The following is a 102,722-nucleotide window of genomic DNA, read 5'->3' as shown; positions in this document are numbered from 1 at the left end:
ACTCCTAATCCAGGAGCTTGTGATTCTCCATAAGCAACAAGTCCAGTCATTAAAAGAGCTGTTGAACCTGCGGCCATAATCACAAATGTTTACCCTATGATCTTACAGTGTAAAATCATAAGATCGCGAAGAAATTAACAGGTTGGTTACAGACAGTTGCTAAATCTCTCAAAAATTTATTTTTTTTTTACTATTAACTCAAGTTATTCAAAGTTAGCTATTCCATTTAAGGATATAACCACGCTCGCCAAGTACAAATCCTTTTTGATTGTCTAGAGCCTCATTATCAAGAAAAACTATTTTAATGTAGTTTGTTGGCAATTCAGAAGCAATAGGATCTTTATTCCAAGTTTTACCTTGATCTTTAATTACTATTAGAGTGCCATTGCCCCCGCCAGCCCATATATCACCATTTGGATCCCATCCCATGTCTAGATAATTGTAACCATTAAGAATTGGTATAATAGGTTTTGACCAATTTTCTAGGTCATTAGTATCTTCATTAAATCTAATTTCTGCTCCTCTTGAAAGCATCCATAAACTTCCTTCTGGATTAAAACCAATACTTTGAACTCTTTTGCTACTGGCTCTTTGATGAGCTATCCATGCATCACTATCCTTTTCCAAAGTAGAAAAGAAATTACCTAAACTACTTACACTTACATAATCTCCTTTATTAGTTCTTCTTAAATCTCTTACTCCTCCAGAACCAGATGCATCAAGAACTTTTGCATTCCATGATTCACCACTATCTGATGTTTCATAAATCGCACCTGCAGTGGTAGCTAATTCTGCAACACCGCCGTCGACAGTTGTTATTAGAAATGGTTGACCTGGTAATTTGTTACCTAGAGATAAACGAGTCCAATTCTTTCCTGCATCAAGTGTATGCATTACTAATGAAGGCTGACCTATTAACCATCCCTCTTCACCTTTAAAATCAATATCTAGGAGACGAAAGTTCTCTTCACTTGGTAAATCTAAATTTCTTTTTTCCCAAGTTTCTCCTCCATCATTAGATTCCATAATAAGTCTATTAGAACCTACTAAAAATCCATTTTTATCATCTATAAAGTCAACATCTAAAGCATTAGACTGGTCCTCAAACTTAATTGTTTTCCAAGGGCTGCTATCACTCATCTTTACTCCTGTAGATGAACAACTGCTCAATACAAAACAAAGAAGAACTGATAAAAGAAGATTGGGAATAATAGTAATAATTTTTTTCATTTGTATATATTAATGCAAAGAGTACAAAGAAAGGAACATAGCAGCAGCGAACGCTAGCCCTCCAAAGATCAATATGTTTTTTTGTCCAGGAGGTAAACTATTAAAGCCAAACCCATAAACTAAATTTTCTTCAAAACCACTTGGTTTAGATTTAGGACCTATATCCTTATAAAAATTTTTACCAGCTCGACAAACAGGGCAAGCGAAAGTATTACCATCCAACTCTGAAAAAGGAGTATTTTTAGGTATGTTTAATTTTTTATTTCCTTCAGACGGATCATAAATATATCCACAACTTCTACATTCGAATCTATTTTGTTCTAGATTAGGGGTAGGTTGTTCAACATTTACTCCTGAGGAATTTTCAGAAAGTTTTTCTTTCTCAAAGTTCTCAACTATTTTGTTTTCCTCAGAGGCTGGTTGAATGTTTTCACTCACGGCTTATTATTGTTCTTTAAGAACTTTAAAAGATTTTGCTTAATTAAGCGACTTTTATTCAAAATTAATTTTTTAAGATGTTTTTATTAACTGGCTATGAATACTTTTTAGGTTTCCTTCTAATTGCCGCAGCTGTTCCAGTATTAGCTCTAGTTACTAATCTCATCGTTGCCCCAAAAGGGAGAACAGGTGAAAGAAAACTTACATATGAATCTGGAATGGAGCCTATTGGAGGAGCATGGATTCAATTTAATATTCGTTATTACATGTTTGCATTGGTTTTCGTTATATTTGATGTTGAGACAGTATTCCTTTATCCTTGGGCTGTTGCCTTCAATAGATTAGGCTTATTAGCTTTTATTGAGGCTTTAATCTTCATTGCAATACTTGTTATTGCCCTGGCATATGCATGGAGAAAAGGCGCTTTAGAATGGAGTTAAAAAAATTGAATCCACAATTATCACCAAAAGCAATAAGAGAAATTCGAGAAGGGACTTGCAACCCTCTTGGTGCACCCCAAGTTACTACAGATTTAAGCGAAAACGTTATATTGACAAGCTTAGATGATCTTCATAATTGGGCTAGGTTAAGCAGTCTATGGCCCCTTCTTTATGGAACAGCTTGTTGTTTTATAGAATTTGCTGCCTTAATCGGATCTAGATTTGATTTTGACAGATTTGGATTAGTACCTAGAAGCTCGCCAAGGCAAGCAGATTTGATAATAGTTGCAGGGACAGTAACAATGAAGATGGCACCAGCGCTTGTAAGACTTTATGAGCAGATGCCTGAACCAAAGTATGTTATTGCTATGGGTGCCTGCACAATCACAGGGGGAATGTTCAGTGCAGATTCTACAACTGCTGTAAGAGGTGTTGATAAATTGATACCAGTTGATTTATACCTCCCAGGATGTCCGCCAAGACCAGAAGCAATTTTTGATGCTGTAATTAAATTAAGAAAAAAAGTTGGTAATGAATCAATTTTAGAGCGTACAAAAACAGAACAAACTCACAGATACATTACATCAGATCACGAAATGAACCTTGTTTTTTCAGAAAATACAGGTGAATATCTAAACAAAACTTCAGCTAACGTAATATCCCCCTCCAAAAAAGAAAAAATAACCGAATTCCCTGAAAACAGCGAAAAAACTGAAATTATTAATTCTGTAGAAGATTAATGGAAAAAGACGGTATAGCCACATCCTCAGATACTTCAATAGAGAAAGAAGGATTTATAAGCCAATCTTTGTCTAAAGATGGAATTCCAAATCAATCTTTATCTGATGATCACATAGGAATTGAAAACATTTCTGTGGAACCTAGCAAATTATATGAAGCGGTATCGGCGTTAAGAAATTATGGTTTCAACTATCTTCAATGTCAAGGTGGCTATGATGAAGGACCGGGGAAAAATCTTGTTAGTTTCTATCATTTTATAACTGTTGATGACTTACAAAAAATCGAAAAAATTAAAGAAGTTAGATTAAAAGTTTTCTTAAAAAGAGATTCTGATTTATCAATCCCTAGTTTGTATGAAATTTTTAAAGGAAGTGATTGGCAAGAAAGAGAAACATATGACATGTATGGAATAAATTTTATAAATCATCCAAATCCCAAAAGACTATTAATGCCGGAAGACTGGAGAGGATGGCCATTGCGAAAAGACTATATTCAGCCTGATTTTTATGAACTTCAAGATGCATATTAATTTAGTTTTTTTAATTTGCGGTACATAAATATAACTGCTCTTGCTAATCTCCTAGGATCATGTCTAAGAGTTGGGGTTATTCTTTTTGAATATAATGGTGCTTGTAAGACATAATATCCCTCAGATAATAATCTTTCTTTATTACATTGGACTGGTTCCGCCCCTCTACTTTCGTAATAATCTACCAATGGAGACTTTTCAAATTGGACTTGAGATAAAATTGCATTAAAAATTCGAGTATTAACTCCAAAATTTGATAGTTGTTTTTCTATTGATTTGACATGTTGATAAACATTAAGTCCATCTGTCTCGCCAGGCTGAGTCATCAAATTACTTATGTAAATTTTAGGGGCATTACTTTGCAATAAAGCATCTACTATCTCTGGCACTAACAAGTTAGGTAACAAAGAGGTGAATAGACTTCCTGGCCCAAGAACAATCAAATCAGCTTCTTTTATAGATTCGATAGCACTTGGAAGAGCAGAAGGATTTTCTGGTAGGTAACCAATCCTTGAAATTAATTTTTTAGAATTGCTTATCTTGCTTTCTCCAAAAATTTTTTCACCATCCTCTAATTCGGCCCATAACATAACATCAACATCTGTTGCTGGTAAAACTTGACCTTGTACAGCCAAAACCTTACTTGAGGCCTGAACTGCTTTTTCTAAACTACCTGTAATTGTTGTTAAAGCTGACAAGAATAGATTCCCAAAACTATGTCCCTCCAGACCACTTCCTCCAGAAAATCTATATTGAAATAACCTAGTTAAGGTAGGTTCTTCGTTTGATAAAGCCGCTAAACAATTTCTAATATCTCCTGGAGGTTGCACACCTAATTGTTTTCTAAGAATTCCACTACTTCCACCATCATCGGATACCGTTACAATAGCAGTAATGTTACTGCTGTAATTTTTTAATCCTTTTAGAAGAGTAGATAAGCCTGTACCTCCGCCAATTGCAACAATATTAGGACCTCTTTTTAATTTACTTTTTACTCTTAAAGCATCAACTAAAAATGTATTTTTCTCTGGAACAAGCGCTTTTTGAATAGAATTAATACTTCTATTTTGTCCAATCCCTATTAATAATATTCCAAGAACAAATATTAATGGTCCCAAAAATGAAACAGGCAGGATCCTAGTTAAACCTGTCATTAACCAGAAAAATATTTCAATAAGCCAATAGAGTGGTCTTAAATTTGTCCAAATTGCGATGCCTAATAATGTAGTCAAAAATCCAATCGCAGATGTAATCATCCATCTTTTTATTACGAGTCCTGGCAGAAGCCAGCTCAAAATTCTTAAAATTTTGTTCAAGAAGACAAGATTAGACTTTTTAAAATTTTTATAATATCTTCTTACTCTTCTTTTACGCTTATTCATTTAAACCTCTTGAATTATTTTTTATCAAATGAAATCTTCATAAATATATTATAAATCAAATTCATACATCCTTTTTTTATTTCCAAAAATAGGCAATATGTAATTAAAGGTGACTTTCATTTAATATAAATTTTGAAAAAATTAAAGCCTGCAGTTGAAACAAAAAACCTCTCAATAAGCTGGGGGGAAGTTAATGTGCTGAATCAACTAAATTTTGAACTAAATAATGGGGAGAAATTAGCTATTGTTGGTCCCTCAGGTTCTGGCAAATCAACTATTTTAAAAATATTAGCAGGACTAATTTTACCTACCAAAGGAGAATTAAAAATATTTGGTGAGAAACAGATATATTTGAGATTAGATCAAAATAATCCTCCTGATGTAAGGCTAGTTTTTCAAAACCCAGCATTATTAGGATCATTAACTATTGAAGAAAATGTTGGTTTTCTTCTAAAAAAAAATAAAAATCTATCTAAAAAGTTAATCCATGAAATCGTATGTGAATGTTTAGCTGAGGTAGGATTATTTAATGTTGAGAATAAATTTCCAAATGAGTTAAGCGGAGGCATGCAAAAAAGAGTTAGTTTTGCTAGAGCTTTAATCTCAGATCAGACTCTGAATGCAAATAGTAAACCCTTATTACTTTTTGATGAACCAACAGCAGGTCTTGATCCAATTGCCTCATCAAGAATTGAAGATTTAATTAATAAAACAAATGATAAAGCAAAGGGATCATCTATTGTAGTTAGCCATGTTCTTAGTACTATAGAAAGGACTTCAGATAGAGTTTTAATGCTTTACGCAGGTAAATTTAGATGGGCAGGTTCGATAGATGAATTTAAAGAGAGTAATGATCCCTATGTATTTCAATTTAGACATGGGAAACTTGATGGTCCAATGCAACCCAAAGACTTTTAAAAATTATGCGTAGAAGTTTACGAGATTCAATAGTTGGATTTTCCTTATTAGGAGGAATCTTAATATTCACATTTTTTTCCTTTTGGCTAAGAGGAGTAAAATTATCTTCAAAAAATTGGTACCTGTTTGCTGAGTTCAACAACGCAAGTGGTTTATCAAAAAAGTCTCCAGTTACTTACAGAGGAATTTTAGTAGGATCAATTGAAGATATCTTATTTACTAATGAATCAATTAAAGCAAAAATAGTTTTAAATAATCCAGAAATTATTCTTCCAAGACCAGCATTTGCAAGAGTAGTAACGAATTCTTTTCTTGGAGGAGATGTCCAAGTGGCTTTAGAAACTAGTAATAAGACAATTCCTAAAAACATTGCAAAACCTACATCCGAAAAATGCGATCCCAAAATAATTATTTGTGAGGGAGATCTTATTACTGGTAAGCAACTTTCGAGCCTTTCAAATATAACCAACACATTAAGTCAACTTTTAAAAGAATCAAATCAAGAAAACTTAATTGAGAACATCGTTAACTCAATTGACCAATTTGATAGAACACAAGAAAATCTCGATGAATTAATTTATTTATCTAAAAAAGAAATTCTAAGAATTGAACCTTTAATAAAAGAAATTACAATTGCTGCTAATCATTTAAATAACATTTTATCTACTATCGACGATAAAGAAACCCTTAAAGACATTAAATTAACCATTAATGCTGTAAGTTCTATCTCAAGCAAACTAGATGATATGAGTGATGATTTTGAAAAATTAACAAAAGATAAGGAATTAACTAAATCTATAAGAGATTTGACTATTGGACTTTCAAAATTTCTTAACGAAATTTATCCATAAGTAATATCTAGAGTTCATTGATAGCATTTAAAGCCACGGCTGCTATCGCTTTATCTGTAGCCTTTGGCAGTTGAACATATTTCCCTTTAGCTGCCTCTGCTAATTCCTTACCAAAGCCGCTTGCAATAAATTTCCTCTCTGTATCAATTACTAAGAGTTTTATCCCAAGCATGGGATATTTTGCAGCGATATCAAGAACCTCTTGCTTTAAATTGACATTTTCATTAACTTTATCTTTATCTTTATCTTCAACCTCATTTTGTCCAAGAGATAATCCTAATGGTACATTCCCTCTCCCATCAGTAATCCCAACAACAATGACTTGACCTATGTCTCCTGTAGAGAGAGCATTTTTTGCTACTTTCGCTGATTGTGTTAATCCATGAGCCAAAGGGGATCCACCTCCACAAGGCATTGTTTCTAGCCTTCTTTTAGCAGCAGTTATAGATCTTGTTGGAGGTAAAAGAACTTCAGCCTGATTACCTCTAAAAGGAATAAGAGCCACTTCATCTCTATTCTCATATGCCTCAGTTAAAAGCCTTATTACTGCACCTTTAGCACTTTGCATTCTATTGAGAGCCATAGAGCCACTAGCATCAACCAGAAAAATAACTAAAGCTCCAGCCTTTTTTTGAAGAAGCTTTGCCCTAAAATCATTTTCTTCAATAACTATTGATTTATTAGGGTTCCTCAATCTTCTTGATTTTTGATAAGGGGCTGCAGCACGGAGAGTTGCATCTACCGCAATTCTTTTTACTTTACCTCTTGGAATAATAGGTTTTACATATCTGCCTCTACTATCACTAAATATCACTGATCTACTGCCGCTATTTCCAGCTTTCGCTTTAGCTGATGAAAAAAGCAACAAATCAGGATCTACCATACATGCCTCAGGATCCAATATGAATTCTTCAGGTATTTCAGGAGTTGATTCTTCCTCTCCGTCAGAATTATCTTCTTCTTGCTCTTGTTCTTGATTATCATCGTTTTCATTAGACTCAGGTTCAGAGTCATCATTATTTGATTGAGGTGGGGGAGGCGGACTCTGCTCTTCAGGAGGTGGCGGCTGGATATCATCGTCTTCAGGAGGTATTTGCATTGCTCGTGGAAGGATAACTAATCTTACTGCGACTTTAAGGTCCTCAGAATTTACATTCTCATCACCTCGAAGAGCTGCATTAGCTTTAGCTACTTTCACAGCAAATAATTCTGATCTATGCCCCTCTACACCTCCTCGAAGAGCCTCATTTACTAAATAGGTTATTTGCTCTTTTGTTATCTTGACGTCTTTTAGCCATTGCCTTGCCAAAATTAATTGAGTAGATAAATTATCAGATTCTTCAGACCATTTTTCTGAAAATTTAATATTATTTTCTGCGTGCGATAAAACAGATTTTGTAATCTCAACTCTTTGAGCATTATCAATAGATTGATCTGCGGAAAGCACGATGGCAAAACGATCTAAAACATGATCTCTTAAAGCACCTTCTTCAGGATTATAAGTTGCTATTAAAAGTGACTTACAAGGATGAGAAAGGCTTAAACCATCTCTTTCAATATTATTTTTCTCTCTTCCTGTGGCTTCAAGAATTAAATTTACAATACCATCATCTAATAAATTTATATCATCTACATAAAGAACACCTCTATGAGCCTCTGCTAAAATTCCAGGTTGAAAAACTTGTTCCCCCGTACTTAACGATGCAGCGACGTCAATTGATCCAACAAGCCTGTCTTCAGTTATGCCAATGGGAACCTGAATAAATGGAGCCTCTCTTACTTTTTTAGGAATTTCTTCAATTTGCTTCAAATAATCACTTCCAATTATCTCCTCCAATAATTTATCAGTACTAATATCCCATTCCTCTGGTTTATCTGGATCTAGGTTCCTACCAATAGGTCTTAATGTAGTTCCATTATTTTTCTCAGTTATCTTTTCCAGTATTAATTCATTATCTAATACCTCTATAGGAGGAAGTAAAGTATGTAAACCCCTAGCCAAAACTGACTTACCAGTACCTCTTCCGCCAGCAATAATTACTCCTCCTAAACTAGGATCAACTGCTGCCAAAAGTAAAGATAATTTCAACAAGCTATGACCTGTAATTGCGGCCAAAGGGAAAGCTCTAAAAGAATCCTTTGACTTCATTAAATCTTTTATTTCTCCTTTTTCTTTTAATTCGGGGTTCAAAATCACTTTAAAAATGCCTGATATAGAATTTATCCAATAACTTTGTTTTTTGTAGTGGAATTATCAAATCTTAATATCAAAAATGGACTATGTATATCCCTCGGAGCAAATATTGATAGTAAATTCGGAAGCCCTATTGAGTCACTATTAATTTGCAAACCAAAAATAGAGGAATTAATAAATGAGTGGGGGGATAGTTCCAACGAAAAAAAAGAAGAGAAAAGCAAATTTCATGCAAACTTTTTTTGGTCTTCAATTTATGAGACATTACCTCACGGTGTTGATAATGAGCAGCCAAATTATTTAAATACTCTATTACTTATAAAAAGTAATTCTTTCCCTAAACCATCAAATAAAAACGCGAAATTACTTTTAAAAGAGCTAAAAAAGTTAGAGAGATTTTTCGGACGAGAAGAGACGCCAAAAGGTAAGAAATGGCTATCAAGATGTCTCGATTTAGATATTCTTTGGTGGGAAGATTTTCATACGGTTGACGAGGAATTAACATTACCTCACCCCAGATTCACGAATCGGAATTTCGTTATTACACCACTTTCTGAAATCTTAAGTAGAAGCCAAAAAATCACAAAGTTTGATAACCCAAAATGGTCTATTAATTGATTTACAAAACCAAAAAATAACTGCTAGGCTATTTTTATTTAAAATTCATGGGCAACATAAACTTTTTAAAAAGATCCATTTTTAAAGAAAAAATATCTGAGTTAAAGTCAAAAAAATTTAGTTTCGAAATAAATAGAATTGAGCTTCCAAATGGACACGAAGGTGAATATGGATACATTAAGCATCCTGGGGCAGCATTAGCAGTACCTATTACAAAAGACAATAAAGTTATCATTCTTCGGCAATATAGATTTGCTGTTTCAAGGTATTTATTAGAATTTCCAGCAGGCACATTAGAAATAGGTGAAACACCTATTAATTCAATTCAAAGAGAAATACAAGAAGAAACTGGATTTAGTGCAAACAAATGGAATGAACTAGGAACTCTTGTTCCTGCTCCTGGTTATGCAGATGAAGAAATTTATTTATTTTTAGCGCGTGATTTGAGCAAACTAAATTCTGAGGTTAAAGGAGATTTAGATGAAGATATAGAAGTATTAATTTTAGATCCGAACGAACTAGATAATCTTATTTCTAGTGGCGATGAGATTCTTGACGCAAAAACTGTGACAGCTTGGTTTAGAGCTAAACAATTTTTAGATAAATCATGAATAAACCTAGAATACTTTTTTGGCATAGAAAGGATTTAAGAATATTTGACAATCAAGGTTTAATCAAAGCATTTTCATTATCAAATGCTATTACTTCAACTTACATATTTGATAAAAATTACCCACACGATTTCAATGCCAGTTCAAGAGCTTGGTTTCTAGGAAATTCGCTTCAAGAATTAGGAAATAATTGGGAAAAAATGGGTAGTAGATTAATCATGGAAGAAGGAGATCCAGTATTAATAATTCCTCAATTAGCAAAGAAAATAGATGCGAAATTTGTTTTTTGGAATAGATCAATTGAACCTTATGAGATTAATCGTGATTTAAAAATAAAAAAAAATTTAGAAGAACAAAATATTCAAGTTATTGAGACTTGGGATCACTTATTAGTAGAACCTTTAAAAATATTTTCCGGAAACAATAAACCTTATTCAGTTTATGGGCCTTTTTATAAAAACCTTAAATCAAACATGAATTTATTAGGTCCATATTACCAAGATAAAGTTGTTTTCCAGTTTAAAGATATAGATAATAAACTCAAACAAAATAAGACAATAAATTCATCTGATTCGGTTCTAGAGAAATTTATCAAAAATATCAAATTCCCTGGTTCGAATATTTGTCCATGTAAACCTGGAGAGAATGCTGCAGAAACATTATTAGAAAACTTCATTAACGAAAAAAAAATATATTCTTATAATTCTGCACGAGATTTTCCTTCCCATAATGGGACATCTTTTCTAAGTGCATCTCTCAGATTCGGCACCATTAGCATTAGAAAAATTTGGAACGCCACATTAAATTTAAATTCAGATTTTGCAAATCAAGGAAATTATCTATCAATTGAAACTTGGCAAAAAGAACTTGTTTGGCGTGAATTTTATCAACATTGCTTATTCCATTTCCCAGAGCTAGAGAAAGGTCCATATAGAAAAAAATGGGATGACTTTCCATGGCAAAACAATAATGAATGGTTTCAGCATTGGAGCAACGGAGAGACTGGAGTACCTATAATTGATGCTGCAATGCGTCAACTAAATAGTACTGGCTGGATGCATAACAGATGTAGGATGATAGTGGCTTCATTTCTGGTAAAAGATCTTATATGCAATTGGCAAATGGGCGAGAAAAAATTTATGGAGACTTTGGTTGATGGAGACTTAGCTGCAAATAATGGGGGATGGCAGTGGAGCGCCAGTAGCGGTATGGATCCAAAACCACTTAGAATATTTAATCCATATACTCAAGCAAAAAAATTTGATCCTATTTGCGAATATATAAAATATTGGATTCCTGAATTATCTAAAGTATCAAATTCAGAATTATTAAATGGGGAGATATCTAATTTAGAAAAAAATAATTATTCAAGCCCAATTGTCAATCACAACATACAACAAAGATTATTTAAATCACTTTATGCTGAAATTTGAATTTCCTCTATACAATTCTTTAAAACTTTATTTAAATTTTCTGCTACATAAACTTGCTCTTCATAAGAAATTTCAGGAAACATTGGAAGACTAAGAACTTCTGTACAAATTCTCTCTGTATTAATAAGTTTTGTTCTAGAAAAATTTTTATTTTTGTAAGCTATTTGTGCGTGTATTGGAATTGGATAATAAATAATTGAATTAATGCCTTTTTCAAAAAGTTGTTGTTTTACCAAATTCCTTAAGGAATAGTATTTTTTGCAATCAGTATCAAATAAATTTGAAAAATCTTCATTTAAAAAATATTTATCGTTTCTTAATTTGATTACAAATTGATTCCAAGAATGGGAAATTGAATCAGAGCTAATTTTTGGAAAACTAATAAATGGATTTTTTTCTAATAAATCAAGGTAATTATTAGCAATTTTTTGGCGATTATTAATCCACTTAGAAATATATTTAATTTTAATGTTTAATATGGCAGCTTGAATGGTATCAAGTCTGCTGTTATATCCAATTTGGGTATGATGATATCTTATTGGGCTGCCATGAACAGCCAGTTCTCTAATTTTTTTTGCAATCTTCTGATCTGAAGTTGTTACTGCTCCACCATCTCCAGCAGCCCCTAAATTTTTAGTAGGGAAAAAGCTAAAACAGCCTATATCGCCGATACTACCAACTTTAGAAGTTTCCCACATTGTGCATGTTGCCTGAGCACAATCTTCGATTACTTTTAAGTCATATTTCTTGGCCAAAGATTTTATTAAGGTCATATTCACTGCATTACCAAATAGATGAACTGGCATAATTGCCTTGGTATTAGAATTTATTTCTTGTTCTATTAGTTCAGTATTAATGAGATAAGTTTCTGGATCTATATCTACCAAAACAGGATTAGCACCAACTGCACTAATAGCCTCTGCAGTTGCAAAAAAGCTAAAAGATGAAGTAATAACTTCATCACCTACACCAATATCTAATGCGCGCAAAGCTAATACTAAAGCATCAGTTCCACTATTACATCCAATAGTATTTGCAACACCAATCAGACTTGAAAAACTCTCCTCAAATTTGGCAATTTCTTGTCCTCCAATATACTGGCCCCCTTTTAAAACTTTAGAAACCTCACTCTCAATTTCAGAGCCAATTTCTTGGAACTGCCTATTTAAAGTAAATGGAGGTATCTGCATAGTAAATATATTAACCCTAAACCATATTTCTATGGGTAAAAAAAATTTTTAATTCATTTAAACCAACTTGGTTCTTTACCAGGAGTCCATTTTATATTGCAACCTAAAGAAGGCATCTGATTTGAAGGATAAGAATTATCTTGATTCAAATCTTTTACAGCAGAGCGCAAATCTTTTCCAGATAGAGGGATATTATTACCTGGTCTACTATCGTCTAATTGGCCATGATAATACAATAAAAAATCACCATCTCCTTCATTTGAAAAAAGATAAAAATCTGGGGTGCAAGCCGCTTTTAATTTCTTAGCAAAATTTTGATTTTCATCATATAGATAAGGAAAACTCCATCCCTGCGTTTGTGCTTGTAATCTCAAATTTTTAGGAGAATCTGAAGGATGAGTAACAATATCATTACTAGAAATTGCAACTGTTTGAACTGTATTTTCAATTTCTTTACTTAAGGTGCAAATTTGATTCTCAATATATTTAACAAATGGGCAATGGGCACAAATAAACATTAAAAGTAAATGCCGATTATCTAGATTATGAGAATTAAAATATTCATTTTCTGAAGAATTAGCATTTAACATTTCGAAATTCGGTAATTGAAAACCCAACTCCAAAACCATAGAATTTGTTTTTACCATGTTCAAGTTGAAAATTCTTTGATATTTGAAAATTATTGTATATTTTGCAGTAATCCGTAAAGATAGGTACTTTTATATAGGAGAATAATAGAAATTATAAACAAAATGCTTCTAAATCTAACTGGCAAAAAAATTCTTGTTACGGGAATTGCCAACAATCGTTCAATAGCATGGGGTATCGCTCAACAACTTTCAAAAGCTGGCGCAGAACTTGGGATCACATATTTGCCTGATGATAAGGGAAGATTCGAGTCTAAAGTTAGAGAACTAACTGAACCTTTAAACCCATCGTTATTTTTGCCTCTTGATGTTCAAAATCCAGCTCAAATTGAAGAAATCTTTAAAAATATAAAAGACAATTGGGGGCAAATTGACGGATTAGTTCACTGCCTAGCATTTGCAGGACGCGATGAATTGATTGGAGATTATAGTGCTACCACTTCAGAGGGTTTTGATAGGGCTCTTAATATAAGTGCGTATTCGTTAGCACCTTTATGTAAAGCAGCAAAACCACTTTTTAGTGATGGTGCTGGAGTTGTCTCATTAACTTATTTAGGTTCAGAAAGGGCGATTCCTAACTATAACGTGATGGGAGTTGCTAAAGCAGCTTTAGAAGCTTCAGTAAGATATCTTTCTGCAGAACTTGGTCCCGAAAACCAAGTCAGAGTTAACGCAATAAGTGCTGGGCCTATAAGAACACTTGCGAGTTCTGCTATAGGTGGCATTTTAGATATGATTCACAATGTTGAAGAAAAGGCTCCTTTACGCAGAACAGTCACGCAAACAGAAGTAGGTAATACAGCTGCTTTTTTATTAAGTGATCTCTCTAGCGGCATTTCAGGCCAAACAATTTATGTTGATGCGGGTTACTGCATTAATGGAATGTAAACTAAGTTTTTTGCATAAAAATGTCATCTCTAAGGCAATCTGAAATAAAAAGAAAAACGAATGAAACAGATATTTCTGTATTTATAAACTTAGATGGAAATGGAATTTCTGAGATTGATACTGGGATACCATTCTTAGATCATATGCTTCATCAAATATCCAGTCATGGTTTGTTCGATTTAAAAATAAAAGCAATTGGAGATACCCATATTGATGATCATCATACAAATGAAGATGTAGGAATCGCATTAGGCAAAGCATTTTCGAAAGCCTTGGGAGAAAGAAAAGGAATAAGCAGATTTGGACATTTCTTTGCCCCATTAGATGAAGCATTAGTTCAAGTCACTTTAGACTGCTCTGGTAGACCGCATCTATCTTATGATCTTCAATTAAAAGCCCCTAGAATAGGAAATTATGATACTGAACTAGTAAGAGAGTTTTTTATTGCCTTTGTAAATAACAGCGGTATTACTCTGCATATTAATCAAATACGAGGAAGTAATTCACATCACATAGTTGAAGCGTGCTTTAAAGCTTTTTCAAGAGCAATGAGAATGGCTACCGAGATAGATCCAAGAAGATCTGATTCAATTCCAAGCAGTAAAGGAATGTTAGAAAAACAATAAAATAGGAATTTTTTCGAATCAGCCACAATTCAGTTGATTTTTGGCGAAGATAGATAAAGCGATTATTTTGTTGTGACTAATTTACAAGATAAAAAAATTAATAAATTTAATATTTTTAAAAAAGAAGATTGGTCAAGTGCTTATCAAAATGTAGAAAAGGAGCTAACTAAAGAGCCTTTAAAAATTAGCAAAGGTAATAATATTAAAAATTTAAATGGAACATTATTAAGAAATGGACCAGGAATATTAGAGAGAGGTGGACAATGGGTTCATCATCCATTTGATGGTGATGGGATGATAACATCCATAAAATTCGAAAATGGCCAGCCATTCTTAACAAATAGATTTGTTAAAACTAAAGGCTATTTGGAAGAAGAAAAAATTGATAAATTTATTTATAGAGGTGTTTTTGGAACACAAAAAAATGGAGGAATTTTAAATAATGCATTAGATCTAAAATTCAAGAATATCGCTAATACACATGTCATTAAATTAGGAGATAAAATTCTGGCATTATGGGAAGCAGCAGGTCCACATGCAATGGATCCTGACAGTCTTGAAACTATTGGTTTAACAACATTAAAAGGAGTACTCAAGCCTAACGAAGCATTCAGTGCTCATCCCAAAACAGACCTAAACTCAAATGCATCTTCAGAACTTTTAGTCACTTTTGGAGTACAAACCGGGCCAAAAAGTACTATTAGATTAATGGAATTTGATAATGCTGGTAAAAATTCTGGAGAGCTCATTTTTGACAGAAAAGATACCTTTAACGGCTTTGCATTCCTTCATGATTTCGCAATTACAACAAATTGGGCAATATTTTTACAGAATGCTATTGATTTCAATCCTCTTCCATTTGTAATGGGTCAAAGAGGAGCCGCACAATGTCTAAAGTCAAACCCAAATAAAAAGGCAAAGTTTTTTATCATCCCCAGAGAAAGTGGATTATTTAGAGGACAGCCTCCTTTAACAATAGATGCTCCAGAAGGATTCGTTTTTCATCATGTAAACGCATTTGAAAAAGATTCCAAAATCGTATTAGATAGTATTTTTTATGATGATTTCCCATCAGTTGGTCCAGACGAGAATTTTAGGGATATTGACTTTGATAAATATCCAGAAGGAAAACTGAAAAGATCAATTATCGATCTAAAGACAAAAACTTGTGAACTTGAAACTTTCAGTGAACAATGCTGTGAATTTGCTGTAGTTAATCCTAAAAACTTAGGATTAAAAGCAACTTTTAGTTGGATGGCAAGCACTTCTAAAAAGCTGGGGAACGCTCCACTTCAAGCAATAAAAAAAATAAATTTAACTTCTAAGGAAGAGATTTTTTGGTCAGCAGGTCCAAGTGGATTTGTTAGTGAACCAATTATGGTGCCATTAGAAAACTCTTCAAAAGAAGATGAGGGATTTTTATTTATACTTCTATGGAACGGAGAAAGAAGAGGAAGCGATTTAGTGATACTAGACGCAAAAGACTTAAAAGAATTAGCTGTTTATGAATTACCCATTTCAATTCCTCATGGCCTTCATGGATCTTGGGTTAATTGAATTTAGGAAAAAATTTCAATTAAATCTGGAATAATTTTTTTTAATGCTTTACCTCTATGACTACAAGAGTCTTTAATATCATTATTCATTTCTGCGAAAGTTAATCTCGTAGAAATCTCCTCAAAAATTGGGTCATACCCAAAACCACTTTTTCCTCTGGGGTTTAAAATAATATTGCCATGACATTTGGCCTCAGATTCAATAATCACTTCACCATTTGGGGAACAAACACAAATATTAGCAATAAAGAAGGCACTTCTATTTTGAACTCCATCAAGTTCTCTCAAAACTCTTTCAATTCTCTTCTGATCATTTTCTGCATATCTAGATGAGTAAATGCCAGGCTTACCACCTAATGCTTCAATACAAATTCCTGAATCATCTGCTATTGAAAAATTATTCGTTTTTCTCGAAACTTCACTTGCTTTTTTAATTGCATTATCTCTAAATGTCAGTCCATCCTCTTCAACTTCTAATGATTCTTGCTGGAGTAACAATTTACAATTAACTCCAGCAAGCAATTTTTTATATTCTTCAATTTTACCTTTATTCTTACTCGCTAAAAATAAATTTTTCATCCTTATTTTCCTGCCAAATTTATAAATTCTTCACCCCACTCTAATACCTCAATTAGATAAGATTCTTTTGGTGCTTCACAATATAACCTTAAAAGAGGTTCCGTTCCTGAAAACCTAAAAAGAAGCCAAAAATTTTTATCAATTCTCAACTTTATTCCATCAATCTTTGAGATACTTTTTAACTTGTGATTATTAATATTCTCAGGAATATTATCTATGATAAATTCTTTTACGTTATTTTTTTCTGACTGATTTGGAAATTTAATATCAATTCTTTTATAAAAACTTGGCCCAAAATCTTCTTGAATTTCATCTAAGGTTTCATATAAATATTGAGATTTTTCAGCAATTCCATTTAATAAAACCATCGCTGCATATAGAGCATCTCTTTCAGGCATAAAGTCACCAAAACCAACTCCACCAGATTCCTCTCCTCCAATAAATATTTTTTCTTTAATCATTTTTTCAGCAATATATTTAAAGCCAACTGGAAGTTCAAAAACATCTCTATTTTGACTCTCTGATATATTTTTTATAATATCTGAACCACTAACAGTCTTTAAAACTGGATAAGAATTATTTTTAATTTCGCCCAAATAGCTAATAAAGTATGGGAGTAAATCTTGAGTACTACAGTATCTTCCTTTTTCATCAATTGCCGCAATTCTATCACCATCACCATCAAATATAATTCCTAAAGTTTTCACTTCATTTGTTGAATTTTTCATTAGTGTTTGTTTTAAATCATCTGCATAATTCAAAAGAGGTTCAGGAGGTTTTCCTCCAAAAAAAGGATCGGCATCTTTCCTAATTTCTGAAATAACTTCTAAATCATTAGAAGCAAAAATCTCATCCATACAATTTGCAGCAGAACCATGCATAGAATCTACAAAAATTCTCAATTTCATTTTTTTCAATCTATTGGAAATAAAGTCAATATCAAAAAGGGATTTAATTCTATCTAAATGAAATTTCTTAATATCTACCAATTGATTAACACCATCTATTTTTTCAATTAAATTTCCAAGCATTAATCTTTTTTCAACTTCACTTGTAAAATATTCGTCAACAGAACATCCATTAAAGCTCTTTATTTTGAGACCTAGCCAATTATATGGATTATGACTTGCTGTAATTACTAAAGCTCCAAGACAACCCACTTCTTTGGCATAGAAACTACATGAGGGTGTTGTAACAAAGCTATCAGATAAGATTGGTTCTAAACCACATCCTCTTACAAAAGGCACTATTTGCTTAGCAAATTCACAAGCCATAAATCTACGATCATATCCAATAATAATTTTCTTTGAATTAACTTCTTTATAGTATTGATAATGCAACTCCTGGGATGCAGCAACTACAACTCTTGAAAGATTGGATAAATTAAAATCAAATCCAATAATTCCTCTCCACCCATCAGTTCCAAATTTTACCTTATCTAATTTATCAGCTGTCAAATTTAAAATTTCCTTGATTTCTTCTAATTACCTATACTAATTTATATGAGTAAATTTTAAAACCGCCCTTAAAAATAATTTGAATTCTCTTCATTTAAAAAGTTTTACAAGATGCAAAAGAAAAGCATGGCTAGATTTTAAGGGTAAAAAATCTTCTGAAGTTTGGTCTCCCCATAAAGCTATAGATAAAATTAATCAGTTTAAAATTTTCTCTGAATTTTGTAATAGTGAAATATATACAGGATTAAAAGCCTGTGAAAATGGTTATCAAGGAGTAATTGGATTAAAAATAAAAGGAAATCTTTTCCAAAATATTAACGCAGAGATACGTCCACAATTACTTGTAAAGACTAAAGGTAAAAGTAAATGGGGGCAATATAAATATTTACCTGCTGTTTATAAATTAGGCCGCAAAACCACAAAAGAACATTTATTCGACTTAGCTTTTAGTTCTATGCTGTTGGAATCTTTTCAAGAATCTAAAATTGAGAAAGGATTAGTAATTTCAAGTTTTAATAAAAAAGTTAATGTTGAAGAAATTTATTTAAATAAAAAATTAAGAAAAAAAGTTTTGAATGTTTTATTAACTTTGAATGAATGCTTGGAAGGGTTTATGCCAGAAATAACTCAAGATAGAAAAAAATGTACTATTTGTTCATGGCAAAAATTTTGTGACAAAGAAGCTAAAGAAAATGGATATCTAACAGATATAGATGGAATAGGATCCAAAACGGCATCATTACTCATAACAAATGGAATATCTGATACAAAAACATTAGCTTCGTATAGCGAAAAACAACTTGGAGAAAAATTATCTAAATTCAACGATCAAAAGTATGAAAAAGCGTCCTTATTTGTAAAGCAAGCACAAGCTTATATTTCTGGGGAACCATATCGCATTTCCAATAAAAATGATAATAAAGATCTACTAGAAAAAACATATTCAGGATTTTATATATTTGATATTGAGTCAAATCCAGATGATAAGCATGACTTTTTATATGGTTTTTTAAAAATAAATAATTTGTTTACAAAAAAAGAAGATCTTCTTTATGAACCAATTTTGGATCTCAAAAACAATAAAGGAGAATCTTACAGGAAAATTATTGAAATACTTTGTTCACAGAAGGAATGGCCAATTTTACATTACGGAGAAACTGAAAAGATAGCAATAATTAATATTACTAAAAACCTAAATTTTAGTTTTGAAGAAATTGATTCACTTTCCTCAAGATTTATTGACTTACATACATTAATAAGAAAGTCTTGGATATTACCACTAAAAAACTATGGCTTAAAAACTGTTTCTAGTTGGCTTGGATTTGAATGGATGCAGAAAAATGTAAGTGGATCGAAAGCCCTTTATTGGTGGATTCAATATCAAATTACAGAAAACGAAATATTTTTAAAAAAAATTATCCAATATAACAAAGATGATTGTTTGGCTACTCTACAAATTGCAAAATATTTAATCAAAAATCAATTAAAGAAAAATTGATCCTACAGATTTATTAATAATAATTTTTCCAAAAATTTCTGAAAAAAAATAACTTCCTTCCTCTAAATATTTTCTTTTTATCATTGCTAAACCTTTTATTTGAGAATCTGATTTAAAAAAACTAGTTATTTTGCCTACAGAAATATCCTTGGCAGAATTTATATATAAATTTTTATCTTCAACGTCTAAATTCAAATTAGATTCAAATGATTTCCAAATTCTTATTTCTTGTTTTAAAGAAGAAACATTTTTTATTTTTGACATTGTTTCTTGTCCTAAATAACAACCTTTATTAAAATCTATAAGATCTTGCAATCCAAGCTCAAGAGGATTATTTTTTCCGTTTATTTCCATTTCTAATGAGGGTATTGCCTGATTAATCTTCCAAAGTTTTAAATCATTGGGATTTAGTAAATTTAGTTTATTTTTATATATTTCAAATTCTTTATCTTCTATTTTGAAGAAAATAGGCTTGTGAGTTCTCCATGAACTAGATTCATCAATTTCCTGAATTCTATTTATCAAGAAAGGTTCACTTAGAAGTACATCGTCCGCTGGAAAAATTATTTGATTAAAGTAATCAATTATTTCATTAGTGTTACCCACCAAGATAATTACTTCTAAGTTTCTTTCAAAAAAAATAATTTCAATTAATGACCTTAGAACTCCATTTGGAGTTAACCAACAAGTTTTGATAACTTTATTTTCTGAATCAAGAATATTACCAGTTGTTATTCCATTCAAAAATTTTCTGGCATCTTTTCCAGTAATAGAAATGCAATCAAATTTTTCAAGCCAAAACTTTTTTTTAATATCTTGCATTTTGAAATAATTATAAAAAGTCTTTTATTGTAAAAAGACTCTTTAATTTAACATTTTCATCTTCAAGAGCTTCTAATCCCCCTTCTTGCCTATCAACTATAGACAAAACTTCCTCAACAACATAATTATTTTCGCGTAACTTTTTTATAGCTTTTATAACTGAACCAGCAGTTGTAACCACATCCTCTAAAACAGTTACCAAAGTTCCTTCTTCTAATGTAGGGCCCTCTATTCCAGCTTTAGTACCGTATTGTTTTATTTCTTTCCGAATTATTAAACCATCAAGGTATAGGCCATGCAAAGCTGCTTTGACAATTAATCCACTTACTATAGGGTCTGCACCTAATGTCAGTCCTGCTACAGCTTTTGACCTTGAGTCCTTTAACTCTAAAAATAAATCACTTATTAAGTTTAAGCCTTCGCCATTTAATGAAACTGGTTTACAGTTCAAGTAATGACTGCTTTTTTTTCCTGAAGATAAAGTGAAGTTTCCTTTCTTGTAAGATTTATCAATTAACTGTTTTAATAATTTTGCTTTATTTAAATCATACTTATCCGAGAATTTGGCCATTAGTAAAAGTTAAATTTATATTTAAAGATTAGAAGAAAAAAAAGAAATCTCACAAAAACTTCCTAATGAGGTGTTTTTTGAAATATTATTTTTATATTGTATATTGAAATTCAATGTAATTAAAATTACATAAATTCCCTTGGGGGTGTAGCAATCTGGTGAATGCACCAAACTCATAATTTGGCTAAGGCGAGTTCGATCCTCGCCACCCCCATTATTCATTTGTCATTGAATGAAAATAACTCTACTTTTATTTCTTTTATTTTTACCAGCTTTTTTCGCAGCGAGTGAACTCTCTTTTTTATTAATTAGGCCCAGTAAAGTTTTAAGACTAATAGAAGAAAAAAAGAAAGGAGCATTTTCAATTTTAAAAATTCAAAAACGCTTTAGATCGTCATTAATTGCTTCTCAATTTGGAGTAACAATTTCATTAATTGCAATTGGATGGCTCAGCAATAACCTGGCTAATGATTTTTGGAAAAGCAATATTTTGTCAAATAGATTTTATGATCTTCTATTATTTTTATTTATTGTTTTAGTTGTTACTCTTGTTTCTGGACTAATTCCAAAAGCTTTAGTAATTAACAATCCAGAATCTGCCGCATTAAAGTTAACCACAATATTCGATGCCGTAAGAAAAGGTATGAATCCTATAGTTAAGACAATAGAATTCTTTGCTAGCGCGTGTTTAGGCTTGTTCAATTTAAACAACAAATGGGATTCTTTAAACTCGGGTTTATCCGCAGGAGAATTAGAAACTCTTATAGAAACAGATAATGTAACAGGTTTAAAACCAGATGAGAAAAATATTCTTGAAGGAGTTTTTGCTTTAAAAGATACACAAGTTAAAGAAGTAATGATTCCAAGATCTGAAATGGTAACTTTGCCAAAAAATATAACCTTTTCAGAACTTATGAAACAAGTTGATAAAACTCGCCATGCTCGCTTCTTTGTGATTGGTGAGTCTTTAGATGATGTATTAGGTGTATTAGATTTACGTTATCTAGCTAAGCCAATTTCAAAAGGTGAAATGGAAGCCAATACATTGTTAGAGCCTTTCATTTTACCAGTGACAAAAATTATAGAAACATGTTCTTTAGCAGAAATATTTCCAATAGTAAGAGACTATAATCCTTTCTTGCTAGTAGTTGATGAACACGGTGGAACAGAGGGGCTCATAACTGCAGCTGATCTAAATGGCGAAATAGTTGGAGAAGAAATGCTCAATAATAGAATTTATTCAGACATGAGAATGTTAGATAATTTGTCTAAAACTTGGTCAATAGCTGGAAAATCAGAAATAATTGATATAAATAAGAAGTTAGGATGTTTCATTCCAGAAGGAGCAGATTATCATACTCTTGCTGGATTTCTGCTAGAAAAATTTCAAATGGTTCCAAAAATTGGGGACGTTTTAGATTTTAACAACATTAAATTTGAAGTTATTTCTATGTCAGGTCCAAAAATTGATCGTGTTAAAATAATCCTTCCCAAAAGCTAAATTTGGCTCTCCATGGAGGATAATGATAATAAATACATGGATTTAAAAATTATGAAACCAACCTCATCACCCGTAAAGGTTGGAGTCATAGGTATAGGTAACATGGGCTGGCATCATGCTCGAGTACTAAGTTTACTCAAAGATGCAAATCTCATTGGAGTAGCAGATCCAAATGAAGAGAGAGGTGAATTAGCTATTGAACAATTTCAATGTGAATGGTTCAAAGACTATAAGGACTTAATTCCAAAAGTTGATGCCATTTGTATCGCTGTTCCGACACTACTTCATCATAAGGTAGGACTAGATTGTCTAAATGGAGGTACTAACGTTCTCATTGAAAAACCAATTGCAGCTAATGAGTTGGAGGCAAAATCTTTAATAGAGGCCGCTAATGCAAGTAAATGTCTATTACAAGTTGGGCATATTGAAAGATTTAATCCTGCTTTTAGAGAATTAAATAAAATAGTAAATAATGAAGAAATTGTCGTTTTAGAAGCAAGAAGGCATAGTCCTCATGCAGATAGAGCAAATGATGTATCTGTAGTAATGGATTTAATGATTCATGACATTGATCTTATTTTAGAGCTTGTAAACTCAAAAATACAAAAATTAGCAGCTGTTGGAGGAAGGAATAGCGAAGGATTAATAGATTATGTTAATGCTACTTTGGTTTTTAAAAATAATGTTATTGCAAGCTTAACTGCTAGCAAAATGAGTCATAAAAAAATTAGAAATTTAAGTGCTCACTGCCAAAATGGACTAGTAGAAACTGATTTCTTAAATCACTCTTTACAAATCCATAGAAAATCTCATGAATCATACACGGCAGAGCATGGAGAATTAGTTTATAGAAATGATGGATATGTCGAAGAAGTTAGCACAACCTCCATTGAACCTCTCTATGCAGAACTGGAGCATTTTCTTAAATGCGTTCAGGGTAAAGAAATGCCCGAGGTAGATGGTGAGCAAGCCTCAAGAGCATTAAAAATTGCTGATTTTATAGAAAGTGCTGTAGATAATTCTGGAGATGCGATTTTACTCGAAAATCCTTTCTAATACTAACAATCTAAACTAAAAGAATTTTATTTAAATCCAACTGCAGCTTGCCAAACAAATACCAATAAAAAGAAAAATAAAGGAATAAGTGGAAGAACATCAACAGTTGGAGCAAAAGCCTTGTAAGCCTCTGGCAATTCAGCGAATGTATTAAATAGAGTGAGCACCTTTTTTAATAATTTAATTAATTATGATAAGACGTTACCACGTATGGTGAGCAATAGAGGATGTTTTCCAAGGAGCGAAATCATTTGTAAAACAATTATCTCTAATTGCAGTAGAAATTGCATTGGTAAATCTTATTAAGTGAGCAATATTATGCAAACTTATGAGGGTTAGGCCTAAAATTTCGTCATTTCTAATTAGATGATGCAAATATGCTCGAGAATAGGATTTACAGGTCTCACATTTACAAGTTTTGTCAATAGGAGAAAAGTCATTTTTAAATCGAGCATTTCGCAAATTCAATCTTTCATCATTAAAAAATGCAGTCCCATGTCTTCCTAGTCTTGTAGGCAAAACACAGTCAAATATATCGAACCCATTAGCCACAGCTAAAGAAATTTCTCTTAAAGAGCCAATTCCCATTAAATATCTTGGTTTATTTATTGGTAAGAATTTCGGGACGTAATTAATTACACTGTGTATTTCTTCGACTGCCTCACCAACACTTACACCTCCCACTGCTATGCCAGGCAGATCAAAAGAACTTGTATATTTTGCGCTATATTCTCTCAATCTCGGATACTTACCACCTTGAACTATGCCGAATAATGCTTGATTGGATTTCTGATGAGTCTCAACACATTTTTGCAACCATGAATGAGTTCTTTGTAAAGAGTCCTCAATATCATTTTCGTTAGCTGTATGCGGAGGACAATGATCAAAAGCCATCGCAACATCCGATCCAAGATCCATTTGAATCTGTATTACTTTTTCAGGTGATAAAAATACATGACTTCCATCTCTTGGATTTTTAAATTCCACACCTTTATCAGAAATATTATTTAATTTGGCCAAACTGAAAACTTGATATCCTCCTGAATCAGTAAGAATAGGCTTAGGCCAATTCATGAACTTATGTATTCCGCCAGATTCTTTAACTAGTTTTTCTCCCGGTTGTAAATGAAGATGAAAGGTATTGGAGAGAATCATTTCTGACCCTGTAGAGGTTAATTGCTTAGAAGAAATCCCTTTTACCGTTGCCAAAGTACCTACAGGCATAAATTTTGGTGTATTTACCTGACCATTTGGTGTATGAAAAATACCAGTTCTTGCCCCTGTGTTAATGCAATTCGATGTAATTTCAAATTCAAACACGATAATTTATAAAATTTTTTGATCCTTTTTAATTAATCTACCCTATTATTTAATACTGAATCTATTTTTATCTCATCAAAAAATATTTAATAAAAAATTTGGCAGGATCTTGGATTTTCTATACGACATTTCCAAAGATACCTTTAATTAATCCCGAATTTAAAAATATTGCACAATTTGCGCCGCCTTTGGGATTTTTTATTGGAACAATACAGAGTTATATTTTTCTTTTTTTAAAAACAAACTCTTGGTCAATTTATGCATCTACATTAATTTGCTTGGCTTCAGGATATTTGATTACTGGTGGTCTACACATTGATGGTTTAATGGATACTTTCGATGGTATTTTTGCGGGTAAAAAGAAGCGTTTAAAAGCCATGAAAGACAGTAAAGTTGGCTCCTTTGGGGTTCAAGCTTTAGTTTTTATAACTTTAATTCAAATTGCTTGCATACTAAAAATTCAAAACCTAATAATTTTTGTTTTACCTATATGCTTATTTTGGGGAAGATTTTCAAATTTATTTTTTATAGAAAAGTTTGAATATATGAGTTATAAGAAAAAGTCTATAAGTCACAAAAAGTTTTGGAATGGATTTAAAAAAGAATCTTTGATCTCTATAATTTTTCTTTTAATTTTCACTGCATACCAATTAGTTTCAATTACATCCCAAGCAATATTAATTAAATTTTTAATTCTTATTTTTGTTGGTATTTTTCTAAGCTATTCTATCCCATACATACTGGGTAAAAAAATTGGAGGCTTCAATGGAGATGCCTGCGGTGCAAGTGTTGTACTAGTTGAAACTGCAATGTTGTTTACGCATGCAATTCTTTTATAGGTAGTTCTAAATAGAAAATATTTTTCTTCTTGAGATTTTTTAATTTCTCAATATTATCAATTGAGTTATTTTCCAGCAATCTTAATTCTCCTCCAATTTGTTTTGCTAATTTCCTCGCTAAAAAAAGGCCCACACCAGTGCCGTCTTTCTTCTTAGCGGCAGATCCTCTAAAACCTTTTTCAAAAATTTGCTCTTTTTCATTTTTGGTTATTTTTTTTCCATCATCAAATATACAAAGTCCTTTATTCGTAATTGTAATTCCAATCTCAGCATCTTTTTGGGCATATTTAAAAGCATTTTCTAATAAATTGGCCACAATTTCAGCAATTACAGCATATTTTGCCTTTAATGGCGATAATGTCCAATCTGGCCAAAGAGAAGGTTCAGTCCAATCTCTATTCTCTAAGTTCGCATTAGCCTTGCCCCTCTCTAAAATTGGCCTCAATAAGCTCTGAACGGTCATTACCTTTTTATTATCTAGATTTGGTGGCAATAATAATCTTTCTTCTCCAATTTCCAATGGTAGTTGAATAGGTGAATTTAATTGAGTAAAAGAGTCCATATATTGATTAATTTGCTTTTGCTCAATTATCATGCGTTCTACTATCTCAATAGAGTCATCATCTGAACCAAGTCTTTTTATTAGTAATTTTGCATATGTCCTAAGAGCAGCCAATGGATTCCTTAATTGATGGATTATGACATTGACCTGATTCTTCAAATAATTGATTTCTTCATTTTTATTTTGACGTTCTAATTCGATAGATACGCATTTAGCTAAAGATATTGAAAGCGCTTTTAATCTGGAATCAAGTGATACTGGCCAATTCGCCTCTTTTAAATCAGTTTCTACCCTTAGGACACCCAGTAGAATATCGTTTTCTTGAAGCGGGTACCATCTTCTATTAGGAGATGAAACTTTTAGTGAAGGATCATCTTCTATTGATAATAGAAGCCTATCAATTTGTGGCCATTGACCAATTATTTCAAAAGATGCTTTAGCTCCTTGCTTAGCTGAAGCAAGATACATAACTAAATTAGTCACTCCCATTGAGCAGCCAAAACTCTCTAGCTGTTTTATGATTAATTCTTCAAATTTTTTTGAAATATTCATAATTAATAAATTTTTGAGAATTTTTTTAAAAAAAAACTTGAAAAAGGGCTTGTAAAATATGAAAAAAGTATTAAGATATATAAAGAGGTCTGACTTTAGCCAGCCTTAAATATGAATATTTAATCATATTTTAAGCTACATCAGGGGTTGATGGGTCCTCTATGTAATTTGAAGTGAATTTAAAATCACATATATAAGATTAGTAAAAATAAATTCCACTAATCTCATTAATAATTTCGGGAGTACCAATCAATGTCAAAAAAAAGAAAAAGAATCAGCAGAAGACGATTGGCTGGCCAAAGAGTAATGGCACATGTACCCATATATCATATCGAAACTGGCAAACATAAACCAGTTACAGCAGCAAGAAGATTCATAGCTGAAAATGGTCTATCTGCGCCTTCAGTTTTCAATGTCAGAAGAAATGAACATACCACTGATAGGTTTTTTTGGGGTGAAAAAGGGTTATTTAGCGCCCAATATGCTGAAGAAAATCATTTTCTATTCCCATCACTAAAAGTTGTAGTTGAAGGAATTGGTGAAGAAAAAATATTTGAAGGTTTGGAACTTACTGCAGATGATTGGGAAGAGATTGAAGAATACGAATATGCATTTGTTTAAAAAATAATACTTATATTTGAACTTATAAAATTAATTAAATTTGAATCTATTTGATGAAATCCATCGAATTCTAATAATTCACAAAATTTAGAAGACTTACTTTTTACCATCTCATAAATAGTCCTAGAAGCATCTATGGGCACAACGTCATCATTTATTCCATGACTAATAATCAATGGCGAGCATTTTTCTCCAGGGTTCCAGTTGGGGTGAGGGTAACCACTACAAGCAACAATTAATCCAAAATTTAATTTAAATCCTACATCAATTGCCATTGCCGCCCCCTGAGAGAAACCCAATAAAATTGTTTTTCTTAGTGGAATGTGATTAGTATCAAATTTTTTTAATGTAACCAAAAGCTTATTTACTTCAACCTCAGCTCCATTCCAATCATGTGGGTATAATCCATACCACTGTCTTCCCTGACCACTTGGATGTAATCCAGGAGCCCTCAAAGAAATTACCTCAAAATCAAGATTTATTTTTTCAGTCATCTCCTTTCCAAATGTTAAAAGATCATCCGAATCAGCTCCCCAACCATGCATCAAAATAATTCTATGAGTTGCAGTTTGAGAGCTAATCGAGACAAATTCATGATCGATAGCATATTTCATGTTTATATTCTTAAGTAAGTAAACTTTCCCATAATGTCACCACTAGCTTTAATAAGTGTTTCTGATAAAAAAAATATAATCCCATTTTGTATGGAACTGGTAGAAAAATTTAATTATAAAATTCTATCAAGTGGAGGAACTGCCAAATATCTAATAGAGGCAAAAATTCCAGTTATTAAAGTTGCAGATTTTACTAATTCTCCAGAAATTCTTGGAGGAAGAGTTAAAACTTTACATCCAAAAATACACGGGGGGATATTAGCTAAAAGAACTGACGAGGAACATAAGAGAGATATAGAAGCTAACAATCTTAGTTTAATTGACTTAGTTGTTGTCAATTTATATCCTTTTAAAAAAACTGTAGATCAAGGAGCTAAATGGGAAGATGCTATTGAAAATATTGATATTGGAGGGCCATCAATGATTCGTTCAGCAGCTAAAAATCATAAAGACGTTTCCGTTTTAGTAGATCCTAGTCAGTATCAAAATTTTCTTGAAGAAAGCAAAAAAGGTAAATTAAAAGAGTCATATAAAGCAAAATTAGCACTTGAAGCTTTTCAACATACAGCAGATTATGACACTGCAATATCTAATTGGATAAGCAAAGAACGAGGTTTACAATCTTCCAAATATATTGAATCTTATCCACTAATCAAAACCTTAAGATATGGGGAGAATCCTCATCAAAAAGCTTTCTGGTATGGTTTAAGTAACATGGGATGGAACGCAGCAGAACAATTACAAGGTAAAGATTTAAGTTATAACAATCTATTGGATCTTGAGTCGGCACTTTCAACAGTTTTAGAATTTGGCTACAAAGAAAAAGATGAACTTACAACCGACACATTTGCTTCTGTTATCCTAAAACACAATAATCCTTGTGGTGCCTCTATAAGTAATTCAGCTTCTCAAGCATTTTTGAACGCTTTGGAGTGCGACTCAGTTAGTGCATTTGGAGGGATTGTTGCTTTTAATTCTAATGTTGATAGTGAGACTGCAATTCACCTCAAAAATATTTTCTTAGAATGTGTCGTCGCTCCATCTTTTGATGAGGAAGCTTTAGAAATTTTAAAAGTTAAAAAGAATTTAAGAATTTTAAAGTTTTCAAAAGATCAACTGCCAAAAAAGAGTCAAACTTCTACTAAATCAATAATGGGAGGATTATTAGTTCAAGATACTGACGATAGTAAAGAAAAGACTGAAAGTTGGATTTCAGTAACTAATAAAAATCCAAGTAATCAAATTCAATTAGATCTAAATTTTGGATGGAAAATTTGTAAACACGTAAAATCTAATGCCATTGTTATTGCTAAAGACCAAAAAACTATTGGTATTGGAGCTGGTCAAATGAATAGAGTTGGAGCTGCAAAAATTGCGTTAAAAGCAGCTGGGAGGTTATGTTCTGATGCTGTCTTAGCAAGCGATGGTTTTTTCCCATTTGCAGATACTGTAGAACTTGCAAATGAATACGGGATAAAAGCTATTATTCAACCTGGTGGAAGTCTAAGAGACCAAGAAAGTATTGATATGTGTAATTCAAAAGGAATATCTATGGTATTTACACAAAAAAGGCATTTCTTACATTAGCTAAGTTGATTTTGGATAATATGTAATCTTGTTGGTTTTTCTGAACAAAGAGAGTCTTCCTGGACCTGCGCATAGAAAGTAAAGAGAAATAGCCCCATATATAAAAGACAATTCAAAAGCATAATTATGACCCTCAACCACTGCTAGAGGAAAACCTTCTAGTCCAGTATCTAGGAGATGAAAATAAACAGCAAATGCCATAGTGGAGAATAGGCCAAGAGAAGAAAGCCTTGCAAAAATTCCTATAGCTAATCCTAATGGGCATACTAATTGAGTAATTGCAGCTCCAAAAGTCCAAATAACAGGATCACCTGGCAAAAATGGGAAGTACTTACCAACTACAAACTCAGCAAAACCCTGAGGGTCCTGTAGTTTCTCTAGGCCATGATGAATCATCAAAGCACAAAAACCAATTCTTAAAACAAAAATCGATAATTCTCCAAGGATATTAACTTCTGATCCTGAAGATGAATTAGCAACAACAACTTCAACTTTTTGAGGCGCTTTAGTTCTATTCATACTTGCAGCTGAAACCTGATTTGTTTGTGCTTTGTCTTCCATACTTCATAAATTTTTCATTATTCTAGTTAATAAAGTAGATCTTGTGGAATTAAGTAACTAATAAATTAAAGAAAATAAGCAAAGTTAATAATGAGAATCGATATTCAAGAAGCTATATTAATTAACTTTTCAATAACATCAGCAACAACCTTATCAGGAGTCGATGCACCTGAGGTTATTCCAACGTTTATGGTTCCATTGGGTAAAAAATTATTTTTAAGTTCTAAATCTGAACCAAGTGGTTTATGTAATATTGAATTTTCTTCAACTGATATCCTGTCTGGAGTATCTATATGGAAAGAGGAAATATTTTTAGTTATTGCTATTTCTTGCAAGTGAGTAGTATTAGAAGAATTAAAGCCTCCTATGACAACAAGAATATCAAGATCTTCATCAACCAAAGAGAACATTGCATCTTGTCTTTCTTCAGTAGCATCACAAATAGTATTAAAAGCTAAAAAGTGACTATTTAAGTTTTCTGGTCCAAATTTTTTTAACATCGTTCTTTCAAAAACCTTCCCAATTTCTTCAGTCTCGCTTTTAAGCATAGTTGTCTGGTTAGCAACTCCGACTCTATCTAAATCTTTATCAGGATCAAATCCATTAGAGCATGCTTTAGCAAATTTGTTCATAAATTCATTTCTATTACCTCTACCAAGAATATATTCAGATACATAATTAGCTTCTTCTAGATCAAGTACAACTAAATATTTACCTGCGAATGAACTAGTAGCGAGAGTCTCCTCATGCTTAAATTTTCCATGAATTATAGATGTGAAAACATGTTTTTTATGTTTCTCCACGGTATGCCAAACCTTAGAAACCCATGGACAAGTTGTATCAATAATATGACATCCTTTCTCATGAAGGAGTTTCATTTCTTGAACAGTAGCTCCGAAAGCAGGCAATATAACTACATCCCCATTAGAAACTAATGAAAAATCTTTAATTCCATTTTTTGCTGAAATGAATTTTACATTCATTTTTCTTAAATGATCATTAACTGAAGGGTTATGAATAATTTCGTTTGTTATCCAAATATTCTCATTAGGGTAATGTCTTCTAGTTTCATAAGCCATTGCTACAGCTCTTTCAACTCCCCAGCAGAAACCAAAGGCCTGAGCTAATTTAATATTTAGTCTACCTTTAGTGTAAGTGAAACCATTATCTCTTATAGAACTTATCAAATCACTTTGGTAAGCTTCTTCTAGTGCTTGAGCTCTTTTTGTAGGAGAATCAAAACCCCTTCTATTATATCTATCAGAGTGATGAAGAGATCTTCTAAAAGCTTGGGTATCCATCTTTTGATATTACAACATTTTAAATAATTTTTTGTAAAAAAAAAGAAACCTGACATAAGTCAGGTTTCTAAAATCAATTTTAAGTTAGATTATTTAGCAGATGCAAAGTCTGGATATGCTTCCATTCCATGCTCCCCTATATCTAAACCTTGAGTCTCTTCCTCTTCAGATACTCGGATTCCACCGAATAATCCTCCAATTACAGACCAAGCGATCCAACAAGTAACTAGTGTCCAAATAGCATAAGCCGCAGCTCCAAGAGCTTGTATTAGAAGAAGGCTAATACCTCCGCCATTAAACAAACCCATACCAGCACCATCTCCTTGTACAGCTGTACCCCATAGACCGATTACTACAGTACCCCATACACCACAAACTCCGTGAACAGAGAATGCACCTACAGGATCATCGATCTCAGCAGCATCAAGTGCTGCAACAGAAAATACAACGATAATTCCACCAACTAGTCCTGCAAACCAGGCACCAGCAAGTGTCATATCGCCACAACCAGCAGTGATACTAACTAATCCTGCAAGGATTCCATTAATAATCATTGTAAGGTCAGGCTTACCAGAAGTTAATGTTGAAACAATAGTTGCTCCAATAGCGCCAGCTGCTGCTGCCAAAGTAGTTGTTACAGCAACATATGGAACCCATTGGTCCATAGCAAGTTGAGAACCGGGGTTAAATCCATACCAACCTATCCATAGAACTAATGCACCCAAAGTAGCTATAGCCATATTGTGTCCTGGCATAGCCTGTGGTTTTCCATCAGAGTATTTGCCGATTCTTGGTCCAAGAAGCATAGCTCCTACAAGACCTGCCCATGCTCCAACTGAGTGAACAATTGAAGAACCAGCAAAATCAACAAAACCTAAAGAATCAAGCCAGCCACCATTCCATTTCCAGCTACCAGCAATTGGATAAATAAATGCAGTTAATACAATCGCAAAAACAACAAATTCTCCAAATTTAACTCTTTCAGCAACAAGACCAGAAACGATAGTTGCTGCAGTTCCTGCAAATGCAGACTGGAACAAGAAATCAACAGTTGGGACTAATCCAGCGTCAGTTACCATATCTGCAGTAACTGTTGGATCAAAAAATAAGCCTCCAAAATAAAGCCATCCGTCAGCAACACTTCCTCCGTACATTAATGAATAGCCGATAAACCAATAAGAAGTTACAGCTAGAGCAAATACGAATAGGTTTTTAGCAAGTATGTTTACAGCGTTCTTAGAACGACACATACCTGCCTCAACCATAGCGAAACCGGCATTCATGAAGATCACTAGAATAGTAGCGATCAAAAGCCATAAATTGTTAGCAAGAAAAGCTGCATTCAACTCAGGTAAATCAGCTGCGTGAGCTGAAAGATTAAAAATACCTAAACCAAACAAAGCTAAGGGAACAGTTGCAAGCCACAACATAGAGCGGTTTGAACTAAATCCTCGAATACTCCTCAAAAGGAGCATAGGTCCATTAACAAGACTTGCATCTTGAAGTTTGGACCTAGAGCGCCTTTGAGGCGTTTGCAAAGCAGTGGTCATAAAAAAAAATTAGATCTGCAAAAAAACAGTTTGTGCTGTTTCCTTTCAAATTTAAATTTATTCAAAAAACTTATCCATGTCTAGTAGTTGTTGATACCATTTTTATAGTTGCACCTTAAAAAATTACTTGTTAAATTTGAAAACTAATTTTTTTTTGATTTCAAAATATCAAGTTTCTCTTTTATTTTAAGGGTTTAATTCCATTCCATGTTATGTGGTCTTTATGAAATTCAAAGGAACATGGAATAGTTATCATTCCTGCACTTATAGATTCTCTAAAAAGATTGCCGTACAAGGGATCTGCATCATCTCCAGGGGCAAAAAAACAAGCGTCTTTTCTTGTAATACAAAGTACTAAAACACTTTTACTTTCAGGAATTAATTCCTTTAATTCAATGAGGTGTTTTTGACCTCTTTTCGTTACTGTATCTGGGAATAGAGCTACATTTTCTTTAATCCAGGTCGTATTTTTAACCTCTATGTAAATGTTACGATTATCAGGATTTGAAGATTTTGGAGTTAAAAAAAAGTCAATTCTACTTTTTTTATCTTTTCCATAAGGGACTTCCGATTTGATTGTCTCTATTTCACCTATTATTTGGCTTAGCAAATTTTTCTCAATAACCTTTTTGATTAACTTATTTGCAAATAAAGTATTAATTCCCACCCAGACCTCATTATTTTTTGAATCTAAAACACATATCTGTTCCCAAGTAAAAGGTAATTTTCTTTTTGGAGAAGGGGACACACTTATTCTTACTTTTGCTCCCTCACTCAAAAGTCCCTTCATAGGACCTGTATTAGCACAATGTGCAGTTACTACCTCTCCACTATCTAATTTTATATCTACAAGGAACCTTTTATACCTTTTAATAAAAACCCCTTCAATTAATGGTTCAAATTCAATTATCCGATCATTCATAAAATATGTTGTAAGTTAAAAATCAAATATAATTGAAACTTAAACTTCTTGAAAATTTTGTACAAATCCAAATGCATTCATTTTTAAAAAATAATGTTTTTTCAATTTCGTTTGGTACTAGTCTTAGTAAATTAGCTGGATGTATAAGACAAATATTTATAGCTGCTGCTTTTGGAGTTGGGGTAACATACGACGCATTTAATTATGCTTATATTATTCCTGGTTTTTTGCTAATAATCATTGGAGGAATTAACGGTCCCTTACACAACGCTGTGGTTGCAGTTCTAACTCCCCTTAACAAAAAAAATGGAGGGATTGTTTTAACTCAAGTAAGCATAAAACTTTCAATATTATTAATTGGTTTAGCTATATTGATTTACTTTAATTCCAGTTTATTAATTGAATTATTAGCCCCCAATTTAAGTTACGAAGCTAAGTCTATTGCCACTTACCAATTAAAAATACTTACACCTTGTATCCCATTATCTGGCTTCATAGGTTTGAGCTTTGGCGCCTTAAATTCCCAAAGAAAATTCTTTTTATCAAGTATAAGTCCAGCAATAACAAGCCTAACTACTATTTTTTTTATTTTATTAAGTTGGATTTTCAATCAAGAAAATGCATATTCTCATCTCTTTACTTATTCGGGATTACTAGCTTTTGCAACTTTGACAGGAACTTTAATTCAGTTCGTTATTCAAATTTCGGAAATAAATAAAATCGGTCTCTTGAGATTAAAATCAAACTTCCAATTATTTAATGATGAAGAGAGAAGGATTTTTAAACTAATTATTCCAGCATCTATCTCTTCAGGTCTCAGCCAAATTAATGTTTTTATCGATATGTTTTTCGCTTCAAGTTTTCAAGGAGCAGCATCAGGACTAGCTTACGGAAACTTTCTGATACAAGCCCCATTAGGCATATTATCTAACTCTTTGATTTTGCCATTACTTCCAAAATTCTCAAAATTGAGAAGTGATAAAGACTATAGAGGACTTCAAAAAAAATTGATCTCTGGAATAGAGTACTGTTTCTTGACGACTATTTTTTTAAGCGGATTTTTCATAACATTTAATAATCAAATAGTACAGTTAGTTTTTCAAAGAGGATCTTTTGATTATTTAGCGGCTTTAAAAGTAAAGAATATATTAATTGCTTATGCAGTTGGTATACCTTTTTATCTTTATAGAGATTTATTAGTAAGAACTTACTATTCAATAGAAAAAACAAACTTCCCTTTTAAGTCTTCACTTGCAGGGATAATATTAAATATTTTTTTTGATTGGTTTTTAATTGGTGCTCCAATTAAAAATTTTGGAAATCTTTCAACATATAATTTTGGAGTTGTAGGAATTATTTTATCTTCAGTAATAGTCAATTTTATAGTTTGTATTTTGCTTTCTTTTAATCTGAGAAATGAAAATATCCATTTACCTAACTTGGATTTATTAAGGAAAATTATCCTAATGTCACTAGCAGCATTTATAGATAGCACACTTTGTTTTACTATTTTCAAAACTACAAATAACTTCAATTCAAATCTCGGAGAATTTTTATTATTGATAATTGGATCTCTAACTTTTTTTATAATCTATTTTTTACTTACAAAATACTTGAAAGTAAATGGATTTAAAGTTTATAAAAAAAAGATTTAGTTTTCAAAAAAACTTTCCAAAATCTCCCCTAATTCTTGAATTTGCGAGGTAGTGATTAACTTAATAAGTGGAATATTGTTAACACCATCCCCTACTTTTACGTTTATTGATTTCAAACTTATTTTTGCAGCCTCCAATGGGCCTTGATCTTTATTGCTGATACATTCAATAGCAAGATGTCTAGATAGGCCAGCATCTCCAAGATATAAATTCCACTTTTCTATTTTTATAAAAAGCTTTTCTGAAATAATATTTTCCAGATCACTTATTCCTATCTGAGAGTCCATAAATTAAAAATAAAATTAAGTTGATTGTTTTGAAGGATCTTTAGGTTTTTTTATAATTACAAAAAGTAAATGAGAGGCTAAAAGAATTGACCAGAAAATTGCAAAATTATTAAATAAAGCGATTTCATATTTAATTTCTTTTAAAAGCCAAGTGCCACTTACAATTGCAGTAAATATCATGCAGTGGATAACAAAATTTACGATTCGAGAAAAATGTTTATAGATGGGATCTTCTAAATCACCATTTCCATACCACTTTATAGGCATATTAAAAAATAGATTGTTAATAATAGATATTTTACCTGAAATCTAGTTGACTAAGAGACCCTGAAACAGAGATATTACATAATTATGCGCCTGTAGCTCAGTGGATTAGAGCACCTGACTACGGATCAGGGTGTCGGGAGTTCGAATCTCTCCAGGCGCGTTTAAAATTATGAAATATTCTTTTTATATTTTTCTAAAAAATATCGTCTATATTATGGTTATTACTTATTAAATTAAATGAATATCCTTCAAAATCTTAAAGAAAGTGATCCAGTAATATCCAATTTTATTAACTCTGAAAAAAATAGACAGGAAACTCATCTTGAATTAATCGCAAGCGAAAATTTCGCATCAATTGCCGTCATGCAGGCTCAAGGATCTGTCCTTACAAATAAATACGCAGAGGGATTACCTCAAAAAAGATATTACGGAGGATGTGAATTTGTTGATGAAATCGAAGAATTAGCTATACAGAGAGCGAAAAAATTATTTAATGCAAATTGGGCTAATGTGCAACCCCACAGTGGAGCACAGGCAAATGCTGCAGTTTTCCTTAGTTTACTTAAACCTGGCGACACAATCATGGGGATGGATTTATCTCATGGTGGACATCTAACTCATGGATCTCCAGTAAATATGAGTGGTAAGTGGTTCAATGCAGTTCACTATGGTGTAAATAAGGAAACTAGTGAATTAAATTTTGATGAAATAAGAGAGATAGCTCTAGAAACAAAACCAAAATTGATCATATGCGGATATTCAGCTTATCCAAGAACAATCGATTTTGAATCATTTAGAAAAATTGCAGATGAAGTTGGTGCATTCTTAATGGCTGATATTGCACACATCGCAGGACTTGTAGCAAGTAAACTTCATCCAAATCCAATTCCTTATTGTGATGTAGTAACTACAACTACTCATAAAACATTAAGAGGGCCAAGAGGTGGACTTATCTTGTGTAAAGATGCAGAATTTGGAAAGAAATTTGATAAATCTGTTTTCCCAGGAACTCAGGGTGGGCCCCTAGAGCATATTATTGCTGCTAAAGCAGTTGCATTTGGAGAAGCCTTACAGCCAGATTTCGTTAATTATTCCCAACAAGTAATAAAAAATGCCAAAGTTCTAGCTTCAACTTTAATAAATAGAGGTATTGATATCGTTAGTGGAGGCACTGATAATCATATTGTTTTACTCGATTTAAGAAGTATTAATATGACCGGTAAAATTGCTGATTTGCTCGTAAGTGAAGTGAATATCACTGCAAATAAAAATACTGTTCCATTTGATCCTGAATCACCTTTTGTAACCAGCGGGCTAAGGTTGGGTACTGCTGCTTTAACTACTAGAGGCTTTAATGAGAATGCTTTTACTGAAGTTGGCGAAATTATTGCTGATAGATTACTTTACCCAGATGATTCACTAATAGAAAATAAATGCAAAGAAAGAGTATTGACCTTATGTAATCGTTTTCCTCTCTATGAAGGCAAACTTGAAGCATCAATTAAATGACTCCCAATTCTAGAGGAGTTGAAATTCTTTCTATTGGAACAGAGCTACTTTTAGGAAATATTATAAATACGAATTCTCAATGGATTTCTGAACAGTTGTCCCAATTAGGCTTAAATCACTTTAGACAATCAACTGTAGGTGATAATTGTGATCGAATCATAAAAGAAATTCAAGAAATATCGAAAAGAAGTAATCTTCTTATTACAACAGGTGGCTTGGGACCTACCCCAGATGACTTAACTACTGAAGCAATAGCTAAATCATTTAATGAAACTCTTTTTGAAAGACCACACTTATGGGATGAAATTAAACAAAAACTTTCAAATTCAATGCTTCAGGACGATTCCTCTAGCTTAAGGAAACAATGTTTCTTTCCAAAAAATGCTCAAATAATTAATAACCCAAGGGGTACTGCCCCAGGAATGATATGGGAGCCAATAAAAGGATTTACTATTCTTACTTTCCCTGGAGTTCCAAGTGAAATGAAAACTATGTGGAAAGAGACGGCGTTTGAATACATCAAGACCAAATTCTCAGATAGCTATTCCTTTTTTTCTAATACTCTTAAATTTGCTGGTATTGGAGAATCTAGCCTTGCAGAAAAAATTAACGAGCTATTAAATCTTAAAAACCCAACTGTTGCTCCATATGCAAATTTAGGAGAGGTTAAACTCAGAATCACAGCCAGAGCGAAGAATGAAGTGGAAGCAAAAAATATTATTAAACCTGTAAAAGAAAAATTAAAAAAAGAGTTCTCAAAGTTTATTTTTGGAGAGGATAATGATACTCTCCCTAGCGTTTTAATCAAAGAATTAACCAAGAGGAATCAAACTATTGTTTTTGCTGAATCCTGTACTGGAGGCCTTCTATCTTCATCACTAACATCAATAACAGGCTCGTCCCAAGTTTTTCAAGGCAGTATTGTTTCCTATAGTAATGAATTAAAAAATTTATTATTAAATATTTCGCAAGACAAGCTTAATGAATATGGAGCTGTTTCTGAAGAGGTTTGTGAAGCTATGGCAATTAATGTTAAAAACAGATTAGGAGCAGACTGGGCAATTGCTATCAGTGGAATTGCTGGTCCCAATGGAGGAACACAAGAAAAACCTGTTGGACTAGTATATATTTCGATTGCAGGACCAAATAATCATATTACCAACATCAAAAAAATATTTAACTCAACCCGAAACAGAATTGAAATTCAAACACTAAGTGTAAATGTGTGTTTGAACAGCCTCAGATTAATCCTATTATCGAATAGTAAGTAGTTTTTTTACAAATTGAGTCAAGATACATTATTTGATAAAGTTTGGGATTTACACAGAGTTTCAAGTCTTCCTGGTGGAGCAGATCAAATTTTTATTGGTCTTCACCTTATCCATGAAGTAACAAGTCCTCAAGCATTTGGCGCTTTAAAAGACAAAAATTTAAAAGTAAAGTTCCCCACTAGAACTGTCGCTACAGTTGATCATATTGTGCCAACAGATAATCAAAGCAGACCTTTCCAAGATAATCTCGCAGAGCAAATGATTAAAACACTTGAAAAAAACTGCTTAGAACATAAAATAAGATTTTTTAATATTGGTAGTGGAAATCAAGGAATAGTACATGTCGTAGCTCCAGAATTAGGGCTAACGCAACCAGGAATGACAATCGCTTGTGGAGATTCTCACACCTCAACTCATGGAGCCTTTGGCTCAATTGCTTTTGGTATAGGTACAAGCCAAGTAAGAGATGTTCTTGCCACACAAACCATAGCCATGAACAAATTGAAGGTGAGGCAAATTTGGTGTGAAAATAAATTATCTCATGGGGTTTATGCTAAGGATCTAGTGCTCCATATCATTAATGAACTTGGTGTAAAGGCTGGTGTAGGTTTTGCATATGAATTCGCAGGGCCTGCGATCAATGCATTATCCATGGAAGAAAGGATGACAATATGCAATATGTCTATTGAAGGGGGAGCGAGATGTGGCTATGTAAACCCTGATGAAAAGACTTTTAATTACATTAAAAATAAATTGTGTGCGCCCAAAAATAATAATTGGGATGAAGCGATCTTATGGTGGAAATCATTAAAAAGCGATGCAAATTCTATTTATGATGATGTTGTTAAATTTGACGCTTCAAAAGTAGAACCAACCGTAACCTGGGGAATTACTCCCGGTCAAAGTATAGGCATCAATCAACAGATCCCTCTTTTAGAAGAATTATCCCCAAATGACCAATTTCTTGCTGAAGAAGCTTATAAATATATGGGTTTTAAGCCAGGTCAATCAATTAAGGATACTTCGATTGATGTTTGTTTCATAGGTAGCTGCACCAATGGAAGAATCAGTGACTTAAGAGCTGCTGCTAAAGTAATAAAAGACAAAAAAGTATCTAAGAATATAAAAGCATTTGTGGTACCTGGTTCAGAAAAAGTGGCCAATGAAGCAAAACAAGAAGGTCTTGATAAGATTTTTAAGGATTCCGGATTTCAATGGAGAGAGCCAGGCTGCTCTATGTGTTTAGCAATGAATTCAGATAAGCTAATAGGCAATCAAGTTAGTGCTAGTTCTAGTAATAGAAATTTTAAAGGTAGACAAGGATCTCCAACTGGAAGAACACTTCTCATGAGCCCAGCAATGGTTGCTGCTGCTGCAATTAATGGCAAAGTAAGTGACGTTCGAGAATTTATAGATAAATGAAATCGGAATTTACAACACCAATTGGAAAAATTTCTCAAATCAGTGGGAAATGCATCTCGTTGATTGGTAACGATATTGATACTGATCGAATAATTCCTGCGCGTTTCTTAAAGTGTGTTAATTTTGAATCATTGGGAAAATCTGTTTTTGAAGATGACAGAAAAACATTAAAAGGAAAGCATCCTTTTGATCTAGAAGAAAATAAAAATGCTTCAATATTAATTGTTAATAGCAATTTTGGATGTGGTTCCAGCAGAGAACATGCTCCCCAAGCACTTATGAGATGGGGTATAAAAGCAATCATAGGCGAGAGTTTCGCCGAGATTTTTTATAGTAACTGTGTCGCGATAGGAATTCCATGTTTTACGCTTTCAAAAAAATCAATACAAGAAATCCAAAACTTTAGCGATACTAAATTTTTATTCTTAGAAATTGATTTGAAAAATTCCTTTGCAAAATCAAAAGATTTAAATTTTAATCTTGAAATTAAAGAAAGCTCAAAAAAAATGTTTTTATCCGGCGAGTGGGATGCTACTTCAACACTTCTTGAGAATGAAAATTTGATTGAGAATAAATTTAATCAACTACCTTATATAAAATTTAATGCTAAATTTTTATAGCTATTTAAATCCAAAAAGACCAAAAGAAATTCCTCCCGATTGATTATGAGGTTGATAAAAAATACCAAATTCATAGGATCTTTTTTTCCAATTTAAAGAGATTTTAGAATCTATAAATTCACCATAATCATCAGAATTATTTGTCAGGTTTAAAGTTCCACTACTTTTAATAATAAATGGTCCATACAATTGCTGATCAAGAGCAAGATCTAAAGTGAACTTATCATAAATTTGGTCGAACTTAAAAACACTTTCTCCACTTTTCAATTTGTAGAAAGGGAAAAGACTTAAACGAGTATAGTCAAATGTTTTATTTTTAAAATTACCCAAAATTAATTCTGGACCCATACCTAAGCCCAAATATTCTTGATGATCTCCATTTTCGTAGAAAGAATATGATACTTCTATTCTTGAATTAAGACTTAATCCTTTAGTGATGGGTTCAGGAATATACCTATATGAAATATCAATAGATTTATTTTCGGGTTCTTGAACACTAACTTGAAATTTCTGATCTAAAGAATAAAACAAGTTTCCTTTTAAGTTGGTAACGAGATTTGTTGTCTTTAAAGCCTCAGCTCTAATATTGGCCAAACCTAAAGATAATATTTCTGTCTTTTTAATACCGTTAACAACCCAAGTATTTTTCTTTTGTAATTTCGAACCGTAACCTGAGTAAATTTCCGCTTCCCCTAATGAACCATTCCAAATTCTCTCTCTAAAAATTCCATAAAAGTTTTTTTCCCATTTTGAATCTAAAAAATTAATTTCTTTTACTAATTTAGTTTTAAATCTAAAGGCATCTGAAAATTTATCAAAATCAAAAGAATTTATATTCTTATCTATTTCTAAATCCCACTTATTTATTCTGCCTTTTATCTGGGACTTTAGAGCAAAATAATCTTCAAAACTTGCGTTCCTCTTAACCTTCTCTGAAGTTATTGATTCATCTTCCCTCACAAAACTTTTTGTATATCCTTTTAGTGAGCGCTGAATCAAAAATTGTGGCTCTAAATCAAGAATAAAATTATCATCTAAATCTATAGAGTTAAATTTCCTGCCAATAAAATACCCGTCCTTATCTAAATTGTCATATCCTAAATTCCATCTATTATCAATTTGAGAATTATTAAAATCAAAAGCTCTATCACCTAACCAAAAAGGGATTGATACTTTTTCTTCAAATATTAAATAATTTAGTGAGGACTTAAATCGCAATTTTTCATTACGAGGATATACTTCTAATGAATTAATTGCTAACTTAACTTGCTTTGATTCTAGTAAATCATTACTAAATATAGCCTTTTTGCTTTTCCATTTTTCTCCATCTATGGTTATCTTATCAGTAGAAAATAACCAGTAATCAACCTTGCTTGGGGTGTATATAACTTTCTTTTTTTTTAATTCAAATAAACTTTCTATTTTTTTAAAATCTGAAGAGCTGAAATTTGAAGATAAGTCATCTATTAAAGTACTTGTATTAATAGATCCCTTAACATCTAATAAATACCCTTTACCATTAATAAAACTGTACTCAAGTTGTGAAACTTTAAATAATTGACTACCTATTATCAAAGCTACATTACCTTGAGCAACGATTTTCTTATTGAATTTATCGTAAATTAAATTATCAGCTTTAAGTAGTTTCCCTCTATACGATACAGATACGTTACCCTCTGCATAGAGAATGTTATTTATCTCTGATTGCTTGTCTGATTGGATTACTAATTCTTGTTGGTTTATCCTTAAATCAGATAAAGGAAGTTCTAAATTTTTCTTTAGAGGAATTGAATGGTAAACATCATTAAACAAAAAATTCGATGGTTTTTGTTTAACTACTAAACTTTTATTAAGGGCAATATTTAAATTTCTTTTATATGTTTTGGATAGTACCTCAGATTTCCCTGGCTGAATAAAATTAATACATAACAAAGATGAAAATATTACTTTTTTTGTTAATCTTAAATTCAACTTATATTAACTTTAATTAATAAGGAAATTAGTCTTGAGGACTTTCTAAATCTTTTCTATTTGGAGTTCTAGTAGGATCACTTGCTAAAAATCCAAAAAGGAATATCCCGACAAAGAAAAAGACGATGGTGTAAACAGAAATTTTTAAGGCAAGCATGGAATTAAGTGTTCTGACAGATTTATATCCTATTAAATTTATATTTAATTTATGGTAAAAGGTTTACTTTTTGTATTTTTGGAAAATTTTGAAATACTTTTAGCAGATACTAATCATCATGGTCATCCCATGGATCTGTAAGCTTTGCAGCTTTAGGTCCAAATGCAGTCCAAAGCCCAAAACCTGTTAAAGCTAGAAGTAATGCCAGAATTGTTACTGCTATGGAAACGGCAGGATCTGGAGCAGATGATAAAGTTTGCATCAATTTTGCTAAGTTTGTAAACAATTTATGTATTAGTTCTTATACAATAGCGAAATAATATCCAATTTTGTGAATTAAACATGGGTCAAAAAACAGCATTAGGAAGTCTTTTAAAAGCTATTGGCAATTCAGGTCAAGGAAAAGTTGTGCCTGGTTGGGGAGCAGTGCCTGTGATGACAGTCATAGGACTTCTACTTTTGGTTTTTTTAGTAATTCTTCTACAAATTTATAACCAATCCCTACTATTACAAGGTTTTTCAGTTGATTGGAACGGAAACTAAATTTCTGAAATTCTATCGAAAAGTTATCTAGTTCATTTGAGTAGTACAAAATAAATTTTCCTAGAAAATCTTGTCTTAAAGTACTCAACTATAGTTTGTTTGTATATATAATTCTCAATGAAAAGAGATTTAGAAATAGATCATGAAAGAAATATTTTTAATAGGCTTGGGGAATCCAGGTAAAAAATACTCTAAAAGTAGGCATAATATAGGCTTTCTGCTACTTCAAACTCTCTCGAAGAAATACAATTCAAATTTTTTATTAAAAGATAAACTCAAAAGTTCTTACTCAGAATTCAAAATAAAAGACTCTACTTACAGATTATTTTTACCAAATACTTTTATGAATAATAGTGGTGATGCTGTTCGAGCAATAGTTGATTGGTATAAGATTAATTTAGATCAAATTTATATAATAGTAGATGATAAGGATTTACCTATTGGAAAAATAAGATTTAGAAAAAAAGGGAGCTCAGGTGGACATAATGGACTTAAAAGCATTATTGAAAAATTGCAAACTCACAACTTTAATAGAATAAGAATCGGTATTGGTTCTCCACCATCAGATAATGGAATAAACAATTTCAATACTATTTCTCATGTATTAGGAGATATTTCTCAAGGAGAAAAATCAATATTAAATACAGTATATAAGAGGGTTATAGAATCTCTCGAACAATTAAACACAAAAAAAGAAGAATATATAATAAATGAATTAAATTCTTTTGATAAAGACCAATAATAGAAAATGAGGTCAAAACCAGAAACAATAGCTAATGTCAGTATTAAAGAATATTGCTTCTCAAAAAAGCATATTAAGGGAGTTGTCAAAGCTAGTCAATTTAAATGGACTTTTACATGGTCTTTTAATAAAGGCTTATTATTAGTAAATCCTCCATTGGGAAGAGCATTAATTGAAGATGCCTTATTAAGATTTTTATTAAAAAAAGATTATGAACTAGAGGCAGGAAACGAATATAAGTTTACTATTTCTGCCAAGTTTTAAAATCTACATTTTGATTCAAAGAAAACTTTATTTTGCAATAATCCTCTAAAATTATCAAAGCTGATATTGCATCGAGATTTTTATTAAGGATATAAACCTCCCTAGGAATTAAAATTTTAAAGCCTCTTATAGGAAAAAGATCGAAATATCTTGCTTTAGCCCTGAAAGTAGTATTTTTTTCTTCAAAAGTGATTATTTCTTTTTTAAAAAAATCCAGTTTTTCCCTTATCTCTCGACTTGTTGTGCCGTTCCCAATAATAATTTTTGATATGTCTTCAACGTTAATTAAATTTCTGACATAGTCTCTGAGTAATTCACTTTTAATAATAATGGCTTTGTAAACTTTTTTTTCACTTATTTCAGCTAAAACTAAGCCGCATTTGGATTTACCAGGGTCAATAGACAATATTTTAAACATTAAGACTATAATTTAGTTATGTTTAACTCCACTATTATTGGATCAGCAGTTTTACTATCATTTAAAGATATAACCTCTAATAGATATTCATTATTTTGATTTATCTTCAATGAATCTCTAATTTTTTTAATAAAGTCGCCTCTTGTACTAATTTCATTAACAATAGATCCTCTTAACTTTATTTTATCTCTGGTTTTTCTCAACAAAGTTTTAATTTTTGAATTAATATTTTTATACCCAAAATCCTTTGTTTCAAGAATTGCACTAGTAATAACTTCTCCTCTTCTTACAATGATTTTATTTTGCAGTAATTCTGGGTAAACAAAAACGAAGTTATCTCCTTTTAAAACATTAGTTGCTGATTTAATCAATAAGATCCAATTTCCACCTTTTGAAGTAACTAATTCAATTTCAGAAATATCACTAGGTCTCCACAAAAGAATATTTTTTATTTCTTTTTTAGTAGGTATTACAATTTTCTGAACATATCTATCTGCACTATTATAAATATTTGCTAGATCTAATTTTATATCTGGATTAGAAGTAACTTGAGCAATAAATAAAGTTTGCCCTCTTTTTATAACTACATTTCCTCTCCTAAATTCTTTAACATCACTTTTGAGTTTTTTTAGTTCCTTTTCTTTATTAGTAATCTTATCCTCAAGCCTCTTTCTTTCTTCTTGCAAAGGAAGAAGAGCCTTTTTACTCTCATCCAAAGTTTTTTGCAAAAAAGGGATATCAACAAAAAGTCTTTGCCTAAATTCTTCACTAACTAAAATCAATAATCCTATAGATATTGCACTAATAAAGCCCCCAGTGATGACAGTTACAATTGTTGCGGTTTTCTTAGGTCTTAATTTTAAGATACTAAATCTTGCTTTTCCAATCTTTGTACCAAGCAGATCACCAAATGGTGCAATTAATCCTCCGAGTAATATTAAAAAAGCAATTAAAATCCAAGCCACACTATTTCATATACTCAATACATCATAGTTAAGATGAATCAATTAAATCTTTTTGCAAGAGCTATTGGATCAAATACTGTAATCTTTTTTCTTTCAATATTAACAAGTCCAGAATCTTTCAAATCTCCTAATAATCTTGTAATTGTGACTCTTGTTGAACCAATAGCTTCCGCAATTGCTTGATGTGAAAGTCTTAAATCGATTGTAATACCTTTTTCACTTGCAACTCCAAAGTCTCTACAAAGGACCATTAAAAAGCTAACTAAACGAGAAGACATATCCCTATGCGTAAGAGTTTCTATCATTGTTTCTGTTTGCAGGATCCTACTTGAAAGACCCTGTAGTAATAATAATCCTACAGAGGCATCATCTTCAATTGCTCTTAAAACAGAATTCGCGGGGGCTGTTATTATTTCAACTCTTGTAAAAGCTATAGCATGATAAAAACGATCGGATCTATGGCCTGTTAAGAGAGATAAAACACCAAAAAGACTATTTTCTCTAAGGAGAGCAACAGTTATCTCTTCACCTGACTCATAAACTCTTGACAACCTTACTGCTCCTCTCCTTATTAAATAAACCCTCTCTGCAGGATCTCCTGGGAAGAATATTGTTTTAGATCTCTCAACCATTTCTGTGCTTGCACCTTCTAGACCTTTAATTACTTCCATTAAAGTTCTATTGATTGGGAAACGTTCTCCAACAGAAGTTATTTTACTTTGTCCGGATTGTTGCGAACTGAATCTGTTGAATCCTCGAGAAGAAGGTATCATAAGTAATCTGACTATTAAAAAATTTAAGAAGACACCTTAAAATATCTTGTATCAACAGTAACAATTTTCAATTCTTATTGGTTTCTCCATAAAATTTTTTAAAATAGTTTAAACTTTCTGAACTCTTTTTTAAGTAAAATTACACTATATGCAGCGTAAATAAATTCAAATTATACTGCATGTAGATAAAGAAATCTAAAATAATGGTAATTAGTTCATCTAATAGTTATTCAAGAAGCAACCCCGAGTTAGTAAAAATAAGTTCTTCTAACAAGATAAACTTAAAAAATTTTATTCAAAACGGGCAAATCCAAATCTATCAGTCTTCCTACAGAGGAAGTTATAGCTCTATCATTAGAGACTGCCTTAGAAATGCTGCTCTTGGCAGGAAAGTACTTTTAGTTCAATTCATGAAAGGAGGTGTTAAACAAGGTATTTCTAATGCAGTAAAGCTTTGTGGCAACTTAACTTGGGTAAGATCATCACATGCTTTTGATCAATATCATTCTGAAGAAATTGAAAATGATGAAAATTTAAAAAAAACTATTCATGAATCAACTTATGAATTATGGAATTTTTGCAAAAAACAATTACTTTCTGGTGAAAATGATCAAATAATACTTGATGAAATTTTTCTTGCAATTGAGATGAAAATTATCGATAAGGATGATTTGATTTCAACACTTAAAAACCGATTTATAGCAGGAGATGTAATTCTTACTGGTACAGATATTCCTAAAGAATTATCTTTAATGGCCAACCAAATTACTGAACTTCGCTCATAAAACAATGCTTAAAAATGATCTCTGGATAAATCAAAAAGCTTCTGAAGGAATGATAAACCCCTTCCAATCAGACTTGGTGCGACATCTTGAGCCTGACAATAAACAAAAGCCAGTTTTGAGTTACGGATGTTCCTCATATGGCTATGATTTAAGACTTTCATCGAAAGAATTCCTAATTTTTAGGCATATTCCAGGAACTGTAATGAATCCTAAAAAGTTTAATCCAAATAATTTAGAAAAAACTGTCCTGCACCATGATGATGATGGAGACTTTTTTATTCTTCCTGCTCACTCATATGGTTTAGGGGTAGCCTTAGAAAAGATGAAAGTACCCGAAAATATTACTGTAATTTGCATTGGGAAAAGTACTTATGCACGTTTAGGAATTATTGTTAATACAACTCCTGCAGAAGCAGGTTGGGAAGGCCACCTAACTTTAGAATTTAGTAATAGTTCAGGTGCTGATTGCAGAATTTATGCCAACGAGGGAATCTGTCAGCTTCTCTTTTTTGAGGGTGATCCTTGCTCTACAACATATGAAGATAGAAGGGGTAAATATCAAAATCAACCAGAAAAGGTAACTCTAGCAAAGATTTAAAATGAGTAAAGTTGAACTTATTTCCTTAACTCCGGATGCAGAAAAAACGATGGCTTATATTGCAAGAGTTAGCAATCCAAGCAATCAGAAAAATGAAGATTATTCAAAATTATTAAGTTATTGCATTAAAAATGAACATTGGAGTGTGTTCGAACAATCATTTATGACCTTACAAATAGAAACAAACAGGGGAATTGCTGCTCAAATTTTAAGACATAGATCATTTACTTTTCAGGAATTTTCGCAGAGATATGCAGATAGTTCTCAATTGGGGAACATTCCTCTACCAGATTTAAGAAGACAAGATTTTAAAAATAGGCAAAATTCTATTGCAGATCTACCTGATGAATTAAAAAAAAGATTCAATACAAAAATTTCTTCACATTTTAAAGCTGCTTCAGAATTATATGAAGATTTACTTGCCGAAGGAATAGCCAAAGAATGTGCAAGATTTGTTTTACCATTAGCAACCCCAACTAGAATTTATATGTCTGGATCATGCAGGTCATGGATTCACTATATTAATTTAAGGTCAGCTCACGGTACTCAAGAAGAACATAAGTCCATTGCCCAAGATTGCAAATCTATTTTCAAAAAAAGTTTTCCGATTGTATCAGAATCTCTAGATTGGTAAAAATCATCCATGACTAAGAGGGGTGACTTCATAATTTTTATTTTCTTTGATTTCAGAAAATTCAGCATTAAGAATTTTTTCTTGAGATCCCACTTCTTTTTCTAAATCTGCTATTGATTCTCTTATTATTACTTCTTGTTGATTACCAATAAAAGTAGATTTTAAATTACCTTTTGTATCGAAAAGGTTAATTTGAGGAATCCCATTGACATCAAATTTTCGAATATAATTTTCCCATTTTTGATTATCAACATTTAAAAAAACAAAGTTAATATCTTCTTCGTATGTCTCCTTCAAGGCTGATACTTTTGGAGCCATTTCTTTGCAAACTTCGCACCATTCAGCGTAAAATTCAAGGAATGTTGGCTTATTGTTTTTAAAAGCTATTTCGGGATCAACAGATAATTCTCCAAAACTCTTAAGAAGATAAGTTGATTGAAAAAAAAGATTTCTAAAAAAAATCAAAGAAATAATAAGAACAACAACTAAAAAAACAAGTATTGCTTTTAAGTTTTTATTTAAAAGTGGTTCTCTACTCTCAGTTTGCATTCTGAATAATTACTGTTTTTAATATATTAAATAAGATAAACAAATTGAGAGAAAAATATTCTTTTACCTTTTAATCAACTGATAAAATAAGATTTAAATAAAATGAAAAATATTTTTAGTTCCTGAAATCTAATTATGCAAACAATCTTCGGAACTGATGGAATAAGAGGAATATTTGATGAAGAAATAACATATTCTTTAGCATATAAAGTTGGTTTTGCTTTAGGTTCTAATTTAGACAATAATAATCCAATATTAATTGGAAGAGATACGAGAATTAGCGGAGATATTCTGCTTCATGCAATAACAAAAGGTATAAATGCAAGTGGCAAAGAATTTATAAATCTTGGAATCTGCCCCACCCCAGCTATCCCTTTTTTAATCCAACAAGAAAATTTTAGTAGTGGGATAATGATATCAGCAAGTCATAATCCTCCTGAATATAACGGCATAAAAATCTTTGATCATAATGGTCAAAAAATTACCAAGAATTTTGAAAATAAAATTCAAAAATTTATTGAAAAGTCAAATCAAAATACAACAGTTGCGACAAAAGATATCTCTCTAACAACAAATAAAGAGCTTATGGACATTTACATCAAAAGCTTAATCCAATCAATGGGCGAGGAAAATTTAAGCGGCATGAAAATTATATTAGACACATGCTATGGATCAGCAACAACTTGCGCAAAAAAAATTTTTCAGAGTCTGGGTGCTGATGTAAGAGTTATCAATAACTCTAAAAATGGATTAAAAATTAATATGAATTGTGGTTCTACTAACCTCGAACCATTAAAAAAAGCATTAAGAGAGAATCCTGCAGATATGGGATTTAGCTTTGATGGAGATGCTGATAGAGTAATTGGATTAGATTCTAAAGGCAATGTATTAGATGGAGATCATATGCTTTTTCTCTGGGGAAGAGAACTTATGGGACAAAAGACTCTAACAAATAATTTACTAATATCAACTCAAATGGCAAATTTAGGTTTTGAAAAGGCCTGGAACGAAATTGGTGGAATTTTATATCGAACTGATGTAGGAGATAAATACGTTTATGAAGCAATTAAGGAAAAAAGAGCTGTTTTGGGTGGAGAACAGTCTGGACATATTCTTTCAAAAATTAATAACTTTTCCGGAGATGGAATATTGACTGCACTTCAAATTTCTAAATACTGTAAAAAGAAAAATATTACATTAAATGATTGGCTGAATAGTAGTTTTGAACCTTTTTCACAGAAACTTACAAATATTAATTTAAATTTTAATATGAAAAAAATAAATCCAGAAACCAAAATTTTAATCTATCAAATTATAGAAAATTTTCATAAAACTTATTCTGATAATTGTAGGATTTACATTAGGCCTAGTGGCACAGAACCATTAATGCGAATTCTTGTTGAAGCCAAAAACAAGAAAAAAGTTGATTCTTTATCAAGAGAGATAACAAACAAACTCTTTTTAGAAATTAATAAAATAATTAACTAACAATTAATCAATCTTTTATATAAATCCTTTCAAAAATTTCAAGTTGGTTAACAATTACATACTTTTCACGATTAGTTTTAACTTTACTTGGATTAAAACTTTTAGAATAATCAAAATCTTTTTTATCTATTTTTTTAAAATAAAAATTACTTGATATAGTGCTATCCATGTAATCGAATAGATCCTTTACATCTGTTTTTATAAAAATTAGGGTCCCTTTTTGTAATGAATTTGAGAGAATATTAATAAATTCTGGCTGAATTACACGCCTTTTAAAATGTCTCTTTTTAAACCATGGATCAGGAAAATTAAAAGAAATGCTTTTTAGATTTTTAATAATAATTTTACTTTGGACATCATTCAAAATATTATTAGCATTACCAAATAAAAAATATAGATTTTTGATTTCTTTTTCAATCACTTTTAATTTAGCATTTTTGACTAATCTCTCACGAATTTCAATTCCTAAATAATTCCAACTGGTATTATCTAGAGCTAAATCGAAAAGAAACTCCCCGGCAGCAGAACCTATATCCAAATGAAGATTCAATTTAGAATTTCCAAACATGTCGCTCAAAGAAGGTATTCTCTCAATTTCATTGAAATTTCTACTAAGTGGATTTACATGCTGTCTCATACAATAATTGGTTTATTTCTCAGCAATAATACAAAGATGCATAATATTCATAACTATGACAATAGTAAGATTAAAAGTAACCGTTTGATGTTTAATTATTATGTATGTAAAAAGAAAAAGTTTTGAACGTTTTTAATCAAGTTTCTATTTGGCTATCATTTCAACTTACAATAATTTTCTTTATTGGTATTCCTGTTGCATTATTCTTTTGGTCCATTAAAAAAAGAAATAAAGCTGTTAATAAACTTCTAACAATTTATTGGAAAATATCACTTTTATTTTTCATAAGCCTTTTACTTTTAATAGGTAAATATAATTATGCTTTGACCATAACAAATATTTCAACAATATTAATGACGACTTCAGTTTGGTTTTGGACTGATATTAATGATGAATTTAAAGAATATGATTTTTCTTACCCCATTATCACAACAACAAAAATATGGAGATGGGCACTAACTTTTATATCTCTAAATTTCTTTATTCAAAGTTTACAAAACTTGAGCTGCTTTTCTTTTATTAATTCTGCTGCATGCGAAATTTGGCTTCACCCTTCTTCAAATTTCTACATTATTATCAAAAATTTATTTAATTTTTTCTTCGGAGCTAATTTTACTCAGCCGGTAGCAAAATATTTAGGATTATTTTCATTACTAATCTACTCTTTAGGATTAATTCAATGGTCAATCCTAAAATTACCTAAAAATGGAAGAAACTCTTACTTCTCCGAAAATGGCAGAAATTGATTTAATAAATAGTCTTGAAAAAATTAGTTCCGAAATACCTGATAGGATACTCAAACTAGAGGGTTTCATTCAAAAAGAAAATCAAAAAGAACAATTAGAAATAATTATTTTCAGAGGTTTCAGTAGCTCAACAACTCATCCAATTGAAATAGATTCAGAAAAAAAAGTAATAGCACTTAATTATATAATTAAGAATTTTAAACTTTATAAAGCACCTTTAACAGAGACCGGAGAAAATTTTATAAGAGAAAATGAAAACTCAGTTTTCTTTTTGAATCAAAAAAACTGGATTTAAATAAATTCAAAATTAATAATATTTGAACATCTTTTGCATAATTTTGTATTTTGTATTCCAATAAAAGTTTCTTTTTGATAATGCCAACATCTATCACATTTTTGACCTTGAGCTTTTAATATTTGTATTTTTCCAAGTGCATTGTCATCAATAATTAGAGAATTTTCCGCTAAATCAGATACCACTTGGAAGTTTGATACTATAAGCCAATCCCTAAATAAATCTACATCTTGATTGCCAAATTCTTTTAGCCAAGTAAGTGAATCTTTTAAAACTTTATCTTCAGGTAAATAATTAACTTCAGTTTCCAAAGCTGCTCCAATTATTTGTTTGTTTCTACATCCTTCTATAGCCTTATTAATTTCAACTCTCAAATTTCTTAAATTTGTAATGTGTTCATTAAGTATTTGATTTTTCCATGACTGCGAAAATATTGGCCATCCTCTTTGAAAGACTGATTTTTCTTTAGTTGAATATGGTATATTTTGCCAAATATCTTCAGCCATATGACAAAGCACTGGAGAAATAAGTACAGCTAAATTTTCAACAACTTTTGACATGACGAACTGACATGATCTTCTCCTAAATTGTGATTTAGAACTTACATACAACCTATCCTTCGCAATATCCAAATAAAAATTTGATAGATCTACAACGCAAAAACTTTGCAAGATTTGGAAAAATTTTGAAAATTCATAATTTTCATAAGCATTTGATATTTCATCTGTAACCTCAACTAGTCTGCCTAACATCCATTGATCTAAGAGAGGCAATTGATCAATTTCAAAATTATCAACATTAGGATCATAATCATGAATATTACCAAGAAGATATCTTGCAGTATTACGAACTTTTCTGTAAACGTCTGAAAGTTGCTTGAGTATATTTGAACCAATTGGAACATCAACTGAATAATCTACAGAGCTTACCCATAGCCTTAAAACATCAGCACCATAAGCAGGGTCAGTTTTTTTATTATTACCTCCATTAATAATTATATTTGGGTCAACAACATTTCCTAAAGATTTACTCATTTTTCTTCCATTTTCATCAAGTGCAAAACCATGAGTTAAAACTTTCTTATAGGGAGGTTTATTATTGACTGCAACAGATGTAAGCAAAGAAGACTGAAACCATCCTCGATGTTGATCTGAGCCCTCTAAATAAAGATCTGCTGGATACTTTAATTCACTTCTCAGTTCACATACTGCGGCCCAGCTAGATCCTGAATCGAACCAAACATCCATTGTATCTGTCCCTTTTTTCCATTGATCCGATTCTTTTGCATAACTTTCAGGCAAAAGATTCTTAACATCCCAATCCCACCAAATATCTGCTCCATGTTCACTAAAAAGTTCTTGAATATGATTAATTATCTCGTTGTTAAGTAGGATATCATTACCATTTTTTTTATAAAAAACTGGAATAGGTACACCCCATGACCTCTGTCTAGAAATACACCAATCTCCTCTCCCAACAACCATAGAATAAATTCTTTTCTTTCCAGTCTCTGGCATCCATTCAACATCTTCGATTGCCTTTAATGCAGATGATCTAAAGCCATTTACAGAGGCAAACCATTGTTCTGTTGCCCTAAAAATAGTTGGTTTTTTGGTTCTCCAATCATACGGATATCTATGTTTATAATTTTCTTGTAATAGAAGCAAATTATTTCCTTTTAAATATTCAATAATTAAATTATTGGCATCTTTCAGGACATTGGATCCTTGAAATTGTCCAGAAGATTCATTTAAGTTCCCTTTTTCATCAACAACACATGTAATAGGTAAATCATATTTTTGCCCCACATTAAAGTCATCTATCCCATGACCAGGTGCAGTATGAACAATTCCAGTACCTGATTCTGTCGTAATGTAATCCCCCCCAATCAAGATTCTGCAATTTTTATCCTTAGTAGGATGTTGATATTCAATATTTTCCAATTCAGAACCTCTAACCTCTAAAAGCACCTTGAAATCTTTATTAAATTTCTTACTTATTTCAGAAGATAAATCCTTTGCAAAAAGGTAAATTCGTTTCTCTTCATCGATAGCAAAAACGTACTTTATTTTTGGATTTACTGCAACTGCTTCATTTGCAGGTATGGTCCAAGGAGTAGTGGTCCAAATAGTTATGAAAGAATTATTTTGAAAAAAATCTTTTTTGATATTAAGATTTTCTGGGTTGAAATTTAATAGAATTTGATCAGATATATTAGTAATTTTTAATGAAACATAAATACTTTTTGAATAATGTTCATCCGGATATTCTAATTCTGCTTCTGCAAGTGCAGTCCTCGAACTTGGACTCCAATGCACAGGTTTAAGACCTCGATATATATATCCATTTAAAAACATTTTCCCAAATACTCCAATCTGAGCAGATTCATAACTTTTCTTAAGAGTTAAGTAAGGGTTATCCCAATTTCCCCATATGCCCCACCTTTTGAAACCCTCCTTTTGATTATTAATTTGAATATGGGCATAATCTGTTGCTTTTTTTCTTAAATTTAGAGTATCAAGATTCTTTCTTTCATCAGATTTTAAATTCTGAAGAACTTTTAATTCAATAGGTAATCCATGACAGTCCCAACCAGGTACGAAATGAACCCTAAATCCTCTTAAGGTTTTGTACTTATTAATTATGTCTTTTAAAACTTTATTAAGGGCATGACCCATATGAAGAGCTCCATTTGCATAAGGAGGGCCATCATGTAATGTAAATATTTCGCCTGAATTGTTTGAACCTAATTGGAAATCAATATCATTATTAGCCCAAAAATTCTGTATCTCAGGTTCTCTTACAACTGAATTTGCGCGCATTGAGAAATCAGTTTTTAATAAATTTAAAGTTTCTTTATAAGAAAAGTCTGATTTTTGTTCTTTGCTATTTTGAGATTTCATTCGACGATATAAGAAATATTGGTGATCAAAAGAATTATTTAAATAAATCTAATTCATTATATTCTTTATTAATTGACCTGTAGTTTTTTTGGGATGTTTCAAATAACCAATTTTTTTATTTCAGAGTTTTATATTATCATTTTTATCATTTCTTACCCACTTTTTTTGGGTTGTATTTTTATTATTGCTACCAAAATTAAGAAAATTTGAAGGTTTAGTGAAATCAGAAAATACCAGATTTATGGATTCTAATATTTTCAAAAAGTTATTTTTAAACTCCAAAAAGGTAATTAATTTTTTCTTTTCGTTATCTGTCAATTGGTACCATCTAGATAAAAAAAGCTCTACTAGATAAAAAACAACTAGTACTGTTAAAAAAAGGAAAATTACAAAAAATGATTCACCTAGTGTTTTATGTTTAATTATTAATATCAAACCTATTATTAAATTTAAAAAAGCTTTTATTAAGTCTTTTGGTTTGCCGAGCTCAAGATAAATTATCGGTACAGTTAGAAAAATGGTCCCAACCAAAATATAAAAAGTTCCCAAATAAAATATCAAACTATTCATTAAATTCAATGCTTAATTAAATTATAAGACTTGATATCAAGAAACAAACTATGTATCAGAATTTCCTTAAGTGCGGTCGGGGAGACTTGAACTCCCACACCCGAAGATACGAGTACCTAAAACTCGCGCGTCTACCAATTCCGCCACGACCGCTCAAATAAAATAATAATTGAAAGAGGTTTATTTTAAAAATTTTTTTTCTTAAGATGATTAATTTGACACATTAAAATTGAATTAAAAATCTCCTAAAAGAAATTTTTTTGTTTAAGCGTGCAATCATCTTAAAATATTAGTTATATTATTTAAAGAATAAAAGAAACGATTTCAAACTTAACCAGTAAAAATACAACGAAAAATACTAATTCTTCAAAAACATTTAATTGGCAAAAAGAGATTAAAAATTACCTAAATCCGCCAAGTTTTTGGAATCCAACATTAGGTTTATTTTTTGGCGGTTATTTTCTTGCGTTTCTTAGCATATGGCAATGGTATAGAGGGGTTTGGCCTTTACCTTTACTTGTAGCCACTGCTTTTTTAGCTTTACATATTGAAGGTACTGTTATTCATGATGCCTGTCATAAAGCTGCTCATCCAGTTCCTTGGATAAATCAAGCAATGGGCCATGGCTCAGCTATTTTATTAGGTTTTAGCTTCCCAGTTTTTACGAGAGTTCATTTACAACATCATATTCACGTAAATCACCCCAAAAATGATCCAGATCATATTGTTAGTACTTTTGGTCCAATTTGGCTAATTGCTCCAAGATTTTTTTATCATGAGGTGTTTTTCTTTCAAAGAAAACTCTGGCGAAGATATGAATTACTACAATGGGGAATTGAAAGATCCATATTCCTGACAATTATCTTGGCAGGTTTGAAATTTGACTTTATGAATTTAATTTATAATTTATGGTTCGGTCCAGCATTAATGGTAGGAGTCACTTTAGGAATATTTTTTGATTATTTACCCCATAGACCATTTCGATCAAGAAATAAATGGATAAATTCTCGAGTTTATCCAAGCAAATTTATGAATTTATTAATAATGGGACAAAATTACCATCTCATTCATCATCTATGGCCTTCGATTCCTTGGTTTGAATACAAAATAGCTTATGAAAAAACTAAGCCTTTATTGGATATAAAAGGCTCCCCTCAAAGGGTTGGGATATTTGAAAGTAAAGAAGACATTTTTAACTTTATTTATGATTTATTAATAGGTGTAAGGAGTCATAGCAAAAAGAGGGGGAAAATAAGAAAAATCATAAATTTATATCCAGGCTTTAAGATAAAAAAATTTTTATTAAAGCTTGTCAACAAAACATTTATTGGAAGCAACTAACTTACTCATTCATTAATAATTTTTGGTACTTTAAAATATTTATCTTCTCTCGATGGACCCAATTCTAAAAGTTCTTCATTGCAATCAGAATTTTTCTTTTCGTCTTTTCTAAATACATTTACAACCTCTATAGCTCTGGTTGTACAGGGAGCATCATCTGTATCAATTTTTTCAAGTTGTCTTATATAATCCAATATCTTTTCTAATTGTTGTGCATGATTATTAATTTCATTCTCGTTAAGTTCTAATCTCGCTAAATGAGCAACTTTTTTTACTTCCTCTTTAGTTATTTTTGTCATACATTTAATATCTTTCTTATTAAATAATAGTTTATTAAGAACAACTTATTTAGATATCCTTTGAATTTCAAATAATTTTAAAAAATAATCACATCTTTTTGAAAATCAATATCAATTAATAGCCTTAATTATTTTTCTCAGCTAAATATGTTATTAGATAGATATTGAAAAATAGAAGAAGAATTCTTTCCAAAAAATTTTTTTTATCGGCACTCTAAACTTGTTGCTCCTGATTTAATAGGCTGTTACCTCATAAAAAAAAATAATGAGATAGATCAAGTTAAAGGAGTCATTGTTGAAACTGAAGCGTATTCACAGGAAGAAGAGGCCTGTCATGGCTACCGCAAAATGACTGAATCAAACAAATCATTATTTGGCAAACCTGGCACATTTTATATTTACAAATCTTATGGCATTCATCATTGTTTAAACATAGTTACTGATAAAGAAAATTTTGCGAGTGGTGTTTTGATAAGATCAGTTTTTATCTCTAATGAGAATGAAAGATTAGCTTCTGGACCAGGCCTAGTAACAAAAACATTCAGTATAGATATTTCATTTAACTCACTTGAAGTTCTTAATAACAAATCTTTATGGATTTCTCCACGAGACTACACTCTAGAAGAAAAAGATCTTATTCAAACTACGAGAATTGGCATATCAAAGGCAAAAAATATAAAATGGCGTTGGTATCTCAAAAATAGTAGGAGTGTAAGTAAAAGATTAAAAGGTGACAGAACACCTAAATTTCAATAATCATTTATCTTTTTAAGCGTAATGCAAATTTGGCCTCATAAACATATCCACACACTCGCTAATTTTTCAATTAAAGATTATGAGTCAGTATTTGAATTAGCTAATAGATTTGATGCACTAAAGAATGCAGGAACAAAAAAGATACCGGCCTTACAAGGGACTTTGGTAACGTCTTTATTTTTTGAAGCTAGTACAAGAACAAAAAATAGTTTTGAGCTTGCAGCAAAAAGACTTTCTGCTGATGTCCAAACATTTGCGCCATCCTCCAGCTCTCTAACAAAAGGCGAAACAATAATTGATACGGCCATAACTTATTCTGCTATGGGGGCAGATACATTAGTTATAAGACATTCATCAAGTTATATAACCTTTGAGATCGCAAAAAAACTTGATGCAATAAATGCCAAGACTTCGGTTCTTAATGCAGGAGATGGATTACATAGTCACCCCAGCCAAGGATTGCTTGACATCTATACATTGATAAAATTCTTTTCCCAAAAAACACTGAATCCAGAGGTTTTAAATTCCAAAAAAATTTTAATAATTGGCGACGTTAACCATTCAAGGGTTGCCAGGTCAAATCTTTGGGCTTTGAGTGCATTCGGCGCAGATATAATCTTATGTGGTCCTAAGACATTAATACCTGATGAATTTATCAATTTTTTAAAAACCCCTGCGCCAAATCAAACAGAAGATCCAGTTAAATCAAGAGGTTCCATAACAATTTCTAGATCATTGGAAGAATCAATAAAAATTGCAGATGCGATTATTGTTTTAAGACTCCAGAAAGAGAGAATGATGGAAAATTTACTAAGTAGCATTGATTCATATAGTTTGGATTATGGCTTAACCGCAGAAAAATTATCTTTAAATAAAAAAGAAATTCCAATTCTACATCCCGGTCCAATTAACAGAGATATTGAAATTAGTAGCAAAGTGGTAGATCAATATCCTAATTGCTTAATTAATAATCAAGTTGCAAATGGTATCCCTATAAGAATGGCTTTGCTTTATCTATTACAGAAAAATAACAAGTAAATTTATAGCAACTTAAGACTTTCTGTAAAGAAACCATAAAATAATCCTAATCTTAAAGAATCCAATAAAAGTACTAAAAATTTCTTTTTCCTTTCAAATCTAAAATTTCTTCTCAAAACTATTAAAAACTCAATAAAAACTACTGATAAAAAAGCGGCTACAGGATCCATGAGTTCCACAACTGCACTTACCATACCAAGAGAACTTCCAAAAAAGTATCCGATTAAAAGTGTAATCAATGATATTGAATATCTTCGCCATGGATTATTAGCCCAAATACTAATTGTCTGAATATTTTCCACAATTTTTAGCTGAAATTTTGTCTTTTGAGGTTTAACAACCATTTTGCATTAAACTAGGCCGCTTCTGAGTTTGATTGAATTTTAGTATTTCCTTCTATTAATTCAAGTAATGCTTCCAACTGAGCCATTAACCCTCTTAATTCGCCTGACTCAGGGAAAAGGTCATCTTCTTTTATTCCTAAATGCATTTCTCTGAGCTCTTGCCTTAAATAGCGTATGTGACTAATGACTTGCTCTCTTTTGGTTTGCGACATGATATAAATCTTTGCTTATATTTTAAGAAAGAATATTTTTGAAAAGGAGAGTTTGCATATTTATGACTGAGAATGAAGATAAATGAGCTAACAACAATTTGAAAAGATTATGAAAATTGAAAATTATCATATCCTTGAAAATATGTACTTAATTCTCATATCAATTTTAAATAATTACTTGAGGCTTTATTATTAGAGTATATTGACTCTACTCAATATGAAATTCATTTCTGAAAATAAAATAAGTAAGGAACTAGTAAATTCTTTTGATGAAGAAATGACCTTTGAGCTCGCTAAAAGGCTAGAAGAAGATAATTATAATACTCCATTTGATGGTTTAAAAGACTGGCACTTACTGAGGGCTCTTGCAATCAATAGGCCTGAATTAACGACTAATTATACCCATCTCCTCGATCAGGAACCTTTCGATGAAAACTAAAAGTAAGGACTCAAAAATAAAGGTTCTTTTATTAATAACTGGAAGTATTGCAGCTGTAAGAATTCCATTATTAGTTAGCCAATTAGCGAAAGAAAATTATGAAATAAGATGCGTTTTATCAAAAAATGCAGAAAAATTAATAAAGCCGCTTTCTCTTTCTATTTTAAGTAGAAACCCGTGCATTTTAGAAAATGATCAATGGTCTGATGGTCAATCAACACCTCTTCACATAGAACTAAGTAATTGGGCTGATATTTTAATCATCGCCCCTTTAACAGCGACAACATTAGCAAAATGGGTAGCTGGAAATGCAGATGGATTGATCCCTAGCATCTTAATAGCAAATATAAAGCCCATTATTGTTGCACCAGCAATGAATACACAAATGTGGCTAAATAAAGCTGTCCAAAAAAATTATGAGAATTTACAGAATTACGAAAATGTTTTGTCTTTGCAACCAAGTGAAGGCCTCTTAGCATGTGATGCTATTGGCATCGGTAAGATACCTCCTAATGATCTAATCCAATTAGCTCTTGAATTTATAGCTTCACATAAACAAAATGAATATCGCAAAGATTTACTTGATAAAGAAATTTTAATAACTGGAGGGTGTACCTCAGAAAAAATTGACGCGGCAAGACATATCACTAACAAAAGTTCTGGAGCTATGGGCCTACTTCTCTCTCAAGTAGCGAGGTTCAGGGGAGCACAAGTAAAATATGTTCATGGTCCTCTGAAAATCGATAAGAATCTTACTGATGGAATAAAAAGATATGAAATTGAAACTAGTGTTGATTTAATTAGGGCACTTAAAAATGAAATATCAAATTGCGATTATTTTTTCATGAATGCAGCAGTATCTGATTTCAAAATAACCTCTGATACTTCAGCTAAAATTCCAAAAAATCAAATTAATGCTTATTTGAATAAAAACTTTGAGCTAGTCCCAGATATTTTAAAAACAATTAGTGAATCAAAAAAAGATCACCAAGTTTTTGTAGGCTTTTCTGCTTTTACAGGATCTATTGAAGAGGCAAGAATAAAAATTAAAGAAAAGATTATTCAAAAAGGTTGTGATTATCTTTTCGCAAACCCAATTGATCTTGAAGGTCAAGGATTTGGTTTTTTAGCACAAAATGAAGGTTGGCTATTTAATAAAGAAAATATGGAGCATCATATAAAAAAAACATCCAAAATTGATTTAGCAAATAAATTAATAACCCAAATTATTTCATTAAAAAAATAAAAAAAAATTTTTTAATTTGTATTTTTTTGTAATCTTAATCATTAAAAATAATGTGATAGCTTAAAATGATTCCAGTTTTTTAAAATCTAAAAAGCTACGGGTTGTTTCGAGGATTTAATAGTCCTATCTTTTATGGTCCTTTCCCTTGTAATATCCGTACTGAACTTATTAGATGACCTTTAATCTATCGTCACAGAACTTTACTGCAACTTTAATTATGAGAATTCGTTCTTTCTTAGCTTTTGTTATTTCAATTTGTATAACTTTTGCTTTCGTACCTGTTAAAACATTTGCTTTTTCTGAAAGAGGAAATGCACAATTCACAGATGTTGTTAACACAGGAAAAGCTAATGATTGCCCTACATTAGACTCATCTCTTGTCGGATCAATATCTCTAGGGAATGGAGATAGCCTTAAAGGAATATGCATGCATCCAACAGAAGTTTATGTAAAAGTGCCAGGGACAAAACGAAAAGCTGCAGAATTTGTTTCTACAAAAATTATTAGTCCTAGAAATAACACCACAGTGACAGAAGTTTATGGAGATATAGATTCAGGAACTTTCACTGAAAAGGGTGGTATTGATTTTCAACTTATTACTGTATTAACTCCTGGTGGTTTAGAGGTGCCATTTGCATTCTCAGCAAAAGATCTTACAGCTAATTTACCTTCATCAATTGAGCCAGGCACTGAGGTTAGTGGTTCAACATTTACACCTAACTACAGAACTGGTGACTTTCTAGATCCTAAGGCAAGAGCTAAAAATACTGGTGTTGAATATGCTCAAGGTTTAGTTGCATTAGGAGGCGATGACGAAGAACTTGCAAAAGAAAATATTAAAGTTGATGTAAACGGTACTGGCGTTATTACTCTTTCAATCAACAATGTAGATTCTGACACAGACGAATTTGCTGGTACTTTTGAAGCAATCCAACCTTCAGATACAGATATGGGTTCAAAGGATCCACTGGATGTAAAAATAATTGGGGAGCTTTACGGAAGAAAGGCATAAATCCTACTCAAGAGAAAAAGGGGGTTAAACCCCTTTTTTTTTTCAAAATTTTTCTTTATCAATTTTAAAAATGGAATTACAACAAAAGAATAAAACAGATACTAATGGACTAATACCGCCTTATGGAGGAGAACTAAAAAATTTAATTATCAAAGATAAAAACCTTAAAAATGAACTTATTTCTAAATCTACTTATGAGTTTGAATGTAGCGAGAGAAATGCATGCGATGTAGAACTTTTGATGGTTGGAGCTTTTTCTCCATTGGAAGGTTTTATGGATGAAAATAACTACAATTCGGTCATTAAAAAAAATAGAAATACAAGCGGGTTGCTTTTTGGCTTGCCTATTGTATTTGATTCAAATAATGAAAAAGTAAAAACTGGAGATACTATATTACTTACCTATAAAAAACAAAAAATAGCAGTTTTAGAAGTTAGCTCTAAATGGGAGCCTGACAAGTCCTTAGAAGCTGAACTTTGTTATGGTACTAATTCTTTAGATCATCCTGCTGTTAAGATGATTTTTAACGAGAGAGGTAGATTTTATATAGGAGGAAGAGTTTATGGTTTCGAACTACCAATTAGAGAATTCCCCTGCAAAACCCCTGAAGAAGTTAGATCTACACTGCCATCAAATCATGATGTAGTTGCATTTCAATGCAGAAATCCAATTCATAGAGCACATTATGAATTATTTACTAATGCCTTACTTTCAGAAAATGTCTCCTCTAACTCAGTTGTTTTAGTTCATCCAACTTGTGGGCCAACTCAACAAGATGATATTCCTGGAAAAGTTAGATATTTGACCTACAAAGAATTAGAAGAGGAAATATCTGATGAAAGAATAAAATGGGCTTTTTTACCTTATTCAATGCATATGGCAGGGCCAAGAGAAGCCCTTCAACATATGATAATAAGAAGAAATTATGGCTGCACCCACTTTATTATTGGTAGAGATATGGCTGGTTGTAAGTCGTCGTCAACTGGTGAAGATTTTTATGGTCCATATGATGCCCAAAATTTTGCGAATAAGTGTGCAGATGAATTGATGATGCAAACTGTTCCTTCAAAAAATTTAGTTTATACCAAGGAAAAAGGATATATAACAGCTGAAGAAGCTAAAGAATGTAATTATGAAATTATGAAACTTAGTGGTACGGAATTTAGAAAGAAATTGAGGAATGGAGAACCAATTCCTGAATGGTTTGCATTCAAAAGTGTAGTAGATGTTCTAAGACGCTCTTAATATTGTTTTATTATTAGTATTATAGATTTATTAAAGATTTTTTATCGTGAACAAACGTTGGAGAAACGTAGGACTTTATGTCCTAGCTGTCATTACTGTAATTTTCATTGGTACTTCAGTTTTTGATAAACCTAGTACTGAAAGTTCTACAAAGACTTTGAGATATAGTGATTTTATAGAGGCAGTTCAAGATAAAGAAATTAGTAGAGTCCTTATATCTCCAGATAATGCAACAGCTCAAGTTGTTGAAAATGATGGAAGCAGATCTGAGGTCAATTTAGCCCCTGACAAAGATTTACTAAAAATCCTAACTGACAATAATGTAGATATCGCTGTAACTCCTACAAAATTAGCCAATCCATGGCAACAGGCTTTAAGTAGCTTGATCTTCCCAGTACTTTTAATTGGAGGCCTATTTTTTCTTTTCAGAAGATCTCAAAGTGGTAATGCTGGAGGTGGTAACCCTGCCATGAGTTTTGGCAAGAGCAAAGCTAGACTTCAAATGGAACCATCTACACAAGTAACCTTTTCAGATGTTGCTGGTGTAGAAGGTGCAAAATTAGAATTAACTGAAGTTGTAGATTTCCTAAAAAGTCCAGATAGATTTACTGCTGTCGGGGCAAAAATTCCAAAAGGTGTTCTTCTTGTGGGCCCTCCAGGTACAGGAAAAACTTTATTAGCTAAAGCAGTTGCTGGGGAAGCGGGTGTGCCATTTTTCTCAATATCAGGTTCAGAATTTGTTGAAATGTTCGTAGGTGTTGGTGCTAGTAGAGTTAGAGACCTTTTTGAGCAGGCTAAAAAGAATGCTCCATGCATAGTATTCATAGACGAAATCGATGCAGTCGGAAGACAAAGAGGAGCAGGTATGGGTGGAGGAAATGATGAAAGAGAACAAACTTTAAACCAACTCCTTACTGAAATGGATGGTTTCGAAGGTAATTCTGGAATAATAATTGTTGCTGCTACCAATAGACCTGATGTTTTGGACTCAGCTTTAATGCGTCCTGGAAGATTTGATAGACAGGTAACAGTAGATAGACCTGATTATGCAGGAAGACTTCAAATATTAAATGTTCACGCTAAAGACAAAACACTTTCCAAAGATGTAGATCTAGATAAAGTTGCTAGAAGAACTCCAGGATTTACAGGTGCCGATTTAGCTAATCTATTAAATGAAGCAGCAATATTAGCAGCTAGAAAAGATTTAGATAAAGTAAGTAATGATGAAGTCAGCGATGCCATTGAAAGGGTTATGGCAGGTCCAGAAAAGAAAGATAGAGTCATCAGTGATAAGAAAAAAGAATTAGTTGCTTATCATGAAGCAGGTCATGCACTTGTTGGAGCATTAATGCCAGATTATGATCCTGTAGCAAAAGTTTCGATAATTCCTAGAGGTCAAGCTGGAGGTTTAACCTTCTTTACTCCAAGTGAGGAAAGAATGGAATCAGGTCTTTACTCTCGTTCTTACCTTCAAAATCAAATGGCAGTAGCTCTTGGGGGAAGAGTTGCTGAAGAAATTGTCTATGGAGAAGAAGAGGTTACAACTGGAGCTTCAAACGATTTACAGCAAGTTGCTAATGTAGCAAGACAAATGATTACTAAATTTGGTATGAGCGACAAAATAGGTCCAGTAGCTTTAGGCCAATCTCAAGGTGGAATGTTTCTTGGGAGAGATATGAGCTCTACAAGAGACTTCTCTGAAGATACTGCTGCGACAATAGATGTTGAGGTTTCAGAGCTTGTTGATGTGGCATACAAAAGAGCTACAAAAGTCTTATCAGATAACAGAACTGTTCTCGACGAAATGGCTCAAATGCTTATCGAGAGAGAAACAATAGATACTGAAGATATTCAGGATTTGCTCAACCGCTCAGAAGTTAAAGTGGCAAACTATATTTAATCTCAAAAATTTTAATTTTAATGAATTATAAAAAAGATTCTTTTTCGGAGTTCCTGAAAAAAGACTCTTTTTTTTTACTTATAAAACCTGAAGATAATATTTACTCAAATACCTCTATAAGAAATTCATTTTTTGATGAATTAGAAAGCTTAGTAAAAATAGGATTAAAAAATATTGAAATAAGTTGGTCAAACAACAAAAATTGGTTGGATTTTGTATCCGAAATCAAACTCAAATATCCAAGAATTAATTTAGGCTCTGCCTCTATAATCAATAAGCAATCAATAGAAGATTCATTAAAAATTGGATTAAATTTTTCTATGATGAAATTTTGGGATAAAAATCTTTTCAATTATGCGAAGTCAAATAATTATTTATTAATTCCAGGAATTAAAAATTTAAAAGATCTTAAGGAAGCGATAAATTTAAATTGCAGCATTATCAAAATTTATCCAATAAAAGGTAAAGATAGTTCTATTGATATACTTAACTTTAAAAATATTGATTTCATTGCTGCTGGGGGCCTATCAATCAATGATGTAAAAACTTATAAATCTTTAGGATATAAAGCAATCGTGATTGGAGATAAAGGTATCAAAAATAAAAAATTTGATCCAAAAATATATGACTGTCTGAAAAATAACAAAAATAATTAAATCAAAGACAAATATAATTATCTTTCAGAATTAATAATTATGCATTAAGCCACATTGTGCATGATTCAGGAGCAAATGATCAGCGAGCACTAAAGCGACCATTGCATCAACCATGGGAACTGCTCTAGGGAGAACGCATGGATCATGTCTTCCTTTTGCCTTCATCAACACTTCTTTTCCTTCAGCATTTACTGTTTTCTGTTCTTTCCCGATGGTTGCTGTAGGTTTAAAAGCTATCTTCATTTCAATATTTTCGCCATTACTTATTCCTCCTTGTATACCTCCTGAATTGTTAGATATTGTTCTTAACTTACTAATATCATCAGACTTAATGAAGGCATCATTATGTTCGCTACCTTTTAAATAAGTTCCAGAGAAACCTGAACCTATTTCAAAGCCTTTCGTGGCAGGCAAAGACATCAAAGCCTTCGCTAAATCAGCTTCTAATTTATCAAATACAGGCATCCCAAGACCAGACGGAACATTTCTTACAAGACATTCGATTACTCCGCCACAAGAGTCTCCTTGACGCTTTAATTCCTTAATTCTCTCGATCATTTCTGCTGAAACCTTCTCATCAGGACATCTAACAATATTAGAATCTATTTTATTGAGAGAAATCTTCTCTTTATTTATATCAGAATCAATATCATGTATACGCTTTACCCAAGATAATATTTCAGTATTACATAAAGTTTTTAATAATTGTTTTGCTACAGCACCAGCCGCTACTCTCCCAATTGTTTCTCTTGCAGAGGCTCTTCCGCCCCCAGAACTTGCCTGAATTCCATATTTCAAATGATATGTACCATCTGCATGAGAAGGTCTAAATACTTGCTCCAAATTATTATAATCTACTGGTCTTTGATCCTTATTTCTTACCAACATCGCTATTGGAGTTCCAAGTGTTAACCCTTCTTTTATCCCACTTAATATTTCAATTTTATCTTCTTCATTTCTGGGTGTTGTAATGTCACTTTGGCCAGGTCTGCGCCTATCTAATTCATTTTGTATCAGATTTATATCTATTTTTAACTTAGGTGGACATCCATCAAGAATAACTCCCACTGCACCACCATGTGATTCTCCAAAAGTACTAACACGAAAAATTTTTCCAAAACTACTACTCATAGAAATATCAAATGTTTTATCTATATATAAACATTATATGAAACCAATTGAAAATTAAACAAAAAAAAGCCCCCAAAAAGGGGGCTTGTAAATTTAAGAACTTTAAGCTTAACCGATAGCTGGAGCTGAAAGAGCTACTGTTGTAGACTCAGCTGCTGCTAGATCAAGTGGGAAGTTGTGAGCGTTACGCTCGTGCATTACTTCCATACCTAGGTTTGCTCTGTTAAGAACGTCACCCCATGTAGGAACAATCTTACCGTTTGCATCAACAACTGACTGGTTGAAGTTGAAACCGTTAAGGTTGAATGCCATTGTGCAGATACCCATTGAAGTTAACCATACACAAACAACTGGGAATACAGCTAGGAAGAAGTGAAGACTTCTGCTGTTGTTGAAACTTGCATATTGGAAGATCAAACGACCGAAGTAGCCATGAGCTGCAACGATGTTATATGTTTCTTCTTCTTGTCCGAACTTGTAACCATAGTTCTGAGACTCTGTCTCAGTTGTTTCTCTGATTAGAGATGAAGTAACAAGTGAACCATGCATAGCTGAGAATAAAGATCCTCCGAACATACCAGCAACACCAGCCATGTGGAATGGGTGCATAAGAATGTTGTGCTCTGCCTGGAAAACAAACATGAAGTTAAATGTTCCAGAGATACCTAGAGGCATTCCGTCAGAGAATGAACCTTGACCGAATGGGTATACAAGGAATACTGCGAAAGCTGCTGAAACTGGTGCAGAGTATGCAACACAGATCCATGGACGCATACCTAAACGGTATGAAAGCTCCCACTGTCTTCCCATGTATGCTGAAATACCAATTAGGAAGTGGAAAATTACAAGCTGGTAAGGACCACCGTTGTATAACCACTCATCTACAGTAGCTGCTTCCCAAATTGGGTAGAAGTGTAGACCAATAGCGTTTGATGAAGGAACAACTGCACCTGAGATGATGTTGTTTCCATATAGGAATGAACCAGCAACTGGCTCTCTAATTCCGTCGATGTCTACTGGTGGTGCTGCGATGAATGCAACGATGAAGCAAGCCGCTGCTGTAAGAAGGCATGGAATCATTAAGACGCCGAACCAACCAACATAAATTCTGTTGTTAGTTGATGTTACCCACTCACAAAACTGTGGCCAACCTTTTAACAGCGAAGAACGCTGCTGCTGAATAGTTGTCATGAGTTCGTAAAGTATGTCTCTAAAATGAGACGTGTAAATAAAAACGGAAAATAAATTCCGCTTCGAAGATTTTAGACCAAAATCGCTAAAAATGTGTAAATATTTTTTCTTTAAGTAAACTTATTTTTTGGAAAACAGGAGAAAAGAACTTCCATGTCTTAAGATTTTCTTTGTTATTGAGGATTCAACTTGGTAATAATCGAATGGCTTCTTAACGGAAAAAGATCTAGAGAGGTAGTTTCCTTAAGAGAGGCTAAGCATAGAAGACTGCAATTAGAGGCTTTTGGAGCTGTTATTTATTGGAGTCAAAGAATTTAGGTTTTTAAGGTTTAAAAATTAGAAAAAAAAAATAAAAGTATTAAATATTAAATAAACTTATCTATAAAATAAAAAATCCTTATTAGTTTTCAACGATTTATTGTTCCGGTTTCTTAATTTAAAAACTTTCAAACTCTTGAACCCATTGTTTTTTGGAACAAATCACTTCTTTTTTTGTGTAGCTCATGGCAATTTTTTTTTCCTTATAAGCAACTTCTCCAATAAAAACAGGCCAAATCAATTGGTCCCGTTCATATTTGTGGATTATTCCTTGGCTATCCAGAAATAATGGATCTCCTCTTTTAATCATTTTCCAATCTTGGTTTATTCTCTCAGGATGAATTATGCCATCAATATCGCCCTTTTCATCTCTTGGATAATCTATACTCCCTTGATGAACGTGAACTACTAATTCCTTTGGAAGTTCTATAAGTTTATTTTTTAATTTATCTATCTCTTCCCTCAGGGAGCTAATTATTAGAGAGAATCTATTTATAATATTTTGATCATAAAAATTTTGTGCGACAGCTCCTATTTCAATAACTAAACCACATGGCCAAGCTTCTACAAGAAAGCCTGTTTGGGCTTTATCTTTTTCGTGCAAATAAATAGGCAATCCAAATTTGTTCTGCAGTAATGCAGCTAAACAAAAATCTTTGGATCTCCTCCCATACATAACAATGCTAGTTCCCATATTTGCAGTAGTAGTGTGCAAATCGATTGCAATTTGACAGGGTTTAGATCCGTCAATTCCAAATTCATCTACTAAAAAATTGGCTCTATTAATTTCATATAAGCTATTCTTATGTTGATCAAAATTCTCAATTTCTTTAAAAGATCTATTTAAATCTAAATCTATATACCTGCAACCTTTTTCATAGGCAGCAGGATTACCTATGATGTACTCATACTCAATACCATTATTTAAACTATTTTCCTTTCTATTAAATTGCTGAACAGCCCAAACAGGATTAATTTCGTTCCCATGCGTGCCTGAAACGATAAGTATTCTTTGAACAGTCATTTTTTCTTTAAAAATAAAATTTTATGCAAAATAAATACCTTATAAAGGCCTCCAGAAAATTCTGGTTTTGGTTTTGGACCCAATTAATGAATGGCTTCGCGCCATCAGATTTATATGGTAATTATAAAAGGCCTAAAGGTATAACCATTAATAGTGAATACGATATTAATAATGAGAATGGACAAATTTATTTATTAGTAGGTCATTCTTGTCCATGGTGTCAAAGAACATTACTCGTACACGAAATAAAAGATTTATCTAAAAAAGTTAAAGTAATTTTTTTAAAGGCAGACGTTGAGCATGGCGAATGGATTTTCAATACAAAGATTAAGGAATGCATAAGACTTTCAGACCTTTACAAAAAAGCTAATAAAAAGATTATTTTTAGAGCGACATTACCTCTTTTAATTAGCTTTGTAAAAGATGAAGTAAATATTCTTTCTAATGAAAGTTCACAGATTATAAGACTACTCAATTCAATAAAAAGTGAATCGAAATATCAGTCATTAAGTATTAAAGATGGTAATCAAAAATTTTTAGATTTAATTAATTACAGCATTAATGATGGCGTATATAAATGTGGTTTCGCCAGAAACCAGTCAGCTTACGAAAAAGCAAGTAAAAATCTTTTCGCAGCTATAAATGAAATTGAAAATTTACTACAGAAAAATAAAGGGGACTGGATATTTGGAGAAGAGTTAACCTACGCAGATATTTACCTTTTTCCAACGCTTATAAGATGGGAATTAATATATAGCAAATTTTTCAAATGTACTGAACAAGAACTATCAAGTTTTGAAAAGATTATTGAATGGAGATTAAAATTCTTTAAATTATCTAATGTAAATAGGACATGCTTCGACAATAAATGGAAAAAAGATTACTACAAAGCTTTATTCCCTTTAAACCCAAATCAAATAATCCCAGTTTTACCATCGCTAAAGGACATAATGAAAGTAGAGTCCTAAAAAAAATAAATCAATTTCAAAAAAAATGATGTTGTAATGAACACTTATTTAGTTCATAGATAATGCAATTTCATTAGAAATTAACTATGTTATGTATGTCTACTAAAGTATGAAAAGCTTAAAATGAAATCCATTGACGAACACATCCAAAAAGATCAATCGGAAATCGAATCTGCAAAAGCAGAGGGCAATCTTCCAAAGGTCAGACATTTAACTGAAGAGCTAAAAGAACTCGAAGAGTATAAGGATCATCATCCAGATGATAAACATGACCCTAATGCTTTGGAACTATTCTGCGATGCCAACCCAGACGAACCAGAATGTCTTGTTTATGATGATTAAATTTTTTCTTTTGATAGATAATACACAATAAAAAAGGGCTCTAAAAGCCCTTTTTTTTATTTACTAATTCTACTAGTAATCTCTATTAAAGTCGGATGGACTTCCTGTAAGTGAACATACAACCGACTCTTCATTTTTCATTTCCTTGACTTCTACAATTGGTCTTCCCATTTTCTTCAAAACCTCAATATCTTGAATAGTTTGACATCTAGCTATTATTTTTCCTTGTTGATCAAAGCAAGTATAGAAATTCATATTTTGTTTAAAGAGGTATCTTATTTATGACTAATTTTCATTATTAAATCAAGTGTTTTTTTTACAAAAAAATTTTAAATTTAAGTTAGATCCTTTTCCATACTTCAGAAAGCAGTGAAGATAAACCTTTTTTTAAAGATGAAGAAATAACTAAAACTTTCTTTTTAGATAAATCTTCTAACTTTTTTGAAATTATTTTCAAATAATCATCATCTACCAGCTCCATTTTATTCAATACTATTATCCTCTCTTTATCTAAAAGACCTTTTCCATATTTTTTTAATTCCTGCTCAATTATCTCAAAATCATGTAAAGGATTTTCTGCAATTGCATCAATTAAGTGAACAAGCATCTTCGTTCTTTGGATATGCCTTAAAAAATCATGACCTAAACCTACTCCATCAGCTGCCCCTGATATTAATCCAGGAATATCCGCAAAAAGGCAACTATTCCCATCAATTTTTCTTACTACACCTAAGTTGGGTATTAGAGTTGTGAAAGGATAATTTGCGATTTTTGGACGGGCAGATGATACAACAGAAATCAAGGTACTTTTCCCAGCATTTGGAAGACCTATGATCCCAACCTCTGCAAGAAGTTTTAGTTCTAATTGAATCTCCCATATCTCTCCATCTTTTCCTTCAGTGAATGATTCTGGGGCTCTATTTTGATTACTTAAATAGTAAGCATTACCATGTCCACCTCTTCCTCCAATGGCAATAGTTAAACACTGTTTATGTTTAGTTAAGTCTCCTAAAATAATGCCGGTTTTAATATCCCTTATTTCTGTACCGCAGGGTACTTTAAGGATTGTATCCTCACCTGAAGCACCTGATCTCTTATTAGGACCTCCTTTGCATCCATCTTCAGCAATTATTTCACGTTTGAATTTGAAATCTAATAATGTTTGTAGATTATTATCAGCCATCAAAATAACTGAACCCCCTTTGCCACCATTGCCCCCCGAAGGTCCTCCAGCAGGAACGAATTTTTCTCTTCTAAATGAAACTATTCCATTTCCACCTTTTCCAGCTTTAAGAATAATGTTGGCTTGATCAATAAATTGCACTTAATACGATTATTAAATTGTTTTCTAGGTATTTTTAATTTTATTTTATCCACGCAATACTGCAACCAGGGCCACCCTCGTTGTTGGCTGCATCTTCAATCTTATCAACATAATTTAAACCTGATAACCAATTTCTTAGTCCTTTCTTTAATTTCCCTGTGCCAATTCCATGAACGATCCATAACGGTCCATGAAATTTTCTAATTTTCTCCTCAATAATTATTTCGGCTTCATGAACTCTTAACCCTCTTACGTCAATTGTATTTTTACTCGTTCTAATTTTAGAAAAAGAAAAATCTTCTCTTGTAGACTTGATCTCAATTTTTGAACTTTTAAAATTAGGCTTTTCTCCATTAATACCTTCAAAGTCATTTACAGATAATGTGCTTCTAAATGAACCACATTTAATTTCATAAAAACCACCTTTTTTATCTAAATCTACAATTTGTCCCGTACTATTTAGACTTTTAATCTTTACAAAATCGCCTACCTGAGGATTCCATGATATTGACTTTTCAGATTTTTTTGGGGTTAAATGTTCCCTCTCAATTTCCTTTAATCTTTTTCCAATAATTCTAGTATCCTCTCCATTAACATTTTTATCTCTTAATTTTTTTATCAAATCTATCACCTCTTTTTTAGCAGATATAATATGTTTTGATAATTTAGACCTTTCAATTTCCTGGATTTTTTGAGCATTTATTTTTTGATATTCATAATTTCTCTTCAATTCATCATGTAATATTTCAGTCCTTGCAATCAATTCTGCAGCAGCTTCTGCAGAATTTTGTTGTTTAATCCTCTCTTCCTCAAGTCCTTTAATAATACTGTTAATATTGTCAATTTCTTTTGGCTTTAAATAATTTGCAGCTTCATTGAGTATGCTTTCATCGAGACCAATTCTCTTTGAAATTGACAAAGCATTACTTCTCCCAGGAATACCCCAATTGAGTATATATTTTGGCTTCAAAGATTCCTCATCAAAGGCAACTGATACGTTTTCAAATCTTGTGTCGTTATATTTTAAAGCCTTAATATCTCCATAATGTGTAGTTGCCAAAGTGATATCAGATTTATTTGCAAATTCTTTTAATAAAGCCATCGCAAGAGCACTTCCTTCAAGAGGATCTGTGCCAGATCCAATCTCATCTAACAAAACAACTGATAATCCTTTCTTATAATCAAGCGAATCTAATATCTCTTTTATGCGGGATATATGCCCACTGAAGGTAGATAAATTTTCTTCTAATGATTGATTATCTCCAATATCCACATATATATTTGGACAAAAAGGGATAACAGGATTATTAGTTGAAGGTATCAATAATCCTGCTCTAGCCATAAGTAAAGACAAGCCCAAACCTTTTAAAGCTGCTGTTTTACCTCCAGTATTTGGACCTGTAATAGCTACAACCTTAATATTTCTATTTATATGAAAATCGACAGCTACTGGTGGAGGGGCTCCTTTTTTCTTATGTTCCCAAATCAATAATGGATGAGAAAAACCAATTAAAGAAATAATAGGATTTTTCTCAAATGTAGGAGTTTTACCTCCAATCCATTTCGAATATCTTGAACGAGTTAGGGCATTTTCTAATCTTAATAAAATGGATGCCATTTCAATAAGATTTTTTGAATTATCACTAACAACCTGAGACCATTTCTTAAGTAATTTAAATTCTTCTGCTGTAATCCTAGCCTCTAAAGAAGCAATCTTATTACCTTTAGTTACTACACTTTCAGGCTCAAAATATATTGTATTTCCTGAAGATGAAGAGTCATGAATTATTCCTTTAAATTTATCTACATAATTAACTTTCACTGCTAAAACAGGCCTTCCATATCGATCTCCAATAGTAGTATCTTGCAAATAAGCTAAATTCTTTTGTATAAATTTCTCAACTAATATTTTTCTTTCAAGTTTCTTAGATAAAAATTCTTTTCTAAGAATAGATAGTTCATTACTAGCATTGTCTGAAATCCTTCCATTCGATTCAATGCCTTTTTTAAAAATCGTTTCGATATTCTGATGGTCAATTAAATTTTTTATGAATGATGAAATATAAGGCCTTTGTTCAAAATCTAATAAGATTTTTTTTAAATTTCTTGCTGCTGCAATTGTTTTCGCTATTTCTAACAATTCAGAAGATAAAATTACACCTCCCTTCGAACAAATATTAATATTTCTACTAATTTCAAAAACACCAGAAAAACTAATTGATTTATCTAAAGTATTTTCTAACTCAGTTATTTCAACCGTTTCATTTAAAAGTCTTTTAGATGCCTCGTATTCTGAAGGTATAACAAAACTTAAAATTGATCGTTTACCCATTTCCGTTGAGGCAAATGAAGATAAATGCGTTTTTAATGAATCCCACTCTAAAAGGTTTATAGATTCTTCTTCTAAGGTGTTATCTGAATATGATTTTTTAGAATAACTTTTCTCTTGCATACAAAAAAAAAGAATCAAACATTCGATTGAATCCCTTCAGGAGGAACATAAAGCATTTCAAGCCAGTTTCCTTCAGTATCCTTCATATAAAAAGATGCTGTTCCATCTCTATGCTCATGTAGTGGACCAACTTTTACACCAGAATTTTTTAAATCATTTTGAATATTTTCCACTTCTTTTTTATTTTCAAAATGAAAAGCAAAGTGAGGTCCCGCAGCTTTGTAGCTAGGGCCTAACAACGCAAGTCCATCTTTCCCTTTACCTGCCTCTAAATAAGACCAATCTTTATCATCCCAAACCAAATTCATTCCCAGCTTTATATAAAAAGATTTCGCCCTTTCGAGATTCTCTACTCTAAGTGCAATGTGACCAATCCTATTTACTCCTTGTGAAAACTTCAAAACAAAGCAATTAATTTATTACTTATCTAAGAATAAACCAAATTTTTGTTAATAATGAGTTTTTAAGTATCCTGCAACCATTGAGATGCATCACAAGCATGATAAGTGAGTATTAATTTTGCTCCTGCTCTTTTAAAACTAAGCAATGTCTCTAAAACAATATCTTTTTCGTTAATCCAGTTCTTCATAGCAGCAGACTTTACCATGGAATACTCCCCACTAACGTTATATGCAGCTATGGGCTTATTTGAAAATGTGCTTAGTCTATAAACAATATCCAAATATGAAATTCCTGGTTTTACCATCAAAATATCAGCCCCTTCATACTGATCCAATGCAGATTCAATTAAAGCCTCTTTTGAATTGGCAGGGTCCATTTGATATGTAGACTTATTGTCTGGAATTACTTTCTTAGTATTTTCTCTAGGAGCCGAATCTAAAGCAGTTCTAAACGGACCATAATAAGCAGATGAATATTTTGCTGTGTAACTAATAATACCTACATCACTAAATCCTTGACTATCAAGAGCAGTCCTAATTGCTCCAACTCTCCCATCCATCATGTCACTAGGGCCAATAAAATCTGCTCCAGCTCTAGCTTGAGTTAAAGCTTGTTTTTTTAAAATTTCAATAGTTTCATCATTCAATATTTTTCCAGTTTCATCAACTAAGCCATCATGTCCATCACACGAGTAAGGGTCCAAGGCAACATCTGTCATTATTGCCATTTCTGGAATCTCTTTTTTTAATATTCGAATAGCTTTGGGTATTAAACCGTCTTCATTAAAACACTCTGCTCCATCTTCAGTCTTTAAGCTATCATTTATTTTTGGGAAAAGAACCACACACCTTATTCCCAATTCCCATGCTCTAGTAACCTCTTTTATTAAGCCATTAATATCCCATCTATAAGTTCCTGGCATTGCAGAAATTTCCTCTTTGAAATCTTTTTCATGGATAAATAATGGATAAATAAAGTCTGAAGCCTTTAAATGGTTTTCTCTAACCATTTCTCTAATTGCCTCAGTCCTTCTTAATCTTCTTGGACGAATAATCGAATTCATATTTAATATAATTTAAGTTGAAAAATATTTATCTAATACATTAATCGCTTGCCTCGCACATAAATCAATCAGAGACTACTTTTGTTCAGGAAAATTAACTAAAATTTATTTAAAAAAAGAAAAAAAAGTTACAAAAATATTTTGCACAAACTTCATTTTTCACAAATTTACGTCATTAAGAGATAATATCTTTTAGTTAAGTATTTATTTTAAGGAGAGCATCTTTGAAAATAATTAATGGATTTCATCTGAACAATGTAAGAGGCGATATTCTTGGAGGAATCACAGCAGCAGTGGTTGCTTTACCTCTAGCTCTTGCTTTTGGTAATGCTGCGTTAGGACCTGGCGGAGCAATTTATGGACTATATGGAGCAGTAGTAGTTGGTTTTTTGGCAGCATTATTCGGCGGAACACCTGCTCAAGTTAGTGGACCTACAGGCCCCATGAGTGTAACTGTTGCAGGCGTAGTAGCAGGATTAGCAGCAGTAGGGGTTCCGAGAGATCTTTCAGCAGGACAAATTTTACCTTTAGTGATGGCAGCAGTAGTCATTGGCGGCTTGCTCCAAATATTGTTTGGGATTTTAAAATTAGGTAAATATATAACTTTAGTTCCATATTCTGTTGTTTCAGGATTTATGTCTGGTATTGGAGTAATAATCATTGCGCTTCAGATTGGACCATTACTTGGAATTAGCACACGAGGTGGAGTAGTCGAATCTTTAACTACTGTATTTTCAAATTTCCAGCCCAATGGTGCTGCTATTGGAGTAGCAATAATGACACTCGGTATAGTATTTCTCACTCCTAGAAAAATAAGTCAGTGGGTTCCTTCTCCTCTATTAGCCCTATTAATAGTTACGCCAATATCAATTTTAATTTTTGGAGATGGAGCTATTGATAGAATTGGAGAAATCCCCAGAGGAGTTCCATCTTTAAATTTCCCAAGTTTTAATCAATATTTCCCAATTATTTTTAAAGCAGGATTAGTCCTCGCAGTACTTGGTGCAATTGACTCCTTACTGACATCTCTAGTAGCAGACAATATCTCTCAAACAAAACATAACTCTGACAGAGAACTTATTGGTCAAGGAATAGGAAATGCTGTTGCAGGTCTGTTCTCAGGTTTACCTGGAGCAGGGGCAACAATGCGAACAGTTATAAATGTTAAATCTGGAGGCTCAACTCCCATTTCTGGTATGGTTCACTCAATTGTATTGTTGATAGTTTTAGTTGGGGCAGGACCTTTAGCTGAGCAAATACCTACTGCGTTGCTGGCAGGAATTCTTATAAAAGTTGGTCTAGATATTATTGATTGGGGATTCTTGAGGAGAGCTCACAAATTATCTTTAAAAACTTCAGTTGTAATGTACGGGGTACTTCTAATGACTGTTTTTTGGGATTTGATTTGGGCAGTTTTAGTTGGTGTATTCATTGCAAATATGCTCACTATTGATTCAATAACCGAAACTCAACTAGAAGGAATGGATGAGGATAATCCTCTATCAAAACATGATCAAGCTAAAAATGCATTACCTGCTGATGAAAAAGCACTACTAGATAGATGTTCAGGAGAAGTAATGTTATTTAGACTTAAAGGACCACTTAGTTTTGGAGCAGCTAAAGGTATTTCTGAGAGAATGATGCTAGTGAGAAACTACAAGGTTTTGATATTAGATATCACTGATGTACCAAGACTTGGAGTGACGGCGACTCTCGCTATAGAGGATATGATGCAAGAAGCAAAAAATAATTCCAGAAAAGCATTTGTTGCTGGAGCAAATGAAAAAGTAAAGGATAGATTAGCTAAGTTTGGAGTTGAAGGCATCATTGAGACAAGAAAAGAAGCATTAGAAATTGCACTTAATGAAATAGCTTAATAATTTATGGAAATAAATCCAATTCTGCAAAATGTATTAGCCCCGCCAGTCCTTTTCTTTTTAATTGGAGCAATATCAGTACTCTTTAAGTCTGATTTAGAAATACCAGCTCCATTACCTAAACTCTTCTCCTTATATCTTCTCTTAGCTATTGGGTTTAAAGGAGGTATAGAGATACAAAAAAGTGGGTTTACAGACCAAGTATTGCCGACATTAAGCGCTGCAATACTAATGTCACTATTAATCCCACTGGTTGGATTTTTAATTTTAAGATTTAAATTTGATGTCTTTAATTCAGCAGCAATAGCTGCAGCGTACGGTTCAATAAGTGCTGTTACGTTTATTTCTGCAGAAAGCTTTTTAGAAAGTCAAAAAATAGCTTTTGATGGGTTTATGGTTGGCGCTTTAGCTTTAATGGAATCTCCTGCAATAATTGTTGGATTATTACTAGTAAAATTTGCAGCCCCCAAAAATAGACCCAAATCAAGGAAAATGCATCTAAGCGCAATATTACATGAATCCCTTTTGAATGGATCAGTGTATTTATTGCTTTCAAGCTTAATTGTGGGATTTTTGACTGCTTCAAGTAATCCCTCAGGGATTACAAAAATGGAGCCATTTACTGGACAATTATTCTATGGAGCAGAATGCTTTTTCTTGTTAGATATGGGAATAGTCGCTGCTCAAAGATTACCGAGGCTGAAAAATGCAGGTTCATTCTTGATTGGTTTTGCAATTTTCATGCCTCTATTTAATGCATTTATAGGTGTTTTCGTTGCAAGATTTCTATCTTTAGGACCTGGCAATGCACTTTTATTCGTGGTTTTATGTGCAAGTGCCTCATATTTAGCAGTTCCTGCAGCTATGAGGATGACAGTTCCAGAAGCTAAATCTAGTTATTATATTTCAACAACACTAGGTCTAACTTTCCCATTCAATATAGTTCTTGGCATTCCAATATATATGAGTTTAGTAAATACCATTATCCCACTTTCCCCTTTATAAAAATGAAAAGATTAGACCTTATATTTAGTGAAAGAGAACTAGATGCAATCATTAAAACTTTAGAAAAAGCAAATGTTCCTGGATATACAGTTATGAAACATGCCACAGGCAGAGGGCCTGAAAGAGTTGTTACTGAAGACATGGAATTTACAGGATTAGGGGCAAATGCTCATGTAATTGTTTTTTGTGAGCAAGAATTAATAGATAAAATGAGAGATAACATCAGGGACGATTTAAGCTACTACGGAGGAGTAGCTTATATTTCTGAAGCAACTCCGCTCTAAATTAAAGATTTAATAATTAGTTATTAAGAATGGATCCAATCTACTCTTATATTCTTTCGACTATTTAAATATCTATCAATTGACATTGCAGCAATACATCCATCAGAAGCTGCAACAACGGCTTGCTTAAATGGTGTATTTCTTATATCTCCAATAGCCCAAACTCCATCAGAATTTGTAGACATAAAGTCATCAACAATAACTCCTCCGTCCTCTTTTAAAGCAATTTGATCCCCTAAAAAATCAGTAATTGGCTTTGAACCACTCATATAAACAAATACTCCATCTAAATTTAAATTAATAGGATTTTCTTCTTGCTTATTTTTTACAACAACTCCATTAACGCCCATATCATCACCCAATATTTCCAATAATCTTGTTCTGCTCCAATGTTTTATATTTGAATTATCCATCAATTCCATAGCTTCTTCATTATCTGATTTAGGATCGCTTGATGTAATCCAATGAACAGTTGATGCAAATTTAGTTAGAACAGTTGCCTCTTCAATTGCCTCCTTGTTCACTCCAACAACGGCAACTTCTCTATTTTTATAAAAAGCCCCATCACATGTAGCACAATAACTAACTCCTTTGCCAAGAAAATCCGCTTCACCTTTAAATGATGCAGGCCTACCCATAGCTCCACTTGCAAGTACAAGTGCTTTAGCTTTGAAAGTGCCCTCGGGTGTATAAACCATTTTCCATTCTCCATTAGCGTCTATTCCAAACACTTGTGCTCTTCTATAGTCTGTGCCGTATTGCACAGCCTGTTCTCTCATAAGAGAAAGTAATTTCTCCCCACTTATATCAACCTGAACACCTGGATAATTAGCTATTTGATGAGTTATTGCTAAGGCGCCAACAGATGGATTTTTATCTAAAATTACTGTCTTTAAGTTTGAACGAGATGTATAAAGCGCGCAAGTACATCCTGCCGGACCTCCTCCGATAATAACTACATCTGATTCAATGATTTCCAATGTAATAAAACTCCTTTTTAGTAGTTAGTTAGATGAGTTCTTGGTTAAAAGATATTCTAATGTAAATACCTAAACCTATGTATAGATATAAGTTAAAAGAAAAAAGAGAAAAAAGCATAATATAGAAACAAACTTACATAGGAAAAACATAAAAAATTAATTATCAAAATTATCAGTTACGTGAAATGTTCTGTATTGATCTATTATTAGTTCATATAGCAGAATTAATTGCTGTAGAACATATATTTTTCATGACCAACTCTGATTACCTTTTAAAAGCTGCTATTAAGAAAGTAACCGAAAAATTAAACGAGATATTGGTTGACAAAATTGAAGAGGCAACAAATATTGCTCAAGACGCTCCAGAAATTCTCAAAAAAGAATTTGATAGTTTGAAAGAATCAATAATCGACGAAGCCTCAAGAATGAAAAAAGCCGAAAATATTCAAGAAAATGAGTCTGCAAATACTTATCAAGATTCCAAAATAAAAAAAGCTTTGGATGAAATTGAAGGTATCAATAAACAAATTGATCTCTTTAATAAAACTAAAAATAAATAATCAAATTAAATGAGTTTTCACATTCTTCATTATCGTTTAAAAAAATTGAAGAGGGCCTTTCTTATTTGGATAACTCTGATTTCACTTTTAATAAATTTGTGGATAGATAATATTAGATTTACAATTTTCCAAACTAAGAAGAATGAAATAAGTAGGGTCCAAGTTAAAAGAGCTAGGCGTTTTACTAATCAATTAATAAAGCTTGGTTCAGCATTTATTAAAATTGGACAATTATTATCAGCGAGACCTGACTTAATTCCTAATACATGGATACAGGAATTATCTAAATTGCAGGATCAAGTTCCTAATTTTTCATTTGTGCAAGTTGAAGAAACTATAAGAAAAGAACTAGGGTCTAAGTTTAATGAAATAGATCAAATAAAAGGTGATCCGGTTGGATCAGCATCACTAGCCCAGGTTCATAGGGCGACTTTAAAAGATGGTAAGAAAGTAGTATTTAAAGTTCAAAGACCCAATTTAAAAGAATTATTTATTATTGATTTGGGCATAATGCAGCAAATTGCAGGATTGTTGCAGAAAAATAAGAATTGGAGTCGAGGTAGAAACTGGGTTGAGATTGCCAAGGAGTGTAGGAAAGTTCTCATGAAGGAGCTTGATTTTAATTGTGAAGCACAATATGCAGCAAGATTTAGACAGCAATTTCTTGATGATGAAAATATTGAAGTTCCTGAAGTAATTTGGGATATGAGCAGTGAAAAAGTCCTTTGTTTAAGTTATCTGGAAGGAACAAAAATAAGCGATTTAGAAAAATTACAATCACAAGAAATTGATTTATCTAAAACTGCAGAAATAGGTGCCATAAGCTATTTAAAACAATTAGTAAATTACGGTTTTTTTCATGCAGATCCTCATCCAGGGAATCTAGCAGTTTCAAGGGAAGGTAAATTGATTTTTTATGATTTTGGAATGATGGGCAATATCTCAAATAATCTTCAAACAAGATTAGGGGGGATGGTTAAGGCTGCTGCATTAAGAGATGCCTCATCACTTGTTAGTCAATTACAACAAGCTGGGCTAATTTCAAAAGATATTGAAGTAGGACCGGTCAGAAGATTAGTCAGACTGATGCTTAAAGAAGCTTTAACTCCACCATTTAGTCCAAATATTATTGAAAAATTATCTGGAGATTTATACGAACTTGTTTATGAAACACCATTTCAACTACCAGTAGATTTAATCTTTGTGATGAGAGCTTTATCAACTTTTGAAGGAGTTGGTAGAATGCTTGATCCAGGGTTTAACCTTGTATCAGTTACCAAGCCCTATTTAATAGAACTTATGACTTCAAATAATCAAACTCCCAACGATTTAATTAACCAATTTGGAAGGCAAGTAGGTGAACTAGGATCTAAAGCTGTTGGAATTCCCAAAAGAATAGATGAAAGTTTAGAAAGATTAGAGCAGGGCGATTTACAATTACAAATAAGAATGGGAGAGTCTGATAGGCAATTCAAAAAAATGTTTACTGCTCAAAAAACCTTAGGCCATTCAATTCTTATAGGCAGCTTATCAATTGCATCTGCTTTACTTGTTACCAATAAACAAAATAATTTTGCATTGTTGCCACTTTTCTTTGCACTACCAATAAGTATTGATTGGATAAAATGCCAATTAAGTATGAGGAAAGGCTCAAGATTAGAAAAACTTAAGCGATAAAAAACTATATATTTTTGGGACCTAAACCTAAAGCCCCAGCGAATCTTGCTTGATTTCCCAATTCCTCCTCAATTTTTAAAAGCCTATTATATTTCGCAATCCTTTCACTTCTACTCAAAGAGCCAGTCTTGATCTGACCGGATCTTGTGGCGACTGATAAATCTGCAATTGTTGTATCTTCAGTCTCACCACTTCTATGACTAATAACACTTGTGAAACCAGACATTTTAGCTAACTCAATAGCTTCCAAAGTTTCAGTTAATGTTCCAATTTGATTTACCTTTATTAGGATTGAATTAGCAGATTTTTCCATAATCCCTTTCCTTAACCTTTCTGTATTAGTAACGAATAAATCATCACCTACAAGCTGAACTTTATTTCCTAATTCTTTGTTTAATTCTGACCAACCCTCCCAATCATCCTCAGCCAAACCGTCCTCTATTGAAACTATTGGATAATTAGAAACTAGTCTTGAAAGATATGAAATCATTTCAGAACTATTTAAACTTTTCCCTTCATATTTATAAGTACCATCACTATAAAATTCAGTACTAGCAGCATCTAAAGCTAAAGATACCTGCTCACCAGGCTTAAACCCGGCTTTTTGAATTGCTTCTAATAATAAGTCCCCTGCCTCTTCGCTTGATGACAAATTCGGGGCAAATCCACCCTCATCGCCTACAGCAGTAGATAGACCTTTTTGATCAAGTAATGATTTTAATGAGTGAAAAATTTCAGTACCCATTCTTAATGATTCACTGAAATTATTAACTCCATGTGGGACAAGCATAAATTCCTGAAAATCAAGACTATTTGGTGCATGAGCACCACCATTTATTACATTCATTAATGGGACTGGAAGAAGATTGGATAATGGATCTCCAAGATATCTATATAGGGGAATGTCTAAAGCATTTGCTGATGCTCTAGCAGTTGCGAGACTTACTGCTAGGATTGAATTTGCTCCAAGGTTAGACTTATTAGGAGTGCCATCAATTTCAATCATTAATTTATCTACTGCAGTTTGATCTAAAGATGACAAACCACATAAAGCCGGCGATATTGTTTCATGAATTTTATTAACAGCATTCAAAACGCCTTTCCCCATATATTTCGAACCACCATCTCTTAATTCATGTGCCTCATGAGCACCAGTGCTAGCTCCGCTGGGAACAATTGCTCTACCACTTGCACCACATTCCAAAAATACTTCTGCTTCTACAGTTGGATTACCTCTTGAATCAAGGACTTGCCTTGCTTCAACAGTATCAATAAGAAAATCAATAGTTTCTTTCACAATTTAATTATTACTATTTAAATCCTATTAATAGCTGAACTATTTGGCTAATATCTGAAATATATATGTTAAACAATTATAATTTTTTGTTTCATAACAGTTTAGATATTAGTTAACACTTTTATTAATTCCAAAGTCCCTGCAACCCCTCTCATAAAAATATTTTTGGAATTCATCTTACAATTTGAAAATTATTGGATGATTATTAATGCAGATCCTATTTAAAATATTAATTAATAATCAACTGTAGTTTTATAGTTTATGAGAGAAACCCTTACATCCAGTCCTGAACTATTTAGCGATATCAGTTGGAACCTTCTCTTATTAGGGGAAGAAACCGCAAAAAAATGGGATCATAGCGAATTTAATATTGAACACATAATTCATACATTGTTCTCATCAAGTGAATTCTTTGCTTTCATTGAAAAATTATCAATCGACCAAGATACAGTTTTAGACATAACAGAAAATTTTTTAGAAGATACACCAATAAATGAGTCAGATATTTTTACTATCGGAGAAGATTTAGAAATTTTATTAGATAACGCGAATCAGATAAAAACTCAATGGGGATCGAGATTAATAGAAATCCCTCATTTACTAATTGCTCTTGGAAGAGATTTAAGAATTGGAAATTATGTTTTTGAGGAAGCAAACCTTTCAATGGAAAAATTAGAGGAAGAATTAAAGTTTTACCCAAATATTAATCAATCAAAAGATTCATTTAATTATGGGAATGTAATTGAAATAAATAATCAATCTAATTTTGAATCAGAGAAAGAAACTTCAGTTAAAGAAGAAAAATTGAAAAAAGCTATTGTTCCATTACCGAAAAGTGAACTTCAAATTGAAACCAAAAAACAAATTGGAAAAGATGAAAATGCTCTTTCAATTTATGGAAAAGATTTAACAGAATCAGCTAAAAAAGGCTTACTGGATCCCGTTTTAGGAAGAGAAAATGAGATCAATAATTTAATGAGGGTACTCTGCAGAAGAAACAAAAATAACCCTATACTTATTGGCAATCCTGGAGTTGGTAAAACCTCAATTGCAAAATTACTTGCTCAATTAATTGTAGACAAAAAAGTTCCTGATACTTTAAAGGACTTAAAAATTATTTCACTTGATTTAGGTGCATTAGTTTCTGGGACCAAATTTAGAGGTCAACTAGAGGAAAGACTAAGCTTAATAATGCAAGAACTAAATAATCCAAACCAAGGAATGATTCTATTTATTGATGAAATTCACTCAATATTAAGTTCTAACAGATCTTCTACCGACATCAGTAATATCTTAAAACCTTTACTAGCTGAAGGAGAACTTAGATGTATAGGTACAACAACACCTGAGAAATTTCGTGAAACTATTGAAAAAGATCAGGCATTAAATAATTGCTTTCAAAAGATAGCTGTTAATGAACCTTCAGTAGAATTAAGCGCAAAAATATTACAAGGGATCAAAAAGAAATATGAATTACATCATGGCATAAAAATTTCTGAAGAGGCTGTAAACTATTCTGCTAAATTAGCCGATAGATACATCAGCGATAAATGTCTCCCGGATAGTGCAATAGATTTAATTGATGAAGCAGCTGCACAGTTAAAAATCGAGTCTAATAATATGCCTCAAATGATTCTCCAACAAGAAAAGAAACTTAATACTATTGATGAAAAATTGAATAATTTGCAAGGAGAAAATAGCGAAGCTCAAGAAAAACTATTGAATAATAGACAACAATCAGAGGCAAAATTGAACGTTCTTTTGGAAAATTGGAACAATTTACGTGAAGAAATGGTGGAATTATCTTTTTTAATGAAAGAAGAAGATAAGCTAACCAAACAAATTAAAGATATATCAAATCGCGAAATTGAAAATGATCTAGATTATTTAGAAAAGCTTGAAGAAGAGTTAAGTGAAATAGAGAATGACATACAAAAAGTTGAAGATAACTTTAATAAAATAAAGAAAAATAGAAATTTCCCTTTTAAATATCAAGTTGAACCGGATGATATTGCAGATGTTATATCAAAAATCACAGGTATTCCAATTTCTAAAGTAGTTTCAAATGAACGTAAGAAATTAATTAATCTAGAAACAGAACTAAGTGAAAAAGTTATTGGACAAGAAAAAGCCATAGAAGCTGTTTCTGCTGCAATTAGAAGAGCTCGAGTTGGCATGAAAAGTCCTAAAAGACCTATTGGATCTTTTTTATTTATGGGTCCTACTGGTGTTGGTAAAACAGAATTAGCAAAATCTCTTGCAACAGCTTTATTTGATGAAGAAGACGCACTTTTAAGATTAGATATGAGTGAATATATGGAGAAAAATGCCGTAGCAAGACTTTTAGGAGCTCCTCCAGGTTATGTTGGTTATGAAGAGGGAGGTCAATTAACTGAAGCTGTAAGACGTAAACCCTATTCAGTAATACTTCTTGATGAGATAGAAAAAGCACATGCAGAAGTATTTAATATCCTTTTGCAAGTCTTGGATGAAGGAAGATTAACGGACTCTCAAGGAAGGACCGTAGATTTCAAAAATACGGTAATCATTATGACAAGTAACCTAGCTGGTAAATCTATACTGGAGTATTCACAAAAGATTTCTAAAAGTGAGGGAAAGTTAGAAAAAGATCAACAAACTCTAGATGATTCAATTAGTAATGCATTGTCTTCAATTTTTAGACCTGAATTTTTAAATCGAATTGACGAAGTGGTAAAGTTTGATCCATTATCTATCGATGAACTTCAAAAAATAATCATTCTACAAACAGAAGATTTAAAGAACCTGCTACTTGAGCAGAGAATAAATATCGCTATAGACAAAAAAGTTATCAACAAAATTGCAAACGATTCTTACGAACCTGAATATGGTGCTAGGCCACTTAGCAGGGAACTTAGAAGACAAATAGAAAATCCCTTGGCTGCAAAACTTTTGGAGGATGAATTTAAAAACAAAAAAAATATCACAATTAAACTTAACCCTGCTAAAAAAGATGAGATCGTTTTCAAACCTAGCTGAGGAGTAAATCAATAAGCTAAAATAAAAACTAAAGCATAAAGCTTAATTTCCAAAAAATCTTGTGACAAGTCCTACTACTAATAAAGAACCTCTTAAAAAAGATTCTACTGAAATTGAAGAGCCTAAAAAAAAGAATAATTTTTTTAGCTCTACCTACGATGAGCTTAAACTTGTCGTATGGCCAAATAAACAACAACTTTTTAGCGAATCAGTAGCGGTTATAATTATGGTATCCTTTTCTGCGGCAGCGATAGCATCTGTCAGCAGATTCTATGGATGGGCAGCCTCGCAAATTTTTGGTTGAATTATCTCCCGAATATCCATTAATAAAGATCTTAATTAAGCTTCCAGAAAAAAATGAGTAATGAATTGACTACAAACCTTGCTTCTTCAAAAGCGAACACTAGCATCGCAAGATGGTATGCAGTTCAAGTAGCTTCAAGCTGTGAAAAAAAAGTAAAAGCGACTCTTGAACAGAGAGCAGTTACTTTAGGAGTTAATAATCGAATTATTGAAATTGAAATTCCTCAAACTCCTGGAATTAAATTAAAAAAGGATGGAAGTAGACAAACAACTGAAGAAAAAGTTTTCCCAGGTTACGTCCTAGTAAGAATGATTTTGGATGAAGACACAATGATGGCTGTAAAAAGTACTCCAAATGTAATTAATTTTGTTGGTGCTGAAGACGGTAGAGGTAGCGGAAGATCACGTGGTCATATCAAACCTCGACCATTATCCAGACAAGAAGTTAATAGAATCTTTAAGCGCGCATCTGAGAAAAAAGCTGTAGTCAAGTTAGATATAGAAGAAAAAGATAGAATTATAGTAACTAGTGGTCCATTCAAGGATTTCCAGGGAGAAGTTATAGAAGTTTCTGGAGAAAGAAATAAATTAAAAGCATTACTTTCAATATTTGGGCGCGAGACTCCTGTAGAATTAGAGTTCTCCCAAATCAATAAACAAAATTAATTTCTAATTGTTCTTGTTTATCGAGTAAAATAATGATTTTCTACCTCAGCTTAAATTCTCAAATCTAATGGCAAAAAAAATTGTTGCAGTTATCAAGCTTGCTTTACAAGCAGGTAAAGCCAATCCTGCTCCCCCCGTAGGGCCAGCTTTAGGACAACATGGTGTAAATATCATGGCATTTTGTAAAGAATACAATGCAAGAACACAAGATAAAGCAGGTTTTGTAATTCCAGTTGAGATTTCTGTTTTTGAAGATAGAAGCTTTACTTTTATCACAAAAACACCGCCTGCTTCCGTCTTAATAACAAAAGCAGCTGGTATAGAGAAAGGATCAGGAGAATCCGCAAAAGGCTCAGTTGGGAATATAAGTAAAGCTCAATTAGAAGAAATAGCCAAAACTAAGCTTCCTGATCTAAACTGTTCTAGTGTTGAATCAGCAATGAAAGTAATTGAGGGTACTGCTCGCAATATGGGCGTCTCTATCACTGATTGAGTTCAAGACAAAATTGCTCACTATTTAGGGGAGGTTAGTTAATAACCGTTTGCACCCAAAATTATTATGAAAAAACTATCCAAAAGAATGGCGGCTCTATCAACCAAGATAGAAGATCGCATTTACGCACCACTTGAAGCTCTTAGTATTATCAAGGAAAATGCTAATGCAAAATTTGATGAAACTATTGAAGCACATATACGTTTAGGTATTGATCCAAAATATACTGATCAACAATTAAGGACCACTGTTGCATTGCCACATGGTACTGGTCAAAGTATCAAAATTGCAGTAATTACAAGCGGTGAGAATGTGTCGAAAGCTAAGGCTGCTGGTGCAGATTTATTTGGCGAAGAAGATCTTGTAGAAAGCATCAACAAAGGAAATATGGAGTTTGATCTACTTATTGCAACTCCAGATATGATGCCAAAGGTTGCAAAATTAGGAAGAGTTTTAGGACCTAGAGGTTTAATGCCTAATCCTAAAGCTGGGACAGTAACTAATGACATTGCTAATGCAATAAAAGAATTCAAAGCTGGTAAGCTCGAATTTAGAGCAGATAAGGCTGGTATCGTTCATGTCCGCTTTGGAAAAGCAAGTTTCACAAAAGAGGCTCTATTTGATAACTTAAAAACCTTACAAGAATCAATTGATAAAAATAAACCAAGTGGAGCTAAAGGAAAGTATTGGAAAACTTTTTATGTAACTTCAACAATGGGGCCTTCAGTTCAAGTTGACATAAATGCTGTACAAGATTACCAACCTGAAGGTTAACGCTTTGTAGTATAATTAGATTGCAATAATACGGCCAAAGAAAGTAGGTTGATTTAGTTTTTCTAAATTTTTAATTCCTACCGAGGACTCGTCTTAAATTATTTCTTTTTGGATCTAATAAAAGCGGCCTCTTTTAAAGAACTTTGCCGCATTTCCTGCTCTCCCTAAATTACGATCCAAAAAACATCAATGGGCCGAACACTAGAGAATAAGCAAAAAATCGTTACTGAGATTAAATCTCTTTTAGACGACTCGGAAATGGCTGTAGTTCTTGACTATAAAGGTTTAACTATCAAAGAGATGTCAGATTTGCGATCTAGATTGCAAACAACTAACGGCATCTGCAAAGTTACTAAAAATTCATTAATGCGCAAAGCTATTGATGGAGATAGTAATTGGAACGATCTTGAATCTTTACTGACCGGAACAAATGCTTTTGTCTTAATTAAAGAAGATGTTGGTGGTGCTGTAAAAGCAATCCAATCTTTTCAAAAAGACACCAAAAAATCCGAGACCAAAGGAGCTTTATTTGAAGGCAGACTTCTTAGCGATTCTGAAATAAAAGAAATTGCAAGTCTTCCATCTAAAGAAGTATTGATGGCAAAAATTGCTGGCGCTCTTAATGGCGTTGCAACAAAAATTGCGATCTCTATTAATGAAGTACCTTCTGGACTTGCTAGATCACTTAAACAACATTCTGAAAAATCAGAATCCTAAATTCAAAACCTAATTAACTTTTAAGAAAATGTCCGCAAAAACCGAAGAAATTCTTGAATCATTAAAATCTCTATCACTTTTAGAAGCATCTGAGCTTGTAAAGCAAATTGAAGAGGCTTTTGGTGTATCTGCTGCAGCTTCTGCAGGTGTAGTTATGGCAGCTCCTGGCGCAGCTGGCGGTGACGCAGATGGTGGCTCTGCTGAGGAAAAAACTGAATTTGATGTAGTTCTCGAAAGCTTTGATGCAGCTGCAAAAATCAAAGTACTTAAGGTTGTAAGAAATGCAACTGGTCTAGGTCTTGGCGATGCAAAAGCACTTGTTGAATCTGCACCAAAAACAGTAAAAGAAGGAATTGCTAAAGCAGATGCCGAATCTTTAAAGAAAGAGATTGAAGAAGCTGGCGGTAAAGTTACACTTAAGTAAGAGAATATTTTTTCAAGCCGATAGACTTTATATCGGCTTCAAAAATTATGAATATTGATAGTATTGCAATTGAAGCTGCAACTGATGGAGCCTGCAGTGGTAATCCAGGTCCAGGTGGTTGGGGTGGACTAATAATTTTTGCAGACAAAAGTGAATTAGAAATAGGTGGTTCCGAGCAAAATACTACCAATAATAGAATGGAACTCACTGCGGCCATAAAAACACTTGAGAAATTAAAAACCTATAAATTAAAGGAGAACTTTAAATTAAGAACTGATAGTAAATATGTCATAGAAGGTTATACAAAATGGATTACTAATTGGAAGAGAAATGGATGGAAAACAAGCTCAGGAAAATCAGTTCAAAATCTTGATTTATGGCAAAAAATTGATCAATTAAGAATTAATGGCCTTGTAATGGAATATGTTAAGGGTCATAGTGGTGACAAACAAAATGATAGAGTTGATAAAATCGCAACTAACTATAGCAAAGGTATATCTTTAGAAAGTAAATTAAAGGAGTCAGAATCTTCAGCTGACTTTTTTGAAAAAAATGCCCCTTCAGAAATTCAGGAATTATTTTCAAGGTATGAATTAATTCAAAAATTTGCCGACAAAAAGTATTTGTTAACTTCACCAGAACTAAGCACTTTATTAGGTGAAGAAAACCATTTAAAGATCAAACTATATTCACTTTTTGAATGGCGTAATTGGAGATTGATTCCTAAAGATAAAAAATATTGGATAATAGAAAGAAAAGAAGCCTAATTTTTTATGAATGAACAAAAAGGGGTATTTAAAAATCTTTATAAAAACTTGATTACCCCTGTATTAAAAAGAGACTCTGGAATTGATGCAGAATACTTAACTAATTTATCTCTTAGCCTTTTATCATTCAGTTCAAGAAAATATAATTGGCCTGTATTTTCATCTATCTTAAAAAATATAAATGAAGAATTTTCTATAGTTGATAAAAGGTTAACTCAGAGCATATGTGGTATAAATTTTTGTAATCCAATTGGTTTAGCTGCCGGTTTTGACAAAAATGGAAATGCTGCAAATGTATGGAAAGATTTTGGTTTTGGATTTGCCGAACTTGGTACAGTAACCAAATTTGCTCAGAATGGAAATCCTAAACCAAGGTTGTTTAGATTAGCGGAGGAAGAAGCAGCATTAAATAGAATGGGTTTTAATAACAATGGTGCTGAAAATCTAGTTAAAAACTTTGTAGAACAAGGAATTGAGTTTAAAAAAAATAGAAAGAATATTTGTTTAGGGATAAATTTTGGCAAGTCTAAAATTACAGATTTATCTCATGCAAAAGATGATTATTTAACTTCTCTAAAATTATTAATTCCATATTGTGATTATGCAGCAATAAACGTAAGTTCTCCAAATACTGAAGGATTAAGAAAGTTGCAAGATCCGATTCTTCTAAAAGAACTTCTTAGAGAAATTAAAAACTTACCTAATTGTCCACCATTATTTGTAAAAATTGCGCCAGATTTAAGTCTTAAAGATATTGAAGATATTTGCCAGTTAATAATTGAGGAAAATATCGATGGGATAATTGCTACTAACACCAGCATAGATAGATTAGGTCTTGAAAATAGGAAGATCAGGCAAACAGGATTATTACTTTCTGAAGAAAATGGAGGATTAAGTGGAAAGCCTCTACAAAAAAAAGCAAATCAAATAATAAAACATATTCATAATATTGATAAAAAGATTATTTTAATTGGCGTTGGAGGAATCGATAGTCCAGAGTCGGCTTGGGAAAGAATTTGTTCTGGAGCATCATTAATTCAACTTTATACTGGATGGATATATAAAGGCCCACAATTAGTCCCCAATATACTTGAAGGGATTTTAAAGCAACTCAATAAACATCAATTATCTAATATAAAAGAGGCCATTGGATCAGATTTAAAATGGGTTAAATAAAAATTAGAAAATGAATAATGAACAATCCGAAAACTAATGATAACTCAACATTAGCCATGCGAATATCAAACTTAAAGCATGGAGGAAATGTATATGCAAATGCAAAAAAATTAAATTTATTACCCTCTGAAATTATTGACGCAAGTGCCTCTTTAGTACCCTTTGATCCACCTCAAATACTAATAGATTCATTAAATGCTGGAATTAAGAATCTTGGATTCAGATATTACCCAGAGAGAAACTTGAATGATCTGAAAGAAATAATCGGTAAATTTCATGGGATAAACCCAGACAATATATTGCCTGGAAATGGAGCTTCTGAACTGATAACTTGGGCAGGTTATGAAGCATCCAAATTTGGAATAAGTTGTATTCCTTCTCCATCATTTGTTGATTATGAAAGATCTTTAAATTGTTGGAATAGCAATTTTATAAATTGCGAATTACCAAAAAACTGGAATGATATTTTTCCTCAATCATTTCCGCTGCATCCAAAAGGTGATGTTATTTGGATAACAAATCCACATAACCCTACCGGCCAATTATGGGAAAAGAATTCATTGGAGGAAGTTGTAAAAAAATATAAATTAGTTATCTGTGATGAAGCTTTCTTATCGATAACACCAAATGGAGAGAAAGAATCTTTAATACCATTAACCCAAAGATTTGACAATTTATTAGTCTTGAGAAGCTTAACCAAAATCTTCAATATTCCTGGTCTTAGATTAGGTTACGTTATTGGCTCATCGAAAATACTAAAACAATGGGAAATCAACAGAGATCCTTGGCCTTTAAATTCATTTTCTATTAAAGCAGGAATTGATCTACTAAGTAATAAGAAATTCTATGAACAGTGGACAAAACAGATTCACAGCTGGATAAATATTGAAAAAAAAAGAGTATTTGAAAAATTATCAAAAATAGAGAACCTTAAAGTTCATAATTCTTCAACCAACTTTTTTTTAATAGAAAGTAAAACATCCTTGTCTCCAAATATAAAATACTTGGAAAATAAGGGAATATTGCTTAGAGAATGCACTTCATTTAGATTTCTTGACGAAAAGTGGGCAAGGATAAGCTTGCAAAATAAGAAAAATAACACTCTTTTATGTAAAGAAATTCAGAATTCCTTTAAAAAATAATTAATAAATTTTTTAATCTCTTTTTTAGATTTAATTTTATTATTATTTTCCATGTTCTTCTTCATTAGATTTAATATTTCATAATGATTTTTTTCCCTTTTTGATTTTATTTTAAAAATTCTTTCTAGAGTTTCTTCAAAAACTTCTTTAGAAATTTTATTCTGATTGATTAAAATTGAGCCTCCACTTTCAGCAAGAATCATTGCATTTTTCTCCTGATGATTATTTTTAGAATCTGGATATGGAATTAAAATTGAAGGTTTTTCAGCCTCTATTAGTTCATTGATTGTCCCTGCACCAGATCTTGATATTACAAGATCACAGTTTTGAATTAAAGCTGCAATTTCATTAGTAAATTTCTTTTGAATATAATTCTTGGAGTTTTTTATATGAACAGGTTGTTGATTAGATTCACCAACAATATGAACTATACGAAACTGTTTTTTTATTAAAAATTCTAAAGATTCATAAAGAATTTGATTTATAGCTTTTGCTCCTTGACTACCTCCCATAACAATCAAAAGAGGTCCATTTCCTTTTGGAACCCATTCTGGCAAAAAATTAAATTTATAGAATTGCTCTCTTAAAGGTGTTCCAGTGAAAATAGTTTTACAATTTTTTAAATACGAATTTGTTTCTTTAAATCCTAAAAGAACATAGTTACATAAAAAACCAAAATATTTCGTGACCATTCCTGGAATTACATTTGATTCATGAATAATGATAGGTATCCTGAGAAGTTTTGAAGCAACAATAGTAGGTGCTGATATATAACCGCCAGTCGCAAAAACTAAGTTAATTTTTTTTTCTTTTAAGATCCTAATTATTTGAAAAGTTGACATTAAAATTTCTATATATTGATAAAACAAAAAAATATTTTTTCTTGGTGTCTTTATATTCAAAGTCCTCAAATTATATTTTTTGGGAATAAAATTTGCATCAAGTCTTTGACTAACACCCAACCAATGAATATTCCATTCATCTTCCACCTCTTTAGAAACTGCTAAGGCTGGGAAAATATGCCCCCCTGTCCCACTGGCTGCAACTAATAAATTATTTTTTTTAGACATAAAAACCTAAAATAGTAGAATAAAATAACCAATCATTAATATGTTTAATTTAAACTTATTCAAAAATATAGGATTTCTTCTCTACTTATTTGTTTATCTTATTATTCCCTATTCAGCAATAACGGAAACTTTAAAAGTTGATTTTATAAGAAATCTAGAAAACTCCTTAAATGCAAGAGATTTAGAATTCTTTAGAAAAAGTTTTAGAAATGAAGAAAGCCAAAATATACCAAAACAATTTTCAAAGATTATTAATGATTTCCCTAACAGTAAATGGAAGATCAAAAGATTAAAACCTAAAATTCCAGATGAAGATATTTTGCGAATAAAAGTTTCTGGGGAAAAAATAGTTAATGGAGAAATATATATACTCGAATCCAAATTTGATTATTTATTTTCAATCGTAAATGGGAAAATAAATGAAGGGATTATCAAAAATTTATTCACCACAATAAGAAACGATAATAAAAAAATAGATATTAGTTTTAAAATTCCTAATAGAGTTCTTACTGGTTCAAAATACGATATCGATATAATTTTAAATAAGCCTCTTGAAGAAGTGATTATTGCTGGAGCTATAAAACCTCATCAAGTTAATTCATTGTTTGAACAAGAAATATTATTGGAGCCATTGGCGTCAGGTGGGATTTTTAAAATTACAAGAGCACCTTCAAAACCAGGGATACAAATTTGGTCAGGAATCATAGCTCATCCTGAAGGAATGATTACTTTCACAAAGAGCATTGATATAGTTGATAAGATATAGCCTAAGCGTCGTTTAACGCAGCAACACCTGGTAAAGTTTTACCTTCTAAAAGTTCCAAACTAGCCCCACCTCCAGTAGATATATGAGACATTTTTTCAGCTAATCCTGCTTTTTCAACTGCTGCAACTGAATCTCCACCACCAATTATTGTACAAACTTCAGAAAAAGCACTTAAGTCCGCAAGAGTCGTAGCTATTGCATTTGTACCGTCTGCAAATTTATCAAATTCAAAAACTCCCATTGGACCATTCCAAATAATTGTTTTACATTCTGCGAGAGCATTCTGAAAAACCTTAATGGAATCTGGACCAATATCTAGACCCATCCAATTCCCACTAATTGCATCAATTTGAGATATTTTACTATTGGCATCAGGAGAAAATTCATCAGCCAAAACAACATCAGTAGGTAATAATAATTCTACTCCTTTTGCTTTTGCTTTTGCTTCTAAATCTTTAGCAAGCTCGAGTTTATCTTCTTCTACAAGGCTCTTTCCGACATCTAAACCTCTAGCTTTATAAAAAGTGAAAATCATACCTCCACCAATCATGATTTTGTCACACTTATCTAGTAAAGAATCAAGTACTCCTATTTTGCTACTAACCTTTGATCCTCCAACTATTGCTGCCAATGGACGCTTTGGGGAATCTACAGCTCCTTGTAGGTATTTCAATTCTTTTTCTAAAAGGAATCCAGCTACTGAGGGACTTAAATAATTTGTAACACCCTGAGTTGAAGCATGCGCTCTATGAGCAGCACCGAAAGCATCATTTACATACATATCTGCATGTGATGCTAATTTTTTAGCAAACTCCAGGTCGTTCTTTTCCTCTTCACCAAAAAAACGAACATTTTCAAGTAAAAGAACATCACCATTAGATAATTTATTTGATTGTGCAACTGCTTCATCACCAATACAACTGTTAGTAAGAGAAACATTGTGCCCCAACAATTCACTTAATCTTGCTGCTACTGGAGTTAATCTCATTTTTTCATTTACCTGACCCTTTGGTCTACCAAAATGAGCAGCTAAAATAACTTTTGCAGAATGATTAATAAGATATTCAACAGTTGGGATTGCTGCACGAATACGCGTATCGTCGGTTATTTGACCATCTTCATTTAATGGAACATTAAAATCTACTCTTACAAGAACTTTTTTTCCTTCTAAATGTGTCTTATCAAGACTGGAAAGAGATAATTTTGACATTAAACAAGCTATATTTATAATCTCAAGACCCTAACGTTAATTTGGGCTTATTGGGTTAAAAAGTAGTTACTGTTACCTATGCCTTAATAAATTTTAAGAATTAACGATTATAAAAATTTTTTTAGTCATTAAATTTATACTAAACTTTAGAAGTAAATACTTTTGAAACTTATAAAAACTAAAAGGAATACAAAATTTTATTTAATTTATTGAAGTGGACATACCCAAAATCCAATGGTACCCAGGCCATATCGCAAAAGCAGAAAAGAAATTATCTGAAGTTATCAATAAAGTAGATTTAGTTATAGAAGTTAGAGATGCACGAATTCCTTTGTCAACAGGACATCCTCACTTAAATAAATGGATAAATAATAAAAAACATATTCTTGTTATTAACAGATCAGACATGATCTCCCCTAATACAATCAATAGTTGGAATAAATGGTTTAATGCTAAAGATCAATATCCTCTTTGGTGTGACGCTAAAAGAGGAATAGGGATTAAAGAAATTTGTAAGTCAGCCAAAGATTCTAGGTCGTCAATCGACGATAGAAGACTCTCAAGAGGAATGCTAATTAGGCCAATTAGAGCCCTTACACTTGGTTTTCCAAACGTAGGAAAGTCAGCATTAATTAATAGAATTGCAAAAAAAAGAGTTGTAGATAGCGCTAGGAAAGCAGGCGTGACTCGTAATTTAAGATGGATAAAATTAGAAGGTGGTATAGATCTGCTAGATGCTCCTGGTGTTATACCTCCAAATTTAGAAGATCAAAAATCAGCACTTAAACTTGCACTCTGTGATGATATTGGTGAAGCTGCTTATGAAATAGAAAGTGTCGCAATTGGATTTATCAAAATTATATCCACTCTCAACAAAGATAAGAATGCGAATATCTCAGTTAAACAAATATCTAATAGATATGGAGTTGATATTACCAAAGGCTTTAATAGTCCTTCTGCTTGGATCGACGAAGCAGCTTCAAAACATACCTCAGGCAATAAAAGGAGAATGTCTCATAAGTTATTGGAAGATTATAGAAATCAAATGCTGGGTAAAATTGCTTTAGAAGTCCCACTATGGAATTAAATAATCAAAATTCTTTCGGCATTGGAGAAGGTGAGCTTATAGAAATTACTTATGAGCTACCTCTTCCTATGAGGCTAGACAGATGGTTGGTAAGTAAAAGGCCAGAACAAAGTAGAGCAAGAATTCAACATTTTATAAATTCAGGTTTAGTACTTGTAAACTATAAGACCGCGAAAGCAAAGACCCCATTAAAAAATGGTGACAATATTCAAATATGGATGCCTCCTCCAGAACCTCTTATTTATTTGAAACCTGAAAAAATGGATTTAAATATCCTTTTTGAAGACGAGCACATCATAGTAATTAATAAACAATCAGGACTAATTGTTCATCCAGCCCCTGGACACAAATCTGGAACTTTAGTGAATGGATTACTTTTTCACTGTAAAGATCTTCCTGGAATTAATGGGAAACTAAGACCTGGGATTGTTCACAGATTAGATAAAGATACCTCCGGATGCATGGTAGTTGCAAAAAGCCAAGAGGCATTAGTAAATCTCCAGAAACAAATTAAAGAAAAAATAGCATCACGCGAATATATTGCGGTAATTCATGGAGCACCTAATTCTGAAGAAGGCCAAATAGTGGGATACATTGGCAGAGATAAATTAAATAGGTTGAAATATAAAGTAGTTGAAGAAACTTCAGGAAGGTATGCCTGTACCTATTGGAAATTAGAAGAAAGATTTGGCAATTACTCATTAATGAGTTTCAAACTAGATACGGGGCGAACGCATCAAATCAGAGTACATTGCGCTCACATTAATCATCCAATTGTGGGTGATCCGTTATATGGAAGATGTAAAAAACTACCATGTAAATTAGATGGCCAAGCTTTACACGCCATTAAGCTTGGACTTATACATCCAATAAATGGTAAAGAAATGATATTCGAATCAGAATTACCATTAGATTTTCAAAAATTACTAAGTGTACTTAAAGTTAAATAAGATTTAAAGAGGAATTTAGTAGCGATTTTGTATACGTGTTTTGAGTTTTAGTGAATATTGTAGAACTTTCTCCTTCATCAACTATCTTTCCGTGATTCATAACTAGCAACCTATCACAAAATCTTTTAGCAATGCCTAAATCATGAGTAATAAAGATAATCGTTAAATTCATTTTTTCTTGCAAGACTCTAAGTAATTCAAGAATTTCTATTTTTACTGAAGCATCCAACATATTAACGCTCTCATCACAAATCAAAATTTTTGGTTTCAACAATAGCGCTCTGGCTAATGAGATTCTTTGCAATTGACCACCAGATAATTGACTAGGATAAGAATTAAAGAAATCATTATTTAAGGGAAGATTTAAATTTCTTAACATTAATTTTATTTCTTTTTCGATTTTTCTTTTATCTGAAATTTTTTTAATAAAAAATATATCTTCCAAAATATTTTTAATTGTCATTTTCGGATTCAAACTTGAAAAAGGATCTTGAAAAATTATTTGCACATTATTGTTCTTTTTAAAAGATTTATTTTTTTTCAATGCATGATTTTTATCATAAATTTTTATTTCACCACCTCTTACTTTAAGGAGTCCAATTAAAGCCCTACATAATGTACTTTTACCGCTCCCTGAAGAACCAACAATTCCAAGAGTCTCATTCTCATATAACTTGAAACTAACTTCATTTAAAGCCTTATTCCATTTAGTAATGAAAATTGAAGAATTTAATTTATACCAATGTCTTAGGTTATTTACCTCTAGAACGACATGATCTCGAGAATTATTTTTAGTATTTGGTTCTAATAATATTTTTGAAGCATTTACTAACTTTTTCCCAATATCTGATTTTGGTGATTGAAAAATATCTAATATATTCCCTTTTTCAACAATCGATCCCTTTTCAATTATTGCAACTTTTTTACACCATTTTGCTGCAAGATTAATATCATGACTAATTAAAATTAAAGTTGTATCAAAATCATTACATAGATTAATTATTTCTTGCATAATTTCAAAACTTGTTTTGGTATCTAAGCTTGTTGTAGGTTCATCAGCTATTAATAATTTAGGTTTCAAAGCAAGTGCCATTGCTATAGAAACTCTCTGTCTCATTCCACCGCTAAATTGATGTGGGAAAGAATCAAGTTTACTTTCTTCAATTCCTACTTTTTGAAAAACTTCTCTTACTAATTTTTTAATAGCTAAAGATGATTTAGTTTGATCATGTGTTTTAAATAATTCATATAAATGATCCCCAACTCTCATTAGCGGATTAAGTTTTTTTATAGAGTCTTGATAAATAAATCCAAAATTCTTTCTTCTAAATAATTGTGCATCTTTGTTATTTATTTTCCTAGGATCTACACTAGAAATCGATAGATACCCTTTAGAAGTTGCCTTTTCAGGCAATATATTTACTAATGTTTTTGCAAAAGTGGTCTTTCCACATCCAGAAGGTCCTATTATGGCCAAATGATCGCCACTTTCTATTTCCAAATTAAAATTTTTGATAATAGGTTGCTGCTTTAGACCATATTTAACAGTCAGATTTTTAACTACAATAATTTTTTCTTTATTTTTTCCCATGATTTATAGCCAATTTTTCTAGACCTAAATAAAATACATCTAAAGCAATATAAAATGACCGAGGCAGCTGCAAATTCAAAAGAAAAAAACGAAATTGAAGTTTCCAAAACTATTTTGCCTGAAAATAAAAAATATGAAAGTGAATCTTTAAATTATCAAATAAAAATTCCCGATTGGCTTATTAAAGATATTCATAATTTTGAAAAATCAAATAAAGAAAATGATGAGAACCAAAATCTTATAGTAAAGGCTTTTAAACTTGCTTATAAAGCTCATGATGGACAATTCCGCGCGAGCGGCGAGCCATACATTATCCATCCAGTTGCTGTTGCAAATCTCCTCAAAGAAATAGGTGCTAGTTCATCTGTTATTGCTGCAGGCCTTTTACATGATGTTGTTGAAGATACTGGAATTGATTTATCCGAAATAGAAACAAATTTTGGATTAGAAGTAAAAATACTTGTGGAAGGTGTAACAAAATTAGGAGGCATTCACTTTAACAATAGGACCGAAGCACAAGCTGAAAATCTTAGGAAAATGTTTTTGGCTATGGCCAGCGATATCAGAGTTGTCTTAGTAAAACTTGCAGATCGACTTCATAACATGAGAACAATTGAATGGCTAAATGATGAGAAAAAACTAAGAATAGCGAGAGAAACAAGAGAGATTTATGCACCATTAGCTAATCGACTAGGAATAAACAGATTTAAATGGGAATTAGAAGATTTAGCTTTTAAATTCCTAGAGCCTAAAGAATATCAAGATCTTAAAGATCAAATCGCTGTTAAAAGAAGTGATAGAGAAAAAAGATTAAAAGTAACTTTGAATCTTATGAAGGAAAACTTGGTTTCAGCAGGTTTGAAAAATTTTGAAATAACAGGGAGGCCAAAACATCTTTATGGCATCTGGAGCAAAATGGAAAGACAACAAAAGCAATTTCACGAGATTTATGATGTTGCTGCCCTAAGAATTATCGTCGACAATTCAGATAGTTGTTATAGAGCTTTAGCAGTTGTTCATGATACTTTCAAACCAATTCCAGGTAGATTTAAAGACTATATAGGATTACCAAAACCTAATGGATACCAGTCCTTACATACTTCTGTTATTGGAAGACATCGACCTATTGAAGTTCAAATTAGAACTACTTCGATGCATCAAATTGCTGAATATGGTATTGCCGCTCATTGGCAATATAAAGAGGGTGGTTCTCCCGCTAAAAGTAATGCCGAGAGATTTAATTGGCTAAGACAATTAGTAGAATGGCAACAAGAAGGTAATGAAAGGGATCATAATGATTATTTAGCTTCAATTAAAGAAGATTTATTTGATGAAGAAGTATTTGTGATCACTCCAAAAGGAGATGTTGTTGGTTTAAGGAAAGGATCTACCGCGATAGATTTCGCCTACAGAATTCATTCTGAAGTTGGAAATCACTGTAATGGAATAAGAATTAATGAAAAGCTTTCTCCATTATCTACAGCACTTCAAAATGGTGACTTCATAGAAATTTTGACAAGTAATAATGCTACTCCAAGCTTGGATTGGCTGAACTTTGTAGTTACGCCAACTGCTAAAAATAGAATTCGCCAATGGTATAAGAAAAGCCATCGTGACGAAACGATTAAAAGAGGTAGAGATTTACTTGAAAAAGAAGTAGGTAGAAACGGTTTTGAAGCATTACTTTCTAGTGAAGCCATGAAAAAAGTTGCAAATCGATGCAATTTAAAAACTACTGAAGACCTTCTTGCATCTCTTGGTTTTGGTGGTTTAACTTTGCATCAAGTATTAAACAGACTAAGAGAAGAAATAAAATTACAGACAGAAGATGTGAAAAATGATTCAGACTCTGAAATTGCAAAATCTCTGAAAAGTAATAGTAATTTATCCAATAATAAATCTAATACTGC

General features: G+C 32.1%; 108 protein-coding genes and 3 tRNA genes (1 of these 111 only partly in view). 64 read left to right on the top strand and 47 right to left on the bottom strand.

Annotated features, from left to right (window positions below):
* Window positions 1-213: 213 nt before the first annotated feature.
* Together HA145_RS01590 and HA145_RS01585 are read right to left on the bottom strand one after the other, a co-directional pair.
* Window positions 214-1,230 (bottom strand): photosynthesis system II assembly factor Ycf48, encoded by a 1,017-nt coding sequence (locus HA145_RS01590; protein ID WP_209127560.1) that lies wholly within the window; start codon window positions 1,228-1,230, stop codon window positions 214-216.
* 9 nt (window positions 1,231-1,239) lie between these two features.
* Window positions 1,240-1,668 (bottom strand): rubredoxin, encoded by a 429-nt coding sequence (locus HA145_RS01585; RefSeq protein ID WP_209127559.1) that lies wholly within the window; start codon window positions 1,666-1,668, stop codon window positions 1,240-1,242.
* A 77-nt stretch (window positions 1,669-1,745) separates the two neighbouring features.
* Here HA145_RS01585 and HA145_RS01580 point away from each other — a divergent pair, with 77 nt between their 5' ends.
* Genes HA145_RS01580 through HA145_RS01570 form a run of 3 tightly spaced genes read left to right on the top strand, consistent with a single transcriptional unit; the run spans window position 1,746 to window position 3,378 of the window.
* Window positions 1,746-2,108, top strand: a complete 363-nt coding sequence (locus HA145_RS01580) for an NAD(P)H-quinone oxidoreductase subunit 3 (protein ID WP_011817786.1) — start codon at window positions 1,746-1,748, stop codon at window positions 2,106-2,108.
* Complete coding sequence (locus tag HA145_RS01575) at window positions 2,099-2,848, top strand: NADH dehydrogenase subunit K (protein ID WP_209127558.1); 750 nt, start codon at window positions 2,099-2,101, stop codon at window positions 2,846-2,848. The genes HA145_RS01580 and HA145_RS01575 overlap by 10 nt, the downstream gene beginning before the upstream one ends.
* Window positions 2,848-3,378 (top strand): NAD(P)H-quinone oxidoreductase subunit J, encoded by a 531-nt coding sequence (locus tag HA145_RS01570; RefSeq protein ID WP_209127557.1) that lies wholly within the window; start codon window positions 2,848-2,850, stop codon window positions 3,376-3,378. Before HA145_RS01575 ends, HA145_RS01570 begins: the two co-directional genes overlap by 1 nt.
* Here HA145_RS01570 and HA145_RS01565 read toward each other — a convergent pair.
* Window positions 3,375-4,760: a gluconeogenesis factor YvcK family protein gene (locus HA145_RS01565; protein WP_209127556.1), complete on the bottom strand. Its 1,386-nt coding sequence runs from the start codon at window positions 4,758-4,760 to the stop codon at window positions 3,375-3,377. The genes HA145_RS01570 and HA145_RS01565 overlap by 4 nt on opposite strands.
* Before the next feature lie 132 nt (window positions 4,761-4,892).
* Between HA145_RS01565 and HA145_RS01560 the strand changes: the two genes are divergently transcribed.
* Both HA145_RS01560 and HA145_RS01555 read left to right on the top strand, forming a co-directional pair.
* Window positions 4,893-5,678: an ABC transporter ATP-binding protein gene (locus HA145_RS01560; RefSeq protein ID WP_209127555.1), complete on the top strand. Its 786-nt coding sequence runs from the start codon at window positions 4,893-4,895 to the stop codon at window positions 5,676-5,678.
* 5 nt (window positions 5,679-5,683) lie between these two features.
* A complete protein-coding gene (locus HA145_RS01555) occupies window positions 5,684-6,529 on the top strand; it encodes an MlaD family protein (protein WP_209127554.1) in 846 nt (281 codons plus the stop codon).
* A 7-nt stretch (window positions 6,530-6,536) separates the two neighbouring features.
* On the opposite strand, the gene bchD is transcribed toward HA145_RS01555, so the two are convergent.
* Window positions 6,537-8,726 carry a magnesium chelatase ATPase subunit D gene (bchD, locus tag HA145_RS01550; RefSeq protein ID WP_209127553.1) on the bottom strand — a complete coding sequence of 730 codons (2,190 nt, stop codon included), beginning with the start codon at window positions 8,724-8,726 and terminating at the stop codon, window positions 6,537-6,539.
* Between the two features lie 48 nt (window positions 8,727-8,774).
* Here bchD and folK point away from each other — a divergent pair, with 48 nt between their 5' ends.
* Genes folK through HA145_RS01535 form a run of 3 tightly spaced genes read left to right on the top strand, consistent with a single transcriptional unit; the run spans window position 8,775 to window position 11,385 of the window.
* Window positions 8,775-9,341, top strand: a complete 567-nt coding sequence (gene folK / locus HA145_RS01545; protein ID WP_209127552.1) for a 2-amino-4-hydroxy-6-hydroxymethyldihydropteridine diphosphokinase — start codon at window positions 8,775-8,777, stop codon at window positions 9,339-9,341.
* A gap of 47 nt (window positions 9,342-9,388) precedes the next feature.
* Window positions 9,389-9,952, top strand: a complete 564-nt coding sequence (locus tag HA145_RS01540; protein WP_209127551.1) for an NUDIX hydrolase — start codon at window positions 9,389-9,391, stop codon at window positions 9,950-9,952.
* Window positions 9,949-11,385 carry a cryptochrome/photolyase family protein gene (locus HA145_RS01535; protein WP_209127550.1) on the top strand — a complete coding sequence of 479 codons (1,437 nt, stop codon included), beginning with the start codon at window positions 9,949-9,951 and terminating at the stop codon, window positions 11,383-11,385. The genes HA145_RS01540 and HA145_RS01535 overlap by 4 nt, the downstream gene beginning before the upstream one ends.
* Here the strand turns inward: HA145_RS01535 and HA145_RS01530 are convergent.
* Together HA145_RS01530 and HA145_RS01525 are read right to left on the bottom strand one after the other, a co-directional pair.
* A complete protein-coding gene (locus tag HA145_RS01530; RefSeq protein WP_209127549.1) occupies window positions 11,370-12,575 on the bottom strand; it encodes a DegT/DnrJ/EryC1/StrS family aminotransferase in 1,206 nt (401 codons plus the stop codon). The genes HA145_RS01535 and HA145_RS01530 overlap by 16 nt on opposite strands.
* A 53-nt stretch (window positions 12,576-12,628) precedes the next feature.
* Window positions 12,629-13,222 (bottom strand): thioredoxin family protein, encoded by a 594-nt coding sequence (locus HA145_RS01525; RefSeq protein WP_209127548.1) that lies wholly within the window; start codon window positions 13,220-13,222, stop codon window positions 12,629-12,631.
* Between the two features lie 105 nt (window positions 13,223-13,327).
* Here HA145_RS01525 and fabI point away from each other — a divergent pair, with 105 nt between their 5' ends.
* From fabI to HA145_RS01510, 3 genes are all read left to right on the top strand, one after another.
* Entirely contained in the window at window positions 13,328-14,110 is a 783-nt protein-coding gene (gene fabI, locus HA145_RS01520; protein WP_209127547.1) for an enoyl-ACP reductase FabI, read from the top strand.
* Window positions 14,111-14,130: 20 nt separating this feature from the next.
* Complete coding sequence (gene hisB, locus HA145_RS01515) at window positions 14,131-14,736, top strand: imidazoleglycerol-phosphate dehydratase HisB (RefSeq protein WP_025953397.1); 606 nt, start codon at window positions 14,131-14,133, stop codon at window positions 14,734-14,736.
* Window positions 14,737-14,808: 72 nt separating this feature from the next.
* Entirely contained in the window at window positions 14,809-16,293 is a 1,485-nt protein-coding gene (locus HA145_RS01510) for a carotenoid oxygenase family protein (protein WP_209127546.1), read from the top strand.
* Window positions 16,294-16,295: 2 nt separating this feature from the next.
* Here HA145_RS01510 and rdgB read toward each other — a convergent pair whose 3' ends face one another.
* Window positions 16,296-16,871: an RdgB/HAM1 family non-canonical purine NTP pyrophosphatase gene (rdgB, locus tag HA145_RS01505; RefSeq protein ID WP_209127545.1), complete on the bottom strand. Its 576-nt coding sequence runs from the start codon at window positions 16,869-16,871 to the stop codon at window positions 16,296-16,298.
* A 2-nt stretch (window positions 16,872-16,873) separates the two neighbouring features.
* Window positions 16,874-18,328 carry a phosphoglucomutase/phosphomannomutase family protein gene (locus HA145_RS01500; protein WP_209127544.1) on the bottom strand — a complete coding sequence of 485 codons (1,455 nt, stop codon included), beginning with the start codon at window positions 18,326-18,328 and terminating at the stop codon, window positions 16,874-16,876.
* A 79-nt stretch (window positions 18,329-18,407) separates the two neighbouring features.
* Between HA145_RS01500 and HA145_RS01495 the strand changes: the two genes are divergently transcribed.
* Window positions 18,408-19,826: a TM0106 family RecB-like putative nuclease gene (locus HA145_RS01495; protein ID WP_209127543.1), complete on the top strand. Its 1,419-nt coding sequence runs from the start codon at window positions 18,408-18,410 to the stop codon at window positions 19,824-19,826.
* Here the strand turns inward: HA145_RS01495 and HA145_RS01490 are convergent.
* Together HA145_RS01490 and pyrE are read right to left on the bottom strand one after the other, a co-directional pair.
* Window positions 19,812-20,648, bottom strand: a complete 837-nt coding sequence (locus HA145_RS01490) for a folate-binding protein YgfZ (protein ID WP_209127542.1) — start codon at window positions 20,646-20,648, stop codon at window positions 19,812-19,814. The two genes, HA145_RS01495 and HA145_RS01490, sit on opposite strands and share 15 nt — an antisense overlap.
* Window positions 20,649-20,658: 10 nt before the next feature.
* Entirely contained in the window at window positions 20,659-21,219 is a 561-nt protein-coding gene (gene pyrE / locus HA145_RS01485) for an orotate phosphoribosyltransferase (RefSeq protein ID WP_209127541.1), read from the bottom strand.
* A 141-nt stretch (window positions 21,220-21,360) separates the two neighbouring features.
* Here pyrE and HA145_RS01480 point away from each other — a divergent pair.
* The 3 genes from HA145_RS01480 to HA145_RS01470 all read left to right on the top strand — a co-directional run bounded on the left by HA145_RS01480 (window position 21,361) and on the right by HA145_RS01470 (window position 23,776).
* Window positions 21,361-21,433, top strand: a tRNA-Ile gene (locus tag HA145_RS01480).
* Between the two features lie 18 nt (window positions 21,434-21,451).
* Window positions 21,452-22,720 (top strand): hemolysin family protein, encoded by a 1,269-nt coding sequence (locus HA145_RS01475; protein ID WP_209127540.1) that lies wholly within the window; start codon window positions 21,452-21,454, stop codon window positions 22,718-22,720.
* A gap of 51 nt (window positions 22,721-22,771) precedes the next feature.
* Complete coding sequence (locus HA145_RS01470) at window positions 22,772-23,776, top strand: Gfo/Idh/MocA family protein (protein ID WP_209127568.1); 1,005 nt, start codon at window positions 22,772-22,774, stop codon at window positions 23,774-23,776.
* A 26-nt stretch (window positions 23,777-23,802) separates the two neighbouring features.
* On the opposite strand, the gene HA145_RS01465 is transcribed toward HA145_RS01470, so the two are convergent.
* Both HA145_RS01465 and tgt read right to left on the bottom strand, forming a co-directional pair.
* The gene (locus HA145_RS01465) at window positions 23,803-23,943 is read right to left on the bottom strand and encodes a photosystem II reaction center protein K (protein ID WP_075488293.1); all 141 of its coding nucleotides are present in this window, start codon (window positions 23,941-23,943) and stop codon (window positions 23,803-23,805) included.
* 34 nt (window positions 23,944-23,977) lie between these two features.
* Window positions 23,978-25,096 (bottom strand): tRNA guanosine(34) transglycosylase Tgt, encoded by a 1,119-nt coding sequence (gene tgt / locus HA145_RS01460; protein WP_209127539.1) that lies wholly within the window; start codon window positions 25,094-25,096, stop codon window positions 23,978-23,980.
* A gap of 98 nt (window positions 25,097-25,194) precedes the next feature.
* Here tgt and HA145_RS01455 point away from each other — a divergent pair, with 98 nt between their 5' ends.
* Window positions 25,195-25,935, top strand: a complete 741-nt coding sequence (locus HA145_RS01455) for an adenosylcobinamide-GDP ribazoletransferase (RefSeq protein WP_209127538.1) — start codon at window positions 25,195-25,197, stop codon at window positions 25,933-25,935.
* Here HA145_RS01455 and HA145_RS01450 read toward each other — a convergent pair.
* Entirely contained in the window at window positions 25,913-27,049 is a 1,137-nt protein-coding gene (locus HA145_RS01450) for a sensor histidine kinase (protein WP_209127537.1), read from the bottom strand. The two genes, HA145_RS01455 and HA145_RS01450, sit on opposite strands and share 23 nt — an antisense overlap.
* Window positions 27,050-27,301: 252 nt before the next feature.
* On the opposite strand from HA145_RS01450, the gene HA145_RS01445 reads away from it, so the two are divergent.
* Complete coding sequence (locus HA145_RS01445) at window positions 27,302-27,670, top strand: DUF3155 domain-containing protein (protein WP_011817760.1); 369 nt, start codon at window positions 27,302-27,304, stop codon at window positions 27,668-27,670.
* Here the strand turns inward: HA145_RS01445 and HA145_RS01440 are convergent.
* Window positions 27,667-28,284, bottom strand: coding sequence for an alpha/beta hydrolase (locus HA145_RS01440; protein WP_209127536.1), 618 nt, complete (start codon window positions 28,282-28,284; stop codon window positions 27,667-27,669). The two genes, HA145_RS01445 and HA145_RS01440, sit on opposite strands and share 4 nt — an antisense overlap.
* Window positions 28,285-28,317: 33 nt before the next feature.
* On the opposite strand from HA145_RS01440, the gene purH reads away from it, so the two are divergent.
* Window positions 28,318-29,871, top strand: a complete 1,554-nt coding sequence (gene purH / locus HA145_RS01435) for a bifunctional phosphoribosylaminoimidazolecarboxamide formyltransferase/IMP cyclohydrolase (RefSeq protein ID WP_209127535.1) — start codon at window positions 28,318-28,320, stop codon at window positions 29,869-29,871.
* On the opposite strand, the gene HA145_RS01430 is transcribed toward purH, so the two are convergent.
* From HA145_RS01430 to sfsA, 4 genes are all read right to left on the bottom strand, one after another.
* A complete protein-coding gene (locus HA145_RS01430) occupies window positions 29,872-30,432 on the bottom strand; it encodes a DoxX family protein (RefSeq protein ID WP_209127534.1) in 561 nt (186 codons plus the stop codon).
* 104 nt (window positions 30,433-30,536) lie between these two features.
* Window positions 30,537-31,733, bottom strand: a complete 1,197-nt coding sequence (locus tag HA145_RS01425) for a 4-hydroxy-3-methylbut-2-enyl diphosphate reductase (protein WP_209127533.1) — start codon at window positions 31,731-31,733, stop codon at window positions 30,537-30,539.
* Window positions 31,734-31,822: 89 nt separating this feature from the next.
* Window positions 31,823-33,283 carry an ammonium transporter gene (locus tag HA145_RS01420; protein ID WP_209041781.1) on the bottom strand — a complete coding sequence of 487 codons (1,461 nt, stop codon included), beginning with the start codon at window positions 33,281-33,283 and terminating at the stop codon, window positions 31,823-31,825.
* Window positions 33,284-33,464: 181 nt separating this feature from the next.
* Window positions 33,465-34,205: a DNA/RNA nuclease SfsA gene (gene sfsA / locus HA145_RS01415; RefSeq protein ID WP_209127532.1), complete on the bottom strand. Its 741-nt coding sequence runs from the start codon at window positions 34,203-34,205 to the stop codon at window positions 33,465-33,467.
* 71 nt (window positions 34,206-34,276) lie between these two features.
* Here sfsA and murJ point away from each other — a divergent pair, with 71 nt between their 5' ends.
* Window positions 34,277-35,860, top strand: coding sequence for a murein biosynthesis integral membrane protein MurJ (gene murJ / locus HA145_RS01410; RefSeq protein ID WP_209127567.1), 1,584 nt, complete (start codon window positions 34,277-34,279; stop codon window positions 35,858-35,860).
* On the opposite strand, the gene HA145_RS01405 is transcribed toward murJ, so the two are convergent.
* Complete coding sequence (locus HA145_RS01405) at window positions 35,857-36,147, bottom strand: DUF3181 family protein (protein ID WP_209127531.1); 291 nt, start codon at window positions 36,145-36,147, stop codon at window positions 35,857-35,859. The genes murJ and HA145_RS01405 overlap by 4 nt on opposite strands.
* Before the next feature lie 15 nt (window positions 36,148-36,162).
* Window positions 36,163-36,414, bottom strand: a complete 252-nt coding sequence (locus tag HA145_RS01400; protein WP_209127530.1) for a hypothetical protein — start codon at window positions 36,412-36,414, stop codon at window positions 36,163-36,165.
* Between the two features lie 86 nt (window positions 36,415-36,500).
* Between HA145_RS01400 and HA145_RS01395 the strand changes: the two genes are divergently transcribed.
* From HA145_RS01395 to leuD, 5 genes are all read left to right on the top strand, one after another.
* Window positions 36,501-36,574 (top strand) — tRNA-Arg (locus HA145_RS01395).
* Window positions 36,575-36,651: 77 nt separating this feature from the next.
* A complete protein-coding gene (gene glyA, locus HA145_RS01390; protein WP_209127529.1) occupies window positions 36,652-37,923 on the top strand; it encodes a serine hydroxymethyltransferase in 1,272 nt (423 codons plus the stop codon).
* Window positions 37,920-39,194 (top strand): competence/damage-inducible protein A, encoded by a 1,275-nt coding sequence (locus HA145_RS01385; protein WP_209127528.1) that lies wholly within the window; start codon window positions 37,920-37,922, stop codon window positions 39,192-39,194. Before glyA ends, HA145_RS01385 begins: the two co-directional genes overlap by 4 nt.
* A gap of 12 nt (window positions 39,195-39,206) precedes the next feature.
* Window positions 39,207-40,616, top strand: coding sequence for a 3-isopropylmalate dehydratase large subunit (gene leuC / locus HA145_RS01380; RefSeq protein WP_209127527.1), 1,410 nt, complete (start codon window positions 39,207-39,209; stop codon window positions 40,614-40,616).
* The gene (leuD, locus tag HA145_RS01375) at window positions 40,613-41,236 is read left to right on the top strand and encodes a 3-isopropylmalate dehydratase small subunit (protein ID WP_209127526.1); all 624 of its coding nucleotides are present in this window, start codon (window positions 40,613-40,615) and stop codon (window positions 41,234-41,236) included. Before leuC ends, leuD begins: the two co-directional genes overlap by 4 nt.
* Here the strand turns inward: leuD and HA145_RS01370 are convergent, their stop codons facing one another.
* The 3 genes from HA145_RS01370 to psbN form a co-directional block, all read right to left on the bottom strand.
* Complete coding sequence (locus HA145_RS01370) at window positions 41,237-43,207, bottom strand: DUF3769 domain-containing protein (protein ID WP_209127525.1); 1,971 nt, start codon at window positions 43,205-43,207, stop codon at window positions 41,237-41,239.
* Between the two features lie 28 nt (window positions 43,208-43,235).
* A complete protein-coding gene (locus tag HA145_RS01365; protein WP_002805124.1) occupies window positions 43,236-43,364 on the bottom strand; it encodes a photosystem II reaction center protein I in 129 nt (42 codons plus the stop codon).
* 109 nt (window positions 43,365-43,473) lie between these two features.
* Window positions 43,474-43,626, bottom strand: coding sequence for a photosystem II reaction center protein PsbN (gene psbN / locus HA145_RS01360; RefSeq protein WP_011817745.1), 153 nt, complete (start codon window positions 43,624-43,626; stop codon window positions 43,474-43,476).
* An 80-nt stretch (window positions 43,627-43,706) separates the two neighbouring features.
* Between psbN and psbH the strand changes: the two genes are divergently transcribed.
* From psbH to HA145_RS01345, 3 genes are all read left to right on the top strand, one after another.
* Window positions 43,707-43,907 carry a photosystem II reaction center phosphoprotein PsbH gene (psbH, locus tag HA145_RS01355; RefSeq protein WP_002805661.1) on the top strand — a complete coding sequence of 67 codons (201 nt, stop codon included), beginning with the start codon at window positions 43,707-43,709 and terminating at the stop codon, window positions 43,905-43,907.
* 142 nt (window positions 43,908-44,049) lie between these two features.
* Window positions 44,050-44,649 (top strand): aminoacyl-tRNA hydrolase, encoded by a 600-nt coding sequence (gene pth / locus HA145_RS01350; RefSeq protein ID WP_209127524.1) that lies wholly within the window; start codon window positions 44,050-44,052, stop codon window positions 44,647-44,649.
* A gap of 6 nt (window positions 44,650-44,655) precedes the next feature.
* A complete protein-coding gene (locus tag HA145_RS01345) occupies window positions 44,656-44,913 on the top strand; it encodes a DUF3146 family protein (protein WP_209127523.1) in 258 nt (85 codons plus the stop codon).
* Here HA145_RS01345 and HA145_RS01340 read toward each other — a convergent pair.
* The 3 genes from HA145_RS01340 to ntcA are packed head-to-tail and all read right to left on the bottom strand — an operon-like array spanning window position 44,894 to window position 47,069.
* Window positions 44,894-45,331, bottom strand: a complete 438-nt coding sequence (locus tag HA145_RS01340; RefSeq protein WP_209127522.1) for a hypothetical protein — start codon at window positions 45,329-45,331, stop codon at window positions 44,894-44,896. The genes HA145_RS01345 and HA145_RS01340 overlap by 20 nt on opposite strands.
* Before the next feature lie 5 nt (window positions 45,332-45,336).
* Window positions 45,337-46,296 (bottom strand): DUF3084 domain-containing protein, encoded by a 960-nt coding sequence (locus HA145_RS01335; protein WP_209127521.1) that lies wholly within the window; start codon window positions 46,294-46,296, stop codon window positions 45,337-45,339.
* A 38-nt stretch (window positions 46,297-46,334) separates the two neighbouring features.
* A complete protein-coding gene (gene ntcA / locus HA145_RS01330; protein ID WP_209127520.1) occupies window positions 46,335-47,069 on the bottom strand; it encodes a global nitrogen regulator NtcA in 735 nt (244 codons plus the stop codon).
* A 203-nt stretch (window positions 47,070-47,272) separates the two neighbouring features.
* Between ntcA and HA145_RS01325 the strand changes: the two genes are divergently transcribed.
* The 3 genes from HA145_RS01325 to thyX are packed head-to-tail and all read left to right on the top strand — an operon-like array spanning window position 47,273 to window position 49,086.
* Window positions 47,273-47,854, top strand: coding sequence for a cob(I)yrinic acid a,c-diamide adenosyltransferase (locus HA145_RS01325; RefSeq protein ID WP_209127519.1), 582 nt, complete (start codon window positions 47,273-47,275; stop codon window positions 47,852-47,854).
* 4 nt (window positions 47,855-47,858) lie between these two features.
* Entirely contained in the window at window positions 47,859-48,452 is a 594-nt protein-coding gene (gene dcd / locus HA145_RS01320) for a dCTP deaminase (RefSeq protein ID WP_209127518.1), read from the top strand.
* A 1-nt stretch (window position 48,453) separates the two neighbouring features.
* Window positions 48,454-49,086, top strand: a complete 633-nt coding sequence (thyX, locus tag HA145_RS01315; RefSeq protein WP_209127517.1) for an FAD-dependent thymidylate synthase — start codon at window positions 48,454-48,456, stop codon at window positions 49,084-49,086.
* 3 nt (window positions 49,087-49,089) lie between these two features.
* Here the strand turns inward: thyX and HA145_RS01310 are convergent, their stop codons facing one another.
* Window positions 49,090-49,635 (bottom strand): thioredoxin domain-containing protein, encoded by a 546-nt coding sequence (locus HA145_RS01310; RefSeq protein ID WP_209127516.1) that lies wholly within the window; start codon window positions 49,633-49,635, stop codon window positions 49,090-49,092.
* 135 nt (window positions 49,636-49,770) lie between these two features.
* On the opposite strand from HA145_RS01310, the gene HA145_RS01305 reads away from it, so the two are divergent.
* Window positions 49,771-51,123, top strand: a complete 1,353-nt coding sequence (locus HA145_RS01305) for a phosphoglucosamine mutase (RefSeq protein ID WP_209127515.1) — start codon at window positions 49,771-49,773, stop codon at window positions 51,121-51,123.
* 7 nt (window positions 51,124-51,130) lie between these two features.
* Here HA145_RS01305 and trmB read toward each other — a convergent pair whose 3' ends face one another.
* The gene (trmB, locus tag HA145_RS01300; RefSeq protein ID WP_209127514.1) at window positions 51,131-51,760 is read right to left on the bottom strand and encodes a tRNA (guanosine(46)-N7)-methyltransferase TrmB; all 630 of its coding nucleotides are present in this window, start codon (window positions 51,758-51,760) and stop codon (window positions 51,131-51,133) included.
* A 122-nt stretch (window positions 51,761-51,882) separates the two neighbouring features.
* Here trmB and HA145_RS01295 point away from each other — a divergent pair, with 122 nt between their 5' ends.
* Together HA145_RS01295 and HA145_RS01290 are read left to right on the top strand one after the other, a co-directional pair.
* Window positions 51,883-52,506, top strand: a complete 624-nt coding sequence (locus HA145_RS01295; RefSeq protein WP_209127513.1) for a DUF3177 family protein — start codon at window positions 51,883-51,885, stop codon at window positions 52,504-52,506.
* Window positions 52,466-52,801 (top strand): hypothetical protein, encoded by a 336-nt coding sequence (locus tag HA145_RS01290; RefSeq protein WP_209127512.1) that lies wholly within the window; start codon window positions 52,466-52,468, stop codon window positions 52,799-52,801. Before HA145_RS01295 ends, HA145_RS01290 begins: the two co-directional genes overlap by 41 nt.
* Here the strand turns inward: HA145_RS01290 and ileS are convergent.
* The 3 genes from ileS to HA145_RS01275 form a co-directional block, all read right to left on the bottom strand.
* A complete protein-coding gene (gene ileS, locus HA145_RS01285; RefSeq protein WP_209127511.1) occupies window positions 52,798-55,704 on the bottom strand; it encodes an isoleucine--tRNA ligase in 2,907 nt (968 codons plus the stop codon). The two genes, HA145_RS01290 and ileS, sit on opposite strands and share 4 nt — an antisense overlap.
* A 120-nt stretch (window positions 55,705-55,824) precedes the next feature.
* A complete protein-coding gene (locus tag HA145_RS01280) occupies window positions 55,825-56,274 on the bottom strand; it encodes a hypothetical protein (protein ID WP_209127510.1) in 450 nt (149 codons plus the stop codon).
* A gap of 71 nt (window positions 56,275-56,345) precedes the next feature.
* Window positions 56,346-56,427, bottom strand: a tRNA-Leu gene (locus HA145_RS01275).
* Window positions 56,428-56,667: 240 nt separating this feature from the next.
* Between HA145_RS01275 and HA145_RS01270 the strand changes: the two genes are divergently transcribed.
* A complete protein-coding gene (locus HA145_RS01270; protein ID WP_308789004.1) occupies window positions 56,668-57,615 on the top strand; it encodes a fatty acid desaturase in 948 nt (315 codons plus the stop codon).
* Window positions 57,616-57,620: 5 nt separating this feature from the next.
* Here HA145_RS01270 and gatC read toward each other — a convergent pair whose 3' ends face one another.
* Window positions 57,621-57,914 carry an Asp-tRNA(Asn)/Glu-tRNA(Gln) amidotransferase subunit GatC gene (gatC, locus tag HA145_RS01265; RefSeq protein WP_209127509.1) on the bottom strand — a complete coding sequence of 98 codons (294 nt, stop codon included), beginning with the start codon at window positions 57,912-57,914 and terminating at the stop codon, window positions 57,621-57,623.
* A 171-nt stretch (window positions 57,915-58,085) separates the two neighbouring features.
* Between gatC and HA145_RS01260 the strand changes: the two genes are divergently transcribed.
* The gene (locus tag HA145_RS01260) at window positions 58,086-58,670 is read left to right on the top strand and encodes a DNA-3-methyladenine glycosylase (RefSeq protein WP_209127565.1); all 585 of its coding nucleotides are present in this window, start codon (window positions 58,086-58,088) and stop codon (window positions 58,668-58,670) included.
* 21 nt (window positions 58,671-58,691) lie between these two features.
* Window positions 58,692-59,708 (top strand): aspartate carbamoyltransferase catalytic subunit, encoded by a 1,017-nt coding sequence (locus tag HA145_RS01255; RefSeq protein ID WP_209127508.1) that lies wholly within the window; start codon window positions 58,692-58,694, stop codon window positions 59,706-59,708.
* Window positions 59,709-59,710: 2 nt separating this feature from the next.
* Here HA145_RS01255 and HA145_RS01250 read toward each other — a convergent pair whose 3' ends face one another.
* Both HA145_RS01250 and HA145_RS01245 read right to left on the bottom strand, forming a co-directional pair.
* The gene (locus tag HA145_RS01250) at window positions 59,711-60,052 is read right to left on the bottom strand and encodes a DUF565 domain-containing protein (RefSeq protein WP_025922116.1); all 342 of its coding nucleotides are present in this window, start codon (window positions 60,050-60,052) and stop codon (window positions 59,711-59,713) included.
* Between the two features lie 11 nt (window positions 60,053-60,063).
* Entirely contained in the window at window positions 60,064-60,264 is a 201-nt protein-coding gene (locus HA145_RS01245) for a hypothetical protein (RefSeq protein WP_209127507.1), read from the bottom strand.
* A gap of 217 nt (window positions 60,265-60,481) precedes the next feature.
* Between HA145_RS01245 and isiD the strand changes: the two genes are divergently transcribed.
* The 6 genes from isiD (at window position 60,482) to HA145_RS01215 (ending at window position 66,763) form a co-directional block, all read left to right on the top strand.
* Window positions 60,482-60,703 (top strand): protein IsiD, encoded by a 222-nt coding sequence (gene isiD / locus HA145_RS01240; RefSeq protein ID WP_209127564.1) that lies wholly within the window; start codon window positions 60,482-60,484, stop codon window positions 60,701-60,703.
* Window positions 60,693-61,949, top strand: a complete 1,257-nt coding sequence (gene coaBC, locus HA145_RS01235) for a bifunctional phosphopantothenoylcysteine decarboxylase/phosphopantothenate--cysteine ligase CoaBC (protein ID WP_209127506.1) — start codon at window positions 60,693-60,695, stop codon at window positions 61,947-61,949. Before isiD ends, coaBC begins: the two co-directional genes overlap by 11 nt.
* A gap of 217 nt (window positions 61,950-62,166) precedes the next feature.
* Window positions 62,167-62,961 (top strand): photosystem II manganese-stabilizing polypeptide, encoded by a 795-nt coding sequence (locus HA145_RS01230; protein WP_079329967.1) that lies wholly within the window; start codon window positions 62,167-62,169, stop codon window positions 62,959-62,961.
* Window positions 62,962-63,031: 70 nt separating this feature from the next.
* Window positions 63,032-64,207: a sulfate adenylyltransferase gene (sat, locus tag HA145_RS01225; RefSeq protein ID WP_209127505.1), complete on the top strand. Its 1,176-nt coding sequence runs from the start codon at window positions 63,032-63,034 to the stop codon at window positions 64,205-64,207.
* A 46-nt stretch (window positions 64,208-64,253) separates the two neighbouring features.
* Window positions 64,254-66,107, top strand: a complete 1,854-nt coding sequence (gene ftsH, locus HA145_RS01220; protein ID WP_209127504.1) for an ATP-dependent zinc metalloprotease FtsH — start codon at window positions 64,254-64,256, stop codon at window positions 66,105-66,107.
* A 20-nt stretch (window positions 66,108-66,127) separates the two neighbouring features.
* Window positions 66,128-66,763, top strand: a complete 636-nt coding sequence (locus HA145_RS01215; RefSeq protein ID WP_209127503.1) for a bifunctional 4-hydroxy-2-oxoglutarate aldolase/2-dehydro-3-deoxy-phosphogluconate aldolase — start codon at window positions 66,128-66,130, stop codon at window positions 66,761-66,763.
* 30 nt (window positions 66,764-66,793) lie between these two features.
* Here the strand turns inward: HA145_RS01215 and aroC are convergent, their stop codons facing one another.
* Window positions 66,794-67,894 (bottom strand): chorismate synthase, encoded by a 1,101-nt coding sequence (aroC, locus tag HA145_RS01210; RefSeq protein ID WP_209127502.1) that lies wholly within the window; start codon window positions 67,892-67,894, stop codon window positions 66,794-66,796.
* Between the two features lie 108 nt (window positions 67,895-68,002).
* Window positions 68,003-69,085 (bottom strand): photosystem II q(b) protein, encoded by a 1,083-nt coding sequence (gene psbA / locus HA145_RS01205; protein ID WP_002805533.1) that lies wholly within the window; start codon window positions 69,083-69,085, stop codon window positions 68,003-68,005.
* 189 nt (window positions 69,086-69,274) lie between these two features.
* Here psbA and HA145_RS09595 point away from each other — a divergent pair, with 189 nt between their 5' ends.
* Window positions 69,275-69,403, top strand: a complete 129-nt coding sequence (locus tag HA145_RS09595) for a hypothetical protein (RefSeq protein ID WP_257469969.1) — start codon at window positions 69,275-69,277, stop codon at window positions 69,401-69,403.
* Window positions 69,404-69,521: 118 nt separating this feature from the next.
* Here the strand turns inward: HA145_RS09595 and HA145_RS01200 are convergent, their stop codons facing one another.
* Window positions 69,522-70,427 (bottom strand): aspartoacylase, encoded by a 906-nt coding sequence (locus tag HA145_RS01200; RefSeq protein ID WP_209127501.1) that lies wholly within the window; start codon window positions 70,425-70,427, stop codon window positions 69,522-69,524.
* Between the two features lie 23 nt (window positions 70,428-70,450).
* Here HA145_RS01200 and HA145_RS01195 point away from each other — a divergent pair, with 23 nt between their 5' ends.
* Together HA145_RS01195 and HA145_RS01190 are read left to right on the top strand one after the other, a co-directional pair.
* Window positions 70,451-71,395 (top strand): glutathione S-transferase family protein, encoded by a 945-nt coding sequence (locus HA145_RS01195; RefSeq protein ID WP_209127500.1) that lies wholly within the window; start codon window positions 70,451-70,453, stop codon window positions 71,393-71,395.
* Window positions 71,396-71,518: 123 nt separating this feature from the next.
* Window positions 71,519-71,737 carry a CP12 domain-containing protein gene (locus HA145_RS01190; RefSeq protein WP_019480078.1) on the top strand — a complete coding sequence of 73 codons (219 nt, stop codon included), beginning with the start codon at window positions 71,519-71,521 and terminating at the stop codon, window positions 71,735-71,737.
* Window positions 71,738-71,809: 72 nt separating this feature from the next.
* Here the strand turns inward: HA145_RS01190 and HA145_RS01185 are convergent, their stop codons facing one another.
* The 5 genes from HA145_RS01185 to hemB form a co-directional block, all read right to left on the bottom strand.
* Window positions 71,810-71,992 (bottom strand): hypothetical protein, encoded by a 183-nt coding sequence (locus tag HA145_RS01185; RefSeq protein WP_011817712.1) that lies wholly within the window; start codon window positions 71,990-71,992, stop codon window positions 71,810-71,812.
* A gap of 85 nt (window positions 71,993-72,077) precedes the next feature.
* Window positions 72,078-73,061: an Obg family GTPase CgtA gene (cgtA, locus tag HA145_RS01180; protein ID WP_209127499.1), complete on the bottom strand. Its 984-nt coding sequence runs from the start codon at window positions 73,059-73,061 to the stop codon at window positions 72,078-72,080.
* A gap of 40 nt (window positions 73,062-73,101) precedes the next feature.
* Entirely contained in the window at window positions 73,102-75,513 is a 2,412-nt protein-coding gene (locus HA145_RS01175) for an endonuclease MutS2 (protein WP_209127498.1), read from the bottom strand.
* 14 nt (window positions 75,514-75,527) lie between these two features.
* Complete coding sequence (locus HA145_RS01170; RefSeq protein WP_032523985.1) at window positions 75,528-75,914, bottom strand: VOC family protein; 387 nt, start codon at window positions 75,912-75,914, stop codon at window positions 75,528-75,530.
* Window positions 75,915-75,976: 62 nt separating this feature from the next.
* Window positions 75,977-76,978, bottom strand: coding sequence for a porphobilinogen synthase (hemB, locus tag HA145_RS01165; protein WP_209127497.1), 1,002 nt, complete (start codon window positions 76,976-76,978; stop codon window positions 75,977-75,979).
* Between the two features lie 224 nt (window positions 76,979-77,202).
* On the opposite strand from hemB, the gene HA145_RS01160 reads away from it, so the two are divergent.
* From HA145_RS01160 to HA145_RS01150, 3 genes are read left to right on the top strand one after another with little or no spacing between them, the layout of a single operon-like run.
* The gene (locus HA145_RS01160; RefSeq protein ID WP_209127496.1) at window positions 77,203-78,855 is read left to right on the top strand and encodes a SulP family inorganic anion transporter; all 1,653 of its coding nucleotides are present in this window, start codon (window positions 77,203-77,205) and stop codon (window positions 78,853-78,855) included.
* A 6-nt stretch (window positions 78,856-78,861) separates the two neighbouring features.
* Complete coding sequence (locus tag HA145_RS01155; protein WP_209127495.1) at window positions 78,862-79,860, top strand: sodium-dependent bicarbonate transport family permease; 999 nt, start codon at window positions 78,862-78,864, stop codon at window positions 79,858-79,860.
* A 2-nt stretch (window positions 79,861-79,862) separates the two neighbouring features.
* The gene (locus HA145_RS01150; protein WP_002805886.1) at window positions 79,863-80,144 is read left to right on the top strand and encodes a P-II family nitrogen regulator; all 282 of its coding nucleotides are present in this window, start codon (window positions 79,863-79,865) and stop codon (window positions 80,142-80,144) included.
* Window positions 80,145-80,167: 23 nt separating this feature from the next.
* Here HA145_RS01150 and HA145_RS01145 read toward each other — a convergent pair whose 3' ends face one another.
* Window positions 80,168-81,124, bottom strand: coding sequence for an NAD(P)/FAD-dependent oxidoreductase (locus HA145_RS01145; RefSeq protein WP_209127494.1), 957 nt, complete (start codon window positions 81,122-81,124; stop codon window positions 80,168-80,170).
* 251 nt (window positions 81,125-81,375) lie between these two features.
* On the opposite strand from HA145_RS01145, the gene HA145_RS01140 reads away from it, so the two are divergent.
* Entirely contained in the window at window positions 81,376-81,684 is a 309-nt protein-coding gene (locus HA145_RS01140) for a hypothetical protein (protein WP_209127563.1), read from the top strand.
* 9 nt (window positions 81,685-81,693) lie between these two features.
* Window positions 81,694-83,361 (top strand): ABC1 kinase family protein, encoded by a 1,668-nt coding sequence (locus tag HA145_RS01135; protein ID WP_209127493.1) that lies wholly within the window; start codon window positions 81,694-81,696, stop codon window positions 83,359-83,361.
* 4 nt (window positions 83,362-83,365) lie between these two features.
* Here HA145_RS01135 and eno read toward each other — a convergent pair whose 3' ends face one another.
* Window positions 83,366-84,658, bottom strand: a complete 1,293-nt coding sequence (eno, locus tag HA145_RS01130; protein WP_209127492.1) for a phosphopyruvate hydratase — start codon at window positions 84,656-84,658, stop codon at window positions 83,366-83,368.
* A 261-nt stretch (window positions 84,659-84,919) separates the two neighbouring features.
* Between eno and HA145_RS01125 the strand changes: the two genes are divergently transcribed.
* The 10 genes from HA145_RS01125 to HA145_RS01080 all read left to right on the top strand — a co-directional run bounded on the left by HA145_RS01125 (window position 84,920) and on the right by HA145_RS01080 (window position 94,138).
* A complete protein-coding gene (locus HA145_RS01125; RefSeq protein ID WP_209127491.1) occupies window positions 84,920-87,676 on the top strand; it encodes an ATP-dependent Clp protease ATP-binding subunit in 2,757 nt (918 codons plus the stop codon).
* A gap of 61 nt (window positions 87,677-87,737) precedes the next feature.
* Window positions 87,738-87,980 carry a preprotein translocase subunit SecE gene (gene secE / locus HA145_RS01120; RefSeq protein ID WP_209127490.1) on the top strand — a complete coding sequence of 81 codons (243 nt, stop codon included), beginning with the start codon at window positions 87,738-87,740 and terminating at the stop codon, window positions 87,978-87,980.
* Between the two features lie 53 nt (window positions 87,981-88,033).
* Window positions 88,034-88,645, top strand: coding sequence for a transcription termination/antitermination protein NusG (nusG, locus tag HA145_RS01115; protein WP_209127489.1), 612 nt, complete (start codon window positions 88,034-88,036; stop codon window positions 88,643-88,645).
* Window positions 88,646-88,712: 67 nt separating this feature from the next.
* Entirely contained in the window at window positions 88,713-89,138 is a 426-nt protein-coding gene (gene rplK, locus HA145_RS01110) for a 50S ribosomal protein L11 (protein WP_002805232.1), read from the top strand.
* A gap of 66 nt (window positions 89,139-89,204) precedes the next feature.
* The gene (gene rplA, locus HA145_RS01105; RefSeq protein WP_011862247.1) at window positions 89,205-89,912 is read left to right on the top strand and encodes a 50S ribosomal protein L1; all 708 of its coding nucleotides are present in this window, start codon (window positions 89,205-89,207) and stop codon (window positions 89,910-89,912) included.
* A 189-nt stretch (window positions 89,913-90,101) separates the two neighbouring features.
* Window positions 90,102-90,629: a 50S ribosomal protein L10 gene (gene rplJ, locus HA145_RS01100; RefSeq protein ID WP_011817695.1), complete on the top strand. Its 528-nt coding sequence runs from the start codon at window positions 90,102-90,104 to the stop codon at window positions 90,627-90,629.
* A gap of 28 nt (window positions 90,630-90,657) precedes the next feature.
* Window positions 90,658-91,053, top strand: a complete 396-nt coding sequence (gene rplL / locus HA145_RS01095; protein ID WP_209127488.1) for a 50S ribosomal protein L7/L12 — start codon at window positions 90,658-90,660, stop codon at window positions 91,051-91,053.
* Between the two features lie 47 nt (window positions 91,054-91,100).
* Window positions 91,101-91,820, top strand: coding sequence for a ribonuclease HI (gene rnhA / locus HA145_RS01090; protein WP_209127487.1), 720 nt, complete (start codon window positions 91,101-91,103; stop codon window positions 91,818-91,820).
* A 6-nt stretch (window positions 91,821-91,826) separates the two neighbouring features.
* Window positions 91,827-92,996 carry a quinone-dependent dihydroorotate dehydrogenase gene (locus tag HA145_RS01085; protein WP_209127486.1) on the top strand — a complete coding sequence of 390 codons (1,170 nt, stop codon included), beginning with the start codon at window positions 91,827-91,829 and terminating at the stop codon, window positions 92,994-92,996.
* A 17-nt stretch (window positions 92,997-93,013) separates the two neighbouring features.
* Window positions 93,014-94,138, top strand: coding sequence for a pyridoxal phosphate-dependent aminotransferase (locus HA145_RS01080; protein ID WP_209127485.1), 1,125 nt, complete (start codon window positions 93,014-93,016; stop codon window positions 94,136-94,138).
* Here the strand turns inward: HA145_RS01080 and murG are convergent.
* Window positions 94,117-95,208, bottom strand: a complete 1,092-nt coding sequence (gene murG, locus HA145_RS01075; protein WP_209127484.1) for an undecaprenyldiphospho-muramoylpentapeptide beta-N-acetylglucosaminyltransferase — start codon at window positions 95,206-95,208, stop codon at window positions 94,117-94,119. The two genes, HA145_RS01080 and murG, sit on opposite strands and share 22 nt — an antisense overlap.
* Window positions 95,209-95,248: 40 nt before the next feature.
* Here murG and HA145_RS01070 point away from each other — a divergent pair, with 40 nt between their 5' ends.
* Window positions 95,249-95,974 (top strand): hypothetical protein, encoded by a 726-nt coding sequence (locus HA145_RS01070; RefSeq protein WP_209127483.1) that lies wholly within the window; start codon window positions 95,249-95,251, stop codon window positions 95,972-95,974.
* A gap of 1 nt (window position 95,975) precedes the next feature.
* Here HA145_RS01070 and HA145_RS01065 read toward each other — a convergent pair whose 3' ends face one another.
* Entirely contained in the window at window positions 95,976-97,184 is a 1,209-nt protein-coding gene (locus tag HA145_RS01065; protein WP_209127482.1) for a phosphoglycerate kinase, read from the bottom strand.
* A gap of 214 nt (window positions 97,185-97,398) precedes the next feature.
* Here HA145_RS01065 and ylqF point away from each other — a divergent pair, with 214 nt between their 5' ends.
* Together ylqF and HA145_RS01055 are read left to right on the top strand one after the other, a co-directional pair.
* A complete protein-coding gene (gene ylqF / locus HA145_RS01060) occupies window positions 97,399-98,271 on the top strand; it encodes a ribosome biogenesis GTPase YlqF (RefSeq protein WP_209127481.1) in 873 nt (290 codons plus the stop codon).
* Window positions 98,262-99,221, top strand: a complete 960-nt coding sequence (locus HA145_RS01055; RefSeq protein WP_209127480.1) for an RluA family pseudouridine synthase — start codon at window positions 98,262-98,264, stop codon at window positions 99,219-99,221. The genes ylqF and HA145_RS01055 overlap by 10 nt, the downstream gene beginning before the upstream one ends.
* On the opposite strand, the gene HA145_RS01050 is transcribed toward HA145_RS01055, so the two are convergent.
* Complete coding sequence (locus HA145_RS01050) at window positions 99,214-100,812, bottom strand: ABC transporter ATP-binding protein (protein ID WP_209127479.1); 1,599 nt, start codon at window positions 100,810-100,812, stop codon at window positions 99,214-99,216. The two genes, HA145_RS01055 and HA145_RS01050, sit on opposite strands and share 8 nt — an antisense overlap.
* Before the next feature lie 54 nt (window positions 100,813-100,866).
* Between HA145_RS01050 and HA145_RS01045 the strand changes: the two genes are divergently transcribed.
* Window positions 100,867-102,722: the 5' portion of a RelA/SpoT family protein gene (locus HA145_RS01045; RefSeq protein ID WP_209127478.1), read on the top strand. It continues 454 nt past the right edge of the window; only the first 1,856 of its 2,310 coding nucleotides appear in the window; the start codon lies at window positions 100,867-100,869; the stop codon falls past the right edge of the window.

Source organism: Prochlorococcus marinus XMU1411, assembly GCF_017696075.1.
Classification (GTDB): Bacteria; Cyanobacteriota; Cyanobacteriia; order PCC-6307; family Cyanobiaceae; genus Prochlorococcus_A; species Prochlorococcus_A marinus_V.
The sequence above is the reverse complement of the archived record's forward strand: the minus strand, read 5'-3'. Positions and strand labels throughout refer to the sequence as shown.

Bases quoted from the DNA above. Each gene is read 5' to 3' on its own strand.
- HA145_RS01590 (WP_209127560.1), bottom strand. From the start codon at position 1,230: ATGAAAAAAATTATTACTATTATTCCCAATCTTCTTTTATCAGTTCTT.
- HA145_RS01580 (WP_011817786.1), top strand. From the start codon at position 1,746: ATGTTTTTATTAACTGGCTATGAATACTTTTTAGGTTTCCTTCTAATT.
- HA145_RS01575 (WP_209127558.1), top strand. From the start codon at position 2,099: ATGGAGTTAAAAAAATTGAATCCACAATTATCACCAAAAGCAATAAGA.
- HA145_RS01570 (WP_209127557.1), top strand. From the start codon at position 2,848: ATGGAAAAAGACGGTATAGCCACATCCTCAGATACTTCAATAGAGAAA.
- HA145_RS01565 (WP_209127556.1), bottom strand. From the start codon at position 4,760: ATGAATAAGCGTAAAAGAAGAGTAAGAAGATATTATAAAAATTTTAAA.
- HA145_RS01555 (WP_209127554.1), top strand. From the start codon at position 5,684: ATGCGTAGAAGTTTACGAGATTCAATAGTTGGATTTTCCTTATTAGGA.
- HA145_RS01540 (WP_209127551.1), top strand. From the start codon at position 9,389: ATGGGCAACATAAACTTTTTAAAAAGATCCATTTTTAAAGAAAAAATA.
- HA145_RS01535 (WP_209127550.1), top strand. From the start codon at position 9,949: ATGAATAAACCTAGAATACTTTTTTGGCATAGAAAGGATTTAAGAATA.
- HA145_RS01530 (WP_209127549.1), bottom strand. From the start codon at position 12,575: ATGCAGATACCTCCATTTACTTTAAATAGGCAGTTCCAAGAAATTGGC.
- HA145_RS01525 (WP_209127548.1), bottom strand. From the start codon at position 13,222: ATGGTAAAAACAAATTCTATGGTTTTGGAGTTGGGTTTTCAATTACCG.
- fabI (WP_209127547.1), top strand. From the start codon at position 13,328: ATGCTTCTAAATCTAACTGGCAAAAAAATTCTTGTTACGGGAATTGCC.
- hisB (WP_025953397.1), top strand. From the start codon at position 14,131: ATGTCATCTCTAAGGCAATCTGAAATAAAAAGAAAAACGAATGAAACA.
- rdgB (WP_209127545.1), bottom strand. From the start codon at position 16,871: ATGAAAAATTTATTTTTAGCGAGTAAGAATAAAGGTAAAATTGAAGAA.
- HA145_RS01490 (WP_209127542.1), bottom strand. From the start codon at position 20,648: ATGCAAGATATTAAAAAAAAGTTTTGGCTTGAAAAATTTGATTGCATT.
- pyrE (WP_209127541.1), bottom strand. From the start codon at position 21,219: ATGGCCAAATTCTCGGATAAGTATGATTTAAATAAAGCAAAATTATTA.
- HA145_RS01475 (WP_209127540.1), top strand. From the start codon at position 21,452: ATGAAAATAACTCTACTTTTATTTCTTTTATTTTTACCAGCTTTTTTC.
- HA145_RS01470 (WP_209127568.1), top strand. From the start codon at position 22,772: ATGAAACCAACCTCATCACCCGTAAAGGTTGGAGTCATAGGTATAGGT.
- HA145_RS01450 (WP_209127537.1), bottom strand. From the start codon at position 27,049: ATGAATATTTCAAAAAAATTTGAAGAATTAATCATAAAACAGCTAGAG.
- HA145_RS01445 (WP_011817760.1), top strand. From the start codon at position 27,302: ATGTCAAAAAAAAGAAAAAGAATCAGCAGAAGACGATTGGCTGGCCAA.
- HA145_RS01440 (WP_209127536.1), bottom strand. From the start codon at position 28,284: ATGAAATATGCTATCGATCATGAATTTGTCTCGATTAGCTCTCAAACT.
- purH (WP_209127535.1), top strand. From the start codon at position 28,318: ATGTCACCACTAGCTTTAATAAGTGTTTCTGATAAAAAAAATATAATC.
- HA145_RS01430 (WP_209127534.1), bottom strand. From the start codon at position 30,432: ATGGAAGACAAAGCACAAACAAATCAGGTTTCAGCTGCAAGTATGAAT.
- HA145_RS01425 (WP_209127533.1), bottom strand. From the start codon at position 31,733: ATGGATACCCAAGCTTTTAGAAGATCTCTTCATCACTCTGATAGATAT.
- HA145_RS01420 (WP_209041781.1), bottom strand. From the start codon at position 33,283: ATGACCACTGCTTTGCAAACGCCTCAAAGGCGCTCTAGGTCCAAACTT.
- sfsA (WP_209127532.1), bottom strand. From the start codon at position 34,205: ATGAATGATCGGATAATTGAATTTGAACCATTAATTGAAGGGGTTTTT.
- murJ (WP_209127567.1), top strand. From the start codon at position 34,277: ATGCATTCATTTTTAAAAAATAATGTTTTTTCAATTTCGTTTGGTACT.
- HA145_RS01405 (WP_209127531.1), bottom strand. From the start codon at position 36,147: ATGGACTCTCAGATAGGAATAAGTGATCTGGAAAATATTATTTCAGAA.
- HA145_RS01400 (WP_209127530.1), bottom strand. From the start codon at position 36,414: ATGCCTATAAAGTGGTATGGAAATGGTGATTTAGAAGATCCCATCTAT.
- glyA (WP_209127529.1), top strand. From the start codon at position 36,652: ATGAATATCCTTCAAAATCTTAAAGAAAGTGATCCAGTAATATCCAAT.
- HA145_RS01385 (WP_209127528.1), top strand. From the start codon at position 37,920: ATGACTCCCAATTCTAGAGGAGTTGAAATTCTTTCTATTGGAACAGAG.
- leuD (WP_209127526.1), top strand. From the start codon at position 40,613: ATGAAATCGGAATTTACAACACCAATTGGAAAAATTTCTCAAATCAGT.
- HA145_RS01365 (WP_002805124.1), bottom strand. From the start codon at position 43,364: ATGCTTGCCTTAAAAATTTCTGTTTACACCATCGTCTTTTTCTTTGTC.
- psbN (WP_011817745.1), bottom strand. From the start codon at position 43,626: ATGCAAACTTTATCATCTGCTCCAGATCCTGCCGTTTCCATAGCAGTA.
- psbH (WP_002805661.1), top strand. From the start codon at position 43,707: ATGGGTCAAAAAACAGCATTAGGAAGTCTTTTAAAAGCTATTGGCAAT.
- pth (WP_209127524.1), top strand. From the start codon at position 44,050: ATGAAAGAAATATTTTTAATAGGCTTGGGGAATCCAGGTAAAAAATAC.
- HA145_RS01345 (WP_209127523.1), top strand. From the start codon at position 44,656: ATGAGGTCAAAACCAGAAACAATAGCTAATGTCAGTATTAAAGAATAT.
- HA145_RS01340 (WP_209127522.1), bottom strand. From the start codon at position 45,331: ATGTTTAAAATATTGTCTATTGACCCTGGTAAATCCAAATGCGGCTTA.
- ntcA (WP_209127520.1), bottom strand. From the start codon at position 47,069: ATGATACCTTCTTCTCGAGGATTCAACAGATTCAGTTCGCAACAATCC.
- HA145_RS01325 (WP_209127519.1), top strand. From the start codon at position 47,273: ATGGTAATTAGTTCATCTAATAGTTATTCAAGAAGCAACCCCGAGTTA.
- dcd (WP_209127518.1), top strand. From the start codon at position 47,859: ATGCTTAAAAATGATCTCTGGATAAATCAAAAAGCTTCTGAAGGAATG.
- thyX (WP_209127517.1), top strand. From the start codon at position 48,454: ATGAGTAAAGTTGAACTTATTTCCTTAACTCCGGATGCAGAAAAAACG.
- HA145_RS01310 (WP_209127516.1), bottom strand. From the start codon at position 49,635: ATGCAAACTGAGAGTAGAGAACCACTTTTAAATAAAAACTTAAAAGCA.
- HA145_RS01305 (WP_209127515.1), top strand. From the start codon at position 49,771: ATGCAAACAATCTTCGGAACTGATGGAATAAGAGGAATATTTGATGAA.
- trmB (WP_209127514.1), bottom strand. From the start codon at position 51,760: ATGAGACAGCATGTAAATCCACTTAGTAGAAATTTCAATGAAATTGAG.
- HA145_RS01290 (WP_209127512.1), top strand. From the start codon at position 52,466: ATGGAAGAAACTCTTACTTCTCCGAAAATGGCAGAAATTGATTTAATA.
- ileS (WP_209127511.1), bottom strand. From the start codon at position 55,704: ATGAAATCTCAAAATAGCAAAGAACAAAAATCAGACTTTTCTTATAAA.
- HA145_RS01280 (WP_209127510.1), bottom strand. From the start codon at position 56,274: ATGAATAGTTTGATATTTTATTTGGGAACTTTTTATATTTTGGTTGGG.
- gatC (WP_209127509.1), bottom strand. From the start codon at position 57,914: ATGACAAAAATAACTAAAGAGGAAGTAAAAAAAGTTGCTCATTTAGCG.
- HA145_RS01255 (WP_209127508.1), top strand. From the start codon at position 58,692: ATGCAAATTTGGCCTCATAAACATATCCACACACTCGCTAATTTTTCA.
- HA145_RS01250 (WP_025922116.1), bottom strand. From the start codon at position 60,052: ATGGTTGTTAAACCTCAAAAGACAAAATTTCAGCTAAAAATTGTGGAA.
- HA145_RS01245 (WP_209127507.1), bottom strand. From the start codon at position 60,264: ATGTCGCAAACCAAAAGAGAGCAAGTCATTAGTCACATACGCTATTTA.
- isiD (WP_209127564.1), top strand. From the start codon at position 60,482: ATGAAATTCATTTCTGAAAATAAAATAAGTAAGGAACTAGTAAATTCT.
- coaBC (WP_209127506.1), top strand. From the start codon at position 60,693: ATGAAAACTAAAAGTAAGGACTCAAAAATAAAGGTTCTTTTATTAATA.
- HA145_RS01230 (WP_079329967.1), top strand. From the start codon at position 62,167: ATGAGAATTCGTTCTTTCTTAGCTTTTGTTATTTCAATTTGTATAACT.
- sat (WP_209127505.1), top strand. From the start codon at position 63,032: ATGGAATTACAACAAAAGAATAAAACAGATACTAATGGACTAATACCG.
- HA145_RS01215 (WP_209127503.1), top strand. From the start codon at position 66,128: ATGAATTATAAAAAAGATTCTTTTTCGGAGTTCCTGAAAAAAGACTCT.
- aroC (WP_209127502.1), bottom strand. From the start codon at position 67,894: ATGAGTAGTAGTTTTGGAAAAATTTTTCGTGTTAGTACTTTTGGAGAA.
- psbA (WP_002805533.1), bottom strand. From the start codon at position 69,085: ATGACAACTATTCAGCAGCAGCGTTCTTCGCTGTTAAAAGGTTGGCCA.
- HA145_RS01200 (WP_209127501.1), bottom strand. From the start codon at position 70,427: ATGACTGTTCAAAGAATACTTATCGTTTCAGGCACGCATGGGAACGAA.
- HA145_RS01195 (WP_209127500.1), top strand. From the start codon at position 70,451: ATGCAAAATAAATACCTTATAAAGGCCTCCAGAAAATTCTGGTTTTGG.
- HA145_RS01190 (WP_019480078.1), top strand. From the start codon at position 71,519: ATGAAATCCATTGACGAACACATCCAAAAAGATCAATCGGAAATCGAA.
- HA145_RS01185 (WP_011817712.1), bottom strand. From the start codon at position 71,992: ATGAATTTCTATACTTGCTTTGATCAACAAGGAAAAATAATAGCTAGA.
- HA145_RS01175 (WP_209127498.1), bottom strand. From the start codon at position 75,513: ATGCAAGAGAAAAGTTATTCTAAAAAATCATATTCAGATAACACCTTA.
- hemB (WP_209127497.1), bottom strand. From the start codon at position 76,978: ATGAATTCGATTATTCGTCCAAGAAGATTAAGAAGGACTGAGGCAATT.
- HA145_RS01155 (WP_209127495.1), top strand. From the start codon at position 78,862: ATGGAAATAAATCCAATTCTGCAAAATGTATTAGCCCCGCCAGTCCTT.
- HA145_RS01150 (WP_002805886.1), top strand. From the start codon at position 79,863: ATGAAAAGATTAGACCTTATATTTAGTGAAAGAGAACTAGATGCAATC.
- HA145_RS01140 (WP_209127563.1), top strand. From the start codon at position 81,376: ATGACCAACTCTGATTACCTTTTAAAAGCTGCTATTAAGAAAGTAACC.
- HA145_RS01135 (WP_209127493.1), top strand. From the start codon at position 81,694: ATGAGTTTTCACATTCTTCATTATCGTTTAAAAAAATTGAAGAGGGCC.
- HA145_RS01125 (WP_209127491.1), top strand. From the start codon at position 84,920: ATGAGAGAAACCCTTACATCCAGTCCTGAACTATTTAGCGATATCAGT.
- nusG (WP_209127489.1), top strand. From the start codon at position 88,034: ATGAGTAATGAATTGACTACAAACCTTGCTTCTTCAAAAGCGAACACT.
- rplK (WP_002805232.1), top strand. From the start codon at position 88,713: ATGGCAAAAAAAATTGTTGCAGTTATCAAGCTTGCTTTACAAGCAGGT.
- rplA (WP_011862247.1), top strand. From the start codon at position 89,205: ATGAAAAAACTATCCAAAAGAATGGCGGCTCTATCAACCAAGATAGAA.
- rplJ (WP_011817695.1), top strand. From the start codon at position 90,102: ATGGGCCGAACACTAGAGAATAAGCAAAAAATCGTTACTGAGATTAAA.
- rplL (WP_209127488.1), top strand. From the start codon at position 90,658: ATGTCCGCAAAAACCGAAGAAATTCTTGAATCATTAAAATCTCTATCA.
- rnhA (WP_209127487.1), top strand. From the start codon at position 91,101: ATGAATATTGATAGTATTGCAATTGAAGCTGCAACTGATGGAGCCTGC.
- HA145_RS01085 (WP_209127486.1), top strand. From the start codon at position 91,827: ATGAATGAACAAAAAGGGGTATTTAAAAATCTTTATAAAAACTTGATT.
- HA145_RS01080 (WP_209127485.1), top strand. From the start codon at position 93,014: ATGAACAATCCGAAAACTAATGATAACTCAACATTAGCCATGCGAATA.
- murG (WP_209127484.1), bottom strand. From the start codon at position 95,208: ATGTCTAAAAAAAATAATTTATTAGTTGCAGCCAGTGGGACAGGGGGG.
- HA145_RS01070 (WP_209127483.1), top strand. From the start codon at position 95,249: ATGTTTAATTTAAACTTATTCAAAAATATAGGATTTCTTCTCTACTTA.
- HA145_RS01065 (WP_209127482.1), bottom strand. From the start codon at position 97,184: ATGTCAAAATTATCTCTTTCCAGTCTTGATAAGACACATTTAGAAGGA.
- HA145_RS01055 (WP_209127480.1), top strand. From the start codon at position 98,262: ATGGAATTAAATAATCAAAATTCTTTCGGCATTGGAGAAGGTGAGCTT.
- HA145_RS01050 (WP_209127479.1), bottom strand. From the start codon at position 100,812: ATGGGAAAAAATAAAGAAAAAATTATTGTAGTTAAAAATCTGACTGTT.